The 115,343-nt window shown below is 58.3% G+C and carries 94 protein-coding genes, 10 pseudogenes and 1 riboswitch (2 of these 105 cut by a window edge); of the genes and pseudogenes, 49 read left to right on the plus strand and 55 right to left on the minus strand.

Annotated features, from left to right (window positions below; all coding sequences use genetic code 11):
• The 3 genes in view from J5274_RS24460 to J5274_RS24470 are tightly spaced (at most 45 nt apart) and all read left to right on the plus strand, a layout consistent with a single transcriptional unit that may run on beyond the window.
• On the plus strand, positions 1 to 401 hold the end of the coding sequence (locus tag J5274_RS24460; protein ID WP_219275859.1) for a sugar ABC transporter ATP-binding protein. Its footprint begins 1,123 nt before the window's first position; the window shows 401 of its 1,524 coding nt (coding positions 1,124-1,524); the start codon falls outside the window, past its left edge; its stop codon occupies positions 399 to 401.
• Positions 402 to 428: 27 nt separating this feature from the next.
• A complete protein-coding gene (locus tag J5274_RS24465) occupies positions 429 to 1,397 on the plus strand; it encodes an ABC transporter permease (protein WP_374113773.1) in 969 nt (322 codons plus the stop codon).
• Positions 1,398 to 1,442: 45 nt separating this feature from the next.
• Entirely contained in the window at positions 1,443 to 2,456 is a 1,014-nt protein-coding gene (locus tag J5274_RS24470) for a substrate-binding domain-containing protein (RefSeq protein ID WP_219275861.1), read from the plus strand.
• 132 nt (positions 2,457 to 2,588) lie between these two features.
• Here J5274_RS24470 and J5274_RS24475 read toward each other — a convergent pair whose 3' ends face one another.
• From J5274_RS24475 to J5274_RS24540, 14 genes and pseudogenes are all read right to left on the minus strand, one after another.
• A complete protein-coding gene (locus J5274_RS24475; protein WP_219275863.1) occupies positions 2,589 to 3,260 on the minus strand; it encodes a hypothetical protein in 672 nt (223 codons plus the stop codon).
• Entirely contained in the window at positions 3,242 to 4,738 is a 1,497-nt protein-coding gene (locus J5274_RS24480; protein WP_219275865.1) for a sugar ABC transporter ATP-binding protein, read from the minus strand. Before J5274_RS24480 ends, J5274_RS24475 begins: the two co-directional genes overlap by 19 nt.
• A 57-nt stretch (positions 4,739 to 4,795) precedes the next feature.
• Positions 4,796 to 5,752, minus strand: a complete 957-nt coding sequence (locus J5274_RS24485; RefSeq protein WP_219275866.1) for a substrate-binding domain-containing protein — start codon at positions 5,750 to 5,752, stop codon at positions 4,796 to 4,798.
• A gap of 66 nt (positions 5,753 to 5,818) precedes the next feature.
• Positions 5,819 to 6,841, minus strand: a complete 1,023-nt coding sequence (locus J5274_RS24490) for an ABC transporter permease (protein WP_219275868.1) — start codon at positions 6,839 to 6,841, stop codon at positions 5,819 to 5,821.
• On the minus strand, positions 6,834 to 7,583 hold the full coding sequence (locus J5274_RS24495; RefSeq protein WP_374113775.1) for an FGGY-family carbohydrate kinase: 750 nt from the start codon (positions 7,581 to 7,583) through the stop codon (positions 6,834 to 6,836). The genes J5274_RS24490 and J5274_RS24495 overlap by 8 nt, the downstream gene beginning before the upstream one ends.
• 42 nt (positions 7,584 to 7,625) lie before the next feature.
• A pseudogene (locus J5274_RS29460) lies at positions 7,626 to 8,299 on the minus strand (FGGY family carbohydrate kinase); the annotation flags it as partial.
• Between the two features lie 2 nt (positions 8,300 to 8,301).
• Positions 8,302 to 8,931, minus strand: a complete 630-nt coding sequence (locus tag J5274_RS24500; protein ID WP_219275869.1) for an SIS domain-containing protein — start codon at positions 8,929 to 8,931, stop codon at positions 8,302 to 8,304.
• An 80-nt stretch (positions 8,932 to 9,011) separates the two neighbouring features.
• Positions 9,012 to 9,953 carry a sugar-binding transcriptional regulator gene (locus J5274_RS24505; RefSeq protein WP_219275871.1) on the minus strand — a complete coding sequence of 314 codons (942 nt, stop codon included), beginning with the start codon at positions 9,951 to 9,953 and terminating at the stop codon, positions 9,012 to 9,014.
• A gap of 235 nt (positions 9,954 to 10,188) precedes the next feature.
• Positions 10,189 to 11,032 (minus strand): annotated as a pseudogene (locus J5274_RS24515) (HAD-IIB family hydrolase).
• A 145-nt stretch (positions 11,033 to 11,177) separates the two neighbouring features.
• Entirely contained in the window at positions 11,178 to 12,806 is a 1,629-nt protein-coding gene (locus tag J5274_RS24520) for a GMC family oxidoreductase (protein WP_219275876.1), read from the minus strand.
• Positions 12,803 to 13,360, minus strand: a complete 558-nt coding sequence (locus tag J5274_RS24525; RefSeq protein WP_219275877.1) for a hypothetical protein — start codon at positions 13,358 to 13,360, stop codon at positions 12,803 to 12,805. The genes J5274_RS24520 and J5274_RS24525 overlap by 4 nt, the downstream gene beginning before the upstream one ends.
• Positions 13,353 to 14,243 carry a hypothetical protein gene (locus tag J5274_RS24530; RefSeq protein WP_219275878.1) on the minus strand — a complete coding sequence of 297 codons (891 nt, stop codon included), beginning with the start codon at positions 14,241 to 14,243 and terminating at the stop codon, positions 13,353 to 13,355. Before J5274_RS24530 ends, J5274_RS24525 begins: the two co-directional genes overlap by 8 nt.
• 77 nt (positions 14,244 to 14,320) lie before the next feature.
• Positions 14,321 to 15,382: an ABC transporter ATP-binding protein gene (locus J5274_RS24535; protein WP_219275879.1), complete on the minus strand. Its 1,062-nt coding sequence runs from the start codon at positions 15,380 to 15,382 to the stop codon at positions 14,321 to 14,323.
• A 97-nt stretch (positions 15,383 to 15,479) separates the two neighbouring features.
• Entirely contained in the window at positions 15,480 to 16,313 is an 834-nt protein-coding gene (locus J5274_RS24540) for a carbohydrate ABC transporter permease (RefSeq protein WP_219275880.1), read from the minus strand.
• Between J5274_RS24540 and J5274_RS24545 the strand changes: the two genes are divergently transcribed.
• Both J5274_RS24545 and J5274_RS24550 read left to right on the plus strand, forming a co-directional pair.
• Positions 16,265 to 17,308 carry an alanine racemase gene (locus J5274_RS24545; RefSeq protein ID WP_219275882.1) on the plus strand — a complete coding sequence of 348 codons (1,044 nt, stop codon included), beginning with the start codon at positions 16,265 to 16,267 and terminating at the stop codon, positions 17,306 to 17,308. The two genes, J5274_RS24540 and J5274_RS24545, sit on opposite strands and share 49 nt — an antisense overlap.
• A gap of 62 nt (positions 17,309 to 17,370) precedes the next feature.
• The gene (locus tag J5274_RS24550; RefSeq protein WP_374113776.1) at positions 17,371 to 18,159 is read left to right on the plus strand and encodes a transporter substrate-binding domain-containing protein; all 789 of its coding nucleotides are present in this window, start codon (positions 17,371 to 17,373) and stop codon (positions 18,157 to 18,159) included.
• Positions 18,160 to 18,234: 75 nt separating this feature from the next.
• Here the strand turns inward: J5274_RS24550 and J5274_RS24555 are convergent, their stop codons facing one another.
• Positions 18,235 to 18,636: a type II toxin-antitoxin system HicB family antitoxin gene (locus J5274_RS24555; RefSeq protein ID WP_219275884.1), complete on the minus strand. Its 402-nt coding sequence runs from the start codon at positions 18,634 to 18,636 to the stop codon at positions 18,235 to 18,237.
• A 5-nt stretch (positions 18,637 to 18,641) separates the two neighbouring features.
• Positions 18,642 to 18,830: a type II toxin-antitoxin system HicA family toxin gene (locus J5274_RS24560; protein ID WP_142832462.1), complete on the minus strand. Its 189-nt coding sequence runs from the start codon at positions 18,828 to 18,830 to the stop codon at positions 18,642 to 18,644.
• Between the two features lie 395 nt (positions 18,831 to 19,225).
• Between J5274_RS24560 and J5274_RS24565 the strand changes: the two genes are divergently transcribed.
• The 7 genes and pseudogenes from J5274_RS24565 (at position 19,226) to J5274_RS24590 (ending at position 22,953) form a co-directional block, all read left to right on the plus strand.
• Positions 19,226 to 19,417, plus strand: coding sequence for a WGR domain-containing protein (locus J5274_RS24565; RefSeq protein ID WP_307877654.1), 192 nt, complete (start codon positions 19,226 to 19,228; stop codon positions 19,415 to 19,417).
• Positions 19,418 to 19,682: 265 nt separating this feature from the next.
• Positions 19,683 to 20,093, plus strand: a complete 411-nt coding sequence (locus J5274_RS24570) for a SyrB-like regulator (RefSeq protein WP_219275888.1) — start codon at positions 19,683 to 19,685, stop codon at positions 20,091 to 20,093.
• Positions 20,094 to 20,521: 428 nt separating this feature from the next.
• Positions 20,522 to 20,839: a hypothetical protein gene (locus J5274_RS24575; protein WP_219275890.1), complete on the plus strand. Its 318-nt coding sequence runs from the start codon at positions 20,522 to 20,524 to the stop codon at positions 20,837 to 20,839.
• Positions 20,840 to 20,866: 27 nt separating this feature from the next.
• The gene (locus J5274_RS24580) at positions 20,867 to 21,454 is read left to right on the plus strand and encodes a hypothetical protein (RefSeq protein ID WP_219275892.1); all 588 of its coding nucleotides are present in this window, start codon (positions 20,867 to 20,869) and stop codon (positions 21,452 to 21,454) included.
• A 184-nt stretch (positions 21,455 to 21,638) separates the two neighbouring features.
• Positions 21,639 to 21,809: a hypothetical protein gene (locus J5274_RS24585; RefSeq protein ID WP_219275894.1), complete on the plus strand. Its 171-nt coding sequence runs from the start codon at positions 21,639 to 21,641 to the stop codon at positions 21,807 to 21,809.
• Positions 21,810 to 22,172: 363 nt separating this feature from the next.
• Positions 22,173 to 22,430: pseudogene (locus J5274_RS29095) on the plus strand (hypothetical protein); the annotation flags it as partial.
• 235 nt (positions 22,431 to 22,665) lie between these two features.
• The gene (locus J5274_RS24590) at positions 22,666 to 22,953 is read left to right on the plus strand and encodes an integration host factor subunit beta (RefSeq protein ID WP_219275896.1); all 288 of its coding nucleotides are present in this window, start codon (positions 22,666 to 22,668) and stop codon (positions 22,951 to 22,953) included.
• Positions 22,954 to 23,459: 506 nt separating this feature from the next.
• On the opposite strand, the gene J5274_RS24595 is transcribed toward J5274_RS24590, so the two are convergent.
• The 7 genes and pseudogenes from J5274_RS24595 to J5274_RS24625 form a co-directional block, all read right to left on the minus strand.
• On the minus strand, positions 23,460 to 24,614 hold the full coding sequence (locus J5274_RS24595; protein ID WP_142832625.1) for an IS4 family transposase: 1,155 nt from the start codon (positions 24,612 to 24,614) through the stop codon (positions 23,460 to 23,462).
• A gap of 676 nt (positions 24,615 to 25,290) precedes the next feature.
• Complete coding sequence (locus J5274_RS24600) at positions 25,291 to 25,551, minus strand: hypothetical protein (RefSeq protein ID WP_219275898.1); 261 nt, start codon at positions 25,549 to 25,551, stop codon at positions 25,291 to 25,293.
• 873 nt (positions 25,552 to 26,424) lie between these two features.
• A pseudogene (locus tag J5274_RS24605) lies at positions 26,425 to 29,259 on the minus strand (PAS domain-containing protein).
• 457 nt (positions 29,260 to 29,716) lie between these two features.
• Complete coding sequence (locus J5274_RS24610; protein WP_219275900.1) at positions 29,717 to 30,118, minus strand: response regulator; 402 nt, start codon at positions 30,116 to 30,118, stop codon at positions 29,717 to 29,719.
• Positions 30,119 to 30,251: 133 nt separating this feature from the next.
• Positions 30,252 to 30,779 (minus strand): DUF4142 domain-containing protein, encoded by a 528-nt coding sequence (locus J5274_RS24615; protein ID WP_219275902.1) that lies wholly within the window; start codon positions 30,777 to 30,779, stop codon positions 30,252 to 30,254.
• Between the two features lie 11 nt (positions 30,780 to 30,790).
• Positions 30,791 to 31,849, minus strand: a complete 1,059-nt coding sequence (locus J5274_RS24620) for an alpha/beta hydrolase (RefSeq protein ID WP_219275904.1) — start codon at positions 31,847 to 31,849, stop codon at positions 30,791 to 30,793.
• A gap of 290 nt (positions 31,850 to 32,139) precedes the next feature.
• A complete protein-coding gene (locus J5274_RS24625; protein ID WP_219275906.1) occupies positions 32,140 to 32,661 on the minus strand; it encodes a DUF309 domain-containing protein in 522 nt (173 codons plus the stop codon).
• A 338-nt stretch (positions 32,662 to 32,999) separates the two neighbouring features.
• Between J5274_RS24625 and J5274_RS29100 the strand changes: the two are divergent.
• Positions 33,000 to 33,245, plus strand: a pseudogene (locus J5274_RS29100) (SOS response-associated peptidase); the annotation flags it as partial.
• On the opposite strand, the gene J5274_RS24630 reads toward J5274_RS29100, so the two are convergent.
• The 4 genes from J5274_RS24630 to J5274_RS24645 all read right to left on the minus strand — a co-directional run bounded on the left by J5274_RS24630 (position 33,224) and on the right by J5274_RS24645 (position 40,489).
• Positions 33,224 to 34,528, minus strand: a complete 1,305-nt coding sequence (locus J5274_RS24630; RefSeq protein ID WP_219275908.1) for a reverse transcriptase family protein — start codon at positions 34,526 to 34,528, stop codon at positions 33,224 to 33,226. The pseudogene J5274_RS29100 and the gene J5274_RS24630 overlap by 22 nt on opposite strands.
• A gap of 1,315 nt (positions 34,529 to 35,843) precedes the next feature.
• On the minus strand, positions 35,844 to 37,817 hold the full coding sequence (locus tag J5274_RS24635) for a UvrD-helicase domain-containing protein (protein WP_219275910.1): 1,974 nt from the start codon (positions 37,815 to 37,817) through the stop codon (positions 35,844 to 35,846).
• 2 nt (positions 37,818 to 37,819) lie between these two features.
• Positions 37,820 to 39,754, minus strand: a complete 1,935-nt coding sequence (locus J5274_RS24640; RefSeq protein ID WP_219275912.1) for an ATP-dependent endonuclease — start codon at positions 39,752 to 39,754, stop codon at positions 37,820 to 37,822.
• A 117-nt stretch (positions 39,755 to 39,871) separates the two neighbouring features.
• Positions 39,872 to 40,489: a hypothetical protein gene (locus J5274_RS24645; protein ID WP_219275913.1), complete on the minus strand. Its 618-nt coding sequence runs from the start codon at positions 40,487 to 40,489 to the stop codon at positions 39,872 to 39,874.
• A 212-nt stretch (positions 40,490 to 40,701) separates the two neighbouring features.
• Here J5274_RS24645 and J5274_RS24650 point away from each other — a divergent pair, with 212 nt between their 5' ends.
• From J5274_RS24650 to J5274_RS24665, 4 genes are all read left to right on the plus strand, one after another.
• A complete protein-coding gene (locus J5274_RS24650) occupies positions 40,702 to 42,336 on the plus strand; it encodes an AAA family ATPase (protein ID WP_219275914.1) in 1,635 nt (544 codons plus the stop codon).
• Complete coding sequence (locus J5274_RS24655) at positions 42,336 to 43,214, plus strand: hypothetical protein (RefSeq protein WP_219275917.1); 879 nt, start codon at positions 42,336 to 42,338, stop codon at positions 43,212 to 43,214. The genes J5274_RS24650 and J5274_RS24655 overlap by 1 nt, the downstream gene beginning before the upstream one ends.
• A gap of 67 nt (positions 43,215 to 43,281) precedes the next feature.
• Positions 43,282 to 43,890: a DUF2026 family protein gene (locus tag J5274_RS24660; RefSeq protein WP_219275919.1), complete on the plus strand. Its 609-nt coding sequence runs from the start codon at positions 43,282 to 43,284 to the stop codon at positions 43,888 to 43,890.
• A 98-nt stretch (positions 43,891 to 43,988) separates the two neighbouring features.
• On the plus strand, positions 43,989 to 44,438 hold the full coding sequence (locus tag J5274_RS24665) for a hypothetical protein (RefSeq protein WP_219275921.1): 450 nt from the start codon (positions 43,989 to 43,991) through the stop codon (positions 44,436 to 44,438).
• Positions 44,439 to 44,636: 198 nt separating this feature from the next.
• On the opposite strand, the gene J5274_RS24670 is transcribed toward J5274_RS24665, so the two are convergent.
• The 6 genes from J5274_RS24670 to J5274_RS24695 all read right to left on the minus strand — a co-directional run bounded on the left by J5274_RS24670 (position 44,637) and on the right by J5274_RS24695 (position 53,188).
• On the minus strand, positions 44,637 to 45,977 hold the full coding sequence (locus tag J5274_RS24670; protein ID WP_219275923.1) for a hypothetical protein: 1,341 nt from the start codon (positions 45,975 to 45,977) through the stop codon (positions 44,637 to 44,639).
• The gene (locus J5274_RS24675; RefSeq protein WP_219275925.1) at positions 45,964 to 46,560 is read right to left on the minus strand and encodes a hypothetical protein; all 597 of its coding nucleotides are present in this window, start codon (positions 46,558 to 46,560) and stop codon (positions 45,964 to 45,966) included. The genes J5274_RS24670 and J5274_RS24675 overlap by 14 nt, the downstream gene beginning before the upstream one ends.
• A gap of 109 nt (positions 46,561 to 46,669) precedes the next feature.
• Entirely contained in the window at positions 46,670 to 47,242 is a 573-nt protein-coding gene (locus J5274_RS24680; protein ID WP_219275927.1) for a hypothetical protein, read from the minus strand.
• Positions 47,224 to 47,919: a hypothetical protein gene (locus J5274_RS24685; RefSeq protein WP_219275929.1), complete on the minus strand. Its 696-nt coding sequence runs from the start codon at positions 47,917 to 47,919 to the stop codon at positions 47,224 to 47,226. The genes J5274_RS24680 and J5274_RS24685 overlap by 19 nt, the downstream gene beginning before the upstream one ends.
• A gap of 79 nt (positions 47,920 to 47,998) precedes the next feature.
• Positions 47,999 to 51,844, minus strand: a complete 3,846-nt coding sequence (locus J5274_RS24690) for a hypothetical protein (protein WP_219275931.1) — start codon at positions 51,842 to 51,844, stop codon at positions 47,999 to 48,001.
• Between the two features lie 54 nt (positions 51,845 to 51,898).
• Positions 51,899 to 53,188 carry a HEPN/Toprim-associated domain-containing protein gene (locus tag J5274_RS24695; protein ID WP_219275933.1) on the minus strand — a complete coding sequence of 430 codons (1,290 nt, stop codon included), beginning with the start codon at positions 53,186 to 53,188 and terminating at the stop codon, positions 51,899 to 51,901.
• Positions 53,189 to 53,415: 227 nt separating this feature from the next.
• Here J5274_RS24695 and J5274_RS24700 point away from each other — a divergent pair, with 227 nt between their 5' ends.
• From J5274_RS24700 to J5274_RS24715, 4 genes are all read left to right on the plus strand, one after another.
• Positions 53,416 to 53,982 (plus strand): hypothetical protein, encoded by a 567-nt coding sequence (locus J5274_RS24700; RefSeq protein ID WP_219275935.1) that lies wholly within the window; start codon positions 53,416 to 53,418, stop codon positions 53,980 to 53,982.
• Between the two features lie 103 nt (positions 53,983 to 54,085).
• Complete coding sequence (locus J5274_RS24705) at positions 54,086 to 54,517, plus strand: hypothetical protein (RefSeq protein WP_219275937.1); 432 nt, start codon at positions 54,086 to 54,088, stop codon at positions 54,515 to 54,517.
• A 101-nt stretch (positions 54,518 to 54,618) separates the two neighbouring features.
• Positions 54,619 to 55,038 carry a hypothetical protein gene (locus tag J5274_RS24710; RefSeq protein ID WP_219275939.1) on the plus strand — a complete coding sequence of 140 codons (420 nt, stop codon included), beginning with the start codon at positions 54,619 to 54,621 and terminating at the stop codon, positions 55,036 to 55,038.
• 1 nt (position 55,039) lies between these two features.
• Positions 55,040 to 55,999, plus strand: coding sequence for a CBASS cGAMP-activated phospholipase (locus J5274_RS24715; RefSeq protein ID WP_219275941.1), 960 nt, complete (start codon positions 55,040 to 55,042; stop codon positions 55,997 to 55,999).
• Here J5274_RS24715 and J5274_RS24720 read toward each other — a convergent pair.
• From J5274_RS24720 to J5274_RS24755, 8 genes and pseudogenes are all read right to left on the minus strand, one after another.
• Complete coding sequence (locus J5274_RS24720; RefSeq protein WP_219275944.1) at positions 55,908 to 57,146, minus strand: hypothetical protein; 1,239 nt, start codon at positions 57,144 to 57,146, stop codon at positions 55,908 to 55,910. The genes J5274_RS24715 and J5274_RS24720 overlap by 92 nt on opposite strands.
• Positions 57,146 to 57,502, minus strand: coding sequence for a hypothetical protein (locus J5274_RS24725; RefSeq protein ID WP_219275946.1), 357 nt, complete (start codon positions 57,500 to 57,502; stop codon positions 57,146 to 57,148). The genes J5274_RS24720 and J5274_RS24725 overlap by 1 nt, the downstream gene beginning before the upstream one ends.
• Entirely contained in the window at positions 57,499 to 59,868 is a 2,370-nt protein-coding gene (locus tag J5274_RS24730) for a Piwi domain-containing protein (RefSeq protein WP_219275948.1), read from the minus strand. Before J5274_RS24730 ends, J5274_RS24725 begins: the two co-directional genes overlap by 4 nt.
• Positions 59,865 to 60,797, minus strand: coding sequence for a PD-(D/E)XK nuclease family protein (locus J5274_RS24735; protein WP_219275950.1), 933 nt, complete (start codon positions 60,795 to 60,797; stop codon positions 59,865 to 59,867). Before J5274_RS24735 ends, J5274_RS24730 begins: the two co-directional genes overlap by 4 nt.
• Positions 60,794 to 61,174, minus strand: coding sequence for a helix-turn-helix domain-containing protein (locus J5274_RS24740; protein ID WP_224129494.1), 381 nt, complete (start codon positions 61,172 to 61,174; stop codon positions 60,794 to 60,796). Before J5274_RS24740 ends, J5274_RS24735 begins: the two co-directional genes overlap by 4 nt.
• 60 nt (positions 61,175 to 61,234) lie before the next feature.
• Positions 61,235 to 65,206 carry a hypothetical protein gene (locus tag J5274_RS24745; RefSeq protein WP_219275952.1) on the minus strand — a complete coding sequence of 1,324 codons (3,972 nt, stop codon included), beginning with the start codon at positions 65,204 to 65,206 and terminating at the stop codon, positions 61,235 to 61,237.
• A gap of 355 nt (positions 65,207 to 65,561) precedes the next feature.
• Positions 65,562 to 66,345, minus strand: a pseudogene (locus J5274_RS24750) (SMC-Scp complex subunit ScpB).
• Between the two features lie 2 nt (positions 66,346 to 66,347).
• Positions 66,348 to 67,034 (minus strand): annotated as a pseudogene (locus J5274_RS24755) (DUF1403 family protein); the annotation flags it as partial.
• A gap of 421 nt (positions 67,035 to 67,455) precedes the next feature.
• On the opposite strand from J5274_RS24755, the pseudogene J5274_RS29105 reads away from it, so the two are divergent.
• The 6 genes and pseudogenes from J5274_RS29105 to J5274_RS24780 all read left to right on the plus strand — a co-directional run.
• Positions 67,456 to 67,819, plus strand: a pseudogene (locus J5274_RS29105) (integrase); the annotation flags it as partial.
• A 66-nt stretch (positions 67,820 to 67,885) separates the two neighbouring features.
• Positions 67,886 to 68,545, plus strand: a complete 660-nt coding sequence (locus J5274_RS24760) for a hypothetical protein (protein ID WP_219275954.1) — start codon at positions 67,886 to 67,888, stop codon at positions 68,543 to 68,545.
• On the plus strand, positions 68,527 to 70,053 hold the full coding sequence (locus tag J5274_RS24765; RefSeq protein ID WP_219275956.1) for a hypothetical protein: 1,527 nt from the start codon (positions 68,527 to 68,529) through the stop codon (positions 70,051 to 70,053). Before J5274_RS24760 ends, J5274_RS24765 begins: the two co-directional genes overlap by 19 nt.
• A 141-nt stretch (positions 70,054 to 70,194) precedes the next feature.
• Complete coding sequence (locus tag J5274_RS24770) at positions 70,195 to 70,641, plus strand: transposase (protein ID WP_219274753.1); 447 nt, start codon at positions 70,195 to 70,197, stop codon at positions 70,639 to 70,641.
• A gap of 11 nt (positions 70,642 to 70,652) precedes the next feature.
• Positions 70,653 to 70,991, plus strand: coding sequence for an IS66 family insertion sequence element accessory protein TnpB (gene tnpB, locus J5274_RS24775; RefSeq protein ID WP_107592581.1), 339 nt, complete (start codon positions 70,653 to 70,655; stop codon positions 70,989 to 70,991).
• A 45-nt stretch (positions 70,992 to 71,036) separates the two neighbouring features.
• Positions 71,037 to 72,737 (plus strand): IS66 family transposase, encoded by a 1,701-nt coding sequence (locus J5274_RS24780; protein ID WP_219274754.1) that lies wholly within the window; start codon positions 71,037 to 71,039, stop codon positions 72,735 to 72,737.
• On the opposite strand, the gene J5274_RS24785 is transcribed toward J5274_RS24780, so the two are convergent.
• Positions 72,718 to 72,951, minus strand: a complete 234-nt coding sequence (locus J5274_RS24785; protein ID WP_219274755.1) for a DUF6429 family protein — start codon at positions 72,949 to 72,951, stop codon at positions 72,718 to 72,720. The two genes, J5274_RS24780 and J5274_RS24785, sit on opposite strands and share 20 nt — an antisense overlap.
• An 81-nt stretch (positions 72,952 to 73,032) precedes the next feature.
• Between J5274_RS24785 and J5274_RS29110 the strand changes: the two are divergent.
• Positions 73,033 to 73,146: pseudogene (locus tag J5274_RS29110) on the plus strand (integrase); the annotation flags it as partial.
• 254 nt (positions 73,147 to 73,400) lie between these two features.
• Here the strand turns inward: J5274_RS29110 and J5274_RS24790 are convergent.
• On the minus strand, positions 73,401 to 74,174 hold the full coding sequence (locus J5274_RS24790; RefSeq protein WP_219275958.1) for a hypothetical protein: 774 nt from the start codon (positions 74,172 to 74,174) through the stop codon (positions 73,401 to 73,403).
• Positions 74,175 to 74,459: 285 nt separating this feature from the next.
• Here J5274_RS24790 and J5274_RS24795 point away from each other — a divergent pair, with 285 nt between their 5' ends.
• The 4 genes and pseudogenes from J5274_RS24795 to J5274_RS24810 all read left to right on the plus strand — a co-directional run bounded on the left by J5274_RS24795 (position 74,460) and on the right by J5274_RS24810 (position 77,176).
• The gene (locus J5274_RS24795; RefSeq protein WP_219275960.1) at positions 74,460 to 75,104 is read left to right on the plus strand and encodes a DUF2971 domain-containing protein; all 645 of its coding nucleotides are present in this window, start codon (positions 74,460 to 74,462) and stop codon (positions 75,102 to 75,104) included.
• 274 nt (positions 75,105 to 75,378) lie between these two features.
• Entirely contained in the window at positions 75,379 to 75,618 is a 240-nt protein-coding gene (locus J5274_RS24800) for a type II toxin-antitoxin system Phd/YefM family antitoxin (protein WP_219275962.1), read from the plus strand.
• A 1-nt stretch (position 75,619) separates the two neighbouring features.
• Positions 75,620 to 76,036: a type II toxin-antitoxin system VapC family toxin gene (locus J5274_RS24805; protein WP_219275964.1), complete on the plus strand. Its 417-nt coding sequence runs from the start codon at positions 75,620 to 75,622 to the stop codon at positions 76,034 to 76,036.
• Positions 76,026 to 77,176 (plus strand): annotated as a pseudogene (locus J5274_RS24810) (site-specific integrase). Before J5274_RS24805 ends, J5274_RS24810 begins: the two are co-directional and overlap by 11 nt.
• Positions 77,177 to 77,324: 148 nt before the next feature.
• On the opposite strand, the gene J5274_RS24815 reads toward J5274_RS24810, so the two are convergent.
• The gene (locus tag J5274_RS24815) at positions 77,325 to 77,894 is read right to left on the minus strand and encodes a type II toxin-antitoxin system VapC family toxin (RefSeq protein ID WP_209207569.1); all 570 of its coding nucleotides are present in this window, start codon (positions 77,892 to 77,894) and stop codon (positions 77,325 to 77,327) included.
• Position 77,895: 1 nt separating this feature from the next.
• Positions 77,896 to 78,246, minus strand: coding sequence for a hypothetical protein (locus J5274_RS29115; protein ID WP_224129495.1), 351 nt, complete (start codon positions 78,244 to 78,246; stop codon positions 77,896 to 77,898).
• 287 nt (positions 78,247 to 78,533) lie between these two features.
• Here J5274_RS29115 and J5274_RS29465 point away from each other — a divergent pair, with 287 nt between their 5' ends.
• Positions 78,534 to 78,893: an NUDIX domain-containing protein gene (locus J5274_RS29465; protein WP_219275966.1), complete on the plus strand. Its 360-nt coding sequence runs from the start codon at positions 78,534 to 78,536 to the stop codon at positions 78,891 to 78,893.
• Between the two features lie 41 nt (positions 78,894 to 78,934).
• Here the strand turns inward: J5274_RS29465 and J5274_RS24830 are convergent, their stop codons facing one another.
• From J5274_RS24830 to J5274_RS24860, 7 genes are all read right to left on the minus strand, one after another.
• On the minus strand, positions 78,935 to 79,213 hold the full coding sequence (locus J5274_RS24830; RefSeq protein WP_219275968.1) for an HAD hydrolase-like protein: 279 nt from the start codon (positions 79,211 to 79,213) through the stop codon (positions 78,935 to 78,937).
• An 18-nt stretch (positions 79,214 to 79,231) separates the two neighbouring features.
• Positions 79,232 to 79,522, minus strand: coding sequence for an RES domain-containing protein (locus J5274_RS24835; protein ID WP_219275970.1), 291 nt, complete (start codon positions 79,520 to 79,522; stop codon positions 79,232 to 79,234).
• Positions 79,519 to 79,890 (minus strand): hypothetical protein, encoded by a 372-nt coding sequence (locus tag J5274_RS24840; RefSeq protein ID WP_224129497.1) that lies wholly within the window; start codon positions 79,888 to 79,890, stop codon positions 79,519 to 79,521. Before J5274_RS24840 ends, J5274_RS24835 begins: the two co-directional genes overlap by 4 nt.
• Before the next feature lie 161 nt (positions 79,891 to 80,051).
• Positions 80,052 to 80,411 (minus strand): GGDEF domain-containing protein, encoded by a 360-nt coding sequence (locus tag J5274_RS29120; RefSeq protein ID WP_224129662.1) that lies wholly within the window; start codon positions 80,409 to 80,411, stop codon positions 80,052 to 80,054.
• A 943-nt stretch (positions 80,412 to 81,354) separates the two neighbouring features.
• On the minus strand, positions 81,355 to 81,648 hold the full coding sequence (locus tag J5274_RS24850) for a DUF982 domain-containing protein (protein ID WP_219275972.1): 294 nt from the start codon (positions 81,646 to 81,648) through the stop codon (positions 81,355 to 81,357).
• Positions 81,649 to 82,066: 418 nt separating this feature from the next.
• Entirely contained in the window at positions 82,067 to 82,810 is a 744-nt protein-coding gene (locus tag J5274_RS24855) for a CbtA family protein (RefSeq protein WP_219275974.1), read from the minus strand.
• 12 nt (positions 82,811 to 82,822) lie between these two features.
• A complete protein-coding gene (locus J5274_RS24860) occupies positions 82,823 to 83,032 on the minus strand; it encodes a CbtB-domain containing protein (protein ID WP_209207574.1) in 210 nt (69 codons plus the stop codon).
• 23 nt (positions 83,033 to 83,055) lie between these two features.
• A riboswitch (cobalamin riboswitch) is annotated at positions 83,056 to 83,190 on the minus strand.
• A 241-nt stretch (positions 83,191 to 83,431) separates the two neighbouring features.
• On the opposite strand from J5274_RS24860, the gene J5274_RS24865 reads away from it, so the two are divergent.
• Both J5274_RS24865 and J5274_RS24870 read left to right on the plus strand, forming a co-directional pair.
• On the plus strand, positions 83,432 to 83,824 hold the full coding sequence (locus J5274_RS24865; RefSeq protein WP_257625758.1) for a histidine phosphatase family protein: 393 nt from the start codon (positions 83,432 to 83,434) through the stop codon (positions 83,822 to 83,824).
• 31 nt (positions 83,825 to 83,855) lie between these two features.
• Positions 83,856 to 84,155, plus strand: coding sequence for a Tn3 family transposase (locus tag J5274_RS24870; RefSeq protein WP_219275978.1), 300 nt, complete (start codon positions 83,856 to 83,858; stop codon positions 84,153 to 84,155).
• Positions 84,156 to 84,274: 119 nt separating this feature from the next.
• Here the strand turns inward: J5274_RS24870 and J5274_RS24875 are convergent, their stop codons facing one another.
• Positions 84,275 to 84,391, minus strand: coding sequence for a hypothetical protein (locus tag J5274_RS24875; RefSeq protein ID WP_374108621.1), 117 nt, complete (start codon positions 84,389 to 84,391; stop codon positions 84,275 to 84,277).
• 364 nt (positions 84,392 to 84,755) lie between these two features.
• On the opposite strand from J5274_RS24875, the gene J5274_RS24880 reads away from it, so the two are divergent.
• The 12 genes from J5274_RS24880 (at position 84,756) to J5274_RS24935 (ending at position 110,399) form a co-directional block, all read left to right on the plus strand.
• On the plus strand, positions 84,756 to 86,135 hold the full coding sequence (locus tag J5274_RS24880) for a lysine N(6)-hydroxylase/L-ornithine N(5)-oxygenase family protein (protein ID WP_219275980.1): 1,380 nt from the start codon (positions 84,756 to 84,758) through the stop codon (positions 86,133 to 86,135).
• Complete coding sequence (locus J5274_RS24885) at positions 86,135 to 86,380, plus strand: MbtH family NRPS accessory protein (protein WP_219275982.1); 246 nt, start codon at positions 86,135 to 86,137, stop codon at positions 86,378 to 86,380. Before J5274_RS24880 ends, J5274_RS24885 begins: the two co-directional genes overlap by 1 nt.
• A 14-nt stretch (positions 86,381 to 86,394) precedes the next feature.
• A complete protein-coding gene (locus J5274_RS24890) occupies positions 86,395 to 87,804 on the plus strand; it encodes a salicylate synthase (RefSeq protein ID WP_219275984.1) in 1,410 nt (469 codons plus the stop codon).
• Positions 87,801 to 88,667 carry an alpha/beta fold hydrolase gene (locus J5274_RS24895; protein ID WP_219275986.1) on the plus strand — a complete coding sequence of 289 codons (867 nt, stop codon included), beginning with the start codon at positions 87,801 to 87,803 and terminating at the stop codon, positions 88,665 to 88,667. Before J5274_RS24890 ends, J5274_RS24895 begins: the two co-directional genes overlap by 4 nt.
• Entirely contained in the window at positions 88,660 to 90,309 is a 1,650-nt protein-coding gene (locus J5274_RS24900; RefSeq protein WP_219275988.1) for a (2,3-dihydroxybenzoyl)adenylate synthase, read from the plus strand. The genes J5274_RS24895 and J5274_RS24900 overlap by 8 nt, the downstream gene beginning before the upstream one ends.
• A gap of 200 nt (positions 90,310 to 90,509) precedes the next feature.
• Positions 90,510 to 91,625, plus strand: a complete 1,116-nt coding sequence (locus tag J5274_RS24905) for an isochorismate synthase MenF (protein ID WP_219275989.1) — start codon at positions 90,510 to 90,512, stop codon at positions 91,623 to 91,625.
• Between the two features lie 322 nt (positions 91,626 to 91,947).
• Positions 91,948 to 93,537: an amino acid adenylation domain-containing protein gene (locus J5274_RS24910; RefSeq protein ID WP_219275991.1), complete on the plus strand. Its 1,590-nt coding sequence runs from the start codon at positions 91,948 to 91,950 to the stop codon at positions 93,535 to 93,537.
• A 21-nt stretch (positions 93,538 to 93,558) separates the two neighbouring features.
• On the plus strand, positions 93,559 to 96,045 hold the full coding sequence (locus tag J5274_RS24915; RefSeq protein ID WP_219275993.1) for a condensation domain-containing protein: 2,487 nt from the start codon (positions 93,559 to 93,561) through the stop codon (positions 96,043 to 96,045).
• Positions 96,042 to 97,409, plus strand: a complete 1,368-nt coding sequence (locus tag J5274_RS24920) for a condensation domain-containing protein (RefSeq protein ID WP_219275995.1) — start codon at positions 96,042 to 96,044, stop codon at positions 97,407 to 97,409. Before J5274_RS24915 ends, J5274_RS24920 begins: the two co-directional genes overlap by 4 nt.
• A 5-nt stretch (positions 97,410 to 97,414) precedes the next feature.
• The gene (locus J5274_RS24925) at positions 97,415 to 101,617 is read left to right on the plus strand and encodes a non-ribosomal peptide synthetase (RefSeq protein WP_219275997.1); all 4,203 of its coding nucleotides are present in this window, start codon (positions 97,415 to 97,417) and stop codon (positions 101,615 to 101,617) included.
• A complete protein-coding gene (locus J5274_RS24930; protein ID WP_219275998.1) occupies positions 101,610 to 103,094 on the plus strand; it encodes a hypothetical protein in 1,485 nt (494 codons plus the stop codon). The genes J5274_RS24925 and J5274_RS24930 overlap by 8 nt, the downstream gene beginning before the upstream one ends.
• A gap of 141 nt (positions 103,095 to 103,235) precedes the next feature.
• Positions 103,236 to 110,399, plus strand: coding sequence for a non-ribosomal peptide synthetase (locus tag J5274_RS24935; RefSeq protein WP_219276000.1), 7,164 nt, complete (start codon positions 103,236 to 103,238; stop codon positions 110,397 to 110,399).
• Here J5274_RS24935 and J5274_RS24940 read toward each other — a convergent pair.
• Together J5274_RS24940 and J5274_RS24945 are read right to left on the minus strand one after the other, a co-directional pair.
• Positions 110,396 to 111,079: a 4'-phosphopantetheinyl transferase gene (locus J5274_RS24940; RefSeq protein WP_219276002.1), complete on the minus strand. Its 684-nt coding sequence runs from the start codon at positions 111,077 to 111,079 to the stop codon at positions 110,396 to 110,398. The genes J5274_RS24935 and J5274_RS24940 overlap by 4 nt on opposite strands.
• Before the next feature lie 189 nt (positions 111,080 to 111,268).
• Entirely contained in the window at positions 111,269 to 111,919 is a 651-nt protein-coding gene (locus tag J5274_RS24945) for a TetR/AcrR family transcriptional regulator (RefSeq protein WP_111221317.1), read from the minus strand.
• A 115-nt stretch (positions 111,920 to 112,034) separates the two neighbouring features.
• On the opposite strand from J5274_RS24945, the gene J5274_RS24950 reads away from it, so the two are divergent.
• Positions 112,035 to 114,230: a TonB-dependent siderophore receptor gene (locus J5274_RS24950; protein WP_219276004.1), complete on the plus strand. Its 2,196-nt coding sequence runs from the start codon at positions 112,035 to 112,037 to the stop codon at positions 114,228 to 114,230.
• 6 nt (positions 114,231 to 114,236) lie between these two features.
• On the plus strand, positions 114,237 to 115,343 hold the 5' portion of the coding sequence (locus tag J5274_RS24955; protein ID WP_219276005.1) for an ABC transporter substrate-binding protein. 18 nt of this gene lie beyond the right edge of the window; the window shows 1,107 of its 1,125 coding nt (coding positions 1-1,107); it begins with the start codon at positions 114,237 to 114,239; the stop codon falls past the right edge of the window.

The raw sequence follows: 115,343 nt of genomic DNA on the forward strand, positions 1-115,343 counted from the left end.
ATTCCAGAGCCGGCTTCATGAGCGCCGCAGCCGAGCGGAAAAGTGTTCGTGAACGCATCAAGCGCTTTTCCATCAAGACGGCATCACCAGACCTTGAAGTCCAGAAACTCAGCGGCGGAAACCAGCAGAAAGTCGTGTTGGCCCGCTGTGTCGACACAAACCCTCGGGTGCTGATTTGCGACGAGCCGACGCGCGGCGTCGACGAGGGGGCAAAGCGAGAGATCTACGCTTTTCTTTCCGAGTTCGTCGCCGCCGGAAACGCAGTGCTCATGGTCTCCTCGGAAATACCCGAAATTCTCGGCAACGCCGACAGAATTATCGTGTTTCGCCGCGGCAAGATCGCCGGAACCCTGTCGGGGGCCGAGGCGAACCAGGAAGCGCTCGTCCATCTGGCATCCTAGCCATCGAAAGTTCGTGGAGGTTTTTTTATGAATGCTATGACCCAAAGAATTGGCGATTCCCCTGCCGCGACCATTATCGCGCGCTACGGCATCGTCATCTCCTTCGTCCTCCTGTTCGTCGTTCTGTCGATGGGTTCACCGAATTTTCTGTCGGCCAACAATCTCATCAACGTTCTCCGACAGGTGTCGATCAACGGTGTTCTTGCCGTCGGCATGACCTTCGTCATCCTGACCGCGGGGATTGATCTTTCGATCGGCTCACTCCTGGCGCTGGCGGGTGCCGCAAGCGCCAGTTTGGTGACGGGGCCGGATGCCCTCAATCCGGCGATCGCCCTCGTCGCCGGTGTCATTGCCGGCTCGTTCTGCGGTGCGGTCAACGGCGTGTTCATCGCCCATTTCAGGGTTCCGGCCTTCGTCACCACCCTGGGAATGCTGAGTGTGGCCCGCGGGGCGACGCTTCTGTATTCCGGTGGGCGGCCCATCCCGAACCTCAGTATCGGCTTCCGTTGGCTGGGGCAGGGGTCGATCGTCGGCATCCCGGTTCCGGTGATCATTTTTGCGATTGTCTTTGCCATCGCCGCCGTCGTCCTTCGCTACACGGTTTACGGCCGGCGCATCTATGCGGTCGGCGGAAATCCACGCAGTGCAAAGACGAGCGGCATCAATGTCCGCGCGATTACCTTTTCCGTCTACATGATCATGGGCGGCTTGGCAGGCCTTGCCGGCGTGATGCTGACGGCACGTACGACATCCGCGCTGCCGCAGGCCGGCGTCGGCTACGAACTCGATGCCATTGCGGCCGTTGTCATCGGTGGCACCAGCCTCACCGGCGGCGTCGGACGCATCGGCTACACGCTCGTCGGTGTCCTGATCATCGGCATGATCAGCAACGGGCTCGATCTGATGGGCGTGTCTTCATACTACCAGCAAATCATCAAAGGTTCGATCATCGTCATGGCAGTGCTGGTCGACAGATCCCGGATGCGTGGCGAATAATATCAATCAACGGCAATGCTGCCTTGAACAGTGGAGGAGAAAAGCATGAAAATAACGAGACGAGTGCTTCTGGGAGCGGCTGCGAGCCTGGCATTTATGACGCCGATGGTATTGGCGGGCGTCGCAAACGCGAAGCCGTTCAAAATCGCCGCCATCGTGCAAAGCCTCAACACCGAATACAATGTTTTGTGGGCCGATGCGGCAAAAGCTCATCCGGCGCTAGCCGATGGCACTGCAACGTTAACGATTCTGGATGGTCGACAGGACGTGCTGACGCAGTCCAACCTTTTTGACACCGCGATCACCGACAAATACGACGCCATCATATTCATCCCCATCGATATCGACGCCGGCAACGATCCCATCCAGCGCGCGAAGACCGCCGGCATCCCGGTGTTCGGCTCGAACACCGTGGTGTCCCAGGCAGAGCTTTACGATGCTTACATCAACTCAAACGACGTCGAGGCCGGGGAACTTCTCGCAAAGGCAGTCATCGACAAGGCCGGCAAGAATGCCAAAATCGTTCTGCTGGAAGGCATGCTGGGCCAGTCGGCGCAGGTTCAGAGGCTCGAGGGTATCCAAAATGTCCTAAAGGCCAATCCCGGCGTTACCGTGCTGGGACAAAACACAGCAAATTGGTCGAGAGCAGAAGCGATCACCCTGATGGAAAATTTTCTCACGTCGCATGGTGAAGATATCCAGGGTGTCATGGCCGAAAACGATGAAATGGCGGTCGGCGCGATTGAAGGTATCCGCAGCCATGGCCTCGATCCCAAGAGATTGCCGGTCGTCGGCGTGGACGGAATTAAGGATGCACTGGAAGCCGTCAAGCGCGGAGATCAAGCAATGTCGATCCTGCAAGACGCCAAGGGTCAGGCACAGGGCGCAATCGACCTCGCCCTCAACAAACTGGCTGGCAAAGGCTACAAGCCGCGTGCAGCGGTCTGGGATGTTAATAATGGCAAGCTTGTTTGGAATGGCGGGAAGGAACAGCACTACTACGTCCCGTGGCTCGTCGTTACACCCCAAAATGTCGATGAGGTTCTTGCTACAAAATAGCGGCTCACTGAGGTAACATTTGCGGCTGATAAACCTGGGATGATCGCGACGCGATCGTCTCAGGCTATTGAACGATTTAACCCCGCGAAGTCCAATGCCCCCGATGGCATGGAAAAAGCCTTGGACCGCTTGTCAGTTCGGGTCGTGAGCCAATGACCGCTTGTTTTCAAGCATCACAGCAAGGCTTTTTGATCGACTACCAGCCTGGCCATCAGCGAACAAGGCCGCTCCTACGACCGCAAGGTCCACGTTAAGACCATTGAGACGATCAAAATGTTCGGTAGAGATTTTTCCGTCGACAATAGTGTAGAGCTCCGCGGGAAGCTCCTTTAGACGATCAAACGCCGTCCGGTCGAACTCTCCGCCGCCGGCAGGAGCGGTCAACATCAAGCACCCGTCGATGTAGCTGAGGAGTTGGTGTAGGGCAGACGTCGACGTCGTATGGCGGAGCGCAGCGTAAGCTTTAACGCCATTCGTCCTGGCGATCGCCACTAATTCAGCAAAATCCACGTTAGTCGATTCGAGGTGTATGGCGATCGAACGCACGCCCATCTCGGAAAATCGAATAACCGAACTTGCCGGATGCTCCACCATCAAGTGAACATCGAGTGGAACTGCGGTCCTCTCCAGCAGCTCCTTAGCGACCCGCGTGGTGAGGCCGAACTCCGGCGCAAACATTCCGTCCATAATGTCCAGGTGAAAGGATTCAACGTGCGGCGAGACGGCCTCGATTTCCTCGACAAGGCGAAAGGGGTCGGCAGCATAAAGGGAAGCGGAAAGGGAAGTCATGCGGCGGTCGCCCATGCGGCCTCGCGGAGTTTGGGAAGCGACCATTCCGCAACGGGCTTGCTTTCGGAGGTGCAATAGCCGTGCTGGAAGATCGCGATACGGTCGCAGATTTCCATCAACTCCTCCTCTTCGCTGGAGACCACGATGATGCAACGGCCTTCGTCGGCCAAGCGCTGGATGATCTTGTAGATGTCGGACTTCGCGCCGATATCCACGCCTTTGGTCGGCTCGTCCAAAAGAATGAGGTCCGCGTTCTGCTCTATGATGCGGCCGAGCAGGACTTTCTGCTGATTCCCGCCGGACAAGGACTTCACGGGCGAACCCAGCTGCCCGCGCGTGCCGATCGAAGACAGCGTGCGTCTGGCAGATGCCTGGGCTCCGGCGACGTCTACGAAGCCGCCCTTGCGATATCTTTGAAGCGTCGAAAGGACCACGTTCTGAAACGAAGACATCAGGGGGATGAAGCCGTCTACCTTGCGCTCTTCCGTGAGAAACGCGATCCCGCTTCGGAGCGCCGTCTGCGCGTTCGTTGGGTGGTATGGTTTGCCGCCGAGCACCACCGTGCCGGAAGCAACGCCCTCGACGCCGTATAGCGTCCGAAGGAAGCGCGTGCGGCCTGATCCGACTAGGCCGTAGAGGCCGAGTACCTCTCCCTTGCGGGCCTGCACGTCGGCACCTTTCAGCCGGGTTCCCGACAGACCCTTGACCGTGAGGAAAACCTCGCCAGCTTCGCGGGTGGCGCGCTCACCACCGCCATGCGCGACGTGAGCGTCACCGACGATTGCATCGACGATGGCTTGCTTGGAGATGTCCGAACCGGCGGCATGGTGGACGACCCGGCCACCGGAGAGGACGGTGGCCTCGTCGCATACAGCGAGGACTTCGTCGAGCTTGTGCGATACCAGAACCACACCGATGTTACGTTCGAGAGCGATGCGCCGGACATTGGCCAGCAGCTCGTTGGACTGCTTTCCATCGAGAGCGGTCGTCGGTTCGTCGAGGAAAAGGTAGCGAACCTTTCCTTCAAGGTTCGCAATGACTTCGATCAATTGCTTCTCGGGATGCGAAAGGCCCTTAACCTGGCGCTTTACGTCGATGTTCAGGCCATAGCTTTTAAGCAACGTCGTGCTGTAGCGGTTCATCTCCGCCGTTAGCTTCAGGCCACGCAATTTGATCTCGCGTCCGAGGAAGAGATTTTCCGCGACCGTCAGATTGGGTATGAGACGGAGTTCCTGGTAGACGCACCCGATACCTTTGCCCAACGCTTCTCTCGGCGAGGATAGGACGGTGATCTGGCCATCGACCGTCAGTTGGCCGTTGTCCTGCGATTGCGCACCGGCCAGAATTTTCAAGAGCGTGGACTTGCCCGCACCGTTATGGCCGAACAGGCCGTGGATGGTGCCAGGCCGGACTTCGAAGTCTATCCCGTGCAGGACGCTGACGCCGGAAAAGGCCTTGGTGATACCGGTTGCTCTGTAGCTCGCCGTGGACATTTGACAATACTCCCATGAGAGAGACGCGCGGCGCAGGGCCGCGCGCCGATGTCGATATCAGTATGCCTTGTCGGCCGTATCGCCCGCGTTGGACTTGTTAACAAGCAGCGGGGGGTTGTCGACGACAGGCTCCAGCTTCTCGCCGGCGAAGAACTTTTTGATGTTCTCGACCTGGATCTGTGCGAGCTTGGCGGGTTCCTGGATAGCTCCGGCCTTTAGGATGGAGTTCTCCTGGATATTCTGGACCCCGAGCTTGTCGACGAAGGCATAGAGCTTCACGTCATTACGGCTCAGCTGCTGGATCGCGGCAAGAGCGCCAAGAGCCGACGGTTCCGTGTCCGAGTAGACGATGTTGATGTCGGGATGACCCTGAAGCATTTCGGTCGTCACCTTCAGGGAAGTCGTTTCTTCGACCTTGCCGTTGACTAGCGCGACGAACTTCACGTTCGGATTCGATGCCAGAGCTTCTTTGAAGCCGTCGTCGCGGGCGATGGCGGCGACCGACGTCGGCTCTCCTACGATGCCGATGACGGCCTTGCCGTCCTTGCCGATATCGTTGAGTAGCTGCTTGCCGATATAAGCTCCGCCGGCCTTCTGGTCGGTCTGCACCGCCTGTTCGACCTTGAGGCCCTCGGCCTTGAGGCCCTCGGGATCCGGGAGCAGGTTGATCGTGAAGACCGGAATCTTCGCCTGATTGAGTTCCGACACCGATGCGACGCAAGGGCCCGACGATACGCAGTTCAGCGCGACGGCTGAAACGCCCTGCTGAACAAGCGTTTGTACCTGCGAGAGCTGCTTGGCGTCGTCGTTGTCGGCGATCAGAACGCGCACTTCGAAGCCCTGAGCCGCGCCATTCTGCTCGAAGCTTTTCTTCATGGCGACGTAGTAGGGATTGGTCAGGTTCGGCAGCGCCACACCAAGGACTTTCTTGTCCTGTGCGTGTGCCAGCGAAGCGCACACGGTAAGGCTAAGCCCCAACACGGCGCATGCGGAATTCCTCCAGAGTTTTTTCATCGTAGTCTCCTCCTATTTTGATGAAATCGAACGGTATTCGTCGCCCGCGATCTCGCGGGTTAGACCTCAGGCGCTGCCGGAAAGCTTCTTCTTCAGAATCTTCGCCCATGGCAGGGAAAGACGGCTGGATGCCCGCATGGTGTCAAAGGTGACGCCGACCAGAATGATCACGCCGATGACGAGCGGCTGCCAATATGCGCTGACGTTAAGCACGTTCATGAGATTGGAAATGGTGGCGATCAACGTCGCACCGATCATGGCTCCGTAGACCGATCCGATGCCGCCAAAAAGGCTGACGCCGCCAACCACGGCTCCGGCGATCGAGAAGAAGAGCTCGTCGCCGCGTCCTGCCGTCGGATATCCGGTCATCAGGCGGGAGCCATAGATCAGGCCGCCGCATGCACCGCAAAAACCAGAGATCGCATATACGAGGACCGTGATCCGCGAGGTGTTGACCCCTGCCAGGCGGGCCGCTTCGGCGTTGCCGCCGACCGCGAAGATATGGGTTCCGGTCACGGTCCGCTTGATGAAGATGGCGGCGGCGGCGATTGCGATCGCAAGGGCAATGACCGGGAAGGGAATGCCGAAGATACGAGCCTGACCGATGAAGCGGTATCCGAACTGCATGACGCGGATGGATTCGGCTCCCGTGACGATCTGCGGGATCGAAGCGGCGACGCCCATCATCGCGAAGGTCACGATGAACGGCGGCACGCCCGTCTTATCGATGATCAGGCCGTTGACTGCGCCGACGAGCGCGCCGACTGCCAGCACCGCTACGGCCGCCACAGGCCAGGGAAGACCGAGGCTGTCCATGAAGACGGCTGCAAGCACGCATGTCATCGCGACGATCGAACCGCACGAGAGGTCGATACCGCCCGTAAACAGCACGAATGACTGGCCGAGGCACAGAAATCCGATAACCGCTCCGTTGAGCAGCAGGACAATGATGTTGGAAAGCGTCAGGAAGTTGGGTGACGCCAAGGCTCCGCCTATCATGACGACGAGGAGGACGAAGGCGATCCCGGCTTCGGCGGGTATCTTGATGCCGCGTGCCTCACGTGGTTGAAGCTGTGTCATATCAGTCATTGTCCTCTCTCCCCGTTGCGAGGCGTTGGGCCTTTCTGTAGGCCTCGCGTACCTCCTCAGCCCGGTCGAATGCGTGCGCGTTCGGCTCGGCGACGATCTGATAGTTGGGCTGCCATTCTTCGGCGACCGCCGACGTGTGTCGTCCACTCAATGCTGCTGCTGCCTGGACCGCGGCACCTGCGGCGGCGGCCTCGGCGACATCACATGTCCAGACGGGCTTTCCGGTCAGGTCGGCCAATATCTGGCGATAGGCTCTCGACTTGGACGCGCCTCCGGTGACTATCAATCGACCGTCCGTCTCAAGTCCGAGGGATGCCAGCAAGTCGCCGCCTTCGAGTAGGCCGCAGATCACTCCTTCAATGGAAGCTCTTGCGATCTGGCTAGGCTCGACATCGCTTCGCAGGCCCATGAGATGCCCGGTCGCATCCGGGAAATTGGGCGACCGCTCGCCGTCCAGGTAAGGAACGAGTACAAGGCCACGAGCACCGGGCGTCGTGTCCAGGGCCAGCGTATCGAACTCTTCCGTTGATGCCCGAAGGATGCGACGGAAAGCATCGGTGACCTTCGCGGCGTTCAGGGTCGTGATCATGGGAAGGAAGCCGTCGGCGGCATCGGCATAGCCGTTGATCGCACCGGTCTCGTCCTTTATCCCTACCGAGGTGCGCCCGTAGAACGTGCCGCTGGTGCCGAGGGAGATCACGGTGTCGCCCTTGCGGATACCCATTCCGAGAGCGGCCGTCATGTTGTCGCCCGAGCCGGCCCCAACCACAGCGCCTTGCAACGCTTCCAGACCATCGATGCGCTGGACCGGTCCGGAGACTGCGCTGGAGTCTATAATGTCGGGAAGAACGCTTGCCCAATCGATGCCGGGAACCGCCGTGGCGGCCAAGTCGAAATCCCACTGGTTCTTGAACGGATCGAAATAGCCCGTCCCGGAAGAAATTCCGCGCTCGGAGGCTGACCGACCCGACAGACGGTAGAGAAGATAGTCCGACGGGAGCATGATGCGCTTCGCTTTCGCCACCAGACCCGGGAACACCCGTTCTGTCCATGCGAGCTTGCTGATCGTCAGGGCCGGGGCGGGATCGATCCCGTCTTGGCTGCCCATTCGGCGGGCGAGACCTTCTCGCGCAGCCGAATGGCATCTGGCGCTGATTCCGTGTCGTTCCACAATTTCGCATCGCGAAGCGGACGGCCCTCTGCGTCGAGCATCACAAGCCCGTGGCCCTGGCTACCGACGGAAATGGCGGCAATCCGTGGAAGGTAATCGGCGAGCTCTTCGAAGGCCAGGCACAGGGCATCCCACCATGCATTTGGTGATTGCTCGCTATGAGGTGGCGTGGTTTTGGGATGCGGCTTGCGTGCTTCGGCGACCACCTTGCCATCTTCAATGCGCCGCAGCACGACCGTGCATGACTGCGTCGACGAATCGATCCCGGCGACGATATCCCGAGCCATGATCAGCCCTCCGCCTTCTGCAGACGCTCCAGGCTTTTTTCGGCGTCGCGGCCAACCGCGCCGGAGGGGTGCGTAAATAAGACTTGGTCCCAGCTATAGCCGCGAGCCACGCGGCACACTTCAACAAGCGCGTCAGTGATCGCGGCGGTCGCGAGCGAGCTGCCCGTGGCGACAACAGCACCTAGATCACTTTCCGGGGGAAGCGCCAGATGAACGACATGATCCGACATCAACGCCAATGCCGAGTTGGGGTCGGCGGTAATGGAGATCAGGCCTGCGCAAAGCGTCTTTGCCCGCTTGCAGAAATCGTTCAGTTCGTCGGAGCTTCCGCCCTTGGACAAAGCCAGCACCAGATCGTCCGCCTGGAGAACGCCGAGACCGCCATGGAGCCCGTCAGCGGGCGGAAGGTAGAAGGCCGGAGTGCCGCCAACGGACAGCAGATGCGCGGCCCTGCTGGCGATCGCGCCGGAGGTTCCGCTGCCGGTGACGAGTATCTTCCCGTTGCACTGGCTGAACTTCTTCGCAATTTCAAGGAACGTGGCATCTACGCCGTCGAGCGTTCCGAGAACGGCGGCCGCGTCCGCGCGGATAACCTGTCTGGCGCGGGCAAGCCAATCGTTTTCTTGTTGCATGAAGTCCTCCCTTACTGCGGAGAGGAAATATATCAACTTCGCAAATACGTCAAGTGAGTGCCTGCGTGCTCATTTGAGCGCTACGAACATTCGGTCAGTTTTCGAGCGACGCCTGCGTCGGTGATCAGGGTCGTGATCCAGTTGCCTTTGAGAACAGCCCGGATCGCATCCGCCTTTTCAAGTCCGCCTCCGATCCCGATGCGTTCGGGAATTTTGCGAAGCTGCTCGGTGCTGAGGCAAAGTCCGCTCTTGTCCAGTGGGCTGGGGATTGCTGATCCGTCTTCGGATATGAGAGTCGCGCACACGTCAGCAAATACATTGCTTTTCAGAGCATCTCGACGCCAGTCGTCCGGAAATCCAAAACTGAGGCAGGACTCCTGAGGACGCCAAGATCCTATCCCTACGGCAAGAACATCGATCTTGTCATAGCGAGACATGGCGTTTGCAATCGACGTCTCGTTGCGAAGCTTTGCGATCAGGCCCGGATCGTCGACCCACATGGGGCCGAACAAAGGATAGGCTGTCCCGCCGCTGGCACTGGCGAACCTGCGAACCAGCTCCGTGGGATTTTGGGATAGGTCCAGGCCTGCGGGACTTCCTCCTGCCTGAACGACATCGACTTTGGGAATTCTGGTCAGTGCCTTTGCTGTAGCGGACAAGGTACGACCCCATGAAATCCCAAGCAGTTGTCCGTCTAAAAGGGACTCCTCGAGAAATTCGGCGGCTAGAAGCCCTAAGGGTTCAAAAAGGTTTTTCGCCGCCACATCTGGTCCATCGAGGACAAGTGCTGCCTTAAGATGGTATTTCCGCCTGAGGTTTTCCGCGAGTTCGGTGTTGAGATCGCCCTGGTCGTTAATCTCAATCTTTACAATGCCGTCGGCGAGGGCGGTATCCAGTAGCCGTGCTACTTTGAACCGTGAAATGCCGAGTTCGTCGGCGATCTGGGATTTCGTGTGTTGCTCGATATAATATCGACGTGCAACGAGCGAAGCCTGGAGCTTCTGGAGTGGACGTCTTGGCATTTGAGAAGCTCCCCGCTCATTTGATGCGATGCGCTCTCTTTTGGCAGAAAGGAGGTGTGAGGGCAACTGAGGCTAAGATCAGGAACTACAGAACTCACACTTTCACGCCGCCGCTCATCACCCATTGGTGCGGTAGACAATATGACCCGAGCATTCCGACCGAAGAGATTTCGGTTCGGCCCCTACAAATGCACAATAGTTACTTTCACCTCATTCCCTCCTAGATTTTCGACGGCTAGGTTTGTCTTTCAGGCGAATAGCGATTTCGCGAGATAATCCACCGGAGTCCATCTGCGAGCCCGCCATTTTCACACGTCCCGCCAATAAAATCCGCTACATGCTTGACCGGCTCGATAGCATTCGCAACAGTCAACTTCAGACCCGCAAAATTTAGCATGGATAGGTCGTTTTCACCGTCGCCCGCAGCGATGCATTGCGCTGGAGAAATTCCGAACATTTGATGATGCAGCGCCTTTCGAGGTAGTATCGGCGATAATTTCTAAATTTCTTTCGCTGGACTGAACAAAAGTAACACCTCGAGCTCGATTTCGGTTGAAATCAACTACTCTTGCTCGTTTCTCCTCGTCAGCACCAATGCTCATTATCTTATACGGGTTTCCCGGCAGCTCAGCATTTCGAGAAACGAGATTTAGGACTTCGCCGGTGAGATCGATTTCTCGCCGAATGTTAGGGGTCTCCCGCAAGGCGAACGCGCCTTCATTGGTGTACCAAAGCGCGTCCATTTCGAGCTCCTCTATACAATCCATAACCGCCAAGGCAGCTTTACGAGGGACGGGGTCCTCAGAAATCGCTAGCATTGAGTCAAGGCTGCCAATCCATGCACCATTAAAGCATATGCAGAGATCGGTGCATTGAAGAAGCGTGGCATACGGCCTAAGTGCAAGTGGAGATCGGGCGGTTGCAAGAACGAATTTCAAGCCCCTGCGCCTGATATCTGCGACTGCCTCCAGCACTTGCCGTGGAATTCTATATTCCTCCGTCAACAATGTCCTATCAACATCACTTAGCAAAAGCCGATAGTGATTGATATAATTTTCAATATCTGTTGCCTTGAGCATTCCATTATTTCTCGTGTATTCTGGTGTCCAACGCTGACAGAATGCCTTGCGCTGGGTAGATACTGACAAGGCTCTCTACTCAGAGTGTTTACTTGAGTAGTGCTGCTCTCGCTCGATCCCGTAGCAATCATTGTCTATTAGTTAGTCAAACCGCTTCAAAAGAGCGAGTTGTCTTTGAGAGAACTCGAAAATTGTCGCGGATATATTCTGCTGCTCGCAATGCTAGTGCTGAGATTGTGGGCGTCGGATTTACGACGCCCCCTGTCGTCAGAACACTGCCATCTACAAGGAAAAGATTTGGGACATCCCATGACTGGTTCCACTTGTTGACGACAGAGTTTTCCCGGTCTGCGCCCATCCGACAGGTTCCCAGCATATGCCAGGCGGGCGTTCGGTAGATCCCCTGCTCATCGCGGAAATCCTGCAGGCTATACTCGAAAGCCCCGGCGGCATTGGCGATATCTTTGATCCTGTCGAGCATGTAGTTCATCATCCGCTTGTCGTTTTCGCCCGGCTGATAATGTGTGGCTGCGGCCGGAACGCCGTCAGAATCGGTGAGATGAGGGTCAAGCGTCACGCGGTTGTTGGGATTTGGCAGGTCATCGCCAATTGCGAATATCCCCATGCCGTGGCCGAAATGACGCTGGAACCACTTGTGATGATCACGACCCCAAGGCGCCTTTGTCGGCGAAAACCATCCAGCTGCCGTTTCTCCAGCAGAAGGCGAGCTGGTAAGACAATTGAAGTTGAAACCATTCACGAACCCGCGCGAAACGTCCGTTTCTGCAAACTCTCGTGAGATGAGCGAAGCAACGTAGCCGGTATGCCCGTCAACGGGCTCATCCACCCAAATCTCGCCGGCAACGAGTGTGTGATGGAGAAGATTGCGGCCCACTTGATCGGACTGGTTGGCCATGTTCCCCGAGGCAAGCAGCAACCGTGGGGTGCCGACACCATTTGCCGCCACGATGACAACGCGCGCTTTTTGGAAATATGTCACACCTGTTTCGCGGTCGATGTAGTGAGCGCCCGTCGCACGACCGTCAATACCTTTTTCAATTCTCAGAACACGAGAATTGATGCGAAGTTCGGTACCTGCAGCAAGCGCCTTTGGCCAGATCGACCGGGCATAGTTGCTCATCGAGCCACGCGGGCAACCATTGCAGGTGCCGCACCCATTGCATGCCGGGCGACCGTCATAGTCTTGCGACACGACACCCGCTTCGGCCGGCCACCAGTGCCAATCCAGTTTGTCGAAAGCTGATGCCAGCCGTCTCGCGACCTTCGAATGTGGTAGTGGGCCGGTAGGACATTGGTCGCGGGCTGGCATTGCAGGATCGCCCGTTAGCCCAGACACCCCAACGAGACGGTCGGCCCACTCGTAGTAGGGTGCAACATCCTCATAACTGATCGGCCAGTCCGGCTGCAACCCATGTTCGGTGCCCTTTCGGAAGTCAGATGGCCGATAACGCGGCCAGATCGCCCCATAAACATTGGTCGAACCGCCAACCCCATTCCACATCAGAATCTGCGAGGAATCCGACTTGACCGGATAATCTTCTCTCCGATCCCGTCTGTTCACGTCCGGGTTCCACTGCGTTTTCCGCTGCCAGGTCCAATCGGAATGTAAATGTGGCAGATCTTGCGCCGATACCCATGAGCCCTGTTCGAGACAGACCACATCGAGGCCGGCCTCAGAAAGCACAAGCGCTGCAAGCGAACCCGTAGCGCCTGCGCCGACGATCAATACATCGCATGTTCTCGACTCGTTCATCGCAATACTCCCCATTGTCTGGTTTTATTTTCCTCCAGGCGCAGCTGCGATATGTCGAGGGGCCGGACTGATTCCGTCGTCAAGAAAAACCCACGGCCATGCTCCGGCCGGTCGCTGCTCATGTCAAATGGTGCCAAGGGGTAGCCTGTGACATGTGGGCGAATGGAATACGGCCGGCCTGTCGCCTGAATCGCGGCCACGACAGTCGGCTGCTCGTAGTAGGCAAGCACACTTGCCGTGTAGATCCAGTCAAACAAGCGCGGCTGCTGCCTGAAGAATGTCTCAACGATGGCGATGCGTGCTTGGTGGCGATGTCCTGCTAGCGGGCCGCCAGCGGCGGCTATCGCTGCTGTGAGTTCGTGAAGACCATCTCGAAAGAGGTTTTCGGAAATGCGCATGGCCAGCACGCCATGCACACCGAGCGACGACGCGGATGGCCATACTTCGTCGCCTGGAAGAAGCACATCGACGAGATCAGCCAAGAGCTGGGACGCGTCAGGTGAACTGAGATGATGTTCCACAGCAGGTAGATCTGAGGATATGTTGTCACGCATGTGGCACCATAACCGTGAAGGACGCGAAACGGTCCAATGACTGGCCGGGTTCAAGCATCACCAGTCCGTCTAGTTCGCCGGCTTGGCCGGGCGAGGGTTTATGCGACGTGGGCTCGAAACAGAAGAATGTCGCCTTTGCTGGGGCATAGATAATGTAGTCACTGCAATCGGAAGAGAAAGCTAGGCTCCAGGCGCCGTCTGCGGCCTCCCAGCTGTAGTGCGCCTCGCCAGTCCATCCCCCAAAACCATGATCGATGTCGCTGTCTGGCAGTGGTCGTGCCTGACTGAATTGCCATTCCGGTTTGGGTTTTTCAGCGTATGTTGGGATCTTGTCGGCCCCCGATATCCAAACAAGTTCAGCCGGTGCGTAGAGGGTTCCGCTTGCCCTTCGTGGCAGCCAGGGATGAAAGCCGAGACCGAGACCGACTGGCCGGTCCAACTTGTTTGTTACCCCAAGCGAGATGGTGAGGTTGTTTTCTGACAGTCGGTAATCCATCTGTGCTGAGAAGGGCGGTGGCCCCTCGTGCTCGAGGCCGAGGCTCAGGAAGTCGGTGGATTGCGAAAGAACAGTCCATTCTGTGTAAGCGCCCCAGCCATGGATCGGGAACTCTTCATTCGGCCGATTGGCGGGAATATGGAGAGATCCGTCAGAGGTCGGCAGAACGGCGGGTGACAACCTGCTCACCCAAGGTACGAGCGGGTAACATGACGATGAGTTGGGATCGAACGGTACCGTATTCAAGTCGGACTCCGCGCTTGGCCTAAAGATTGGCTCAGGCGAACCTATAATGCGCTTTGCCTCGAAGCAAACCGCCGCCCCGCCGAGTGCGGGTGCGACCGATAAACGAAGGAGACTATTTTCAAGACTGACGATATCTGCCATTTTGTGTTGTCCATTCTAAATTGGCCGCGGGCTTGCTTTGTTGGTTCAGTTTCCCATGACAGGGTGCGATGCTGAACTCACGAAAGCCGGGCTGTACTGACAGCGTCAAAAATGTGAGGTGTTCCTACCACGGCAATTCCGACCCGATCACCGGGTCGTACAGACGTGCGTCCGGCAATCACTGCCACAGCACGTTCTCCGTGCAACCGCCCATGAAGGTGAGTTTCCGCCCCCGTTGGTTCGACAAGGTCGACGTCGAGAAGGAGATCCGGTTCTGTATCTGCCACCGACAGAATTTCTGGACGAAGGCCGATAATGATGTCCTGTCCGCATTCAGCGCCATCGGGCAGGGAGAGCACCTTACCATCTGCCGTCCGTGCGAGGTGGCTATCAATAGTATCGACGCGCGCGGGCAGGAACGTCATTGTTGGAGAGCCGAGAAAGCCAGCAACAAAAATGTTCTCTGGTCGATCATAGAGTTCGATTGGTGTGCCAATCTGTTCAACTCGGCCCTTATTCATAACAACAATGCGATCCGCCATCGTCATGGCCTCGACCTGGTCATGTGTCACGTAGATGATCGTCGTTCCAAGCCTGGCGTGCAGACCTTTGATCTCGGCGCGCATCTGGACACGCAGCTTTGCATCCAGATTGGAAAGCGGCTCATCGAAAAGAAAGACCGACGGTTCGCGAACAATGGCGCGACCCATTGCGACGCGTTGACGTTGGCCGCCCGAAAGCTGGCGAGGGTACCGTTCGAGATAATCATGAAGATTGAGGATAGACGCTGCCTTTTCAATCTTGGCGGGGAGTTGCTCAGGGGGTTCCTTGCGCACTTTCGGTCCATAGGCGATATTCTCCCGGGCCGTCATGTGGGGATAGAGAGCGTAGGACTGGAAAACCATGGAGATGTTGCGCTGTTGTGGCCTTAAGTCGTTCGCCCTCACACCTCCAATGTGAAGTTCGCCTTCGGTGGTCGTTTCAAGGCCAGCCACCATGCGCAGCAGGGTTGATTTCCCACAGCCTGACGGGCCGACAAGAACGAGGAACTCACCGTCTCTAACATCAAGATCGAGGGCCTCGATGATATGTGCCCCGTCGTAACGTTTCCCGATTTTCCTGAGTGAGATTTGTGCCATTATCGTCCCTCAAATAGCATTATTGTTGCGTGGAAAATCGCCGCGGATGCCGACCAGACGTGGGCTTGGGCCTTTTGATGGTGCAGCGGCTGTCGTCTCATTTCACCGCTCCGCTGCTCAACCCACCGATAAGAAACCTCTGTAGCCATGCGAACAGAACGGCGACCGGAAGTGTTGCGACGAGCGTGGCGGCCATCACGTAGTGCCACTCGACCTCATATCGCCCTGCCACCATCGAGAAGATCTGGATTGGCAGCGTGAAATGCTCCTCTTTGCGCAGCAAAGTGAGCGCGAGCGCAAACTCATTCCACGCATTGATAAATGTGAAGATCCCGGTCACTGCGATGGCGGGCACTGAAAGTGGCAAGAATACCGACCGCAACGATCGCAATCGGGAGGCACCTTCAAGCCAGGCGGATTCCTCCAGATCAGCGGGAATGGAATCGAAATATCCACGCATCATCCAGACTGCAAATGCGATCTGAAACGCTGTGTAGATCACCACCACCGTACTGATCGAATCGACAAGACCAAGCCAGACGACAAGCCGGAACAGTCCCAACACCAGAACGATCGGCGACAGCATCTGCGTAACCAGCAAAAAGTCGCTGTAAGGCTGCTTGAAAGAAAATCGAAACCGAGACATCGCATAGGCCGCCGGTATGCTGATCAGTGTTGCCAGAAGGGTGGAGCCGACCGAGACGTAGAGACTGTTCCAGAGGGCTTGCCCAAAATTCGACGAATGCCACATGTCAATAAAGTTTTGCCAGGCAAACCGGTGCGGCAGCCATTCGACGGATGCCACCACCTCGTCCGCCGGCTTCAAGGCGGTGAACAACATGACCGCGAATGGAAACAAATTCAGGAGAATAAGGGGCGAAAGTGCCAGCCAGCAGAGCAGGCTTCGTCCGACATGTCCGCGATCAGTCATGGCTTTGGGTTCCTCGTACAGCGCGCAGATACAGGAGCGTAAAGACAAGCAACGAGCACATTGACGGCTTTGCCGTCGCCTCCCTGCTCGACGCCATAGCTATTCGCAGGGCGGGTCCCCTGAACCCGATACTTCTATATCCGGGCGTGACGATTTCGGCGGCAGCAGTGGTCGAAAGCCTCGACCTGATCATCAGTGTTTCTAGCCTTGATGAGCTCCGCCAATGGACGGCCGTCATCGACCGGCTGCGGGTGTTCATCAAGCTTGACCTTGGGTTTTTCAGGGCAGGCGCTACGCCTGCGCAGGCCAAGAAGCTGATTGCAGCCGCCGCCACTGATCCCAATATCCGCCTTGAGGGGATTTACGCTCATATGAGTGAACTGCCGAGCGCGCGGCCCACCGATGCGACCATTCAACATCGACGAATGACTGACGTCATCCGCGCTCTTGACGATATCGGTATTCACCCACCGCTTGTCATGATGTCGAGCACCGACGGTGTCCTGAACCATCCTGAAATGGATTTTGACGCTGTCGATCCCGGAGCGTTGTTCGTTGGCATCGGCGAAAACTCGGCACGTGCACGCAAAGTCGAGCTCCGTCCCGCTCTGAAGGCAATTTCGACACACCTCGTCAGCGTCAAGCGCCTCGATACGTCGCTTGGTCCAGTGCCAGATTTACCAGGATATATTCCTGGCATGATGGTCGGCGTCATCGGGATGGGATGGGGTGATGGTGTGCCCCGCCAAAATACGAGAGACACGTTTGCTCTTGTCCGTGGGAGTCGTGCCAAATTGCTGGCACCGGCGCATCTTGAGCACATACGGGTTGATCTGACTGAGATCCCAGACGCACGAACCGGAGATGAGGTCGTTCTTCTCGGCCAACAGGGGTCTGAAACGATTATGCATGACGAAGTCTGCGCCGCTTGGGGAACAGACATCGTCGGTCTTTACGCCGAGCTGCGAGACCATATCCCGCGGCGCTATCTCTAAACCAAATCTCAAGGAACCCGATGACCATATTGACACGATCACTCACCCTGCTGTCCCTTTTGATGGTCGCCGGATCGGCCTTGGCTGATGAGCAGCGATCAATCAAGATCGCAACCGAAGGCGCATTTCCGCCCTGGAATGCGGTCGATACGTCCGGAAACGCGACCGGATTTGATGTCGACGCCGGGAAGGCAATCTGTGCACGTGCTAGACTACGGTGCGACTTCGTCACCCAGGCATGGGACGGTATCATTCCGGCTTTGACGGTCGGCAAGGTGGACGCGATCATGGCCGGCATGTCGATCACCGAAAAACGAAAGGCTGTCATCGGGTTTTCTGAACCTTATGCCCTCACATCAAATTATTTTGCTGTTGCAAAGGCTTTAAAACTTCCACCCATGGACACCACAGCCCGGCTCAACCTCAACAACGCAGAGCCTGCTTCCCTGCTGGCCTTGAAGTCCAACCTCCAAGGCAAAATCGTTGGGGTCCAGGGCTCGACGAATGCCGAAGCCTTTGTCCGCGCCTATCTTGGCGATTCCGTAGAAGTCCGCGTCTACGATAAACAGGACAATCTCAATCTTGATCTTGGCGCTGGGCGTATCGATGCGGGATTGGCAGACTATTCAGTTTGGAAGGGTTTTCTTGAGACCAATGACGGGAAAGCAATGACGCTATACGGCCCACGAATCTCCGGCGGCATGTTCGGTCCAGGCGTTGGCATAGGCTTGCGAAAGCAGGACATGGAACTCGCCGGCCAATTCAATGCCGCCATCGAGACACTGAAAACTGATGGCACGCTGCGGGCGCTGAGCCTAAAATGGTTTGGAACGGATCTCGTGTCGGATTGAAGTGGTGGGTCATGCCGCAAGTCCGCAAAAAGGGCTTGGCGGCGGGAAAGGTGGCCTTATATCTGAAGGATATTGCTAAGCCGCAATCTTCCCGATCTCCCGCTTTGCTGCCTGAACGAGAAATCCTGACCTGGTCAAACCATGTGCTTCTGCATAGGCGTCCACCTCCTGCAAGACATCCTCCGGGATAGTGATGTTTACGCGGACGGCCTTTTTTGTTTCTGTCTTTAGCGAAACAAGAATGGCGGTACCTGAAGAATTATGAGGATCGGCCATAATGTCGGTGAGGGAAGAGGCTTCAGGGATAGCCTCTCCGTCTTCGACAAGACCATCGACGTGAAAAGCCAAAGCCTCTTTGGCCATGCGACGAGCATCATCCAAGTCAGTGCCGGCTGTTACGACACCCGGGAAGTCAGGAAAGGAAACACCGTAATCGCTTTCAGCTTCCTTGTGGATCAGTCCGATATAGTTGCGCATAGTGATTACCTCAGTTTTAGCCCAGATTGCTTTTCGATGCTCTTGAGCGTCCCCATCGGGATATCTCGCTTAGGATGAGGAACGGTTACACGGCCTCGCTTTGTCGGGTGTTTAAGCTGGACATGGCTGCCTTTCTTGGCAACCTCAAACCATCCATCATTCGTCAAGGCAGAAATAATATCGACGCTCTTCATAGGAACCATATACACACGATATGTGTATAATTCAAGGTAGTGTAGAGACGTTTCGGTTTTGCGGTAAGCCGAGAGCCATTCAACGGAAAACAAGGCGTGATTGGCGGCGTCGCGTACGAAATGCACGCGCGCCCGACGACCGACCCGGGCAACGGCTTCAAGAGATTTACCGAGCAAACCTTTTATGCTCCGTCTCGGCGTGGCCTGGCTAAGTGCTCCGCAAAGGGTATCGTCTGCCCATCAACAAATTGAATCGATGGAGATCGCCTGATTCAAAAGTGTCGTTGGACGTAGGAACCTGTGCTAGCCAATCTAGCCTCATGATGATCACCCAACCCTACAGCGTCTACATCGAGCGGACGGACAAGGCAGAGAACAAAGCGCGCTTTTATGCAATGTCGATAGAACCGACATTGTTCGGCGACGCGTCGCTGTTGCGACGGTGGGGTCGGATCGGATCAACCGGGCGGCAGAAAATCCATTGCTTCGAGAATGAAAGCCAAGCTGTAGAGCTGTTTCTAGCCATCGTCCGGCAAAAGCGAGCCAGGGGTTATAAGCCTAGGCTCGCTGCCCGAGTTAAATTGTAAGCGCCGCCATGACGCATCACTTCCCCCACGGTTTGCAAGCGAATGGGATGCGATTGTGATCCGTCAGTCAGCAGGACCACGCCCAGCAGGGAGCAACCGTTTCCTAAGGCAGAGTTTGCAGAATGGATCCGTAGAAGTCCTGCAGATGTGAAATTTAGCGAGATTTTCAGCCGCATTGACTGAAACCGACGGCAATAAAGGGCAGTTCTGTTGACACTAGCCGTTCTGCAGTCGAAAAGAATCTCACCCGCACATGGAGATAGCAATGGCTGACGAAACCGAAACAGGCGCGCAAATTGATGTTGCAGCACCAGGGGCTCCAACTGAGGCGCCTGCGTCTAAAAAACAGCGCGCGCCTCGTCGTTCTAAGGCCGAGATTGAAGCCGCTGCAGCTGCAAAGAAACCAATGGTTCGCCAGAAACGGATTGGCAAGGCTGAAGCCGCACCAGTGAGCGGAACAACGACCGTAGCGGCTGCAACGAAGAAAACGGTGGCCAAGGGTCCTGCAAATGCCAAGCCTGTTAGTCAGCCGGCAACACCGCCAGCGCCTCTCACTGCTGCTGATGAGATGGCTGATCTTCTTCAGCTTGAGGAAGAAAACAAGAAGCTTCGTCAGGCTTTGGCCGAAAAGTTGCGCGCGGAAAATGCTGATCTGCGCAAGCGCCTCGGCGTTTGAGCTGGCTGCAGCGTTGTTCGCTGCTCGCGCAATCGATCTCCGTTACTAGCGAATAGCTTAGCTTTTAAAATATCCTGGCTCGGTTTCGAGCCGGGACGGAGCTGTTAGAATCGTTACACATCTGCCGCTCAGAAAGACGTCCTATGAAACCACCTTGAAAATATCTAGCGCAGCTGCTGTCCCGGCAAAGATCCTCCGGGACGGCGGACGAAGCAGGCGCGCCTGCCAGCGCTCAAAAGCTTGTCGCAATAGAACTGCGGCCAGCTGCGACTATCCTGCTCTCGTCCCAGGAGGCTATCTCTGGAACCGAGCGAGTCGACGGGGAGGAGTCTGAAGACCTCGCACCGGCGTCGGCGGCGATCGAGAACGAAATCGTTCCCGAGACGCCCAATCTGCCACTGGACTAACCTGAAGCAGCTAAGGCCGAGGTGACAAAGGAAAAAGCGCAATCCAACTCCGATCCGTTAGAGGAGCGGCCAGAGGTAGAGGCTGCTGCTCAGTTGCCGAAGCTTCGGCAGGCGAGGTCGAAGATCGCAAAGACAGTCCTCGTCGGCTCGCCAGTCGAAATTCCTGGCGCCATCGCGGACTTGCCCATTTCTGCCGCATCTTCGAATAGGGACCCGTTCTTTGAAAACGCGACAAGCCTGGATGAAGACATCAAACACCTCAAGGATCTGCTGGCGCAAAAGTTACGTATCCAAAATGCCCAGCTCAGAGAAATGCTCAAGCGCTTCGAACGCACCTGAGTACGCAGACTATAATCAGAGAAGAAAATGAGAACACAGCAGCGCAGTTTCGTCGTCGAAATCAAATCGGCACGCCGGCGATTAAAAACACAGCCGAAATCCATCTGGGGCAACACCGATTTCGCGGCTCTGGTGAGGGATACCGAGGCAACCCTGCCGTTTCTGCCCAACGCCAACTCGGAAACCCCGATCAGTCGTGAAAACATGGCAAGCGACCTGAAAAAGCAGATCGAAGTCGCCGAGGTCAGCGAGGCCGGTGGAGAAACGCCTCGCGCGGTGCCGCCAGTCGATCCCGACAAAAATGAGCAGAATCAGCAAGATGCGGTTTCCAATGATAGTCAGGCCGTGAAGGTGCCCGCCAGTGAGCCGACACGCCAGACAGTAAAGGCGCTTAAGCGTCGTTACACACGTCGTAGGTCTGTTGCCGAGGATGCAATCGCAGCGCCTTCTGTCGCGATGGCGGTCGACGTAATCGGGACTCACTCCGATGACTTGGCATTGCTTTCTGCCGAAAACCTGCGCCTGAAGCGGCTCCTCGCGGAACAACTGAGGCACCAGAATGCACAGCTTAGGCAGATGTTAGAACGTTTTGGGATCGCCTCACGGGCAAATTGAGGCCGTGTCGCAGTGCAGTCTCGTTTGGCGCATTAGGGAAATGGTCTTCAAGCACCCGCCGCTTTGACAGCGATCGAGCCATTGCTCGCGCCGGCTCGGGAGGTACTAGATACAGACGGTCATTTCGGAGCGACCGACAATTCTGCCTACGCTTATCCATCAAAGCAGGTTTCAAGGATGACGAATGCCGTATTTCCTGGTCTCTCACACCGCGCTGGTCGAGGCGGATGATGAAGCAACCGCTGCCGCGAAAGTTTATAGAGAAATTTGCGACAAAGAGAACATCACCTTCACTGTTACGGCCGATGAGAACGTCACAACGAAAATCACGATCCCTACGCGCACGAGCACCTAACTCGATGCCTTGGGCGCGTTCTGCGAACTCACCTGAATCCAGTCGAGCGAGGCACCTCAACGCAGCAGTCGGGGGATCCTGATGAAATATATCAACGAGGATCCGCCAAGCATCTTAAACGCGTTTGCGTCCGTCATGGCCTCAACTGTTCTGGTCGAGTTGCAAGCGAAGCGGACGGACTTGGCAACGGGGAGATCACACTTGCGCGGTATTCGACACGCGACATAGTCGAAGTCGAGCACGCCATGTCCTACCGCGCAGAGATCTTGAAACATACACGGAGCCATGGCGCCGACCGACATCATGTCGATCGTGCAATAGACAAGCAGGATATAGCGATCCGCACAAGTACATCAGCGACACCGCCGAGACCGGATGGTCTTCCTGGAGAACGATCGCGATCTCGGCGTTAAGAATGGCACGCTTGGGACTGTGAAGGCCGTCGAGCCCGACGCACTACATGTGGAGCTCGACGGCAGTATGCTGTCGCCAGGGGATGGAGTTGGCTTGGTCAAGATAGACACAAATTCTTATCAAAGTCTTGATCATGGCTATGCGACGACAATCCACAAGAACCAGGGTGCGCCACGGGGATCGATCGACAAGGCGGTTGCCGCCGCTGTCATGAACGCCGCTCGCTGGGATGAGGGGATTGCCGCAGTCGGCAAGCCCGAAGGATGCGTGTTATTGCCGATGCCAGTGCTCTCGTGCGTGCCAATCAGCAGGCGTTCACGACCTGTGCGGAAAAGAGGTGGCTGCCAACGCAAAGAGCGAGCTGCCTTGCACGCTCGCGGCTGCCGTGCTTCCTTCCGACTAACTAGCATTCCGTCAGCCACCAGATTTTACAGGCCAAACAATGATAAAATCGGAACTCGTCCAAATTGTCGCGAGGCGCAATCCCCACCTCTACTACGGAGACGTAGAGCGCATCGTCGACATCATTCTCGAGGGAATTGCCGGGGCCCTGGAAAAGGGCAGCAGGGTCGAGCTTCGTGGGTTCGGGAGCTTCTCCGTTCGACACCGCCCGCCGCGGTCCGGGCGAAACCCGCGGAACGGGGAGACCGTATTTGTCGATGATAAATGGGTGCCATTTTTCAAGGCCGGAAAGGAAATGCAAGAGCGCTTGAATTTCGAGAGTTCGTAATCTGGAGCGTATCCCGAAGCGAACCAAAGGTTTCGATGCGAGCGCTGTCGCCGTGCCCAAAGGATCGGCATCAGGCTCTTGCGGGAAACCAAGTCCTCACAGTTGGTATTCTGAGCATCGTCGTGATGCCGAGATTTCTCGTTAGCCTGCCATTTGGGAAAGGGCACCCTTTGACGACATCCATTCTGATCGCACTAAACCGACTACATCCCTAGCAAGCCGTTGCTGCGACTGCACGTGGACTTGATGCCGAGAGTTGAGCAAGTTGGCATACTGCTGGAAATCTAAGGCCACACCGGGATTGCGTCTGGAAATTGAACATCGGCCAGCGTTCTCATCATTCTCGTCACGGCCGACGATCTGCAGGAGTAAAAGCATGTTGTGCCGTAAGTTTTGCAAGTCACCAAACAGGCAGACTTGAGTATCGTCAGGTGCCGAGATACCGTGCCTATTTTAATTTCACATCGATTGGCCAGATTGGTTACGGACCTCAGGAATCCCCTCATTCAAATGATCCCGAAAGTACGTTTGAGGATTTGATGGTCGCGGAAGAGCGTCTCGAACTGTAGGATGAGAGGGCGTAATCTTTCCTCGGGCATGTTGGGGATCAGTTGATAGTACATCACGCCCTGCCGGAAGAGTGAATGCACGCGTCGCGATGTCGTGCTCGTGCGCAGATGGCGGTCGTAGCCGATGGCCTCTCCGGCAGCGCCCAGCAGGGTTAGGAGCACAATGGCAAGAGCGGCGATCAACCACAGCCTGTCGCGCCGAGCGGGCGTGGAGACGCGGGTTGCCGACATGCCCATCCCGAACCGCCAATCCTTGGCATCGCGAAACGCGCATTCGATGCCCCAGCGCCGGGAGTAAAGATCAATGAGGATCTTTGCCGTCACCTTGGTCAGGCTGGTTGCGAGGCACCATGGCTCTTTCATGTCCTTGGCGTGGACGCACACGACCGCACCGACGGGGCATCCCTGCGCCGTGACTGTCGCCTCGCGCAGCAGCCTGGCACGTCCCGAGGGGCCGATCCACTCCTTCGCCGGACGGCTCTCACCGCCGGTCGTCACCTGGATGTTGCCGCGAAAGCGGATGACATAGTCGAAGTGCAGCTCGTCCTTTAGGACGCCGTAGAGCTTGGCGTCGCCAAAGCCGCGATCGGCGACGAGCAGCACCTTCACTTCTGTTGGCAACAGCTCGGCAAGCCGGGTCACGATCCAGTATTCATACTGATTGCGCCGCGCTTTCAGCTCCGCCTTGCGTACCGTCAACCACAGGAGTGGCGTCGCCCGGCCATGTTCGGTAAGCAGCGACAGCATCAGGGTCGAGTGCCCGTCGGCATCGAAGTCGGTCCAGTCCATGGCGACGACGATATCGGTGCGGCTACCAAGACAATAGTCGGCCCAGTCGGCCATCAGCGCGTCGACTTCGATCCCGTCGTTCGACAGCATCCGGTCGACCTGCTTGATCGCATGACGCGAGAGCCCTCCTTCGGCCAGCGCAAGACCGTGGCCAATCGCGCTCACCGCCAGCGACGACGCCTGCAGCGTGCCAACCGTCGCCTTCGCCAGCGAAGTTACCCGCTTCGCGTGCAGGCCCTCGCCAAAAAGTTCGTCAACAAAGGAATGCACCGCTTCAGAAGAAAACTCCGCCTTGCCGTTCATCTGACTCTGCTCTCCGTTCGAACGGAAATGCAGAATCATCTTTCCCGCCCTACGTCATCTCAAAATGAGGGGATGCCTGAGGTTACGGACAGCTCTTCTTCAAGCAAAAATTTGCAAAATTAGAATCCGTTTGGGATGCGCCATGGCTGCCAGGAGTGTGCTGCTGGAGACTATAAAATCCTTGAATTCTGCCGTAGAAAGCTCAGTCATGAAACATTCAACGCCAATCTTTGATTTAGCGCTCGTATGGAACGCTTGGATCTATTGGAAGCACCGTACTAGGAAAGGCCGCCGACAGTCTATTCAATAAGGTTGGCCTCGAGCGCAATTCTCGTAGTGAGGTTGATCAGGGTTCTAGGAGTGAATTAGCAGAGATTGGCCATTCACAAGGGTGCCCAACTGCCGCCTTTGCGTCAACAGTGTTATTCGGCTTAGGGAATCTGTATGCTGAATCACAGACGAAAGGAAGCGCCGTGCGGCAATCGTCAAAAACTCATAGCCCATCTAAGTTTCAACGCACCGAAAACCAGCGCTGCCAAACGGCTGACCCTCGCTGGGAGCTGGTTTTCCTAAGAAGATTGAGTGACGCTCGAAAAGATAGGACCCTTGCCAGCTGAGCCTTATGCTAATTGCGTTACGCGCGCAATTTTGAGCGACTTGGTAAGACGTACGCCGTTCAGATCCACTCAAGTGCCTCGGCACCAGACTGGGGGATGAAGGCCTTAAACTGGATGATAGCCCAAACGATGCCAGCTTCATCGACAATCTCAAACTGCTGACCGCCGATGGGTTTTCCGGAGGCGGTACTGTCCGCAACGATCTCCTTTACGGATCGTTGCGCCTCGTCGATAGCTGCTTCAAGATCCTTCACTATACTTCCTTCCAAATCCTGGAAGAAGATTGGCCCGTTCCGGACGTGGAAAAAATAGCGTTTCATCCTGAGTATCTACCGCCGGGGGATCATAAATCAATAGTTGCATGTCAAGATCATGCAACCAATCTCCAAGGTAAGGTTCAATAACCCCCTCAATTCGCTGGGGACAGAAGGTCTGGGTGATTGCACCATCAACAAGAGTTGGCCAGGATCAAGGCTCGTTAATCGAGAGATACATAATGCGTTTCCCTGCCCAAGCCATTTCGCGAGCCCGCCTTGAGCAGTTGCTTTCTCTCAATGCTCAATCCAAGCCGATTTCGCCTGAAGTCGAGCTGAGAAGCCCCGAGCCAGAACAGACAAGCCTAATGCCTCCCGGCCAACGGACGGAACCCGTCTTGTATCAGTTACTTAGCGGAAAATACATAATAGTAATTATGGAACTTAGATTCACCTCATCGGATGAACTCTTGACGACAACGCGGCTACGATCGCCACAGTATTGGTTGGTTTAAATGACAAGCCAACGAACGCACTTGAGCGGCATGCTGTGTGTTCCGGGCGCTGCACTGAGCACATAACCGAGTAGTTTCTGATTGGATATCCGGAACGCGCGATCCTGATTGCTAATGCTATTGAGCGAAACGTGCCGCTCGCCCAAGCCCGGCTGGCCCAGATGTTTTCGAACCTCCCCGGAAGCTCTCTGCAGAGCATTTGGTGCTGGTGAATGCAAACTCTGAAAGCCAGGGATTTGTGCTCTTGGTAGAAAATCGCGTAACAATGATCCCCCAGAAAGCTCGCCAGAGCCTCTTTCAGCCATTAAGGCGCTGCTGGCGCAGCCGATAGGCAAGATCAGTCGCCTGCTCTGCTGGTGAGGATTCCGCGTGGAACTCAGGTATGGCGGTCAAATTTGTCTCTCGTCTTTCTTCCGGGCGTTCATCACGCGTCGGTCTGGTCAGCGGAGATTATTGAGCGCTCTGCTGAATGAACAATGGCGCTGTCCGACCTCGAAACCTCGGACCATGTCGCCCCTATAACAGCAATCAGCGCCTCAGCATCATAAGGCTTTCCCAGAATTCCAGATGCGGCCTCATTCTTGACGCTTGGGGTGTCACCCGTCGCAAACACGATTGCGGCCTATGGGCGCACCGCACGCGCACGACCTGCCAGTTCTTGACCGGAGGCACCCGGTAGATTGAGATCGGTGACGAGCACATCGAACGGCACAGTTTCGAGCGCCGCCATAGCTTCTTCAGCGCTGGCCGCTTCAACGACGATATAGCCGGCATCCTGCAAGATCTCCGCGGTGTTCATGCGGATCAGCGCGTCATCCTCGACCAGCAGAACCGTAAGCTGCGAAGTGACCAGCGGTCCAGCCAAGGTGACGACTTGAGTGGGCTGTGTTTGCGTGGTTGGTAAGATCTCTGCCCCCGTTGGCACAGCCCGCTGCTTGCCATTCCCCAGCAGCATACGGAATTTTCGCGCCAGCGCCTTACGCGTGTAAGGTTTTGACAGCAGCTCAACGCCAGCATTTAGCTTCCCACCATGAACGATAGAGTTCTCCGTATAACCAGACGTGAACAGAACGGCGATGTTGGGCAGCCGCTCGCGTGCCTTGCGGGCCAGCTCCGGGCTTTTCAATTTTCCGGGCATGACGACGTCGGTAAACAACATGTCGATTGGAATGCCACTTTCGATGACGTTGAGAGCACTTGACGCATCGACCGATTTCAAGACTAGGTAGCCGAGGTCAGATAGCATCGCGACGACCGTTTCGCGGACCGCGTCGTCGTCCTCGACCACAAGAACGGTTTCTGTACCGCCTAAGATCGGCCCGGTATCGACGGCGACCTCGACGTCTTCGGACTGCCAGGCGCGCGGCAGGTACAGCTTCATCGTTGTGCCCTCGCCCACCTCAGAATAGATTTTGACGTGGCCCCCCGACTGCTTGACGAAACCGTAGAACATCGACAGGCCAAGACCGGAACCTTTGCCTTTGGCCTTGGTCGAGAAGAATGGTTCGAACACCTTTTGAATGATGTCGGGTGACATGCCGGAGCCCGTATCGCTGACCGCCAACATGACATTGACCCGGCGTGACCTCGTCATGCGCCAGCGCGTAGGCGTCGTCCAAATGCGCGTTGGCCAGCTCGATAGTCAGCTTGCCTTGTCCGTTCATGGCATCGCGGGCATTGATTGCAAGATTAAGCAATGCATTCTCGACCTGTGCAGGATCGATAAATGTGTTCCACAGACCTCCGGTGACAACCGTTTCCACTTCGATCGCCTCGCCGATCGCCCGGCGCAGCATGTCGTCCATGCCGCGCACGAATCGGCTTACATTGACAACCTTGGGCTCAAGTGCCTGGCGCCGACCAAAAGCCAAGAGTTGGCTAGCCAATTTTGAACCGCGCAAAACGCCGGCCATTGCATTGGCAACCCGGGTTTCAGCGCGCTGATTGCCGGCAATATCCTTGCCAAGCAGCTGAAGATTGCCTAAACGACCTGAAGCAGGTTGTTGAAGTCATGGGCGACGCCGCCGGTCAGTTTTCCGACAGTCTCCATCTTCTGCGACTGGGCCAATTTGGCTTCTGCCTTACGCCGCTCGTCAATTTCGGCAATGACCCGAGCTTCAAGATTTTCATTGACGTGGCGCAGCTGTTCTTCTGCCCTCTCGCGATGACGCACCTGACGCGCAAGAGCTTCCGCCTGCTCGCGTAAGGCGGCTTCAGCCGCGCGCTGATGGGTGATGTCGGTATGCACGCCGACCCACTCGATGATTTCGCCAGCTGTATCCAGAATGGGCAGGCCTCGGATAGCATATTGCCGCCAGGCACCATCGTGACGCTTCACACGGTGCTCATAGATGAACATGCTTTTCGCTGCAACGGCTGCCTGCCAGGCTTCAACCGTGGCGGCTACGTCGTCCGGATGCACCGCGCTCGACCAGCCGAAGCCCTGATATTCTTCTGGCGTCTGGCCTGTCAGTGTAGCCCAACCACGCTGTTCGCCGACCATCTTGCCGTCGGAGCTATTGGTCCACAACACGCCGTGGACAGCATCCATAGCGGTCCGAAACCTGCTATTACTGATCGCCAGGGCCGCTTCACGCTGCGCACGTTCCTCTACGTCGATGCCGAGAATATTGACGCCCGGAACCGAACCATCTGGATCGATGTGCGGCACGTACCTGAACTCGATCCGACGTAAGCCACCATCTTGGTGCGGTAGCTCAGTTTCAGAAACAATCGCGTCCCCGGCGAGAGCCCGCACAATAGAGTCCTTGCGTTCTTCATAAGCAGTCTGGCCGATGACATCACGCACATGGTGACCGATCATGGTCTCAGGTTCAGCGCCGAACCAGTCTCGATAGGCGCCATTGGCAAAGCGATAGACGTGATCCCGATCAACATAGGAGATCAGCATCGGCACGGCATCTGTCACCCTGCGCAATTCTGCTTTGCGCTCGGCAAGCCGAGCTTCAGCCAACACGCGGGCGCTGGTGTCAACGATAGTGCACATCACACCACCGACATCGCCATCGCCGTCATAGACCGGCGTATAGAAGAGATCGAGGAAGAGGGTTTCCGGCCCATGAGCCCGGTTGAAAACGATCGGCTGGTCCCGGTGGGAAACCGTTTCGCCTCGCAAACCGGCTTCAAGGATCGGGCGATTCCAATCCCAGACTTCCGGGAATGCCGCGGAAACAGGGGTTCCCAGTGCCATCGGATGGCGCTCGCCGGCAATTTCGCGATAGGCATCGTTGTAGATCATGACATTGTGCGGACCCCACATCAGCACCTTGGCAACTGGCGAATTGACAATATTAGCAACCGTCGCCCGCATCTCGGCGCTCCATCCTTCGATGGTGCCGGCCAGGCTTTTGTGCCAGTCTTTAGAACGTACCAGTTCGCCGCATTCACCGCCGCCTTTCGGCCAGGTCTTTCCGACCGGAAGTGGCGCTTTAAAGCCGCCACCGCGCAAGCTGCACAAAGAAGCGCGGACAACCTCGCTGGCATTGGCGTAGTCGCCGGTTGCCAGGCTGTCGTTGATGAAACCCTCCAGTTCGGGGAAACATTGCGGGATTGACGTTGGGCCATACTGTCCTTTGACAGTCGGAAATGGCTGTGTCAACAAATGCCATCGTCAGGTAGAGGCGACAAATAGATATCGCTCCGTCGGGTCGGCTGAATGCAACACATGAGAAACAATTAGTCAGGCCGCCTATAATTCATCTTTTCAATTGCGATGCCTCACAATGATCTGGCAGAACTTGGTGAACAAGGTCGGCTGAAAATGGCTCGGCGATGAATCTCGCATTTTCTGGAATATCATTTGGCCCTGGCCTTGCGGCTCCCAACGCCACGATGACGCAGATATGCGGCCAACGTTCTGCTACAAGCCTTGCCAGCTGGCACCCGTCCAGGTCGCCCGGCATTTGCACGTCGGTGAACAGGAGCTGAAGCGAGGAATGTTTCTGCAGGAACTCGAAAGCCTGATCCGCCGTCCCTGCCTCAACGACCGCATAACCTTCGTCGGAGATCATGTCTGCCGTATCCATTAGTATCAAAGGCTCATCGTCAACAACGAGCGCGATCGGTTCTCTGAGACTGGCAAAATTTGCGGTTTCCATAGCTTTCAAAGTTACACGAGCGCTAATTGTTCCAGGATGCCCTCGGATACTGGAAATTAATCGACTTCAATCATCTCGTAGAGGCGTAACGAAAAAGCCCGATCTTCCAACCGGGCTTCTGGAGCGTTCTTGATTAGTGTGCCGCGACAAGCTTCATCACATGCATCTTGTGCATCTCGAGCTTGGGAAGCATCTTGGCCGCGAACTCCTCGACCGCCGGATCGTCGCCCCCCTTGGCATAGGTCGCAAACAGGGTCACGGCTTCCATATGGGCTGTCGTCTGCATTTCAATATAGAGTGGCTGGAAGTCCTGGGCGGATGCACCCTTTAGAGTATCTAGCATCGCTGCATGTTTCGGCGACAGCATTGGTGCTTCGTCTCCGAGTTTAGCGGCTTTCTTCAGTTCCTCTGCCGCCATCGTGTGATCCCTGATCATCGCTGCCGCGAACTCCTTAACGTCGGCATCCTTGGCTTTCTGCTCAGCAAGCTTGCTTGACTCGATCTCGAATGCGTTCGAGCTTGTGACAACCTTGACGAAAGACGCCTTGTCGACATTCATGGCCGCTGCCGCCTTGTCCGCACTTTCAGGCATAGCCGCCATTGCTGTGGTGGACATCATAAGCGAGAGCGATAAGAGCGTGGCGGAAATTGTTCTGTTCATCTTGGCTTTCCTTACTTGGCTTTGGCGAAGGCTGCGGTGAGATCGGCGACAGCGAGGTCAAGCGCTTGCTTGGCTTCGGGTACCACCTTGACCATGCCGAAGAACTCATGTGTCACGCCCGCGAATGTCTTTGCGTCGACAGCAACCCCCGCCTCCTTCAGCTTGGCAGCATAGGCCTCACCTTCAGAACGCAAGGGATCGATCTGGGCGGTGATGACGGTCGCTGGAGCCACACCTGCAAGATCATTCCGGCCGATCAGATTCAGGCGCTTGTCGGAGGTTTCATCCATCGAACTGAAAGTGTTCTTCACAAACCATTCCATGTCAGCCTTACCGAGTGGCTTGGCGTTCGCATTCTCGTTGTAGGACGCCGTGTTCATGTCGTTACCGGCCACCGGATAGACCAGAAGTTGGTAAACGGGCTGCTTGTTCTTCATCTCTTTGGCCATCAGAGCAACATTGGCTGCCAAATTGCCGCCGGCGCTTTCGCCAGCGACTGCAATCTTGTCGGAATTGCCATTCAGCTCGTGGATGTTCTCGACAACCCACTTGTAGGCGGACCAGGCGTCTTCATGGGCTGCAGGAAATTTGTGCTCAGGCGCATGACGATATTCGACCGAAACCACGATCGCATTGGTGCCCAGTGCCAGCGCACGGGGTGCGCCGTCGTAGACGTTGATGTCGGCAACTACCCAGCCACCGCCGTGGTAGTAGACGACGACCGGGAACGGTCCCTTACCGCCGGGAATGTAAACCCGTGCAGCAACGCCGCCTTCCGCCGTTGGAATGGTGATGTCCTTGGTCGTCACTTGCGCTTCTGGATTGGACGACAAGCGTTTGTCCCACTGGACGGCGTGGGCAGCGTCCGCCGGTGAAGCCTGGGTGCGGGCTTCAGGAACAGTCAGGGTGGAAAACGGCTTGGCGCCCAGAGCCGCAAGCTTATCGAGGACCGCCTGCATTTCGGCGGTGGGTTTTGCCATCTCCTGGGCGAGCAACGGGGTGGCGGTTGCCATGGGCGCGAGAAGTGCCAGTGCGATGGGCAAGGATCGGCTAAGTTTTCTGATGGTCATTGTCGGGCTCCGGTTTCGGTGTGTCTAAAACAAGGAGCGTAAGACTTCGTTCCGTAACGGATAGTTTAAAGGAAAACATCCTAAAATCTGAAAATAAACCAACAAGTTCTCCGCAAAGGAGCCGCCGAAAACCTGCGAATCAAGGGGCTAAGACAATTGCGGGATCAGTGACGGCTCGATTGCGGAGACACAGGAAATCCTCCACTTCTGTGCGAGCACGGAATCTCGTCCGAAGTTCAGGTGATGCCGATCCAGCAGATCAACGAAGCCCAAAAGTAGGTTACGATGGTTTAGACGGATCCAAGGAAGAAGTCGAACACCGGTTCAGCCTGCCCCTGTTCCGCCACGTGCAGGACCGGCATGTCATCCGCTGTTGCTTCGGCGAGTTCCGCGAGCGACGTTGGCGACATTCCCAGTGCAAATGAAAAAACTTGCGGTGAAACCGTCGTCAGACCTCGCAACAGTGCACCAGCACGACCGGCGTGGTGACTGGCTGCAGCGCGTTTACGTTCCCGGATTTTAACGCCCGAGGCTGAGAGCAAAATCAACGCCTTGAGAAAATCGCGTAATGGGCTTCCCCTCGCCGCTACCTGCCACAGCCCTTCCCAAGCCTCATGAGCTTCCCAATAGTACCCATGATTGAAAAGATCTTGTCCCCAAGCGAATTCCTCGGATTCGAGCGAGGCGATAAACCGGACAGGCTGGACCGAGTAGCTATGTCCCGCAGGGTGGCGAACAGGATGCGGGCCACGGCCCGGCAAATAAGCGTAGCTTGGTAAAGGCCGGTGGGCGAGTAAACGAGGGCGTGCCATCAATCCAACGTTCCTGATGCAGCTTCCAGAGTGCCTATGTCATACCACAAACGATCCGAAGCGCCGAGCAGTGATGCTGGCGTTCATTGGCCTCGAGCGGTGTCCATGCGGGGCGTTGATGTCGTTGCTCTTTGGGGCACCGGTATCATAGGCCTAACTTCGCCCCCTCGGCATCGTCGTGAACAGCGCTGAAAACCAGAGGGTAACCCACGCCTTGAAAGGATTCGAAACTTCAATCCGACGCCCTAAGGCCTAACCGTATGAATATATTAATATTCTTTTTAGAATTACGGTAGTGCCGGATCGGGAACAAGTTTTCGGTGTGGGGGCAAAGTCACTATGGCTTCCTGACCACCGATCCGAACGGAGTAGTCAAACCTATCCATGAGAAGGCTAGGTCGGTCCTTCTGCTGACGAAGGACGAAACGGAGACTTGGATGTGGGCGCCTTGGCAGAAAACTCAGGATCTCGCCCGCCCTCTGCCGGACGATACGCTGATCATTTCTTCGCGCGAACCTTGTGGATCGTCGATCGTCTCGAAATCCCGTGAAATCTTGGTCCCTCACTTGGCGTGTTGGACATAGATAGGGGGCCATTTAATAGTTCGAAATTGGATAAGGCATTTCCTGCCATACTCGGGCTCTACGCGCGTAGCCCATCCAATTTTTCCACGAACTATATGAAACATTCCACCTATAGACGTCTTCTTGGCTTGCGCATGGGCAGCCGGGCCATGATCATCTGAAGTCAGATAATGGAGGTGCTGGCGCAGATCGTCTTTGAACTCCTTCGTAAGACGAGGTCTTTGGCCATCCACAAGCATTCCTAGAACAATCCGCCGCGCTCCTGGACCACGGATATGGGTCTTCCGCAGGTTGGGCCGAAATCCGGCGGCACTGAGTTCAGTAAGAACTTTCCGTTTAAATCGCCTTATTGATTCGAAATCATGAGGCTTTCGAGCTGAAAATGTTAGATCATCGGCATAGCGAGTATAGGATATGCCTTCCGAGGTTGCCAACTCCTGAAGCTTTTCGTCCAAGGCGAGCATTGCCAAATTGGACAACATTGGGCTTGTCGGAGCTCCCTGCGGCAGAAAGCCCTCGTATCTTGATTGGTAAGCGGGGATGGCAGGCCATCGACGTTCAGAGAGCCCCTCCGCGAGCTCGATACCTTGCGCTGTAACGGTGGTAAGGCGGGCTAGTTCGAAAGAAACAAGGTCCGAAAAGCCAAGATCACAGAATATGCGACTGATCTTGCCCTCAGTTACTCTGTTGAAGAAATCCTGAATATCAACTTTCAAAAGATAGTCACAGCCGCAGTGAGCTTTCGCTGCAAACTCCGGGCGTGACTTCGGATGATAAGCGAAGCTAGCGCGATGCGAGCGCGTATGCCGCAGGATGTTCCTGACAATCCAATCTTGTACGGTCTTAAGCTCTTTACTCGGCACGCAGATTAATCGATAGCGAGTGCGACCCGGTACGTTTTTTCGCAAAGAAAAAACGCGATACTTTTTTCGCATCATCGAACGTGAAATCACCGAGCGAAGAAAGCCGTATTCGACTCCCGACATTTCGCTCAAATGGCGCAAAGTGAGAATAGGAGTGACATTGGAATTTTTTGCTACAATCAGCTCTATGCGGGCTATAGCGTTGTCGATGGTTTCATCCTGAACACCGTGACGCTCCGCTTCGTAGCGATAGTGCTGAGGGCTCCATGCTTGCATTACTTTGACCCCATTCGGTGGGTACTGGCGCGAGGCGTACCTAAGACGCCGCCGGTAAAGGCTCGGGCCAGTGCGCAGCATGAAAAACAAGCTACGTGAAGCGAGCATCGAGAATCCAATGCTCTGGACACCCGGGGTGCCCATCGCCGCTTCCGCGGCGCATTCCTACTTGCTGTCATGGAGCCCTCAGCTGACTCGGATAGTAGAATGGATTCGTATCCGAGGGGAATACTGTTTTTGGACGTAAACGCCTTCGCAATCGCTTAAGCTCCAGCCGGCCTAAGAGGGTAAGTCGCCCTTTACCCGCGATCCAACCAGCCATCCGGCAGAGCGTTAGTTGCGAGCGCGCCTCGCGAAGCGGTATCCCCAACCTGGCGGAGACTTCCCTCGCACCGCGCGCTCCATCTTCGCTCACCGCCAAAATCGCCATAGTGGAAAGCCAAAGCCAACCGTCTGGGGCATCTAATCGTTCTCGCGCACTCGTAGCTTTGAGTACGCGCTCCGCTCGCTCCCTCAGCAAATCATCGTCATCAACATCGAAAGCTTCTTGCGCGGCCAAAACGGTGCGACCTGGAAATATTGGTTTCCATGAGTTCGCGCGGGTCCACAGGATAGCAGGTGCGTTATTGGGGCAACCATGAGAGAACGATATCAGAGCTCCACCACCTTTCCATCCGAAGGGATCGCCGCGCCTTGCGGGGGGATATCTTCGACAGAGGCTGTAAGCTAGCTCGCGTCGCGCCCCTCTGAAGGCTGCATAAAGGGTCGCACAACTAACCACCGACTGAACCTCGTGAGGCAAGGCATTGTCTGAAGGCGTCGCAGACCGGGGTCCGTTGAGGCATAAGCGACGACGATAAACTTGATCAGTCCATATGATTGCCAGCTCCGAAGGGTTGCCACACGGCCGAATGATTCGAGCATCCTATAAATGCGATCGCCCGAACCTATAAGGTCGGTCACAAGCACAATGTGGCTCACTCGATCCTTTCGCAGCTTAGTTGGCCCAGGGTGTGACAATGCAACCCGTGGGTTCGCGCGGCAGTAAGCCGTTATCAGCTGTGCGACTATGCCTTCGCTGCCAACCTCCTGGTCTTTCGGATTGACGACAATCGGCGGGACGCCCGGCCCCTCAGCTCGACCGTGCCGAGAGTTAGGGAAGAATGCAGGGACATCTCCCCACGCTAATTTCATCGGCCTTTCCGAGTAAAGCGCGATTTTCCGATCCTTATCCGATCTCTCCGCCGCAATCTCATCAATGAGCTCGATAATTCCATCACTGAACTTCCGAGAGGAAACAAGTTGAACCTCGTCGAGCACCATTCGCGCAATATCGCGATCCTCTGCTTTGAACTGCTTCAGCCATTCCTGCGAGAAGGCCAGTCCTGATAATACACTCATGGATTCCGCCCCCGTTACTCTAGAAGGCCGATCGTCATCGCCCGTTACGATTGCGACATTAGGCCCCCTTTGCGAGATCTACGACCTTCCATCCTTGTTCTTGTGCGATGTCCGCAAGCGCAACGAACTCCGACTTCCTTAGCGCGAGGCCCAAAACCTCTCGAGGCCGAGTGACAGCAACGAATATATTCGTTGCTGCTGAAAGTCCTATTTCCGATAGCGGAACTGCTCCCTTAGCTCCAAACGCAGTCGGTAGGACGGTTGCCAGATCGAGGCATGATTGGCCATTTGCGTGCCCTTTCCAGACCTCGCTTTCCATGACCAAGATACCATCGACCGTCTTCCCTTTAACCGAATGGATAGAGCCGAGACGGATGGTTGCTTGCGAGATTGTGACCTGCTTCGTTGCCTGCCTAGCGGGCTCCACCGCATCCGCCTCTTTACCCCCGACGAAACCACAATAGTCGGACACCTCCCCCGGAACAGCCTGCCCATCGCCTGAGTCAAACATCGCAACCAACGCTCCGCAGAATTGCTTCCAAGCGACCTCCTCCCACGCGGCGTTGCCAACCAATATGTGCTTGTGAAGAAGCGATCTTATCCTTCGAGGGAGTTCGCCTGTGCGCCGACCAAGGGTCACCCAAAGGCTTCTTGCCGAAATCGGCGCCCCGTTTGAACCGGTCCAACCGTGAAGCCGCGAAAGCTCGGCAATAGCTCCACAGAAAATATCCATGATTTCGGACGGTGGACGAGCAGCCGCATGAAGGAGTGCCGCTTTTTGAAGCTGTCTGCAGAGCAGATTTGCCTCTTTGGCCGTCCCGGCTTCACTGCGATAAGCGGGATAATAATCAACGAGGCTCTTTGGGTGCCATGGTCCCTTGACCCTTCCGGTGACATTATGACGTGACGCTACCGCCCAGATCTCTTTTTCCGAAAAGGTTTCGGGCCAATGAGCTCTGGCTTCTTCTGCGAAAGCGGCCAGCACCCCACCAATCGTCTTTTCGTCGAAGACGATGACAACCATCAGCGTACGCTTACCGTCAACGCTTTGAATTTTCTGGGGAAGCTTGGTGGTCAGCCGGCTCGCAAAGTCAGCTATCGGCTGTCCGAACCGCCGACTTTCGTCAAAAGGAATGCAATTTGCGCCTGGTGTCCAGTAGGATGCTACCGGGGCATCGTCTTGGTATAGGGTCTGATTGCTGTCGCCAAGACGCTGAAACGCCGTGCCTCCTTCGGCGAACAAGTGCTCTAGGAGGTTCAATTGCTTGCCGTTCGTGTCTTGTGCTTCATCCAGGATCACAAGGGGGAAGCGGGAGCGCAGCCGCTCTGCAATTTTCGGGTTCTCTTTGAGCGCGCGCAACGCGAGGGCAGTCATATCGGAATATCGATAGAGCCCTTTCCTCACCATGGATGCTTTGAGCTTGGCGAGCGCCTTTCCACAGCCTGTGTCGGCGCCGTGTTGCCCTTTTCTGCGATGGACCGCCAGCGACTTAGGCAATTCCGAACCGGTCACGAAATCTACGTCTAGATCCAAGCCCCTGACCCACGAGTCTACCATCGCCGGAGCTTTTTTTGCTTGTGCTTTTAGTTCCCAATAGTGAGGAAGTGCTCGAGCCGCTTCCGCAGCAAAGACATCATCATCGATCCGCCGGATCGGCCAGCCAAGTCCGTGCAAATAAGGTAACGCCAGGAACTGGTTGACGAATGCCGTCACAGTTCCTGTGAAATGAGGATACGCCATAAGTTGCGAAGCTGTCGGGTGGCGCGAGATCTGCTGCTCGACTTCCGTGCGTGCCGCATTAGTATGAGAAATAATGCACACGCCTTGGCTGCGGCTGTCCCAACTTCGCGAGAGGAGAGCTAGCTTTGCCGCCAGCAGGGTGGTTTTCCCATTACCGGGTGCCGCCTGCACGTCACAGGAGGCCATGCTTGCAAGAAAGTCCGAACGGCTTTTGTCCGTAAAGTCACAGCCACCGAGCTCGGCGCCAAGCTCGGCCAGAAGTTCGGGGGTGATTGGCGCGATTTCCAGCACGGCTACGACGTCTCCGTCACTGAAACAGGTTCGGGCACGTCATCTTCCTCGGCGGCGTCCCCAAACGGCGGCTTTCCAGCCTCATATGGTTCGGTAACGAAATCGACGGCACGGACGAGATACGGGGGCAGCCGGTCACGCATTTCGGCTGGTGTGTCCGGTCGGGCCCGAATGATGGCCGCCAGTTCTTCGGCGACCTCAGCTTTTGATGCATTGCCGTTGAATACAGGATCGTAGATTTTTACCGCGATTTCCAGATCGGAGAGACCATCGTCTTTCCACTGCTGAAACTCCTTGCTCGCGGTCTCAACAATCCTCTTCCGCCATTCGGGCCGACGCGACGTAGACTTCGCGAGCAGGACGGCCTGATAGACGCTTTCAGCCAGAAGCGGCTGCAATGCCAAATCGAACTCAAGGGTCCAGCAGTCCGCAATAAAGGCGTCGACCGGATCGCCAACATCGCGGCGCAGCGTTTTCATGCGTGCCGTGATTGCATCTGCGTCCAGCTCGTCTTCGGTCTTTCGTTCGCCGACCAATGCTTTCGCTTCTTTCGGCGGTATATCGCGATCCGGTATCAAGGCGACCGGAATACCCATGGCTGGCCCGGCCTTGCTCTGAAGGATACGACTGTACCGGAAGAGCCCCCTATGACCGACATTAACGATCGAGACGCCATGGCGACTGAGCGGACGCCCCAGTTTCTCGGCAATTGCTGGCAAGAGGAGGTTCTCACCATCTCCTTCAACGACTATTAGGGCACGAGCGAAAAAGAGATTAGCTTTGGTTGCATCGAGAAAGCGCCGGAGGAATTCATAGTCGCTAATATCGAGACGAGTGTAGGCGGCAGCCAAGGGGAAGGCTTGATGGCCGACCATAATGGTCATCGTCTCGAGATCTGCGCCCGCTGCTAACTGAGGGCTGTGTGTCGTCAACACAACCTGAACTTGCTTCTGCCCTTCACCAGACTCAACCACCGCGCGTGCTGAAAGGACCTCCATGAAGAGCGTCTGATGCTGTGGGTGGAGATGCGCCTCAGGTTCTTCGATCAGCAAGAAAGGGACTTGATCCGGATGGGACTGCAGAAGCAGTAATTCGGCGGCCATAAAGAGAAGATTGTTGTAGCCAAGTCCGCGTTGAACTCGCCCTCCGCCGGTTTTGGCGTTGAGATAAAGTTCGAAGCGCTCAAGCACCTGGTCGAATGAGCCATGCGCGCCAAGGTCCAGAGTAGCGACAAGGGGATCATCGGCAAACGAAAGCTTGTCGAGGAAGTCGGTGTTAACGTTACTCGCTATACCGCGGACAGCCGTATTGTCGCGCACATCCTTGTCGGCTGCTTTGAGCGTATCAAGCAACGTGAATTTTCCACCGACAGCACCCGGCTTGCTTTCGGGCCCCATCTGCGGCATGGCGCCTAAGATGCGGGAAAGGCGGGATCGACGACCAGCCCTCAGTTCGCGCTCGGCATCCCGAAGAGGCTTCAGGTATGTCGCCTTGAGATATTCGCGCACCTCTCCGTCGATCGGGAGGCCTTCGCCATCCTTGCCGGCTCGATGTTGCGTTGCGATGATGCTGCCCCCACCTGGTGAGAGGCGTCGCGTGCTGCGGATACAGATATGGAGACGGAGCTTTCCCTTCTCGTTCGTGCACCACTCGAGGAACCGGGATTCCTCGTCCGGCGTCAGCGCATCGAACGTGCAGGTGATTGTAAATTCTGAGGCTCGCACGCCTGCCGCATCGACGTAGAAGTCCAGCTCATCGGGACGGAGATAGTCATCTCCACGTGTCCAGAGAGTGTATCGTATCGCATCGATGATCGCACTTTTCCCGGCGTCGTTAGGACCGACAAGAATGTTGAGGCCAGGCGTGAGTTTCAGCTGCAATGGAGAAGCGGGCTCGAAGCATCGAAAGCCCCGCGCAAAGATTTCTGAAATGAACACTGAATGCCCCCACGACTCACACCCAGTATTACTTCCTCGTTTGCAACTTGTTGAAAAGGGATGGCTTCCGATTGAACACCGAAAATTGCGGTCACTTCGGTGAATGCATGTAGAACGTCAAGCTCTTCTCAACGCCAGGCACGAGGCGAAGCGGAGCGCCCCCTTCGCCCAGACGTCACTCTGGGCAGCACTTCGTTCAACCGTCTCCAGGCTCGTCAGCAACCAAGTCGGCAATTTGGGCTGGCCAACGAGGTTCTTAGCTTTGCTGCGGCACTGCTCTATGAATGCTTCCATCCGTTCATGGATCTCCTCGGTCGTAATCAAAGCGGTCAAAGGGCCGAAATCCCCAAAAACTCGACATCGTAGAAACGGAGGCAGAGCCCCGGCAAGATCCCAGCAGATCAACGGGACGTCAGCTGCGGGAAAACTCGAATCCTGCGGCAAATAGTGGGGACCGATATCGACCAGCCGTCCAGCCGCAACGACCCAGTAATGCGCGTGCCCTTCCGGCGCATTTGCGAAACCTTGCATGCCTGCTTGTTGGCCAGATCTGGACACCATAAAGGCGACTGCGTCGCCGCCCTGGATCGATGCTTCGTGCCCAAAATCCGACAGCAGCTTCTGCATCCCAAATGCCGCGTACATGCATCGCTTGTGATAGTCGGCCGGGAATGAGCGACGCAAAGCTCGGTCAACGACTGAAAATGAGCGCGCCACGGCCTTTTCGAACAGCATTGTCTAGCCTCCCAAAATTAAGTCCCCGAACGGCGCGAACTCATAATGTCGCGTAATTACGGTAGCTGCTCAACGCCGCCCTTCGATGCCCCGAGCCCTGTGCACAACGCTGCTACCATCGGGCGAAGCTAGTTTGCTTGCACGACCAAAATACGTATCATGCATGCCACGTGAGCAATCGGTAGATTGCGCGAAAAAGACATGGAAATCATATGACGGTCTCGCCTTCGGACACTCCAAAAGAACAGTTCAAGCTCTTTTTCTCTTCGCAGACGCCCTCCGACGCCCGATCGATCGAAAATAATACTATTCTGATCACCCCGTCTGGAGACAGTTTCGACGATTTCCGCTTCAAGACTCGGATCAATGTTTTCGTTCGCCGGGACTCTGCTCGCCTGACAGCCGAAATTTCTGGCATGATCGGCTTTCTCCAAAGCTCGAATGACGAGGTGAATGGCGCTGATCTGATCAAGAGTGCGGCTCCAGACATGGCGGTGGTCCCCGGGGACGACTTTCCGAAATTTTTCACGCTACTGCCCGACCTCGATGCCTATCGCGGGCTCGTTGCAGATGTAGACGTCGATGATGCTCGCGAAATCCTGCTCAAAATCTGTGATCTCGTCGCTCTGGGTGAGTTTTCCGCAAACTCTCCGATTGTGCGCGACGCGCCGAACACTGCGGTTTTCCAGTATTCCTTAACGCGTACCGCGGAAGCTTTTTTTGCCTTCAAGAACGCAGGACCGATCCTGCGAGGTCTCGGCCATGAGGAAATCGGTCGAATGTCGCCGACGATCGCCGTGTCGTTCAAACTGACGGCTTTTGTAAACGAGCACGAGCTCAGATTCAACTTCGACCACACCGGCTTCTTGCCAAAGCGGATGGCGATCATCATCGGGAAGAATGGTGTTGGGAAAAGTCAGGCTCTTAGCACTATCGCGAAGCAGGCCATAAAAGGTGGCGGGCTGATTGATCCACAAACGGGGGAGCGCGCTCAGTTCAATCGAATGCTGGCGTTTGCCCCGACGAAAGAGGCGCTCTCTATCTTTCCAAGCACGGCGCGACGCCGGCAATATGTTCGCTATTCACGCTATGCCCTGGCGCGATCCTCCCCGACCCGAAAAGCCGGCGGTCTGATCAGCGCGATCGTCAGCGTCGCTCGATCGAACCAAGCGATCAAGGATCGCAGCCGATGGCAGATTTTCCTCAATGCACTCGAAGCGCTGGGGGACCCGAAATCCATCTGTGTCTGGACGAACGACGGCATCATTCCATTGCGCTCATTGAACCAAGGCGGCGAACAGGAAAAACTCCGACGGTTTGCGTCGCTGAACACCCGGCGTGATCCGGTTCGTTTCTCCGATGGCAATGCGCTTCGCCTGAGTAGCGGCGAAATCTCTTTTCTCAAGTTTGCGGCATATGTGAGCTTGGAAATCGACAATAGCTCTCTTCTACTCTTCGATGAGCCCGAGACCCATCTACACCCAAACTTCATAGCGCGCTTCGTTTCGATCCTGGACAGCCTGCTGGCGCAGACCGGGTCCGCAGCCATCATCGCCACGCACTCTGCCTATTTTCTCCGAGAGGTTTTCAGGGAGCAGATCTCGATCCTAAGGGCTGACGCCGATAGAAGGATCGAAGTCCAGAGACCGCGCCTCGCGACCTTCGGTGCAGACGTTGGAGAAATTTCTTACTTCGTTTTTGGAGAAGACGAACCCTCGTATCTCGCGCAGGAGTTGGAGAAAAACATCCAGTCGTCGGGGATGACCTGGGATGAGATCCTCGAAAAATATAGCAACGAGTTGTCGCTGGAATTCCTGAACGAACTTCGGGCAAAGATTTCCGGCTGATGCGCAAACTCCCCTTTCCGATTTTCGATGACATCGCAGGCGTCGATGCGCTCGTCGACAACCACCGGCTTGGAAGTTATCCAGGCCTACAGGCATTCCGGCAAGCCCTGAAGGCCGGCTATGTGCAGTATGACAGCGTCTCGGGGAACGCACAGGCGGTCGTGCATGTCCCGATCCCGGGTCCATTGGATAAATGGCTGCGCAAACACTACAAAGATTTGCCAACCAGCCACCGCCCTATCGATGACATCCGCGAGGACAATCTTGCACTACCATGTTCGATGTGTGGCTCGTTGCATGCTCACACGCTGGACCACGTTCTGCCAAAGGAAGATCATCCGGCATTTGCGGTCTTCTCCAAGAATCTGGTCCCAGCATGTGATTGCAACCTGAAGCGTGGCCAGAACTATAAGGGCAATGCCGTGGGAGCGCGCATCCTCCATCCATACTATGACGCGTGCATGGACGAACGTCTTTACGCAGCGAAGTTTTCCGGCATGGATGCAACCGTGATCGTAGACCTCGAAATCCTGGTTGCCCTTACCCACTCGGACAGGCCCGCGATCGAATACCACCTGGACAATGTGATCAAGCGGACCGGCGTGCTAAACTGGCTGAGGAACCAGTGGGTCAAGTTCGTGCGCGCGCCGCGAAAAATCGTCGGGTCCCTGGACTTCATTCCTGCGAACCAAGCTGAATTGATCGCGGCTATCTGCGAGCATCGAGCGACGCGTGACTATGCTCAGGGTTCTCTCAACAACTGGGAGTCGATGTTCGCCCAGGGCTTGCTCGATCCTGCAGTCATAGCCTGGCTGTTCCCGAGACTGTCAGCAGCCGATCGCGACGTCGATGACCCGGTGATTGCTGTGGCGACGTAGACAGCTGGAAACTCGCCCCTGAAGACCTAACGCCTAGCCCAAACGAGCGCTGAAAGCACCCTTACCCATGCTGATCAAACAAACGGACTATCACAGGATCTACCGGGTCATTAACAGCCTCGTTGTCAACGAAGGCGGCAATCCCGCATATGCCTGTATGTACTTCAGCACCTTCGGCGCCTTTATCCTCGAGCATCACTACAAGATCAAAGCGGTGCCCAAAGGCGGTCTCGCCGCCTACAATCTTGGTGGATCGATGCTCCTTTTTGCTGATCACCGCGACGACGGTTATGTCACCGGCGCCGGTGAGAGCTTCCATTGCTGGATCGAGGCCGACGGCTGGGCGATCGATTTCATGGCCCCTGCTTTTTCAGAGACGGCCAGTCCACTTGGCGTGCCGTCAAAAATGTTCCAAAGACCCATTTCGGCAATGGCGCCGTCGATCGATGATCTCAACCGTTCGGGCTCCTTCTTTTACCAATCGGAGCCTGAAGCGACAGCCGACCGGTTCGCGGATTGGCAGAATCTGCCGATGATCGGTGACCTCGCCAGCATCGCGGTGAAGTGGTTTCGTCGATCTCCCAAGCAGATGCTTCCCTCGATTTCCGTGGGAGACCAAAAAGGGAACCTCAAAGCAGTACCCTTGGTTGGCAACCCTCTCGCGGGTTCGTGGTAAGCCTGTTGAAGAGATCCGAACCGACGAATCTCGGGGCGATTGACACCAAGCCACTGAAAATATGTGATGATGTTCTTTGTCATAGATAGGATGTTGTCATGACTCGGGATGAATACGAGCGCGATATTTGTGTTAGGAGCGAAACCGCATCCTTTGTAAACGTCAAGCGCGATGCAGGGTTCGACGGGTGGGAGCCGAAGGTCGGAGGTTGCCACGACAACGTCGATCACTGGGTGAAACACCACACCGGACATACCGCGGTTCGAGGATGGATAGCATACATGAGCGGCGGACCCGATCACGTAGTTTATACAGCGCATTCCGTAGTGCGCGGCCCAGACGGCGAACTCTTCGATATTACACCCCTCTATAACAACGACGAACTGCGCGGGCGATTCATCACCCATACCAAGGATGACGCGACGTTTCTGGCAATGAGAATAGGGAGCCTGATCGATATCAGATGCCAGGGTAACTGCCCCGAACCGCCGTTCGACCCTATGTGGGCGTTGCAGCATTATGAACCGGAGCCAGAGGAAGGGCTCTGAACAAGATCAGATTGACGCTGCCAACCACATTTGCAGCCCAAGTCTGATGTTGGGCTGCCGTTCAACGCAGTTCGCGATATTCGAAAAGGGGTCGAGATGAAAAGCTTCTATGTTTCGTGAAGGGATAAGAACCCCAGCCATGAGCTCAGTTCAACGAATTGATATGGATTGCAGATGGCGCGAACACATCAACGCCTGCTACGGCAGCTGCAGGCCGGCGTCCAGCAAATCGTCAAGGTATTCCTCGCGCGACAGGAATGATCCGGTGGTAGTCGCTTCAATCAACGCGCATACCACCCGCCGGGCCAGCGAGCGCGTATCGACGCGGTCCTTGCTGGATATGGCGCCCATCGGACGGCCGTGCAGAAATGCGCTCCTGATATTGAATAGCCTGTCGAACTGATCGCCGAAGGTCCGGTTTCCCAGGAGGCCGCCGACACGATGGCGCAGGCGTTTCGTCGCTCCGATTCCTTTGTGACGATCAGGGGAAACACGACGCGATTGGTCATAGTCGGCGTGCAGCCCCAGTGCAGCATCGATGACGATCATATGTGCCAGGAACTCGTCGATGCCATCGGCAAAGAAGGCGCGGGTGAAGAAATGAACGATCGGAGTTTCAAAGAGAACGGATTTGCGAGCCCGTTCCACGATTTCCCAGTAGGGTTGATCCAACTTTGAAAGGTCGGTCTCGGCTTGATCCTCTAGGTTACGGACCAAGGGCACGTCTTCCTCGATTTCGCCACCGAAACCATCGGGGAAGATGGCTATGGTCCAGTTGAGGCTGTCGGGAGAAGGGGGCGTAGCCCTTCGTACGAAGATGTCGCTGTCGATTGTGTGGACCCAAGGTACCTGGAAGCCGCGCCAGTCCAACTCCAGCATCGCCGCCCACTCCTCCCATGGCGAAAGAAGCAGGAAGAACAACACAGCCTCGATCGCTCCTGAATGCCGAGCTTCGTGAGGTTCGATGCGACCGAGGTCCTGACTAAAATCTATCAGAAGGTCGGGGAGGACGCGCGCGCCCTTGTCCTGCTCGAACTCGACGGTCTCTTCGACGACGAGCCATTGAAACTCGGCGAACAGATCGGCGTCGAGTTTATGCTTCGGATACGTTCGTCTCAGCTGCTCTTCGTTGAACAGTTCACGAATTTGGTTTGGGGTGAACCTCCCCAAGCGGGCTCTGCCGAATGTAAGCGGCGGCAATCGGTCGGCCAAGTCCATAGGAATGAGATGCAGTTTCTTCGAATGGGTCTGCAGAAAGGCCGAGTGAAGGGCACCGGCGGCGTCCTCAGGTCTCGAGGGCAATCCCTTGGAGTCCTTCGACAGACTGCAAGGGAGTCCAAGCGCTCTTAGAGCCGTCGCCAGCGCGGAATTGAAACCCAGCGCCCTCGTATACGGGTGCAGAGAGGCGCAACAATCGCGAAGTCGGAGGAAGTTCCGATCCGCGAACAGATCGGGCGGCCCTGGTGGTTTCAATCGCCAGAGATCGATCACGGCGGCGATCATCTCCTGGCTGGGGCCGGGAAGCTCACGCTCTGACATCGACAACCTCGCCGCGGCTTCCGATAAGCGCGATCTCTATCCCCGCCAGCGCACATCGCGGCGCCAAACGTTTAGCAAGCCTCATCGTGCCCTCTGTCAACGGAACGCATGCCACTTGGCGGCCGGACGCCGGCGTCGCCATCAACATGCCGACTGCTTCGCACAGTCCCTTGTAGAGCCGCGAGACCTGTCCAGGATGCCGCGTGTTAATGATGCCGCCCTTGCACTCGACCGAAACCGTTCCTCGCGGCGTATCCGCCACGACGTCCCCCAATCCGGACTTCGGGTCGACCGTGATGATCTGCCCGATTGAATTGCGGTATTCGCCGCCATAGGCGGTGCTGCCTAAGGCGGACAGCTTTCGAAAGCCGCGCCTTTCGAGCCAAACCGAAAAGTCGAACCGCTTTCCATGTTCTCCGTCGGGGTGGATCCGCACATGCGTGGTTTCCTCTGAACGCAACAGATGCATGGCGAAGGCGACCATGACGGCGCCTTCGTGAAGATGATGTTCGTGCGCCCCGTTGACCCGTCCAGCACGGTTCGGGGGCGGCTCCAATGCCGTAACCAGATCGTCGAAATTCAAATTCCCCTCCCCATCGCCGTCGCAGAAAAAGTCTGGCGCCGCGCCGCGCCCGCACCGGATTGCCAAACGCCTCCGTTACACAATCAAACGCATCGCAGTTTCGTACCTCTCAGCGCCTGGTGTTCAAAAGAGCTTCGACCTGTTCACGACCCAAATGGGGCCGTCCGTAGGCTTCCATTATCTCGCTGCTGACATCGACCATCAGGTCCAAAAGCGCGCCCGCGTCCCATCGCCTCCGACTGTGCGTGACTCGAAAGGTATCGAGCAAAGCATTGCTGCGCTCGTGCGCGAATTGTCCGGGCCAAGTCGTGCCGAAAAGACCGACCGCTCCGACTTCGATCCGGATCTGGCCGGTTGCTCCGAAGGACTCCAAGATTTCGAGACACGTACGAACGAAATCCATGAGGTCGCCCAGGACGCTGCCGAAGTAGAATTTTCCGTCTTCCAATCGATACGTGTCGTACGACCAGATCTCGCCCGTTTCCCGAAACCACTGGGTCGCGGACCAGGTCTCGCCGCCGTTGCCCGAAAGCGAGTAGCGGAGTACTCCGTCGGTGTTGAGACCACCGTCGGCGGATGTGTAAGGCCCGACCGGCCGCAAGGCCGTTGCCCCCCGGTTTCCTTGATAGGAATGGACGGCGGCGGCTTTGGGATTGCCGTTTGCTAAGGCCTCCGGCACCACTCGGGCGTAGATCCGCCTCGCCTCTGTCGGCACACCTCCTGTCTCGAACCTCCACCGTGCCAGGGCTGGTGTTTGAGGGGCGTGCCTTTCTCGAACCAGACGGACGGATCGCCGGATCTCGATGGCTTTCCCGAAGGCCCCGGCGTGCTCGCTTTGGTTGCCAGCCAGTCGGTCAACGACAACCGCAGAGCTTCTCTCAGATCCTCTGAAAGTTTGACTGTGGTCGCTTCGATGGTGTCCGCATCCGCGTCCTTGGCGAGCTGGTAGAAGACGACTGCGCGGCGGTGGCGAATGTCGAACGGAAGTTGCTCCGGTTTCTTCGGACCATAATACTTGTTGGCGACGAGAATGATGTTTTCATGGGAGAGGTGCGCCCACGCCCAGCCGAGCTCGATTAGCACGTTCGGATTCGGCAGATCCCGCCCGCCCTCGGATTTCCCCACGCTTGTCACATCGCCAACGAAGACGGCGGATTGCCTGATCTTGTCGAAGATCGTGTCGGCGATGGCCGCCATGCCCGGGGAATTCTTGGTGTCGTGATCAAGCTCCGGTCGATCGCTCGGAGCGAGTTCGAGTTCATCGCCAAGTGCCAGCAGTGCTCGTCCGAGCGCGTCATGCACAACGTTTCGGGTGACTTTGCATGTGCGGTCGCTCTGCCAGGACCAAAAGATCTTCATATTCCCCCCGGTAGGCCGCGGCGGCGGCCTGCTGCTGCGTTCGGCTTCCTCTGATGCGTCGATGTTGGTTCACGTCAACCTAAGCCGATTCGTGTTGCCGCTCGATTTCAATTCGCCGCTCGATAAAGCGTAGCTCGCTCTTTGCCCAGAGCGATAGTGCCCTGACAGGATGGTCGGCCCAGGATCGGAGCGGCGCAAGATAAACCTCCAAAATGGGTACGATAGAACCGGACCAAGATTTTGGCCGAAGACGCTGAGACAATGCCGCCAGAAACGCTTTCGATTTCCCGTAGCGTTCGGCGATCTTCTCAAGCGCTGGATGCCAGACGAATTCCTCTTCCGTTCCCTCGGCAATCATTGGATAGAAATCGATAAGCAGCGCCGATCGTTCAGCGGACGCGTCCGCCCATTGAAATACGAGATCCTCCGGCACTCCGAAGAGCGATCCCGCCTCCCGGGTCTCGCTGCCATCGAAGCGCTCGTTGGACGGGCCGATGAGGCGCTTGAGCCGGTTGCGCTCGATCGGTGTGGACGTTTCGTAGAAGTGCGAAATGTGCGACCACAAGACGCCCGGTGCGTCTTCGCGAAGGATCGCCACGACGGTGCGCATCGTATCGTCGAGCGCGGAGAAAAGTTCGTAGTTTTTGCTTCCCGCCAAGGTGACGATCTGCGCTGCCAGGCGGTCGGCGAATGCGGCATCGATTCCGATCGTGGAGCGGACGCGCTTCAAAAGATCTTCGAACGTGTGACCGTCTCGCTGGCTCCCTCGGCTATGTTCGAGCAGAAGGGGGTTCGTCAAAAGGGTCGCGACATATCGTGCCTTCGCCGGATCGATAGCTTTTCCATAGCGGTACATCATCGCAATTTCCAAAGCCGCCCATGCCCCGTCACCCTCTTGAGACGACAGCGGCTCCAGCAGCTTGGCGACGTCGTCTAGATCTAGTTCGTCCAGACCCCTACCATGCGACAAGACCGTCCAATATCCAGGCGCGACCCTGCGCGCTTTGACATCGATGATGACGCGCTCCAGGCGCTCTTTGTTCATCGCGAGGGCCGTATAGAGACCGACGACCGCCGTTTCGCTTTCCAGCGTCGCGAGTGCCTTTTGGAGGCAGTCATCGGCGAGCTTTTTGTCGGCTCGATCTATGCCGGCGAGCAGGCCTCGCAGGAGGTTCAAGCCGGTGGCATTGGTTGCGACGATATCCAGTGTGACCTTAAACGCCTCACCTTTGTTTGCGGCTCGATACCCAAGCTCTTCCGCAAACGGATACACGCTCTTAAGGTCGAGGGGCGTCATGCGCCGGATCGCCTCGAGCACCTGAGACTCGTCGGAAGCGATCTGCCGTGACATCTCGCGCGCCGCGCGCTCGGAATAGTCGAAGTCGTTGTCGCCCTCCCGGTAAATCGCTTCGGGATCCCGGATGTCGGATCGCCAGAATTTCGTGAAAACGATCGCGCGGTCGACGAGCGCTGCGGGAAACAGTCGATCATACAGCGTCCGCACGTAGTCGCTCCGCTCGGGCGGTGCACCTTTTCGGTCGAAATAAAGCCAATCTCCGACGCTTTCGACAGCCTCCGGCCAGAAGCCTTTTTCAATGGCGATTGCAACGAGGCGTTCACCGAATTCCTCGTAGAGGCTTGTGTTGAGCATTCTACGCGACGCACGCGACATGATATCCTCACATCGCTTTGCGAATTCCGGATGCTTTTCGCGTACATGGATCAGTCGATTCAAGCCCTCGCGGTAGAACTCATGAACTTCATCCCAGGTTGTCGGGAACCAATCGACAAGCGGAGGGCCGGAGCCTATCCGACCGCTGTCTCCGTATCGGATGTAATCTCTTGCAAAGACGCTGGAAAGAGCGTCCACGCAAATGCCGAGCGTCGCTGGATCGGCGCGTTCCAGCCCCTCGTCAAGTACGAAGAACCGCTCGGCGGGAGGAACTTCCGTTCCGCTCAACTCGAGCTGAAACAGCTGTTTGAACAGGCTCGTCGCGTTGTTTGCCCACTCTTCCGTTTCATTGGCGGCCAATCGCAGAAGAAGTCGGGCGGCAATTGCAAACGAATGTGTACGGAATGCCAGTTTGGACAGCGCCTCTACCAGACTTCGGCGAGCATCAATGCTGAGCTGGAGAGCGTCGTCTGAAAGCGGAAGCACGGTAAAGCGCAAAAGGTCGGCGACCCGATCGGGCACGAGATGAACGAGGGCATCGATCGCCGCGCAGCCTCTCTCGGAAAGGATCGCCTCGATGTCGGACAGCTGTTCGCGAATGAAGCGCGAGCTTGTTTCGATAACGATCGGCAACGCGTCCAGATGTCGCCAGCGGCCGAAAAGAGCCAATAGGAGATCGTCGGTCGCTTCGGCCATCAGTCGGTCAAGCAAGGAGGGCCGGAGAATTCCGATCAGGCGCGACGCCAGATGATTGGCTACTGGTGTCGGTTGCGCGCTGAAGTCATTGCCGTTCTGTCCGACGAGAAAGCGAGATTTCGCCCGCGCCAGATGCTCATACATCTCGTCGCCCGTCATCCTGCCGAGCCGCTCAGCGACAATATCCAGTTGGGCCGGCCCCGGGTTCGCCTCGATACCGATCCGTTCGAACATCGCAAGCGATCGGAGAGCCCGAACTTCCGCTTCGCCGACAATGCCTGCGCCTTTGAGAATACGATCGACGACATCCGCAATCGTTTCGACGTCTGCAAGTCGGCCGTTTCCACCCTCCTCCGTCGCCAACACTGCGAACCGCGGAAAGCCACCGAAGATTTCGCTCAGTCGAGCGACGGCGTCGCTATCGAGGGCGGGATTGCGTTTTCGAAGAATGGTTTCGACGAGGACCTTGTCGCTCGGCACCAGTGAGATCTGCAAAACCCTCCCGTCCTCAAGAGGCCGGTCGTCAGTATCTATGGCTATCATTCGGAGCTGACTTCCGACCGACCCTGCAATTTCAGCGAGTCTTATTGCAATATCCCGCGGGCATTCGTCAACCACAAGAAGGGTCTGGTTCCCGCTTTCGGCAAGACGAGTCGCCACGCCGAGCAAACTTGCGGCGACAACATTATAGTCCGCAAAGATTGCGCTGCTCTTGAAGACTTCGCCGATCTGGGTGCCGGAGGCGCGCAGCGCCTCATAGACGAAACGGCTTTTTCCGAGGCCTGACGCTCCGACGACGCGGACCAAGCGACCTGGTTCGGCGAGATGCTCGAAAATCTTGGCCGATGCTTTGGCCGCATCGACACGGTTTTCTGCGCCGGTTGGATCTCGTTCTTTCCTCGCCCCGATGAGATAACGGTCGCCGGCGTCCACCACGTAATCGATTCCGGCGAAGTCGCTGCGCGTCCCCCATCCGTCAACGGTTCGATATCCCGCCAGAGACTGGCCGGAACCTCTCTCTGCAAGCCAAATCGCAACGGACGGATGGCGCTCCGCCCATGATGCGATCGTGTTGGCGTCGTACAGACGGATTGCGGAGAGTTTCTTCGGATCGCCGCCCGCTTCCTCGATCCCTTCCGCGATCGCCTTGATGTAGTCGTCGCGTTTTTCTCCCGTAAGGGCTTCGATCGTGAAACCCAAGTAGCTACCGCCGCCAGCGACGATCGACAGCAAAGCGGGCGTCAGCGCCTTCTTGACGCCTTTTTTATGCGTCGATTTTGCCCAGCACTCTTTTTTCCAGCCGTTGCGGCCGATCTTGCTCGCCTTGCACTGAAAGAAATTCGAGCGGGATGGCAGAAAATCTGTCGCGTCAACGCCGCCAGTCCATGTCATTCTTCCGTCTTCGCCGCCGTCGGCAACGGTGATCTGCAGCGGCACCATAACGCTCGCCAATTGCAGACCCGAAGCGAGCGCCTCCGCGTGAAGCAACCCTTTCAACAACAGCACAAGTTGCATGCTATCGAGCGCCTCGATCTGGGCAGGTTTGACCTCGAACATCTAGTCTTTTGCCCCGCAAACATAAAATCGCACGTTGAACATTGACTGCCATGACTATCCGGCAACGCAGGCTTCGACAATAACGTCAAGGACCGTCACTATTTTCTCGAAGGGGTATGGGTCACCGGCGGCCGTCTTGAGGAAAGCATCGCGCTGTGCGCTCTTTTCGGCTCTCGTTTGATCGATAGTGCCGTGATATTCCCCGACCTTGGCGTCAAAATTGTTCCACCGGATCCGATAGTTTTCGGGCAGTTCAAGATAGCACTCGATGGCGGCAGCCCGGCCATTGATGTCAGCGCGTTGTTCTCCGCCAGGCCCTATGGTCGAAAATGCTTCGAACTCTGCCATATCGGGAAGCTTTACGGCCTTGATGTCCGGTATTTTGGCAAGCTCACGCAGCGAACCGAGGCCAGCCGTGTCATTATCGAATATTGCCAGCACACCCACCGCCATTCCGATACTGTTCAGTCCCTTCATGAAGTTCAGCAAGTCGCCATGGCCGCCAAAAGGATAGTTTTTCTCCATGTCGACGTAGCGAAAGAAATCGGCGACATCTGGCCGAAGAACGCTGAATGCGTGCCGGATGATCTCGGTATCGCTCGTTCCTTCCGTAACGAGCAGGTGGCTGCCTCCAATCGAACCGACTGTGAATTCTTCGCGCGAAAAGTAGCCACCATGGACGACATCCATGAAGTCCCACACGATCATCAAGTCCAAGTTCTCAGGCCGCTCGGCGATAATCCGCAGGGTGTCGTATGCCGACAACCGTTCCAAAAGCGCCGACAGGTCCCATCCGTGATACGGAAAGAGATCAAAGTGATCCGGTTTCGATAGCCGCGCCTGAAATTCATACGGCAACAAGCCGGCTGCGGCCGGGTCGACGCGATCGGCTTGAACCGTCGAAAGGTCGGTCTGTTTCACGAGCATCACGGCATCCGAGAAACAGATGTCATGGTGAGGATCGTAGCTAACGTATGGGTCGGAAAACCGTCGTTCGATCCCTTGCAAGGTCGAGCCCGAAAGCTCCAGTCTCGTAACCAACTCGCCCAAGCGAGCCTGGTATACTTCAGTTGTCGTGACCGCCCCGTCAAAGTTGCGCTCGACAACGGTTCGATGTTTCTCCTGGAAAATTGTCTGATGCGTGATCGTGGCGAAGTTGCCGCTCGATTCGAGCGCCATCGGTCCAATACGAAGATCGGCATACGAACCCAAAGCGTTCATCTCCTCAATAGGCGAGCTCGAAATCGCGCCTGATCGTTTTTCTTCGTCCGCAAGTTGGCGAGGTCGTACATCGCCGAACCGGCGCAATGACTGACTAAACCAAGAGGTGAAGCTCGTCACCATGCGGCTACAGCTGTCCACATGTCCCGGAGAAAAACAACCGCGGATGGATTCAAGGTTGATCGGACAGAGCCCGCGCGCGGAGACCGTAGAGGCGGCGTCGGCCTTACGGTTGGCAGGCGGGTCTGTTGCCGTAAAAATTCCAGGAGCGCTTCTAACCGGGCATTGCCAGAACTTGTGAATAATCCGACAATCGAACGGAAGGCTCCTTTTGCGAAGTGGACTATCTTATGGAGATTGCAGTTCTAGCCTGGGGATCGCTGATCTGGAATCCAGATAATCTGCAGGTTCGAAATCCATTCGCCGAGGGCGGCCCTGCTTTGCCGATTGAGTTCTCGCGCATTTCCAGGAATGGAAGGTTGACGCTCGTTATCGACGAGACTGACGGACAGGTATGCAATACCTATTTCGCGATGAGCTCGTGTACGGAACTTGGTGAAGCTCTTGAAAATCTGCGGGTTCGAGAAAACATGGAACACGTGAACGGCGTCGGTTTTATCGACTTTGTATCGGGAGAGGTGAGCCAGCGGGCGCGCGAACGCCATCCCAACGCAATCACGGTAATTTCGCACTGGGCCGCTCATCGAGATCTCGACTCAGTCATCTGGACGGCACTCGCCGGGAACTTTTCCGAGAAATTGAAAAGGCCATTCGGGATTGAGGAGGCGCTCTCCTATCTGGAAAGCTTGCCCCGGGAGAGCTTTGCGCTTGCCGCTCAATACATCAACAGTGCCCCCGCGACAGTCCAAACCCACCTCAGAAATGCATTTAACGAGCGGTGGCCTCACAACGGCTAGGAGCGAACCGAAAGTTCAACAAAATGGCCTTTCCGTACGGTTTGACTTGAAATCGTACGGTTTGTGCGTATATTCGATGGGTAGATGTCCAGGAGTTATGTTGATGGCTGACAAGCTGAAGTTTGGAGAGGCAGTCGGCCCCTTCGTGGATATGATTGAAGATACCGAAATTAGAGGCGACATCAAGGACGCTCTCGCATTGATGCGAGAGTTCGATATCGAACTCGTTCCGGCGGAAAAGGCCAACAAGGGTGTTCCCACACTTCGTAAAGCATCGAGGAACGGAATTGCCTCAGTTATCGTCAATCGTGGGACCATCCGGTCTTTGAAGGACGCCGATATCATGATGTCGGTAGATCAGCTCGTCAAACTCATGGGTGCGGTCTATGACCTGGCCGGCAGGCAGGTTGCCAACCGGCGCGCGGCCGATGCTCTGCTCGAACAACTCGAGCCCACACATCTTTCACTGGCCAAATTGAGGGTTGGGCGTCGCCACTCGGAACAGACTCTCGGCGGACGTAGGCGTCTCGGTTAAGAATGACGCCCTATCTTTTGAGCGCACAGACGGTCCTCGACATCATCAAACGGCTTGATCTGCCCGCTGAACGATGGCTCGCATCCGTCGGCGAAAAGCACGTGTTCGAGGACGATATATGCATCAGCTGTGTCGTGCCGATGACGATCATGCACACGATCGACCAATGGATTGCGCACGCGCGCGTCGCACGCGATCCACAGCTTCCCAGCCTTGGTCTCCTTAAGAAGAATGCACAGATTTACCTTGCATCGTTCATGCAGAACGAGCGTATCATTCCGATGGATGAAAAAATCGCCGAACGATGGGGCGAATTGCTGGACGTTGACATCACCTTCCTTGACGAAGACGGCACCGACTTCGCCGTCGGCGCGTCCGAGAAGGTGGAGCTTGCGACCGCATCGATCGGACGACAGGGCGTCCCGTTCATCTACGTGGACCGGCGACAGGAGGCCCACGCTTCCGTCCCTGGCCTCGTTATCGAATGCCCGGTTGAATACGTTACCGCGCATGGTGGCTGACGTGAACGGCAGCCAGCCACGAAAGGACCGATATCAAATCCTCGCACTGAGCGGCGGGGGATATCGCGGTTTATTCACGGCCGAATATCTTCAGCGCTGTGAACGCGCGTTTAACTGCCAGATCAAAAGCAGGTTCGACTTGATCGCTGGAACCTCGATTGGTGCGCTGCTGTCCGCCGGCTTGGCCCTCGGCATACCGGCCGCGCAGCTTCGCGCGGCGATGGAGCAACACGGTCCATCGATTTTCCAGAGATCGGCGACAACCTTCGCGAAGCGATTTCTTGTTGCGTCGCCCTACAGCACCGATGCGCTTGAGACGGCAATCGAGGCAGTCCTGACGCTGGACGGCGCGGATCTCCCGATGAGTTCAGTCGATTGCCCGCTGATGATTACCGCAGTGAACTACACGACCGGTTCGGCGGCGATTTTCCGCTCGCACGGTCTCGCTGGCGGGCGAGCGGATAATGTGAGGTTGAGGGATGCCATTTTGGCAAGCGCGGCGGCACCCACTTATTTTCCGTTGAAGAAGATCAATACCGACCAGTACGCCGACGGCGGACTGATTGCGAATGCGCCGGACATGGTGGCCATCAGCGACACGATTGCCACCCGCCGTGCCAGCCTCGATACCATCTACACGCTCTCCATTGGTACCGCAGCACGCCGAAATGGCGCGGCTCTCCATGCGCGACCCTTGAGGCCGTCTATTGTGTCGTGGTTTTTCGTTCGGGGCTTGATCCAGACGGTCATGGCAGCGCAGGAAGACCTGTCGCTTCGCCAGGCAACTCAGCTTCTTGGCGATCGGCATCTGCGCATCGACGAGGAGCCGGCCCAAAAGCAGGTCAAGGCGATCGCCGGGCTCGATCATGCTACACCTCAGGCGACCGCCACGCTGACCTCTCTTGCCGGCGCTGCGTTCGAGCGCACCAAATCGGACCGACGCCTGCGTGCATTCTTCTAGCGCCGGGGACCTGTTGTATCCTCGAGGATCTTGATCCGCGAGCGTTCCCAGTTGCTGTATGCCTCCGGATCCGCCAGAAAACCGTCCACGCTTCATTCAACCGCTCCGACCAGCGCGTCAGCGCGCCGGGCACCGCAAGATTAACGTTCATGCTGTCGACGCCGGCATGGGCGAGATCGACGATTGTCTGGAGCAGGTTGTCGGGGAAACATTGGCGGTACTCGGGCTCAGCGCGCTCACCGCGGAGCGCGAGCATGTCGGACCAGGCTCTCGCCAGCACAATGGATTCTTCGCCGAACCCAAGCTTTTGCAGGGAAAAAAGAATTATCCGCATGCGTGCATCGTCGGGCGGATGCGTCTGCTTCTTGTTGGTGGGGGTCGAGAAGGCGCCGTCACCCTGTTTGATTGCGAGATGGTAGTGCGACCAGGCGTAGGCTGGTCCGCAGGATAGTGCCGCAAAAATGTCGCAGAAGAACTCCTCAAGCCAGTATTTTTGCCAGGCTTGACCCCAGAAAAGGTATTGCAGCTCGACGGCAGGCGGTGCGCGCTCTCTCTTGGCATAAAGCACCGCCGATCGCGTATGCTGGCTAACCGCCACCATCGCTGCCTTGAAGGCGTAGCGGTAACCGTCAAGCACGGAGCGGTTCTCATAGCGTCCGTGCAGGAACGGGTGCGCTAACTCATGATAGATATCCGGCAGGTGCAAAAGGTAGCGGCTCTCCAGAAGCGGAACGATCAGCAGATTGTACTCTGCGTAGATGCCGAAGTGAGAGGTGGACATATTGGCGACCGTCGGGGGAACGAGCGGGTAGCCAATATCGTCGCAGATTGCCCGGACCGTTGCGTTCAGAAAAGAAGCCTCTTGCTGCGCCATTGCCAACGCCGTCGCGCCAATCGTCTCGATCTCTTCCAACTGCTCGCAATTTCGTTTGAAAACACGAAGCCGTCTGGGCGTCTGGATCTCCTCGTTGACGATCAATTCGCGCTCAAGGGCAATCAGACTGTCGAGCGTTTCTTGAAGCCGCTGCGAACAAAGGTGGCGAAGGCCGTCATAATGCTGAGGGTAAGGCTTGTCGATGACGAGGCTGAGTTGCCGTGCCCTGCTTATCATCTGGATGATCGAACCCTTCAGGTAAGATTCGAGCATCAGCGTCTCATACGGTGAGCGATTGCGGCCCGTTCCTTCTCCAGGTGACTGGATAGGGCAGAGACCCTGCTTAGAAGCGGGACATCGCGCCTGCCCGCCTGCAACTGCGCCACAAGATCGGCGAAATTATCGACCGGTCGGCCATAAGCATCGTTCAGCATGTAGGAAAACTGGATGGCGCGCAGGGATGCTCCGCCATCGGCTCCATTCTGGACCTCCGAAAGAAGAGCGATCAGCCTTTGGCATTTGTCTGTCTGCCCGGTGTCGCTTTGAAGCTCCGCTATGACATCATCGAGCAGCGTCGCATACTCCTCGAACGACGAATGAACGCTAGATAGCAGCCCGAGGTCGCTCATGCCACGCTCCCGTCGCTGGAAGGATTGGCGAAATTAAGTGCATCGACGTCATAGTCGGCGGCATCCTCAAACAGAACGCGGTCACACAGTTTGATTGACGCGGGAAGCCGGGTGCCTCCGTCAGGCGACGACCAAGCAAGGCAGGACAGCTTGAAGACATCCTCTACGCACTGATCGATGGTCATATCTCCACTGACACGGACGACATGGAGGGGACGCGCGGTCCCGCGTCGTCCAAAAGGCTCCCCTGTCGTGCAGACGAAGCCTTCATTGTCGTTCAGTTTTTGCCAGGCACCCACAGTCGGATTGTTTGTACGGCGCCGCCCGTCTGACGACGCAACGTCGAACAATCGCAGTGTCACAGGCCCCGATTTCTTGATCTCGATCACCGTAAGATTGAACGCAGACGATATCACGCCTTGTTCGGCCAGCCTCGCGCAGGCGTTGCGCAAGCCCTGGATTTCGGAGGGAAAGGCGCGGCCGTCCCGATGAACAACGATCTCGCGTGGCGGCGTGCTAAAACTCCGCGCCTCGATCCCGATCAATTCGACGAGATATTTCTCGACCTGCTCGGCAGTCAACTGCTCCTTCTGCCGCGACTTCCAGGTCTTGCTGTGGATGATGCTTCCACCATCAGCCACCAATGAAAATGCCGCGGTATTGTGTTTCACGTCGATGCCGACGAACACATGCCCGTTGGTCGGCGCATTCAACACAAACGGAACCTTGCCATTTGCCAGCAGTACCTTGCTCAAGGCGACGTTGCGCAGATACGAGTTGAAGCGATTTCTCTTTGCTGGATCGGCCTCGTAGACCGGCTCGTTCTTGCCGACGGCAAAACGGTAAGTCTCCAAGGCAGTCTTCGTATGGATGACCGATGCCACAAGGTCGAACTCGATCGGAAAGTCCTTGACGATCATGGCTTCCAGCTGGTCGGCGACGCGCGAAGCTCGATGTGAGAGATCATGGATCATGACAAGGGCGTTGCCCGGCTTCGCGTTGGCATGCGCCAGCGCGGCCTTGATGGCGCGTGCCTGCTCAACGAAATTGCGCCGAGCGTTGAGGTCGTCATAGACAATGATCTCTGGCTCGTAGGGGCCGCCTTGCGGATAGAGTTGCGACACCGTCCGCTTAAGATCGTCGGCAAAGGCCGGTCCCACACTGTTTGCCACCGAGGTCGGTAGGACGAGGTATTGCCGGTTGAGGGGCGTCTGGCTGAAGAAGCCGGCCCTTCCGTCGTCAAGCAGCGCGCTTCGACGGCGGCCGAGGTCCTGGAGGCGTATCGCGTTCCTGTCGCTTGCGGGATTTCCGGTTACAAGAACGTAGTTTCGGCCAAATCTGAATTGCGGGATATCAAAGCTTTGGCCATCCGACTGCACGGGCTTGTTCGACACCTTGAGGATGACATTGCCAAGCTGAAGTCTGCTCAAGTGTTCCGATATGAATTTCTCCGCCAAATTGACGCGCACATGCGGCGGAAGAATAGCTTTGGACTGCAACCGCGCGCCGTCTTTGGTATGGGGATCTTCAACGAGATGGCAAAGACCGGCAGGAGCGTATTTCGCCGCCGGACCCTCGGTGCGATAGAAAATCGCCGCGCCTGCGGGATCGAGATTTGCAAGTCCGGCCGGGACCGGTTTTCTGGTTTTCAGATTCAGGTACTCGAGAAGACTGACAACCGCGTCGCCCTCCGGCAGGAAGCGTTCGCTGATATCGATGTCCGTGACACCTTGCAGCGTGACCTCGAACCATTGGTGGCCAAACCGGTAGACAAGGCTCCGTCCAACGAAGCGCTTTACCTCTTCCGCCGTCAGCCGTTGGGAAAGCGGTCGAGCACGAACCAATTTGGACCGTGTATCGACGCACAAGCCCCAGCCGCCCGCCGGCGAAGGAACCACCCTCAGGCTCGATCCATGGAAGAGCTCGATACCATCGATCGTCTCGTGCGGTGTCTTCTGAAAAAACGCTTGTCCGCTCTTCGGCTGCCATAGGCCACTGCGATTGCGCAATGGGGACTGAATGACAAATTGCAGGAAGCGTTGCCGTAAACTATCAAAGCCATCCGCTTCATGCCCGAAGTCGAGATCGATCGTCTCACCGGTTGGTTTGAGAATGGCGGCCGCGCCAACAAGCTTGACGATCGGCGGCTGCCCCGCATCCGTGGGGATGACGATATGGCGCTCTCCATTTCGCTCGATCGTCGTCACCGGTGCTTTCATCGCGCGGCTTAGACGATCGATCAGTGTCTGGATATTGCCGTGGTAGCTGGTATGGGTCGGCGTGAGGCCGACGATCTTGAACACGGAATATTGGACCGAGAGCTTCGATAGCCCGTCGATCGCATAGATATTTGTTTCGATCGTCATTCGGAAACCTCCCAGCACAACGGTTTATAGCTGCAGGCATCACAGGCCTCGGGTGAGCGTGCCTGATGGAATTCTTCGGGCTCGATTTCACCGTATGCTCTGTCATCAACAAGGCACGACATTTCATAAGCCGTCGACATCATGAAGTCCTCGGCCGTCGCAAAGTCCTCGTCCGTCAGCCTATGTTCGCGTACGACATTCGTCAGCAATTGAACCTCGAGAAGCCGTATAGTCTTTGCGTTTCGCTCTATCCCCTCGAAGAAGTCCTTCCAGTCGCGATGAGGCTTGCAGCGTTCGATGGCGAGCGCGTAGATCGCGAGCTGCATCCAGGCATCGTAGGTGCCCTGTGCGTGGACCTTCCAATCGATGATGGTCGGGCTCTGGTCCCACTCGAAAGCAATAAGATCGGGAATGGCGACCGCTGTTACATTGTCGAGGAGCGGAAACTGCAGCGATCGCTGACTGAACAAGCGATCGGCACCCTTGACGACCGATTTTACCGCTTCCGCGCGATACAAGCTATGCAGCGCTTGCTTCATCTCCGATCGAGCAAGAGCAATATCTGCGTCGGTTATCGTCTCGCCTTCGCGAAAAAGCGCAAAATTCTCATCGTCACCCCTAAGTGAAATATCCGTGGGGACGTGGTTGCGCGCATATTCGAGTTGCGCATGAAAGCGCGCATCGGCGAGTTCAATCATCTGCCTGAAGGTTGGGAACGGCCGACCTTGTGCATGACGTGCAACAATTTCATCTCCGATCAAGCCGTCAACCAGGCGGCCGCGCCAGGCGCTGATGCTGTCGGTTTTACCGAGGAGATATACCTTTCGACGCTCGGGCGCCTTGGCTTGGCCAACACCAACAATGTGCTTGTAAAACCACTGGCGCTGGCAGGCCCTGAACGAACGGCCGCCCGAGTAGGACCATTTCATTCGAGCCTCTTTCTGCGTGCCCGGATGAACTCGAGATATTCGACGAGCTGATCTTCCTCGTCGCTTGTGACGGAGCCGATGCGCGCTGCGAGTCTGGTCGGGGATCCGATCTGGGTGTCGTTTGGTTCGGCTGTCGGATAGCCCGCCATCTCCATAAGGAGAGCATAGGGAACCGAGTAATAGGCAGCGAGACTGTGAAGGTTTTGCGGGGCCGGCGTCTTTATTTTTCCGTTTTCGAGCTGACTGAGGTAGGCATTCGAGATTCCGGTGCTGGCTTCAACCGAACGAAGAGAGAGGCCAAGCTTGCGCCGGGCCGCACTTAAAAAAACGCCGAGGTTTTGTTCACGATTATGCATGTAGCAAAGAATGCTACGCACTGCTAAGTTTGTCAAGCACTCGGGATAGCGCAATCTATCAGAGGGTAGAATGGGGTAATGTCAGTCTTTTAGGAAATACGCCCTGAGGTGATCCTTTACGAAACGTCGCAAACGTACCCGCCCAAGATCATCGAGCACCGATGGCGGCAGGCGTCGGCCCGCCAAATCAAGTATGTCGCGAACAGGATGATTATCATCGAGCAGATTGAGCAGCTGCCGGGCTTGCTTCGGGTGTTTCGGGTTCATTTCGACGACACCGACCAGCAGGAGTGCTCGCGTCGCGGCCGCTCGGCCAACGCCTTCAAGCACAGCGACCGCATCCTGTAGCTGCAAGTGCCGGGTCAAGAGGACAGTCGTGGATACCGCTAGCGGTCCTGCGAGTCGATTGAGCCTTTTTGCTGCCTGCGACAAGATATCGGCCTCTACTAGCAGGCAATCTGTCAGCGCATCAATCGCGTCAACACGCACCCAAGCTAAATCGACACGCATCGCCGTCTGCCAGATCAGGCCACGAATGGCTGCCGAACCGCACCTCCCTGCCGTTGTCAGCAATGATTTTGCCAAGGCCCGGTCTTCTCGCCTAGTGGCAAGTGCAACTAGGCGCTCGCAGATTGCATCATCGAGAGTGCCGTACTCACAAAGCCCTTCGGACGCGGCACGAGCGATGGGGTAGGATGGCGGCTCGCCATAGTGATGATCAGCGTTCGACCAGGTGTCGTCGGTCAGGCGGACGAGCACGGGCAGATGATTCGGGTGAGGCCGACCTTTCAGCGCCGCCACGAGCGCCGTGCGGACCAGTGCGCTCGGATCCTTCTCCATCAACAGGATGTCGGCTGAAAATGGAACCGGCGAGTTTTTTATAAGGTGCTCCAGCGCTATTGTGCGCGCTTGTCCACGCTGGTGCCCCTTGGCTTCGGCAACCAGGGCAGGATTATCAAGATCAACGGCGGCCGACGCGGCTTTCTCTGCCGACCCCTCCCGGACAGCTCCATTCAGCCAGCGGTGTACGATCGCGACCGACTTCACGCCGCTAGCCATCATGATCGGACCGATCAGATCCAATGTCTCTATCTGGCAAGTGGTTGCCGCCGCTTCCAGAAGCCCAAGGGCCTCTTGATCTCGGATCGACGCGCTGCTCTTAACCCCAGACGCCTTGAAGATCTCCAGCTCAGCCTTGTTAAGGACGGACGATATCTTCGCCTGAAGTGCTTTCGTTTCCGCCTTTCGCAGATTTCTGCTGGCATGCCGTAGATCGAAGATGAATCCGACTACTGCAGACGGCCGTTGTCGTACCTCGCTGACGCACTGCTGCAGAAATTCTGGCGAAGCCCGCAGCGCGCATTCCGCCAAAGCTTTCCTCACGCTGTCATCGACCTCAATTGTCAAAATCCGCTTCAGAAGCAGGGGTTCGAACTCGGATTGCCAGTGGCGAATTGCCGCCGACCAGGCATTAGCCTCTCCGTCAGAACTAATAGCCGCGGTGAGTAGAGATCTGATCTCGTCCGCTTCGACCTCGTCTTCATGCAAGCAAGCATCCTGCGCCCAGAAATGGACAAGGCCGTCGGCATGCGGATGCTGAGCGAGGCTGCGCCACCGGCCCTCTCCCCTCTTGGCAGAGACATAGCCGCTCACGATCCGAGACGAAGCGTAACCAAGATCTTCGCCGGCTGAGGAGTGATATTCCTCAATGTAGGAGTCGACCTCCCGGTCTTCTATTTTCCGCCACTCTTCGACCCGTTCCGCGTACTGCGCTTCGATCTCTTTGAGTTCAGCCAATGCAGCCGTGACGACAGTCTCGTACGCGTCGAGATTCCGAACAGCGCCTGCAACGGCGACATCTACGATATCAGTGCGGGAGGATCCAACCAGTCGAGAGGCCACGTCCAGGAACGCGGGTGTCGTATTTGGTGCAAGGCGATCGAGCAGTGTTGGAAAACTGCGGCCATACTGCACATGATGATCATTGACGAAAAACTCGCGGATAAAACGGTCGACAACCAAGGGCACTCTGCCGTCGGACGAAATCCTCTCGTACCATTCCGGGCTAAACTCCGGCGGATGCCAATCATCATCAAACCAGTCCCCACCTCTTTTGAAGCCCTTCAAAAACCAACGAGCGAGTTCGGAAAGATTGGAAGTGCGGGTACCAACGTTGGCAGCCAGATTCAAAACAGCGGAAAAGTCTGCGGACGGCTCCAGAAGTGCATGCTCAAGCCATTCGTCGATTACCCAACGACTGGCATTATCGAATTGGCCGACCGACGACGACAGTCCACTGTCAAAGCCTTTCACCACGCCAATAATCTGGGCTGCCGTCTGGATTGCCCATGACCGGGATTGGCCTTTCAACGTTGTCAGCGCAGAGACAAGGGCCACGACCTGCTCTTCGGCAGATAGCCAGTCCCTACGAATAAATGCTTCAAAACCCTCTTGCACGCTTGGATGCGCGAAGGAAACCGTGCGAGCTGGTTGTCGCAGATGACCTGTTGATACCAAACGGTCGATTACGCGATCCAAGCCTTTCGGGGTCTTTCCGGACGTCCTAAGTTGCCGCTGTATTTCAACGAGTTGATCTCGATCGAAGCTGCCCCTCGCCTTGAGTATTGCCCAGACGATCGCCGCTAAGCTCCCGTCATCGATGCCGACCAGATATTTGACAACGACGTCCTGAACGGCACTACGATGAGCAACCTTCTTTATGCGCCCCAGAAACACATGATCGAGCTCGCCGGGCTCTGGTCCGTCTTGCAGCTTCCTGAAGAAAAGATCGAGTTCGAGCGGAGTTTCCAGCTCATCGAGAATTTCCTTGCGAAACTCCAGCGCCCTCGACTGCATATCAGTACGCAGAAGATCCATGCGCTTGTCGTAAATTTTCTCCAGCTCACCATTCCGGTAGGCCTCACTATCGAGATCAATCGACCAAGGCCCCAACGCATCAAGGCCCTGTGCCTCTCGGAGGATGTCCGTACGCGAAGTCACAACGAAACGGAAATCCGGCCGAGCCATGCTGAGCAGCCTTGGAAGCTGGTCTGTCCAGCTCTTTGCCCCCTTTTCCAGGTCGTAGCTTCCCCACGGGTCCTCAAGATAAATCAGTCTTGGACCAGTATTCGATAGGGCTCGAATAGACGCAGGCTCGTCATTGGACCCCAGGAACAACAGGTCCATTCTCCCGTCGGATTTCTTGATGCGATCACAGAGCGCAAGAGCGGCAATCGTTTTCCCTGTTCCGGACGGACCTCTGATGACGAGAGCATTCCGCTCCCTGACCAAGGCCAGCATTTGATCGAAATTTCCCGGTCTCACGAAAGCTTCCAACTCCGGAGCACTCGACAGTTGGCCGCCGTATTCGCGGATCGTCGCGATTAAGTCTTCCCTTGTCCATAGGCCGGACGTCGTCCCCTTCATCCGGGTCTTCGCCTCGTCGCGCAACTTCTTGCGACAGGGCTTCCACCGTTTCAGGGAAACTTTGAGAATGTCGCAAAGGATTATCCTCATTTCGAGGTCGATCACCTTTTCCGTCAAACCTTCCCAGACGGCTACACGCCCCTCCGACCCAACTGGCACGACCTTCTTGATTTCTGCAGGCAGATCGAGGGGATCCGGCGGCAAAACGAAGTCCTCCACGAGCAACTGTCTTGCCACGCCCTTCACGCCCGCACTTGTTACCAGAAGGAAACGTGTGTCGGGATCGTCGAGATGGTCTCGGGCAGGACGCCGCCGTTTGCCGTGATTCAGCAACCTTGCTAAGTCCGCAGCGGACCACGGCTCACCGCTGCTGAATTTCACTTGTACAACCAGCTTGCCTGCCTTTGTTTGGGCGCTTGTCTCGACCCTACCCGGAGCGAACCGATCAAGATCGACTTCCAGGTCCTCATCGTTCGAAGGCTCAAGCACTATGCGCGAAGCAGACTTGTCAACTAGCAGTAACTGCAACGCCGCGTAGACAGACACATCAAGCTGGTACTCGTATCCAGCCAGCGCCGCCTTAGCACCCGTGATATCGGTCACTCTACTAGCTGGTTTTGCCTTCATTTCGTCATTCCTCGATGGCCGCATCTAACTGCTATTCAGTGAGGATTCTCAACTGAATTCAACTGCTACGACAAGGAGGACAAGAATGATAGAAAGCTGCGCTGAAACGGAACTTTTATGCGCCGCAGCACTTATGGAAACGTCAACCGTGAAAGGACGCCACCATGTCAGACTTGAAGGTTGGTGAACCGATCGCCACAGGCGTTCCCGTAGCGGGCCGGTCAGCAGCATAGAAGTTCAAGATGGCGCCAACGCCGTAGCGCTGCCTTTCCAAGAGGCTGTTGCCAGCACCACAGCCGCCTATTCAGACACCTCGTTGTTCAATCAGTTGCTTCTTTTTCCGATGAAACTGGGCCTATCGATCGCGCTGGCATCGACCGCGATGATCCTGAGTCCGGTGCCCATGACAAAGCGGCTGGAGACAGCCGGCGTCACTCGGTAAGGACGATTCCTCGTTCTTCTCGCTTTCGCTGCCCTCTGAGGCGGCGATTTCGTTTTGCACGGCATGCCTGCTCAGAAGACCGGCGTCCTCGACGCGCTTCGATGTTCGGCAGGTCGCGCAATGTCTCCATGCCGAAGGCCGAAAGAAAGTGTGACGTCGTCACGTAGGTATAAGGCGCGCCCGGCGTTGGGCTGCGCGGCCCGGAGCCGATGAAACCGGCACCACGCAAATTACCGATGACGTCGCGGCTGACCTCCTTGCCGAAGATCTTCGACAACTCAGCGCGTGTGACCGGCTGAAAATATCCAATCGCCATCAGCACCATCGCCTCAAACTCCGACAGCGCCGCCGCCCCGCCCCGCGTCGGCGCCGACGAAGCGCGGATCGTTTCGGCGAAGCGCGGTCGCGTCCGGTGCTGCCAACCACCGGCGACCGACACCAGTTCATACGGCCGGTCTCGCAGCTCTTCGATGAGATCGTCGATCAGCAAATCGACGGTGCAATCCTTGCCGACCACCCGCGCCAAACTCTCGCGGCCGACCGGTTCAGCCGAGGCAAAGATCACCGCCTCGACCCGCATCATCCATTCGCGCCAGCGCATTTCCGGCGGCGGGTCCTCAAGCTCCCGGTCGTACAGACATTCGTCTGCGGCGATCGCTTTACGACGGGAGGGTTTGGCTGCGCTCGCTACCGCCATCGTCACAACCCAAAGAGCCGGAAAGACGAGCGGCGCGAAAGCTCGCGCACGGCGTCCAGACTCTCAAGCCGCTCGAACAGCCGGTTGGCCGCCCAGCGCGATAAGTTACTGCCGGGCGCCGAGGCGGACACGGCATCCTCGTCCAGCAATTTTTGGATCACCGAATCCGCACCCTTGGTGCGCAACTTCGGCGTAACGGCCAGTAGCCGGGCGGCGCGGCGGTCGATCTCGCTTGCTGAACGCAGTGCCGCGTCGACGCCGTCGACCAATGCAAGGCAAATCGCTTTGGGATAAGCTGGCTCGCCCGGCCGGACGCGGCCTCTGCCGCCGATCGTCCGAAAAGCCGGCCCATAACGTTCGGGTAGCAGCAGCGGCACGGATTTCGGCCAATTCAGCTTATGGGCCAGAACGGTTTCGGCCAGCCCAAGCGCCAGCACCTCGGCATCCGGGCGAACGGCAGAGATCGCCGTAATAAGGTCCGCCACCGCGAAGGGTGCTGCTCGCCCGGACTGATTTATAGAATCGACGGTTTCGGGAATTGAGGCAAGACCGTCGTCCCACCGAAGGCCAAAAAGATCGGCGATCTCTTTGACGAAGGAGGTGGTGACTGGTTCGGATCGGCGCGTCAGCATTCGTGTCGCCAGAAACAGCGTTCCAGCCGGGCCGGGATCGTCGCCCGCGACGCTCAGCCGGAGTCTAAATTATGCGCGCGGTTTTAGCCAGCGATATCGAGCTAAACCGCACCGCCCGTCGCTCAATAAATATGTCCGATAACGACCATTTACGGCTATGCGTGGGTATGGACCGAGGACCAGGCGCGGATGCGCAGCGCGACACGCTGAAGGCGGCCGGCGTCGCCGTGCTGTTCGAAGAGAAGGCGCGCGATCGGATCGCCCACACTTCGCGCGCCTGCTGAAGGCGCTCGCACTGGGCGACGTGCTGTGGTCACGCACCTCGATCGACTATCCCGCTCGACCGTCGACGGCCCAGCATCCTTGCCCGGCCGCCGGTGCGGAAGGGAGCATTGTCTGCCGAGATATCATCGCGATAATCGAAACCCTTGATCGCGGCAGCCTACGAAGTAAAAACTGAGTGGTGAGAGGTCGAGGTGGGTCGGGCTCGTCTGACGCGACGTGTGCGCTCGCCGCGATCGAAAGGTGGATCAAGTCCGCCAAACTGGCTATCGGCTTTTTACTTCCGGGTGAAGATGCATGGAAAAGCTGTTGGTGCTGAACTGCAAGGAAGTGGCGCGACTGGTAAAACGCACGGCCGTCGTCGCTGGCGCTCGTGGCGATCTAAGCGAGAGCGAGCGGGTCTCGCCTCCTCCACCGAGATCGATGAGAGTGATGTCCAAAAGCAACTGGGACACACGCCTGCGGGGCAGACCCGGTGGTATCAGCGGCGAAGTAAGCGTTTTCGTGTGAATTTGACGAGAGCCTCGGGGCTTTGGGGAACGCCTATTCTTATGCTATAAGATCATCTACATACCTGGTGAGAAAATGCTTATTATAAGAAACGCAGCAATACAGATTGGTTTACTATGGAACAACTTTTCTATGAGACTGAAGCTTTAGAGGCGATGTTGTCGCATTGCGCCGAGATCCTTGACCTTGATATCGATCCCGACAATTTGGTTCGGCATTTAGCAGAAGACGAAAAAGTCCAGCTAAACAACTCTCTGTGCAGTCTATTCTCCGGATTACCGGAAGTGGAAGTGAGTACTGAGGTGTTGTCTCAGACCCAGGCCCGCCACTTTGCGATGCGGATCAGTCAAACAGGGCCGTTGGGTGCGCCAACTAGAATGAAATTTTTCAAAGTAAAACCGGCCGCCAACACGATAGCTATCAATCTTGTAGGTTTCCTGATTGCGGCGGTAGCATTGCAGCCGAGCGCATTTGTGTCCGCGCTTAACATCATGAAGTCGATTGCCGACAATCTCGTGACGCTCAAATCTCCTGCAGACGACCTAGCAATGCGACTATTTGAAATGATCGTTAAAAAGCGGATACAGAGCCAAGCGGAAGAGAAGAGCATCGGCTCGGTTCCAACTGCCGATTTATTGTCCGAAGCCAAGTCACCTGAGACAGATTGTTTCATTGCGCTGGCACGTCTCAAAGATCTAGGCCTGATCGACGCTCATTGGGCTGGAATCTCTGGCGATGTCCAAAACAAAGATAACATGTGGCGAACAACAATTTGAACCGGGATATGATCTTTCATTCGGGCGTCGATTCGAACATATTTGGCACTTATTATCACCAACATCTCGCAGTTCGCGTCAGCTCTGAAGATTTACCTTTGGACGATGCCGAACTAGACGCCCTGTTGAAATCGGGTCCGCAAATCGAGCGGTTGCTTCAGATAGCGCTCCAGGAAGTGGCTTGGCTACACGAGGTACGTCACTTTCACGACTGCTTCGGAACTCTTGCTGGCATCACTTTATTCGATGCCCATATGCACCGCCTTATGGCGTTTGCCGAAGTTTGTGCTCAGTTGAAACGTGATAATATACCATTGCGGTTACCTTTCTTAACGTGGGCTAAAAGTGCGGATGCGCCGTCCTATGTAAAGCTATTTGCTGATCGTTTGGACAAGGGATTATTTCTTGAACAGATTTTCTTAGGCTCGTTCGAACTTCCAACCACTTCCGGCCACGACACGCGATGCTGGTCTAACTTCCCGACAGTAAGAGTCCGCGGGGAAGTGCCCGCATTTCCGCTCGCGCTCGCAAGCGGCTACGAACGCGATGACGGAACGCTAGAGCTACTCCCTGGAGGGTCGAACAGATGGGTGCCACTCGGATTTGAAGTTTTACTCGAAGGCTCTGCTCAAGCTCTTCAGCGCTCTATACTCGAATCTCGGTGGCCTAAGGAGGTATCCGATCTGCTTTGGAAGCTTACCACGACAAGTCGGGGCGCCAAAGGCGGACCAATCCCCGAAGCCCCTAATCTACCCTACAACATTATTGATTTGCTCGTGTCAAAATACCTCCGGAATGAGCATGATATAAGTCAGTTTCCACGAATCTATATTACCGAGCTTATCGACCGCGCGCTAATGCTTTCCCAGGCGCCGATATACGGTTCGACACAAACAATGCTGCAGCCGGGCGGGGCTTTCATTATGGCCTTGGAACTTGCAGATTGGAAAAAACCTGCAGTTAAGCCGCTCACACCCCCTACGATTAAGCGAAAAGACCTAAAAGCGCTCATCGACAATATATCCACAACACTTTCCGCAAACGCGGAAACAACACAAAGTCCTGCCGGGATTGTCCGAAGCATGAGAGATTATGCACTTCGCGAGATCACAATTCCTCTTTTACAAGCACGTTTGCGCTTTGGCGATAAACTTTTTTATGACCACACCATTTATGGAAAGAATATTACCAATCTTCCGCTTCCGCCAATGTTTCTAACACCCAGTGGTGTCAAAATTGGGGATCACTCAATCCTACAACTATGGACCAAATATGTGTTGTTTAGTGATATCTCACAGCAGATTTGGTCTAACTCTGCCATCCTAGAATGTGGCAAGGCAACCTCGACAATACCGGAGTTAGCTCAGTTCGAGCTCGCACCGGTGGTTGGCTGCACACCGCATTTAAAATCAAGGAGATGTCTGCATTGGTACAGCGGGAGGGAGTCCGCAATGCCGGATTGTATTGTGACTGCCACATTGCGTGCTATCGGATTGGACGTCATTTAAAATGCCGTAATGTGGTTCAGTATCCGCAAGTGTTCCTGGACGCGCTTGATAAAGCACATCGACTACTTTTGCACTTGTTAGGTACGCCTCCGAGGAAGGCCGCCTTGCTGAGAAGTGAGGCGAACTGGATGCTGTGTCTATATGGACGTCAATATAGACAGTGTGAGCAGCGTGGATTTATCGATAGAGAAGCGGCCGCAAGTTAGCCGTATGGAGATTGTCGATAGCGGGCGGCGTCGCCGTTTCAGCATCGAGGCCAAACTTGCGATCGTGGCGGAGAGTTATTCCGCCCCGCGTCAGGTCACGGCAACAGCACGTCGCCATGGGATCACACGCTTTCAGTTGAACGATTGGCGTAAAGCAGCTCGCGAGGGACGGCTCGGCAGTGGCCGTGGGAGTGAAGGGTTTATTCCTGCACTGTTGGTCCCGGAGCCAGGCATTCCGGTTGTTGCGCCGACCAATTCTTCGACGGCACATAGTGGGCTTATGGAGGTTGTCAGCGCCAATGGTCGCCGTGTGATTGTGGGACGCGATGTCGACGTTGAAGCGCTGCTTCGGATCCTGCGCGGACTGGAGGCGCTGAGGTGAATCCGTTTCCGATGGGAACAGGGGTCAAGGTCTGGCTTTCGACAGGGTATACTGACATGCGCTGTGGCTTTCCTTCTCTGGCGCTTCGGGTGCAGGAGGTTCTGAAGCATGATCCGTTGTCAGGGCATCTCTTCGTCTTCAGGGGTCGCAGATCGGATATTTTGAAGATCATCTGGCACGATGGTCTGGGCGCCTGCCTTTTTACCCGGCGGCTGGAGAAGGGCCGGTTTATCTGGCCGAATATGGAGGGCGGCGCGGTCGCGATCTCACCGGCACAATTGTCTTATTTGTTGTCCGGGATCGACTGGCGCAATCCGCAGGAAACCTGGCGTCCGACACGGATCGGATAGCATTATTGCATTGAAAATATTGAATGAATCTGATCGAATGGCTTCATGACTTCGAAGCCTGTGGACCTTCCTGCGGACCTTGCGAGCGCCTATCTGGCGCTGCTTTCCGAGCGTGAGATGTTACAGGCTGAACGTGATGTCGTTGTTGCCGAGCGCGACACCGTCGTCACTGAACGGGACATTGCGGTGGCGCAAGCCGCCAATGCGCAGGCCATGCTGTCGGACAGTGAGGCCTTGATTGCCAGTCTGGAGCTGGCGATCGAAAAGCTGAGACGCGAACTGCGCGGAAAGCGATCTGAGCGCACGGCGCGCCTGATCGACCAGATGGAATTGCAGCTCGAAGAACTGGTGATGGCGGCGACGGAGGATGAAGCCGCAGCGCAGGCGGCTTCCGCCAAGACCTCGAGCGTGCGTTCGTTCACGCGCAAACGGCCGGTCCGAAAGCCGTGGCCGGAGGATATCGAGCGCGAGCGCGTGGTCATCGATCCCCCGGCCACTTGCGCATGCTGCGGTGGATCACGGCTTTCCAAGCTGGGCGAAGACGTCACCGAGACGCTGGAAGAGATTCCGCGTCGGTTCAAAGTGATCGAGACGGTGCGGGAGAAATTTACCTGCCGTGACTGCGAAGCGATCAGCCAGCCGCCGGCGCCGTTCCATGCGACGCCGCGCGGCTTCATCGGTCCTCATCTGCTGGCGACGATCCTCTTTGACAAGTTTGGAATGCATAGCCCGCTGAACCGCCAGAGCACCCGGTTCAAATGCGAGGGCATCGAGCTTTCGACCTCGACGCTGGCCGACCAGGTCGGGTATGGAACGGCCGCGCTCCTGCCGATCTTTGATCTGATCGAGGCGCATGTCTTCGCGGCCGAGCGCCTTTTTGGCGACGACACCACTATTCCCATCCAGGCCAAAGACAAATGCACGACCGGGCGAATATGGACCTACGTATGCGATGACCGTCCCTACGGCGGCGCGGCGGCGCCGGCGGCCATATACTATGCTTCGAGCGACCGTCGCGGCGAGCATCCGCAGAAGCACCTGGCCGGGTATGGCGGCATTCTCCAGAGCGATTGCTACAATGGCTTCGAGCCGCTCAGTGTCGCCGAAAAGAAGGTGGTACCGATCACCTTTGCCTTTTGTCATGCGCACGCGCGGCGCAAATTCTTTGAACTGGCTGACATCCAGAAAAATGCCCGCGATCGCAAACGTAAAGGCAAGCCGATCTCGCCGATCGCGCTTGAGGCCGTCCAACGGTACGAGGCGCTGTTTGAGATCGAACGCGAGATCAATGGATTGAGTGCCGAAGAACGGTTGGCCGCGCGGCAGGAAAAGAGCAAGCCGCTGTTTGACGACATGCACGAGTGGCTGAAACGGGAGCGGGCCTCGCTCAGCAAATCGTCCGAGGTGATCGAGCCGATCGATTACATGCTGAAGCGCTGGGATGGCTTTGCCCGTTTCCTCGAAGATGGCCGGATTTGTCTCACGAACAATGCGGCCGAGCGCGCTCTGAGAGGAATTGCACTCGGGCGTCGAAACTGGACCTTCGCCGGTTCCCAGCGTGGGGCTGATCGAGCCGCCATCATGCTCTCCGTCATCACGACCTGCCGCCTCAACGACGTCGACGCAAAGGCGTGGCTCGCCGATGTGTTCGCCCGCATCGCCGATCTTCCCGTCTCCCGCCTGCACGAACTGCTGCCGTGGCAGTGGAAGGCCCACAAAGGGACGGCTATCGTGGTGGCCGCGTAAACAGCTCCCGGAACAATGCTTCCGAACGCTCCAAGCCTTCATCGGTCAGGATCAATGACTTCGACTTGTTGACCGGGTCGCCGATCATGCCCTTCTTGTGAAGCCGATCCGTCGTTGCCCAGTCGAAGCCCTTCCAGGCCCAACGCTCGTTATGCAGCGTCAGCCATAGCAGCGCCAAAACGGCATCGTCGATCTTGTCCTCATCGATCTCCATGAACCGACGTTACCACGCGCGGCGCTCAAAATCTTGCGGCCCTGCTCGGATGGATACCTTGTTAGTGCGACTGGCCAACAGCAGGAGCGATATGTCCAGAAGCAACTGGGGCACGCGTCCGCAGACATGACCCGCAGATGTCAGAGACGACGGGATCGCTTCCGCGTGAATTTAACAAAGGCTTCAGGGCTTTAGCTGACCCCTCCCCTTCTCCGCATGAAACTGTAAGCGAATATTTTGATGTGGGAATTTTCGCTTAGCGCTTCAATTGAATCGGGCGCTAAAAGCCACAGCGGCATAGGCGAGTTCGAATGAACGTCCGTCCTTGTTGCCATTCGCGCCACGAGGTTATGCTTCGAGGTCGCTGAGAATGTCGTCGTATCTCCTGAGTCGCCTGGAGACCAGATCACGGCTGTACCTACCGATTCTATCCGTCACGCTTGCGCGCCCTAGTTCGACGCTATTTTCGGAAGCGATCCAAACCGCTCCGAGACGACGTGGTTCCGCCACCGCTCGCCGCTGCCCGACATGAGCGCACGCTCGGTCTGACCCGGCGTCCATTCCGGACCAAGGTGTCGGCTCAAGGATTCGATAGCCTCACAATACCTCCCGTAGTCCTCCGCAGTGTTAGCATCACTCACACGAGAACTGACAACTCTCTCAGCGCTTTTGCCTTTGCGCTTCCACAAGACCTGCTCGTCCATTTTCACCAATTCCCTTCCAGAAATGAGGTTTATCGACAACCCTGCCCACTGGTCGAGGATGTAGCCGCGCCCCGGGGCCCGAGGCATCAGGAAGTAAATAAGTTTCGTGAAGTAAGCCGGCCCCATGCCCCTCATTGGCCCATCCTTGTTCGACCGGAGCATGGCAAAGCGCTCGTAGGCACCCCGTCTGTCAAGCTCACCCGACCTGACGTCTTCAGCGACGTTAAGCCATCGGCCGGCGTCGCGTTCGAAAAGGTGATTGCGGTTAGCGGGCCGCATGCCTCCCCAAGCAAGCACGCTGACACAGATCCGTGCAGTGCCAACATCCCGATCGGCTGCCATCGAAAGGAGGCGGGCTCGGTTGGTGCTGACATCTAAGTCTCCGCAGACGACGTTGTGCCTAAGGTCCTTCACAGCTTCGAACCAGGATCGCGGCCCCTCGCCCTCGGTCGCCGCCTCATCGAAAGCTGGCGGCGTCGCGTTGGCTTCAATAAGGAACGCGACATGCTTCTCGATCATTTTCACTTTTCAGCCTTGCTCTGCATGTGCGGGAAAGAAGATCTTCGACTGAAAATCCGTGAAAGTCTCGATAACTCCCCCATGCATGGCGCAATCGCTTCCGTTTGTACTACCCATCGATCTGTAGTGAACCCTTTAGCACAATTTTTTGACCGTAGCGCCAGGCGCGAGAAGGTCAAATGGCTTCTGCTATCCCGCCGGCCCATCCAACCCGCAGAAGTATCTTTACCTTTGCTCAACCGATAGGTGCCATATGCATTCTATGTGTTCGGTTAGGAAGTTTCCATGATTTTGTATAAATATCGGTCACTTGCTCGAGAGAGTTCCGAGTTCACTCTCGACATCATTCATAACTGCAGGCTGTACTGCGCACCGTGGCACGAACTGAACGATCCCATGGAGGGTATGTTCGAGTTTTTCACCAACGACGAGAGGGACGCCGAATATCTCGATCAGGTTATCATGCATAAGCATGGCTACCGGGTCTGTTCGCTGTCCAGGACCAAATACTCTCACGTGATGTGGGCTCACTACGCGGACCAGTCACGAGGAGTGATGATTGCCGTCGACGTGCAGGTCCCCTCGGCGAATTTGGTCGACATCTATTATCGGTCCTCACACTCGCTCTCCATCAGACGGAACGGCGCGGACACGAATAACGTTGCCAGGAAAATCCTATCCTCCAAGCACAAGGAATGGAGCTACGAAAAAGAGGTCAGGATTCTTTCGGATCAAGCTTTTTTCAATGCTGCGGAAATTCACCATGTGACGCTCGGGATACGGACGTCCACTTCAGATGAGAATGAAGTAATACGCGCCTGTAGACGTCGCGAGATCCCTCTCTACAAGCTCCGTCTGGGCGACGAAGGGCTCGAGGAGCGCCCTTTTGATGAGTACCAGCGCGCGCAACGACGTCGCGAAAGGTGGTGAAAGAATTGGTCAATCTTCACAACCGGCGTCAAAAGCCAGTCGCATCAGGGCTGTCATGCTGATTTTCGCGGGATCGTAAGCCATTGAAATCATGGTAAATGATTTATTAAAGGAACTCTATATAAATATTGCGGTTCGCCACATAGTACGATTGTGGGTTGGTACGCTAACCATCGATAAGTACGCCTTATCGGAGGTGAGTAGACCAACTGCTTGACCGACTTCTTTGAGCAATATAGTCTCGCCTCAAAATCCATTGCGGAGGCCTGTGCCAATGACGAAGACCGTAAAAATCTCCGAAGCAAAGACGCATCTGTCCGACCTTCTCGCGCGCGTCGAGGCCGGCGAAGATTTCGTCATCGCCCGCGGCAACGACCCGATCGCCCACGTCACCCGTATGCGCAAGGAAAGCGATCTTCAATTGCTGCTCGCCGAAGTCCGCGCCGCGCGATCGAAGGCGGCAGCGGTGACGCATGACGAGATCCTGTCCTGGCGCGACGAAGGCCGCCGCTGATATGGCGTTCGTTCTCGATGCCTCCATGGCGGCCGCCTGGTTGCTGCCGGAGGAGTATTCTGACGCAGCCGAGACAGTGATCGCCACGATCGAGGCCCCCTGCCCTGTCCCGTCGCTGTTCTTCTTCGAGATCCGCAACATTCTTGCCATGTCTGAACGCCGTGGTCGCATCGTCGTCGGCGGTGCTCTGGTCAACATGGAGCGCGTTCGCCGTTTGCCGCTTGATGATGCAGGCATTGGCGGAGATGGTTATGTACTGCTTCTGGCGGCCAACCATAATCTGAGCGCCTATGACGCTGCCTATCTGGCGCTTGCCCTCAACCGCAGCATTTCGCTTGCCACGCTTGATCGCAAGCTCGCCGCTGCCGCTCGCAAGGAGGGCGTCAAGGTTCTTGGGCCTTTCGCCCATGGCGACTAATCGGCCAACCGGTGACGCAGTTGAACGTCGAGCCGATGAGCTCGACACGATAGCTGCGTCATTCCGCTCGATCGCCGCGATGAACTCGCCGAACTGTTGACTGACCAGGATGTCGAAACGCTCCGGCATTTGGTCAACGAGGGCATGGGCGAAAACACCCTTCGGGCTCTGATGTCTGATCTGGCTTATCTTCAGGCTTGGTGCTTGGCGGCGACAGGAAGATCTCTACCATGGCCTGCACCCGAAGCCCTTCTCCTGAAATTCGTCGCCCATCATCTCTGGCAGCCGGAACAGCGCACCATCGATCCTCATCACGGCATGCCAGCTGAGGTCGAGCAGAGCCTGCGCGAGCAACGCTTCCTTCGATCGTCCGGGCCGCATGCGCCCGATACCGTGCGCCCGCGGCTTGCCAGCTGGTCGACCCTGACGAAATGGCGCGGGCTTACCGGCGTCTTCTCCTCCCCTTCCCTGAAATCCGCGATACGCCTTGCCGTCCGTGCGACGCCGCAGCCAAGGAAACGCAAGAGCGCCAAGGCAGTTACTGGCGATGTTCTTGCAAAACTGCTCGCGACCTGCAGTACTGATAGCCTTCGTGACATCCGCGACCGGGCAATTTTGATGGTGGCTTTTGCCTCGGGCGGACGGCGTCGCAGCGAGATTGCTGGCTTGCGAAGGGAGCAGCTCACGGTCGAGCCGCCGATCACAGTCGAAACCGGCCCTCTCCTCCCCTCTGTTGCCATCCATCTGGGTCGCACCAAGACATCCGGCTCCGAGCACCATGAGGTCGTCTACCTGACTGGTCGGCCGGTGGATGCGTTGAACGTATGGATGGCGGCGGCGAAAATCGAAAGCGGGCGCATTTTCCGGAAGGTCGATCGTTGGGGCAATGTTTCGAAACGGGCGCTGGAGCCGAGTGCGGTCAACCAGATCGTCAAGCAGCGGGCGGCGATGGCGGGGCTGGAGCCTGGGGAGTTTTCGGCGCACGGGTTGCGGTCAGGTTATCTCACGGAGGCCGCCAATCGTGGCGTCCCCCTGCCCGAAGCCATGGAGCAGTCCCGACACAGATCGGTCCAGCAGGCGTCCAGCTCCTATAATCATGCAACAAGGCGAACAGGACGGGCTGCCCGCCTTCTGCCGTAACCGATTATTCCATAGGGAGACGCGACCGCACCGATGTAATGCTGCCAAAACAGCTTCTAGGCCGAGACATGCAAAGGATCGCGCGTACGCACAACTTAACGCGCCAGCCGAACCTATTGAACTAATGTCAACATTTGGTAACTCAGGATTACTGGGCAGCCCTATAAAACATTGCCCGTCCGGTCGGGATCAACTGCAGAAGGTAATCAAAGTCGCTGACGTTGGCTGTGAGGACGGTAAAGCCCATCTTCTGTGCCTGCAAAAAAAGAACACAGTCGTGAAGCGCCCGCAGGCGCGCATCTTTTTCATAGCCCTGAAGGCGGCACAGCATGCCGGAAAGAAGTGCTGCCCGTCCCAGCACGTCAGGATCAGGCGCGAAAACTCGGTGCGGCTTCATGTCCATGATGGTCACTCCGATCTGCCGCACCGCTCCTTTGGTCCCTGGATGTTTGGGATCCAGGACGCCAACAGTGTGCATCAACTCCTGAATAGCCACGGTCGAATGATTGCTCACCCTGATATCCAGCAGATCGGCTACGACATCGGGCGCACGTCCCTGCAAGCCGTCGATATAGACACACGTATCGAGAAGAAGATCCTGGCCGCTGTCCGCCCGATCGTTGAGGAACGGGAGTTCATCGTCCCGACGTCGAGCAAGAGTTCGACAGGGGTCGAAGCGAGCCCAGCGGACCGCAGCGTCGAAATCAAAGTCAGACAATTTAGAAACCCAGCTTCAGATCGGGGTCTACCGTGCCTTGCGTCTTCCGGAACGTGGCTCCGAAATTGTCGTCCAAGGCAACATTCGCCAATGCGAATTCGATCAGATCCGTGTCGGTTTCAATACCCGTATGTTTTTTCGCCTGTTCTATAAGAGCAGGACTGATACGGCCGCCTATCCGCTTGCTCTTTTCACCCAGCAAGCCGGAGTGCTCAGCGGCTCTCATCACGGCTTCGAACCGGGCCTTGCTGACTGTTACAAATTGCTCAGCCTTCGCGGATCGGGCAGCCGTCGACAGAACCGCATCCGCCGGCAATGATGTGATGTTTTTTTCGCGGCTCTGTTTTGTCATCGACGTCTCCATAAAGGATAGATGTTAGACGTTATCACATTTTGTCTGACAATACTCGATTTGTATCTGGTGTTCAAGGCTGCAGAACCTCGCCGCCAACCACGGCGTCGGCTTGACATCGCGGGAAGAGCCTGCAGCCTCGATTTCAACGGAAGCCCCGCAGGTCGTGCGCGACCAGATGCTCCGTGATATCCCGCGTCACGCGCTGCGTCTCGGCGCCCGAACCGAACTCATCATTCTGTTTGGCAAGCTTCCGTTCGATCCAGCTCATAACTGCAGGTGGTGGAATGGAGCCAGGAGAGAGCATTTCTGAAGCCGCACTTCGCGAAATCAAGGAGGAGACTGGCCTCACAGATATTCGACTCGGCCCTGTCGTTTGGTATGGAGAAGACAGTCACCGGAGTGGTAATTGGGGCGTAACATTCAAGGAGCATTTCATCTTCGTCCATTCAATGAGCGAGGATATTCAGAATGATGGATGGACCGAGCATGAGCGCGGCCAAATCCTAGAGGTGCGCTGGTGGTATATCCAAGACATCGGCGATTGTAGTGACCCCAAATCAGCAGGCTCCAGCCGTTCAGCTTCGCAACGCGGCTCGGGTCGAGCCTCGAGCCCATCGACAAATAGCTTGCCAGATGTCCTTTAAGGAAATCGTCAGATACGCGCGTAGGGCTATCGGCTTAAAGCTTACTGAACAACTCGCCAGCCGCCGTAGTCCGGTCCTTGGGGGTTTCGATCCAAAAAATCGGCGCCCGCGCTTTCCAATTCCTCCTGCGACCCATACCCCCAGAGGACGCCAATCCCGAGGATTCCGTTCGCATGTGCACCGGCGATGTCGTACCGCCGATCCCCAACCATGACGCAACGTTCCCGGTCGAGATTGTTTTCCCGCATGATGTGGCCCATCAGTTCCGGCTTGTGATCGATGTTTCCGGCCGGTGTCGATCCGGAAATTCCGGCAAACATTCCGTCGAGCTTCTTACTCTAAAGGATACTGCAAGCGACTGGATCGAATCCATCGGACAAATCGACCACCCGATCGAGCAAGACACTATAGGCGGCAAGTGTCGCCGGAGGTGTGATCGACGCTCCCTGACGATACTCCTCGAGGGCCGTTTGCGGGGCTCGGGAGAGATAGAGAGCTTCTATTCCAGGACGATTGAAGCGTCCGCCATCGGTCGCAGCGCCGGCTCCACTAGTTGGAAGATGGGACCACCGTGGCGTGAGAAACCGGTGAAAGACCTCGCCGGGTGGGCCAAGACTCGCGAGTTTCAACCGCGAGCGCCATTTGCGAGATCCCGGATGTACGCCAGAACAGCCTCGACATGCCCCTCTGCAACAAGTTCGGCCGCCGTCTTATGATCGTAATCCCAAATGGGCTCGTTCCGATACCAGTAGACCGCCTTATCGACTGCGCCTGACAGTTCAGCGGCCGCCGAAATCACCTTGATCAGTTCCCGCATGCGGCCTTGCAAACGCTCGGACGAAGGATTGCGAAGGGTGTTGCGATGAACGCCTGTCAATGCAGCCAGCCCGGTCACCGGGACGCCAAGCGCCTCGGAAAGGCGCTTCGGCGAGATATAGGGTGTTCGCGGCTCCTGCAAACTATCGACGAAACCTGAAGCCACACTCGCATGCGCCATATCCGTCCCTTCCTCAACTTCTATGCACAATATATGCACATTTTTGCGCATATCAAGGCGTATTTGATAGGCAGCAAAAGTAGCAAACAAAAGAGTAGAACGGTTTTGCCAAAGCAGTGACGTCACGGCATTATTCCCGTATTGTCGGCATAGGTCGGCTTCTAGGAGTCTATGCGACCACCCTTGTTTCGGCCCAGAGACTTTGCCTGATAGAGATTTTCATCAGCGGCCTTGGGGGAGGCCGGTGGATCGAAGCCAGTCCAGCAATGACAAGCGCCAATGCTCGCCGAGATCTTTAATTGTGAGCCGGAGTGTGTTTGCAAAACAATACTGGGGATTTCCTCCCTCACCTCCTCGCAACGAGCAATCATTTCATCGAACGTTAAATTGCTTTGAAACAGACCAAATTCTTCACCGCCGAGACGGCCCGCGAAATCTGACTGGCTCTCGTAGCGGGCCAGGATGCGGCCAGTGCAGCGAAGAGCTTCATCTCCGGTTGCATGGCCATACCGGTCATTGATCGATTGAAATAATCGAGGTCCAGAAACATCAGGCCCCCAGGCACACCATGTTGACTGATCGTCTCCAGATCTTCCATTAAGGCTGCTCGAGTGAGCACGCCCGTTAGACCATCTCTGCGCGACTGAACGCGAAGGGTATCATAAGCATCGGCAAGCTTTTTCAAAGCCTGCGCCGTTTCAGCCTCTGCGCGTCGAACTCTTTCCGACTGACACAAGTGCAGCGCCGACGCCGGGATCGATATAGCCAGCGGGCAAAAGATGGTCATGAACAGGCCTGCGCCCGCAACTCGCCCGTCCAGCAACGGCACGATGCTGGACGAGAGAGCCAGTGTGGCCGATACCGAAAACAGCCCGGTTAAAATCGATTTCTCCACAATACGACGCATCAATATCACCCTGGCAGATATGGTTTGCTATCCGCTTCATGAATTTAAAATGGTTTGAAATCTTGGGTAAAAGTTGAGTCTTGTGTCTCGTTCGCCGAAGTGCGCCGGGATGGTTGTCGTACGCTGGCGGCATCTTAAGCCGACCGCTCCCTTGCGTCCTAAAGGGCTGCAATCCGATTGATGTTGAGTTGACCAGCCTAGGAAATCCCCGCGGCTTCAGGGCTCAATATTCCCGGCATCGAAAGCTTCAAGCCGATGGTAGCGAATTGTTTGCGCGGCACGGCCGCTGAATGAAACTGAAAAGCAGGTACGGTTGGCAGCGCGGGAAGATCTGTGGTGTGGACCGCGTTCCTAGCAGAGGATGGCTTCGAGGCTAGTTGGTCGACCGAAACTGTCCACGAGATCACAGCCGAGGTCGGGATATGTCATCACAAATCGCGGAAATATGGTGTTGAAACGCCGATTTCGAAATTTTACCGACCATCAAACGCGAAAAAGCTCTTGGGTCTCCTACCTCTGATGTCGGCAGCAAACAACTGGTTGCCGGCAGCGTTCAGTCAGGGTCCGATATTTTGAGGTCTGTCGCTGTCAGGCATCAACGGGACCTCTTCGAAGTTTGCGAGGATGCCCGCTTTCATCAGAAATCGTCTGACATTCTCACGGATTGCATGGACAGGAAATACACCTTTCTCGGCCATCCGGCATGCTTTCATGAGGACCTGATAGGTGTCACCCTGCTGTTCCTCGGGCCATTCGTTGAGAAAATCGAGGACGCTCTCAAGACTGGCAAGCTCCTGAATATGGAGCGCTTTTTTCACAAATAGAGGTTTGTCAAAAAAAGTGTTCGCCACAGCGGCCCCCTCTACTTAGCCGTTGGTTTAACTGGGAACAACTTCGTTGTTTTCAACAGCTCGGGTTCGAAAAAGGAACTCTTGCGATCGGTACGTCAAGTTGATCGCGGAAAAAAAACAGAGCGCCGCCCCGGTTTTAGCGAATTTGCACTGCAGCGCGAACGAACCTTGCGCGCTGGTTTGATACGTAGGCCATGGTCCTCGTCTCAACGAAATCCTGTCGCCTCTAGCAGGTCACGGAAATATCGCCGATTTTTCCGCCGCTGCCCGCTAGAGGGCTCGAAGGAGAGCGGTGGAGATGGGCCGCTTTGAATGCGCTGCAGCCGTGCCGGAGGCCAGCAAGCATGCGATCAGCAATAAAATAATGCGCTTCATTTGAACGGTCGTGAGGTCGGCAATAAGCCGGCCTCGCTTCACCTTAGCGCAACGCTAGCGCGGCCGGACGGTAATTACCGCTTTCGGCCAACAGCTTTTCAGCAAGAAAGCCGAAAGCAAGAGATAGCACTGTCCAGATGATCGCCTGAAGGCCGATCGTTGCGATCCGGAAATTGTAAAGCGTCATCGCTGAGAAGTTTTCGGGAATTTCGTTGATCGATGGCATCAGCGCCTGCGCGATCGCGAGGAAGGCGACGTAACACAAGCCCGCAAGAATCGCGCCGTTCCATGTACCGAAGCGAACGCGCAGGTTTCTCGCCAACGCGAACGCGGCCGCCATGCTGCAGAGAGAAATGACGAGCATCACGAAAAATAGCCCGGTGCGGATGCCAATTGTGTCTGGACTTCCGACGGCTGGGGGATTTGGCGCATACTTAAGGTCAGGAACGACCACCATGGCCACGAACGCGGCAAGACCGATAACCGCAGAAAGGGCGCGGGGACTGAGCTTGCTTCTACGCCCATATATGAAAGCGAAAACCAGCGAGAAAATTCCTCCGATGGCGACACTGTAGGTCATAACGCCGGTAAACAAGCCAATTCCCGCCTGTGTTTCACGGCTGACCAGTTCCGGTTCGGCAGGTGCGTTTGTCGCCGCTGCCATTTGCTCTTCGAAAGCGATCGCCCTGGCGACCGGGGGCTCCCCAAAAACGCGGGCAAAGCCAAAGGCGAGCAAACCCGCTAGGACACCTGCGATCAGGCCTCTTGCCAAAAGTCTTCCCATCATAGACGTGTTCCTTCAGTGGCAGGGAAATCCGAGCAGGTGACGAGCGTCATGAACGAATTCATGTACCTCCATGCCGGGGACGATTTGCATTGCACCCTCTTCCGTGCTGATGAAATACAGAGCGATCATAGCCAAAAGGCCCGCGAAAATCGCCCAAGGAACAATTTGCCCGACCGGGATCGGTTCAACAATGGTGCCTGTAGTGTAAGTGGCAGTGGTCATTCGGTCCTCCTGAATGGCGCGTTCTGATATGGACTGTCGGTTGTCGGGGTCTGGCTTTCGACCATGGTTTGTCGATTACAGTGGCGCGACCGCTCCAGAGTTTCACTGGCTTCCCGAATACTGGCCACTTTTTTATAACAGGCGTCAGGTGACGCGGCAACGTGCAGTATGTCGAGCAACTTGGTGCTCATGCAGGGGGATAGGATGAAGACATCAAGAGCCACTCGAATTTCGCTGATATGCGCCGGCAGGAGTGCGGGGGTTCACACATCGACATTTGGCAATCTGGGTCTGCTCCCGGGAGAGGAGGTCCGAATCCAACAAGTGTTCGCCTCTATCTGCAAGATCACGACACCTATTCTATCGGCTCCGGAGGAGAATGCGCTCCAGACGGCATCCATGATCACGGAAACCTTTGAGGTCGAAGAAGCTTTGGCGGAGCTTGACCACGGCCGCTGGAAAGGTGCGACGCTCCAGGCGATCGCAGCAGCAGAGCCAGAGAACTTGCAAGCCTGGCTTACGGACCCCAGCATTGCGCCACATGGCGGCGAAACAATCGTTGCTCTGCTTGAGAGGGCACGCATGTGGCTCGGCGGCCGGATGGAGCGCGGAGGACGGCATGTGGTCATCGCGAACCAGTCCATGGTGCGCGCCCTGATCCTCGGGATCATCGAGGCCCCCGCACAATCATTTTGGCGTCTTGAAGTAGCACCGCTGAGTACCACAGAGGTGAGCTCGGACGGGCAGCGCTGGACAATCCGAACCATGGGTGCCGTGGCAGGGAGTGGCTAATCGGACGGACGGTCCCAGCAAGCGGATTCAGATGGGGTGGTTGCCCGCATGGACATTACGCACGTGCCTAATTCATTGGGCGGGTCTTCACTGGAACGCCGCCTATCTCGGCCGTGCCAGCGCCCATCTGCGCCAGCTTGGCCGAAATATTGACAATGAGTTGCTCAAGCAGGTCTCGCCGCGGAGTTGGGAGCATATAAACTTGTTCGGCGTCAATTCCTGGGACATCGAGCAGCGGTTGGGCGAAGGATTCAAGCCGTTGCGGCTTCCGCAAGGATGCTCCGGGCCGCATGACGTTCATCGTATGTTCGACCGCAGCGCGGGAATATAAACTGATCGTGTTCCGTCCCATAGGGGGTAATGCGTTCGCGAAAGCCAATAGATGTCATGGCGGTCTACTTTTTCCCGCAGAGCCTAAAAAAATCAGGCATTTCCGAAGCTATCCCTTCATCACAGGCTCTTGACCGATCCGTTGTGGCGCTCGCTTCGCAGGACAATCGACGTTGTGGCCGAACCGTAATGGGCAACGGCATCGACGATGCGCTCCAGGTCGGCTGGCGCAGGCACGATCACCTTGAGATGGAAACAGTCTTCTCCTGTCAGAATGCTGTCTGTGGTTGATAGGCGGTGCAGGATTTTGAACTACTCTTGTGCTGACCCTGACGGCATCCATCAACGGCTCCGGCGCAAAGCGAAAATTGATCGCGACACAAAATATGACAATTTTACTCAACAATGACTAGACGGGACCGTCCCGTTTGATTATAAGGCAGCCGAGAGGTTGGTTCACGCGGCTGACAGGACGCGGACGTGCCCCCTGCCCCACAGATTGGACAATCGCCAAGGCCCATTCCTTGCTGGGAGTTTTCCCGGGCTTTGCACATCGCCGCACAGCCTGGAAGTCAGTTCAGAGGCATTAGAGAGGCTTTATATGCCGAGGATAAATCAGCGCATCGAATCCGATCACTCGAGAGGTCGAGCATCGAGCGAACCCGTTTCTGACGAGGTAGATATCCTCGGAATTGGGTTCGGCCCCACCAATCTGGGCCTTGCGATCGCAATAGAGGAACGTAGCCGGGACACGGACGGCGAGAAGGCGCTGACGTCGCGCTTCGTTGAGGCGAAGCCGGAGTTCGGCTGGCATGACGGGATGCTCCTGCCGAACGTCACCATGCAGATCAGCTTTCTCAAGGACCTCGTTTCCCTGCGAACCCCCACAAGCCCTTACACCTTCGTGAATTACCTTCATGAAAAACAAAGGCTGTCCGACTTCATCAATCTCAAGACGTTTTTCCCCTCCCGCAAGGAATTCCATGACTACCTTCGCTGGGCCGCCGACCGGATATCCGTCCCGGTTTCCTACGGCGCGGTAGCGCGGGGTATTGAATGGCGCGGCGGTCGTTTCGCGGTGAGCGTTGCGCGGAGCGCCGACATCGATGTGCCCATCGAGACGATCCACGCCCGCAATATCGTCGTCGGGATGGGCTATCGGCCGGTTCTGCCGGAGGGCATCGTTCCCAGTCTGCGGATATTCCACAATTGCAACCTTCTTCCGAGCCTCGAGAAACTGCCGTCGAGGCCGAACATGCGGTTTCTCGTGGTGGGAGCCGGACAAAGTGCTGCCGAAGTCGTGGCATATCTGCATGAAACCCGCGGCGATGCCGAGGTCCACGCATCTCTCAGGCGCTTCGGCTACTCGCCTTCCGACGATACGCCCTATGTCAACCGCATCTTCGATCCATCATCGGTAGACGAATTCTATACGGCGCCTCCTGAGCTTAAGAAGAGGCTGCTTGCCTATCATTTGCCGACGAACTACTCGGCCGTCGATGCGAACCTGATCAGTGATCTGTATCGGCGGGAATATGAGGAGACGGTCGCCGGATTCAGGCGTCTGAACATACACAGGACGACCGATGTCGAACAGGTCGTCGAAAACGAGGACGGCGTCTCGGCGGTCATCCGCGATATCGGCGGCAGACATCGCTCGCAGTTGAAATTCGACGCCATCGTCTTCGCAACCGGCTTTCAGCCGTTCGACCTGCGGGACATGCTTGGATCGGGTATCGACGCGGACAATGCCTTCGATGGTCCCGTTCCCTTCGTGAACCGGGATTATTCGCTTGAACTTCCGACCATACCCGGGCGCATCTATCTCAATGGCGGCGTTCAGCACAGCCACGGATTGACGTCGTCGCTGCTGTCCAATGTCGCGATGCGATCCGCCGACATCCTAGACGCCATCGCGGCCGACGCGAGGTACGAGCCCTGCGAACAAACAATCGAACGCAAGACCTTGGGAGCCCTATGATGTCCGTAAATCCATTCGATGACCAGAACGGCGTTTTCTATGCCCTAGTCAATGACGAGGAGCAGTATTCGCTCTGGCCGACCTTCAAGGCCGTTCCCAATGGCTGGAGCGTCGTTCATGGCGGGCCCGACGGCGCACCGCGCCAGCAGGTGCTCGATTGGATCGACAGGACATGGACGGACATGCGGCCGAAATCCCTGCGCGACCAGCTGGCCGCCTCGGCATCGGGTCCGGGCAGCCTATAGAAGGAAGCTTCGCCATGACCCTTATCACATCAGGCATAGCGCAACCGGGAACGACGCGCATGGTGCCTCTGACCGTGGATATCTTCACCGCGGCAGGCGCCCTTGCCCGGGCCGTGGACGGCAGCGTTTCGCACGTGCCGGAAAGACGGCAAGATGGTACCGGCGCTGAGCCGCAGCCTTACATCCTCTACGAAAAGGCCGGGGAAATTGTATTTGCGGCGGGTTGCGCGACGGAGATCCGGCTGGATCGGGCGGGCCTTCATTTGACCACGCCTGCTGGCTCTCGAACCGAGCCTCTCACCGACCGACCGCTGCATCAGGTTCGGGCGATGGTGGCGAGCGTTCTTTCCCATGACAAGGGCGAACAGCTGCGCATCTTCGGCTGGGCGGCGTTCGAACTCTCCTACCTGTTGCAAAGCCTGCCTATCGGCGATCATGCCGGAACGCTGCTCTATCTCGTTCTGCCGCAACATGAGGCACGGATCCGCGCCGGCGAGGCAAAGCTCGTTGTCTCCGATCCTGACATCGCCGATCTTTGGGAGGCGGCGCTGCGCGAGGCAAGGCCGGAGGAACCGGCCAAAATCGTGCAGGTGGACGAGATCAGCGACACTAGCGGTTATGTGAATGCGGCCCGCGGTGCTATCAGGTCGATCGACGGCATCAGGCTTCGCAAGGTCATCCTCTCGCGTCGGGTGTCTGTGTCTCAGGATATCGATCTGGTCGCCAGCTACCAGATACTTCGTCGCCATAATACGCCAGCGCGGTCCTTCCTGCTGCGGCTTGGCGGCATTGCGGCGGCGGGCGTCAGCCCGGGAGCAATCATCGAGGTCTCGGCGACCGGCGCCATCGTCGCGCAGCCGCTTGCCGGCACGCGGGCCTGGACGGGTCAGCCTGAACGCGATGCCGCGCTGCGGGAGGAACTCCTCTGTGATCCCAAGGAGATCTATGAACACGCCCTGTCCGTCAAGCTGGCGCAGGACGAAATTGCCGAGGTCAGCGAGCCGGGAACGGTGTTCGTCGAGGATTTCATGGATGTCGTTGCCAGGGGCAGCGTTCAGCATCTGGCCTCGCGTGTCCGCGGCCAGCTGCGAAGGGACGCCAGTTGCTGGGACGCCTTCGGCAGCGTCTTTCCGGCAGTGACCGCATCGGGAATTCCCAAGCGCGACGCGTGCAGGGAGATAGGCCTCCGCGAGGATACGCCCCGAGGGCTCTACAGCGGCGCCGTACTGTCCATAGACAGCCAGGGCGGACTGGATGCGGCCCTCGTTCTGCGATCGGTCTACCAGTCCGGGGGAACCACCTGGCTTCGCGCCGGCGCCGGCCTCGTCTCGCAGTCCGATCCTGAACGCGAGCTCGAGGAGACGCGCGAGAAGATGCGCAGCGTCAGCCGCTTCCTCGTCGCACGAGCCGGGAGCGTCGCGTGATCACAGCTCAAATCAACGGCATTCGCATCGCCTACGAGGATACCGGCGGCTCCGGCCACACGGTGCTGCTGGTGATGGGAACGGGAAGCCCTGCCCGCGTCTGGCACGTGCACCAGACGCCGGCGCTCACGGCTGCCGGCTTCAGGGTCGTGTCCATGAACAACCGGGGAATTCCGCCAACGGACGAATGCCCCGACGGATTCACGATGGCGGACATGGTCCAGGATGTCGTCGGGTTGATCGAGCACCTGGGCTGCGCCAGGGTATCGCTGATCGGCACTTCGCTCGGCGCCAGGATCGTAGTCGAAACGGCGCTCGCCAGACCCGATCTTCTGTCCAGCGTCGTTGCGCTTGCCGCGCATGCCCGTCTGGATCCCGTGCAGCAGGCTATGACGCGCGGCGAGATCGCACTCGCCGAAAGCGGCTTTCCGCCACCCGCCGATTATCGTGCCGCCGTCATGGCGTTGCAGTACCTGTCGCCTGCAACCCTTTGCAACGAAGGTCGGGCCCAGGACTGGCTTGATATGTTTGCATTCGATGACGGACGGATCACCGCCGGACACAAAGCGCAGCTGCAGCTGTCGCAGTTCCTCGACGACCGCCGCCCCGACTACCGGACCATCTCCGTTCCGATGCTGGTCGTCGGCTTTGCAGACGACGCCGCCATACCACCCCACCTGAGCCGGGAGGTGGCGGATGTCGTCCCGGGCGCGGAATACGTGGAAATCGCCGATGCGGGCCACTTCGGGTACCTCGAAAGACCTGAAGAGACGAACCGCCTCATCATCGACTATCTCAGACGGCGGCCCGCTCGGGCCGGTGCGGTCGAAGCTTCAGCGGATACCGGGGTGCAACATGCCTGAAACGACTTTCCAGACGTGGCCGCTTGAATTGGCCGAACGCTATCGCGAACTGGGCTACTGGCGCGGGAAGGACCTCACGGCTTCGGTCCGCGAGCAGACGCGGATCAATCCGGACAAGATTGCGCTCATCGATACCGCTGGACGGAAGCTGACTTATGCGGAGCTTGATCGGACGACGGACCGGGTGGCATCGGCGTTGCGCAAATGGGGTCTGCAGCGCGGTGACCGGTTCATCCTGCAACTGCCCAATGTTATCGAGCTCGTCACCCTGCTGCTTGGGTCGATCCGGGCAGGCGTGATCCCCGTCATGGTGCTTCCGACCCACAGGGAACAGGAGGTCAGCCATCTCGCCCGGGGGTCGGGAGCCGTCGCCTATGTGGTCGCCGACGTCGAGGCGAGCTATGATTTCCGATCGCTTGCGCGCCGCGTGAAGCAGGCCGCGCCGTCGCTGCGCCAGATCCTCGTCGTGGGCGACACCGGCGGCGATCCCGCGTTGAAAAGCTATGGCGAGCTTGTCGATCTGGAAGCCGAACCCGCGGAAATCGACGATATCGATGCCTCGTCTGTCGCGCTCTTCCTGCATTCGGGCGGAACCGGCGGGCTTCCCAAGCTCATTCCCCGAACCCATAACGACTACGAATACAACGCGCGCGCCAGCGCCGAACTCTGCGGCTTCGACGGCGCCACGGTCTATCTCGCAAGCCTCTCCGCGGCGCATAACTTTCCCCTCGCCTGCCCCGGCATACTTGGCACCTTCATCGCCGGCGGCACCGTGGTGCTTGCGCGCGAGCCCAGTCCGGACACCGTCTTCTCGCTGATCGCAAGGCACCGGGTGACCGTCACGGCTGCGGTTCCCACCCTGGCGGCGCTGTGGCTGGAGGCGCGCGAATTCGATGATGCCGATCTGTCCAGCCTGCGCGTTCTCCAGGTTGGCGGCGCAAAGCTCGCCCCGTCCGTCGCCGCCCGCATCCATGGTTTCCTGGGCGTGCGCGTCCAGCAGGTCTTCGGAATGGCGGAAGGACTGCTGAATTTCACGCGGGACGAGGATCCGGTCGATTTGGTGGAAACGACCCAGGGCCGGCCGCTGTCGCCGCATGACGAGATCCGCCTGGTGGACGAACTGGGCGCCGACGTGTCGGACGGCGACGTCGGCGAACTCTGGACGCGCGGTCCCTATACGATCCGCGCCTATGGGGCGGCGCCCGAAGTCAACTTGCGCGCCTTCACCGCCGATGGTTTCTATCGCACCGGAGATCTGGTGCGCCGGCTTCCCACGGGCCATCTGGTCGTCGAAGGGCGCGCCGGCGACCAGATCAATCGCGGAGCCGAAAAATTCTCGTCGGTCGAGATCGAGGAGTATCTGCTCGATCACCCGGCCGTGCGGGATATCGCCGTGATCGGCGTGCCCGACGTCAGCCTTGGCCAGGCGTCGTGCGCCATCGTGCGCCCGGTCGAGAGGCCGCCAAGCCTGCGCGATCTCAGGGATTTTCTGAGGAGCCGCGGCGTGGCGACCTACAAGTTTCCCGATACCATTCGCATCGTCGATGAAATCCCCCTGACGCGCTTCGGCAAGATCGACCGGAAGCGCCTCCTGGAAAGGTTCGGCGAGGCCTTGCCGGACCCGACGGGCGCGCCGGCCTAGGCCGCACCACCCTCGAAGACCAGCATACGCAGCAACTGTCCAAGATCGGTGCAGCCGCCTACGGCGCTGCAGCCGCGGGACGATTACGCCCTCCAGACATGCTGCCTTGGTCGGGACCGATGGACGGACGCGTGGGTCGCAAGGGGCCGTAGCTGGACATGAACAACGCATCCCCCCGATGATTATACGGAGATAGTCATATGAATGCCCGGTTCGATCTGACAACGCCTGAATACCGGCTGCGCACCCGCGGCGTCGCTCAGCGCATATGCCCAAAAGGTTCGGACGGCGCTTCCGTCGCGGCGGCCGTCGCGGTCGCTATGACGGCCATGAACGACAAGACGCAAAACGCCACCAAGCCAATCGTCGTCGGCCTGGTGCCCTTCGACGCCGGCGCGCAGGCTGTCTTCTACATTCCCGAGGAGGTCGAATTTAGCACGGATTACCAAGCGACGCCGCTTCCGCAGGACGCACGGAGCAACGCCTTCGAGGTCCATGGCGACGACCCTCCCGCCTATCGGGAGAGCGTCACGGAAGCGCTCAGGCGGATCGAGTCGGGTGACTTGGAGAAGGTCGTACTTGCGCGCAGCGTGACGGTCGATTTCGGCGCGCCGATCGATATCGATGCAGTCTACACCCGTCTGTGCGCCAGGAACGGCAGCGCCTATGTCTACCGGGTGGATCTGCCGGATGGTCACAAAAGGACATCCTCCGTGTTGCTGGGCGCGAGCCCGGAACTGGTGTTAAGCAGCAACAGAGGCAGGATTCGCAGCACGCCCCTGGCAGGCTCCATACCCCGCGCCGTGAATGCACTGGCGGACGAGGAGGCCGCCCGCGGACTTTTGCGCTCAAAAAAGGACCTGGCGGAGCATTCGCTGGTCGTCCAGTCCGTTGGCGAGACATTCCGACAATTCGCCGACAAGGTCGACGTGCCCAGTGAACCGCAACTGGTACAGACGCCGGTCATCTGGCACCTGGGAACCTACATCACCGGCATGCTGCGGGAGAATGTATCGCCCATCGCCCTTGCCTACGCTCTTCATCCGACGCCCGCCGTAGGCGGTTGGCCAAAGGACGCCGCTCGGCGGGCGATCGCGGAATTAGAGGAGTGCGACCGCGGATTCTACGCCGGTCTCGTCGGATGGATGGACGCGGAGGGAAACGGCGAGTGGGTTCTCGCCCTGCGATGCGGGGTCGTCAACGGAAACAGGGCGACCGTGTTTGCAGGGGCTGGCATCGTTGCGGGCTCCGATCCGGAAACGGAATACCTGGAAACCAAAACCAAGCTGCAAACCTTCATCAATGCGCTGGGATAACGCTGTCGTGGATAGGTGCGCCTCTAAAATATGAGAATCGTAGTCAACATTCACTAGACGGGACCGTCCCGTTTGATTATAACTCGCCTGCATCCTGGCGCTGCCGAGCGACGTCAAAGAGCAGACGTTCCTCGCTGCAGCGAGGGAGGACTTTGTGTTGTCGGCACCCGTCAGTAAGCCGGGTGCTGTTCAAGAGGTCGCGTCGCTAACGCGACATGAAAACCCATCATTTCAGAGCATCAAAGAGGCTACGCATGCCGACGATACAGCAGCGCATCGACCATGCCGGTCCGGCCGGAATCCACCTTCCCGGGAGGGCGAGATGAGCACTCTTCCGGAAAGATTCGCGCATTTCGCTGTCCGCTATCCCAAGGCGATTGCCGTCACGTCCATGGAACGATCGCTGAGCTACGCGGAGCTCGAAGCAAGCGCGAACCGGCTGGCGCGGAGGCTGATCGCGGCAGGTGCCGGCCCGGATCGCGTCGTCGGCGTCTCCCTGCCGCGTTCGACCGATCTGATCGTCGCCCTTCTCGCCGTCCTGAAATCCGGTGCGGCCTACCTGCCTCTCGATCCCGCCTATCCTGCCGCGCGCCTCGACTATCTCCTGTCGGACGCCAGGCCGGTGACGATCATCAGCGCTCCCGGCGTCCGGATCCCGGAGCACGACCTGCCTCGGCTCGATCTCTTCGCCGATGAGGAGGAAGGGACATGGGATACCTCCCCCATTCGGGATAGCGAGCGTCTTTCAGGCCTGCATCCCGATCAGCCGGCCTATGTCATCTATACCTCCGGCTCCACGGGCCGTGCAAAGGGGGTAGTCGTTTCGCACCGGTGCGTGCTGACGCTTCTCGACGCCACGATACCAATGTTCGACCTGGGTCCCGCCGATGTTTGGACCGCATTTCATTCCTACGCATTCGATTTCTCGGTCTGGGAGATCTGGGCGCCGCTGCTGACCGGAGGACGCACGGTCGTCGTTCCATCGGAAGCGACATGGTCCGGCGATGAGTTTCTGGCGCTGCTGGAAGCCGAGCGGGTCACCGTCCTCAATCAGACCCCGTCTTCCTTCGCATCGCTGGAGCGGGCCGACGCCGATGGCGCGAAGGCGCTCGACGCTCTGAGGCTGGTCATATTCGGCGGCGAGGCGCTGGATCCGGCAAGACTGTCCGCCTGGTTTGCCCGCCGCCCGTCCCGTCCGCGCATGGTCAACATGTATGGGATAACCGAGACGACCGTGCACGTCACCGCGATCGATATCCTACCGGAGATGAGCCTCGCCTCCAGCGAAAGCCCGATCGGCCGGCCGCTGCCGGGCTTTCGCGATCATGTTTTCGACGAGGGATTGCGTCCGGTCGCCGACGGCCAGGTGGGCGAACTCTATCTGGGCGGTGCGCAGGTATCGCGCGGCTACTTCGACCGTCCCGCCCTGACCGCCACGCGCTTCGTGGCCGATCCGGACAGCCACGGCGGCCGGCTCTATCGGACGGGAGACCTCGTGCGGCCCCTTCGCGGCAACCTGAATTTCATCGGCCGCGCCGATACCCAGCTCTCATTGAGGGGGTTCCGGATCGAGCCGAACGAGGTTGAGGCAGCGCTCGATGCCTATCAGGGCGTCACAGCGAGCGCGGTCACCGTCAAGCCGGATCCTGACGGAAACGAAGGTGAGGACTGCCTCGCGGCCTATGTCGTCATGGCCGGCGGGACGCTCGACGAGCGGGATCTGCGGGTACACATGGCGCACCTGCTGCCGGCGCATCTTGTTCCAAGCCACATCATGCTGCTGGCAGCACTTCCCCTCACCCCCAACAGAAAACTAGACCGGGCCGCGCTGCCCCCGCCTCCGCCGCGAAAGACGGCTAGGGCGAATCTTCGCGAGGAATTGCTGCGCCGCCGCCTGGGCAATCGTCCCTAGTCATCACCGAGGAAACAACAGATGAACATAAGCAACGAGCGGTGGATACGTGATGTCGTCGTCGAAATTCTCGGCGAGGAGCCCGCGACCATTTCAGACGGCGAAAACCTATTTGAAGCCGGGCTGGATTCGGTCGGACTTCTGCGGCTTGTCAATCGCCTGCGGCGTGGCGGGCTGCAGGTCAGCTTTGGGGATTTAGCGCGGGAGCCGACCCTTGCGGCATGGGACAGATTGGTCGGCAGCGAAAAGGCCGCAGACGATGGCGCCGAACCGGCAAGCGATCATGCGGCGGATGCCCCCGATGAAGGCGAGGCCAATAGCGAGCCGACACAGCTGGGCGTGATGCAACACGCCTATTGGGTGGGACGAAGTGCGGGGCAGAGGCTCGGTGGCGTTGCTGCCCATCTCTATGCGGAGTTCGATCATCCCCCCACCGGCACCGATCCGGCAATCGATGCGAACAGGCTGAAGGCTGCGCTGGAGCGTGTGCTGGAGCGCCATGAAACGCTGCGCACCCGCATCACCTCCGACGGCAGGCAGGAAGTATTGGCGAAGCTTTCCGCCGCGCTCGCCGTGCACGACATGCGCGGACATTCCGAGGCCGACGTGCAAGATCATCTGTCCCGCATGCGCGATGCCTTCTCCCATCAGGCCCTCGATATCGACAATGGCGAAGTCATGTCGGTCGCGCTGACCCTGCTGCCCGATGGCGCGACGCGCCTCCATCTCGATGTCGACATGATCGCCGCCGATGCCGTCAGCTATCGGATCCTGCTCGCCGACTTCGCGGCGCTCTACGGCTCGCCTTCCCTCAACCTTCCGCCCCTCGGCCTAAATTACCGGGACTATCTTGCAGGCACGCGATCCGGCCACGCACAGCGCGTACACCAGGCCGCCGAAGCCTGGCGAGAGCGATTGCCGACATTGCCGGGGGCGCCGATCCTGCCCGAAGTGATCGAAGCGTCTCGAGATGCAACCCCCAGAGTTGCGCGCCGGCATCTCTGGCTGGCACCCGGGCAAAAGCAACAGCTTACAGAAATTGCCCGTCGCAACGGCGTGACCGTGGCCATGACCGTGGCGACCGTGCTTTCCGAAGTGGTCGGGCATTGGAGCACGACGGATCACTTCCTGCTCAATGTCCCGATGTTCGATCGCGCCGCTGACCACCCCGATATCGATCGGATCGTCGGCGATTTCTCCAGCTCGGTCATGCTCGAGGTCGATTTGCGGCAGCCGCAGACATTTGTCGACAGGGTCCGGGCGCTGCAGGCCCGCATGCATGCAGATGCAGCGCATGCGTCCCATACCGGTCTCGATGTGCTACGCGATCTCGGCCGCCAACGGGGCGAAACGGTACTGGCGCCGGTCGTGTTCACAAGCGCGCTGGGGCTTGGCGAGCTTTTCGCGCCCGCTGTCACCGCCGTCGTCGGCCGGCCCGTCTGGGTCATCTCGCAAGGTCCGCAGGTTCTTCTTGATGCGCAGGTCACCGAATTCGAGGACGGACTGCTGGTGAACTGGGACACCCGGGAGGATGCACTGGCGCCGGGCGTTGTCGATGCCATGTTCGCCGCGTTCGGACAGGTCTTGCACAAGGTTATCGACGAACCCGCGGCATGGAATCGACCCATCCGGATTTCCACCGCAAACGCGCAGCGTCGCCGGTCTGGCGATCGTGATGTCCGCATCGTCGATGCCGCGGGATGCGATCGTCCCGATCATGTCGCGGGCCGCCTGCTGTTTGCCGGCGAAGACGAGCAGGGTCGCCGGCGATGGGGACGCGCGGACAATAGCGGACGGGTCAGGCTGCTCGGTGACGATGACGAGCGCGTGGACGTCCATGGGATTCCGGTATGGCCCGTCGAGGTGGAGGACGCAATACGATCCGATGGTCGCATAGGCGAGGTCGCCGTGGTGCGGCATGACGAGAGCCTTGTCGCTGTGGTCGAGTTCGAACCGTCCACGGAAGCGGATACCAGAATGACCGGCAAGGCGTTTCGCGCCCAGCTCGCAAGGCGGATTCCCTCGCACCTCCTGCCGAGTCGGATCATCGTCGTCGACCGATTGCCGCGTAACGCCGATGGCGAGGCGAACTCGGACGCCCTGGACCGATTGATCTCGGACCAATCAGAGCGATCCGACCATGTCGCGCCCCGCACGGATCTTGAGCGCGTCCTTGCCGGCGCATGGGAGGAAATTCTAGGTCTGGAAAATATTGGCGTGAACGAGGAGTTCATCGCGCTGGGGGGTGATTCCCTGCTGGCGGCAAGAGTGGTCTCGAGATTGCGGGAAGAACTCGACACAAACGCAGTGACGCTCCGCACCCTGTTTCGCTCTCCCACCATCGCCGAGCTTGCGGAACAGCTCCGCAAGGACGACGACCCCGCCAGGCTGGACGAAGTGGCGTCCATCGTCCTCGAAATCCGAGCCATGTCCGATGACGAGGTCGCCAGCCATCTCGGCGAGACGGCATCCGACACGAACTCCCGACAGACCGGAACGGCGGCATGATCGCGGACCGCCAAACGCTGCTTCGGCAGCGGCTCGCATCGGCGGGGCTGGGGGGAGCGGCGAAAGGCGATGGCATTCCGCGCCGGGCCCATCCTCGCCAGGCCGTTCTCTCCTCTGCCCAGCAGCAAACCTGGCTTTATCAGCAGGCTTTTCCAGGGAGCGTCAGCAACAATCTCGGCCTTGTCATCACATTCAATGGACAGGTGGACGAGAACAGGATTGCAGCAGCCGTCGATTGCATCGTGGAGCGGCACGAAATCCTTCGGACCACCTACCATGGCGGGCCGGATGGCGTTGCCTATCAGCACATCAGGCAATCCATGCGGGTTCCAAAGTCGTTCGCCAATGTCTCCGGCGAAGAAGCCGTGGCGCTGGCCAAGGCCTCGTTGCTCACGCCGTTCGACCTGGAGACGGAGGCGCCCCTCAGACTGCTGTTCTTCCGCACCGGTGTTGACGAGATCATGTTTGCGCTCGTCGTGCATCATATCATCTGGGACGGAGCCACCTTCGACCTGTTCTCGAAGGAACTGGAAAGGGCCTACGAAGCGGGCGCTGCCACCCTTCCGGCGCTGCCCGTTCACTATGCCGACATCGCAGAATGGGACCGGCACCGTCAGCCCCGGATCGCCGACGATGACAGGGAATACTGGATACGCCGCCTCGCCGCTCCCCGTCCGCCGAAGACATTGAGGACGAACACCGGCGACATTGCAGCCGACCTGGAATCGGCCGGCCGCGTCGATTACCGGCTGGCGTCACCGCTTGACCTGACGCGACTTGCCGCCAGCCACAGGGTGACGCCCTTCATTGCGTTTCTGGCCTGCTGGGCCGCAGTGCTCGGCAGGAAAGACACCGACGAGGTAACGGTTGGCACGACGGTGCTGACCCGCGATCATATCGAGGCGGAAAACCTCATCGGCAATTTCGCCAACCACATCGTGCTTCGCCTGCCGGTCGGCACCGCGTCGGCCTCCCGGACGCTGATCAGGGCAGCCGCCGCGGAATTCGAAGCAGGCTTTGCCCATCGCAATCTGCCTTACGAGACCGTCGTCGAAGCCCTTGGCGGCCAGGAGATCGCGACGCCGCCCGACCTGTTCGATTCACTGGTCGTCTTCATTCCGAGCGGAACGGAAGGTCCGCGCCTCCCGGGCATTGCTACCCGATGGCAGCGCCTTCACAACGACGCGACGCAGTTTCCGCTCGTTCCCCTAGGCCTGGAAGTCTTCGTGCGCGGCCGCGGCGCGCAAACCGTCATCGATGTCGAGGCCACCTACGCCCGGAACGCCTTCTGCAGAGAAACCATCACCGAACTCCTTTCGCAGCTGGACAACACCATCCGCGATGCAGTCCAAGAGGTCTGGTAAAATCTATGAATTCGCGAATTGAACTCCTGCACCGACGGCTCGACCAGAATGGCGTGAAACGAACGGCGATCCGCAAACGCCCGAACGCCGAGGCGGCACCGCTATCGGACGCCCAGCACAGGATGTGGCTGCACCAGAAACTGCATCCCGCCAGCGGCGCCTACAATGTCTGCATCCGCATCGACCTTGCCGGCGCTCTCGATGTGTCCAGATTGCTCGCCGCGCTCGCCGCCGTGGTCGATCACCACGAAGTCCTGCGCACCACCTATCCGACGGACGCGAAAGGCCAGCCCTACCAGCGAATTCACGCCCAATTATCCCCTGAGGTGCATATCGTCGAATACGGCGACCCCGAGCGCGTGGCGCGCGACAGCGCCTGCACACCGTTCGACATCGCCTCCTCCGGGCCGCTCCGTGCGCATCTGGTCAAGATAGATGAAGCCAGATGGTCGCTGGTGCTGACGGTACATCATATCGTCTGGGACGGCGGATGCTTCGGTGTTTTCAGTCGGGATCTCAGCCTTGCCTATCGTGGGCTGGCGATCGAGCCCCTGTCGATCCAGTATGCCGACATCACGGCGCATCGGAGCCCCCCCAATTCCGACGCAGATCTTGAGGCGCAGCTCAGCTACTGGCGTGAAACGCTGACGCCATTGCCGCCGGCTTTGCCCCTGCCGACCATCCAATCGTCCGGCCCCCGCACCAGCGAAAGGGCAAGCCGCCTGGATCGCGTCATGCCGACCGACTGCGCCACGGGCCTGCGCGCGGCGGCCGCCAGCCTCAAGACAACACCTTTCGCCGTTTTCATCGCCGCCTATGCGCTCCTGCTCCATCGCTGGACCGGAGCTTCCGATATCACTATCGGCACGACTGTCGCCAATCGGCATGAGCCGGGAAGCGGCGCGCTGATCGGCAACTTCGGGAACACGGTCCTGCTGCGTCTCGAAGTGTCTGCGGACGCAACGTTCCGCCAACTCGTCAGGCAGACGGCGCGTGTCGTGACAGACGCGGTCAGCCATGGCGACGTCTCGTTCGAACGAATCGTCTCCGCGCTCGCGCCTGTGCGCGAGGCCGGCCATGGCTTCTTCACCGACACGCTCGGCCTGTTCCTCGACCGCGACATCGGTGGCCCCGACCTGCCGGAGGTCGAGGTTCGATGGAGCAATGTGTTCAATGGCTCCTCTCCGTTTGCCCTTACCTTCCAGGGCTTTCTGACAGGCGACGCTCTGGAGGTGGAAGCGACGTTCCGCAGCGAGCTTTTTGCGACCGCCACCGTGCTCGACATGCTTGACCATCTGGAATCGATATTGCTCGCGGCGACTGCCGACTCCGCGCAGCCTTGCTCGACCGTCAGCCGTCTGCCGGCCCCGCAGCGTGACCGCCTTCTCCGGCTTTCCCGCGGAGGCGAGATCGATCTAAACCCGGTTTCCGTCCTCGACCACTGGCGCCGCCAGGTGAAGAGCAAGCCCTCGCGAATTGCGCTCGTCAGCGGCTCGGATCGTTTCCGTTTCCTCGAGATCGACGAACAGGCCAATCGACTGGCAGCGCACCTGATGGCGCGCAGCATCCGGGCGCAGGATGTCGTTGCGGTCGCTGCAAGGCGCGGATTGATCACCGTCGTCGCGCCGCTGGCGATCTGGAAATGCGGGGCGATCTTCCTCCCGCTCGACCCGCGCCATCCCGAAGTCCGCTTGCAGAAGCTCGTTCGTTCCGCGAATGCAAAACTCCTGATCTGCGATTCCGACGTCGCGATCGATAATCTGCCCGTCGTCTCCATCGACGCATTCATGGCTACGGCAACCGAGCCTACCATCGATCCCGGCCACAGCCCCCATCGGCTTGAAGCAGCCCATATCGGCTTCACATCGGGATCCACCGGCCAGCCGAAGGGCGTCGTGACCACGCATGGCTCGCTGGCGGCTCGCACCGTCTGGGTATCGGGCCATTGGCCCGGGGGCGTGGGCGGCACCCGCCTTGCCAAGAGCGCGCCGACGGCGATCGATGCAACGGCGGAGCTCTGCGAAGCTTTCGTCACCGGCGAATGCATCGTTCTTGCGACCGATGACGAAGCCAGGGATGCGGCAGCGCTCGCTCGCCTTCTGAAAGCCCACGGCATAGGGCACTTCATGGCGGTACCGGGGCTGATCGGGGCCGTCGCGATCGCGGCGCCGGATGTTATGTCCGACAGGGATCGGGTTCTTTCCACCGGCGAGGCCCTCCTTCCCGGCGTCGCGGCCTCCATCTACCGGACAGCCGAAAGCGTGCCGCTCTACAATTCCTATGGATGCACGGAAACCACCGGAGACGTCACGGCCGGAAGGATAAGCAGCAAAGATGCCGCAAACGGCGTCATATCGATCGGCCGGCCGCTCCCCGGGTCCTGCTGCTACGTGCTGGCCGCAGATCTGACGCTGTCTCCGCCGGGGGCGCTCGGCGAACTCTATGTCGCAGGGCAACAGCTCGCCCGCGGCTATCTTACCCAGCCGGCATTGACCGCGACCCGGTTTATTGCCAGCCCCTTTGCCGGGCACGACCGCTTGTACCGCACCGGGGATCTCGTTCGCTGGCGCGAAGACGGGCGGCTTGAGCTCGCCGGCCGCATCGATGATCAGGTCAACATACGCGGCTACAGGGTAGAGCCCGACGAGACCGTCGCGGAACTTTACGCCGTCCCCGATGTGAAAGAGGCGGCCGTTCTGCCGCGTAGGATCGGATCCACCATGGAACTCGTCGCCTATGTGTCGGGCGACGGCCTGCGACCGCAGGACGGGCCGAGGCTCCGCGCACGCCTGGCCGATCGCCTGCCGGGCCCGCTTGTCCCGGCCGAGGTGGTCGTGCTGCCGTCATTGCCGCGGCTCGAGGGCGGCAAGATCGACCGGCAGGCCCTGCCGCGGGGAGTGGTCGCGCCGGATGTTTCATCGAGACCGCCGCGAAACGATCGCGAGAAAAATCTGACGCGCATCCTGGCGGAGCTTTTCGGCTGCGGGTCCGTCGGCATCGACGACAACTTTTTCACGCTTGGCGGAGATTCGCTGATGGCCTTGTCCTTCGCGGCCTGCGCCAACGCTGCCGGATTTGAATTTCCGGCGGCGGCGGTGTTCCAGTATCCGACCGTCGCCCAACTGGTGGAGCAGCTCCCGCCATCGGTCGAAGAACAGGCGAAGCCCATCTCTCTTCCGGCGCAGGTACATCGCTTCCGGCTTTCCGGCTTGCCCCTGTCCGAATTCGTGACGTGGGAGCCACTTCGAGGTCCAGCCAAGCCCGACCGTTTGCGCGCGGCGCTGGCGGAAGCCATATCGAGCCATCCGACGCTTCGACAGGCGATTGTCGCCAGGGGACGACTGTGGCGCGCCACGCGGATGGCCGGGGACGGGTCTGGCGCCAAGGTCATCGAGATCGCGAGTTCCGACCCAGCCAGGGTGATAGAGGCGGCGCGATCGGCGATCGATATTGCCGCGGGCGCCGTGATTGCCGTAGTCCTCACCCCCGGTGCCGCCCTGCTGGTCGCGCACGCCGCCGCGATCGATGGCCTGTCGCTGAGGCGAATAGCCTATGACATCGATAGACACCTTGCGGAGGAACACACCATGCCGACGCGCGCCGATCACGCGAGCGGTCGCGGTCAAGCCGCGATGCATCCTTTCGCGCCGGCTCCAGCAACCATTCACCACGACTGGCAATCGATCATTGACCTGGGCCCGAAATGCCCATGGTGGGTCGGACCGGACGAGATCCTGTCAAAGGGACCTGATGTCAGGGTTAGGGCCGCGATGGACCTCTCCGCTGAAACTCTTCACATGCATGCCCTGCTGTCTGCCGCCCTCGATGTCTCCAAAGGCGATCTCGTCGTTGCGGATGTCGAGGTCGAACCCGACGGGATCAGCCCACTTCTTGCGGCGCCCGTCCTGGCGCGCGCTGGCGCCCGGGACGCACCCGGCGACGGGGGCTCGTATATCGCCTTTATCGATCGCCGCAGGCCTGTCGCGGGTGGCCCCGGCCTTCTCGTACGGCGTACCGTCACGCCGCGATCGTGGCCGGACGCCGGCATGGTCCGGGGTACGGATCGCCTTTACCGGATTGTCGCATCCTGGCAGGAGATCGAAGGCCAAACCGAGTTGGAGATCGCGGCCGGCGATACGGACATGGCGCGGGCACTGCTGAACGCGTGGATCGCTGCAATCTCCCGTCAGGATTCAGACCGTGCGTAGTGGCGACCTCAATACGCCGCTGGCAACACATCTGGCACAATTCACGCGCCATGGACGTTGCCACAATTTTCACGCGGTGCCGTGGCCAGCCATCCTTGAGGCTGCATCCCCGGAATTCGCACAGCAGTATCGCGCAATACTCGGCGCCGACCTTTCGAGGACAGACGCAAGTTGGTCGGGCAGCGCCGTTGATTCGTTCTTCACACCCCACGGGCCGCTTGCCGACGCACAACAAAGGACGGCCAGGGCTTTCGGCGCAGATGCAACGTTCTTCGGCACCAGCGGCACGACGACCAGCAATCAAATCGCCCTGGAATCGCTCCGCTTTCCCGGCGCTGACGTGCTGATAGACTGCACAGCTCACCAATCACTGCTCTTTGCCGCCGAGGGAATGAACGTCGTGTCCTCGCCTTGCGCCGGCACGGTGGAAAACCCGTGTATCGACATTGAGGAAACGGCGAGGCTGCTTGCGCGACGCGCCTCCGAGGGTCGACCACTCGATATCCTGGTGCTTTCAGCCACAAGTTACGATGGTCGAAAGCTGCGTCTTGATCGCGCTCTGCCAGTCATGGTCGCCTCGTCTCCGACGACGGCAATCGTCATCGATGAAGCCTGGTCGGCACTGCACGCGTTTGTTCCTTCGCTTGTCGATTCCACCGCCCTTGCCGTTGCTTCCCGTCTGCCACTGCTCGCACCCGTCCTGGTGACGCATTCGGCGCACAAGACGATGGCAGCGCTGCGTCAGGGTTCCTATCTCCACGTCCTCGGCTCTTCCTCCGATATCGAGAAAGTGCGCCTGGCGCGGTATCGCATTCACACCACCTCCCCGTCATGGCCGATCCTGACCTCGCTCGATCTTGCGCGCGCGTATGCCGAGCAATTCGGCGCCATCGAGTTTGCCAATGCCGTCGTCCTCAAGACGAAACTCGAAGCAATGCTGCGCCAAGACCCTGTCACCGCCGACATTCTGGCGTCCCCGTCGCTTGGCCCCTACTACGAGCTTGATCCGCTGGTGTTATGCCTTCTTGTCGGGCCGCGCTCGCGTATCATCAGGGATCGGCTCTTAAGCGAACACCACGTGCTCGTCACAGTGGCCGGCGATCATCTCGTCGTGCGTCTGCATTTTGGCGTTACCGAGTTCGATCTGCTTGCGCTGATGAAAGGCCTGTCGCTGCTGGCGTCGGAATTCAGATTGCCACCACCCGCTCCACGACCGGCCGGCCCGCAGGATTTCGTGCCCGCCATTGGCTCGCATAGCCGGAACTATATCATTCCCTATCCTCCCGGCGTTCCACTAGCGAGGCCTGGAGAGCTCTGGACGGACCGGCACGCCAAGGCGCTTACACAAGAAAGAGCGCGAGGGTCTGAAATCTATTGCTTGGCAGCAGGCGGCGGCGGCGTGCGTCGCGCCACGGGTGCGGTCCCTGTGGCGCTCGACCCGATAGTCAGTCCGGCCACCGAGGACGAGCCCATGTGACCGAGGCTTTTTGCGACAGTTTGCCGGCAACCGCGAAGCCGCCCTTCATCCCATGCGACGCCTATCCGCAAAGACGACTGGCCAGCCGGGTCTCGACACCCCATTCGACGGCCTTCGCCGTGATCAGACAGGAGAAATGAAATGATGTTTTCGGATCGCAAGCAGCAGCTTTTGCTGCAACGGCTCGCGGGCGCAGGTCTTCTGCACTCGGAGCAATCCGTCGCCAACGATCGCCCGCGGCGCGAAGAGCGCGACGGGCCCGCTGTCCTTTCCAACGCGCAAAGGCGGATGTGGTATCACTCCCAGCTTGCCGAAGGGTCCGCGGCCTATAATTTCTGCCTGGTGCTCCGGCCGGACGAAGACGCATCCCTTTCCGTCCCGGCCCTGACCGCAGCGCTGGAGCAGGTAATGCTCAGACACGAGATATTACGGACGAGGTACCGGGCCGGCGCCGACGGTGCGCCGCAGCAGGTCATCGAGCCCTATCTTGCGCCGGACGTGACGGAGATCGATCTGACGCCGGCATCGAACGAGTTTGCCGGGACGATCGAGGAAAGGCTGGACGACCTCGCATGCCGGGCCCGCGACCAGCCCTTCGATCTAAAGGTTGATGCGCCCCTGCGCGCGCTGGTGGTGCGAAGCGGCGCGGCTGTTATCGCCATCATCCTCGTCCTGCCCCACATCGCCGGAGACGGAGGGTCATTCGGAATCGTGCTCGCCGATCTGGAGCGGGCCTATGGGCATGGCGCCGGATCGGATGCGTCGCCGCCTGCGTCCAGCATCCGCTATTCGGACTATGCCTTGTGGGAGCAGCGGCATCTCGGCGATCCCAAAACACCGGCGAGCCTGCACGCCCGCCAACTGCGCTTCTGGGAGACCCAGCTGGCCGACCTTCCCGCGGAGATCCCGCTTCCCTTCGACCGCCCTCGCCCGACTACACCGAGCTTCTCCGGCAGCCAGGTGAGGGAATGGCTCGGGGAAGGGATGTCGGCAGCCCTGCGGCGAATGGCCGGAACCTACGGCGGTACGCCACTTGTCGCGCTACAGTGCGCCGTCGCCGTTGCTCTCGGCCGCGTGGGCGCCGGACAGGACATTCCCCTCGGCGCCGCAGTCGACCTACGCCATGATTCCTCGCTCGACCAGCTCGTGGGCTTCTTCAGCAATACGGTGGTCGTGCGTGTCGATCTAGGGCGGGATTCCGAATTCTCGGAGCTGTTCCAACGCGTCCATGACACCGGCCTCAAGGCCCTCGACAACAGCGATGCACCCTTTGAAAGCGTCGTCGAGCACATCAATCCGCCGCGCGCCGTCGCGCGAAATCCGCTCTTTGGCGTCATGGTGACCGCCACCAGACCCTGGCCCGTTCTGCGGTTCGGCGATACGACCCTGCGTCTCGAGGAGCCGCGGCAGACCCAGGCGAAGTTCGATCTGACCTTCGTCGTCCATGACGAAGGAGCGGGCGGACGGATCGGCGTGTCGCTGCTCTATGCCCGCGATCTCTTCGATGAAACCACGGCGCGACATCTGCTCGATCTGGTGATCGGCATCCTCGGGCAGGCAGCCCATCACCCACAGTTGCGGCTATCGCAATTCGCGGAATTCGGACACCGGTACTTGACCCCGCAGGCCTCCTCCCTTGCAACGATACTGGCGGCGCGTCAGGGAGCCTCCTCCACTACGATGCGCTCCATCCAGCTGGCCGACGGGGTTCGGCAAGCCGATGTCGTTGCGGCCCTTGTCGGCCTGCTCGGGCGGCACGACGCGCTGCGCCTGCGCCGCGACACGGAAAACGGACAATGGGACCTTGCCGCCACCGCCCGGCTCTGGGAGGCCCCTGTGCTGCTGGAACAGCCTGCAACCGCCGAGGATGCCGAGCGATTTGTCGCCTGGTTCGAGGTCCTTCCGGGAAGCGATTCCGCCACGCCCAAGCGCTTTCTGAAGCTGCAGGCGCCGGGGCGATGGATAGATGACGAGTCGTGGAACGTGCTGCTGGCGGAGCTTTCTCCGCTGCGGTCGGATGGCAGGTCCACGGCCCCGAACAGGGCGGCATCCTACGCCGACTGGTTGACCCGCACCGCCGACTTCGCGGCGGAGACGGCCATGGTCGCCCATACCCAATCCTGGCTCGACATGCTGGATGAGGCCGCCGATCGCGCGCCGACGGGCGGATTTTCCGACAATCTCTTCATATCGACCGAGCGCCGCATGGCACTCCCTGGCCTCGGGGAGAGGCCCGATCCGACGGCGCTCCGGGTTGCCACGATGGCTGCCCTCATCTGGACAAAGCGGCGGGCAGGCGCTCCGCTTCTGCTTGAGATCGATGAAGCCGATCGAGATCGCTTCGCCAACACCACCACGGGAACCGCCGCCGGATGGTGCAGACGACGTTTTCCTCTTCTCGTAGCGGCTCCGCAGGAAGGCGCCGCGGAAAGCCAGCTTTCGCCGCAGCGCATCGAAAGCTTCATCCGCGCCGCCCGTCATGTTCAAGGGCTCGATAACCCCGAGCCGGTGAGCGGCGACTTCGCCGCAAGCTATTTTCTCGCGCGCGACGTCAGCGCCGATGTTGCCGGCGCGCTCGATGATACGCCCCGACCCGACCTGACGCTTGCCATCATCATCACCGACGAGGGCGATGCACCGATCTCGTCTGAAGCTGATATCCACGAGGAAGGAGAGCGGTGGACGATCAGGATCGACCTGCGACGCAAGCAGGCATGGCTTGGCATTCGAGCGCGCCGCAGCGCCTCCGAAATCGACGCCCTCATCGACGCGTGGCGGGGCGTCCTTGCGGAATTCCTGGCAGCGGCCGCTCCCGCCGATGGCGGCGGACGATCCGAAAACGACGGAATCCTGGAATTGTCCCCCTGGGATCTGTGGCGTCTCGAGGAATCCTTCGGCACCGTGCGCGCGGTGCTGCCGCTCTCGCCTCTCCAGGAAGGCCTGCGCTTTCACGCCGTCGGCGCAGCGGAAGGCTCGAACGAGGTCTACATATCCCAGACCTCGTTGGATCTCATTGGCGAAATCGACCCCGATCGACTTCACCGGGCCGTCGAAAAGGCGATCAAACTGACGCCGACCGTTACCGCGGGCTTCGCGGAAATTGGCGGCAGGATGGTGCAGGTCGTGCCTGCCGATGTGAAGATTCCTTGGCGCTTCGAAAGGGCCGCCGACGAGGATCGGGCGAGGCTGATCGCCGACCAGGAATATGCGGCCCGGTTCGATGCCGCCCGTCCGCCCCTGATCCGGTTTGCGCTCATCGGCATGCCGGACGCCGACGCCGGCGGTCTCAATCGGCTTTTGTTGACGGCGCACCATATCCTGCTCGACGGCTGGTCGATCCGCCTCCTCTACCGCCTCATCGTCCAGCTCTACCTGGACCCCGCTGGCACGGCGCCTCCACCGTCCTTCGGGCGGTATCTGCGATGGTTCACGGGGCAGAATATGGCGGATGCCGAGACCGTATGGCACCAGGTGCTCGCCGGCAGCGAAGCGACGATCCTCTATCCCGCCGCCCGCGGCCTGGAGGCAAGCGTCGAGCACAGCCATGAGCGTGCACTCTCCATTGACGCCGGAACGACCGCGGCGCTTTCTCGGCTGGCCCGCTCGGCATCCACGACCCTTAGCACCGTCCTCGAGCTTGCGTGGGGCACACTCCTCATGCGGCTGAGCGGCGCTTCGAACGTCGTGTTCGGAAACGTCGTATCGGGCCGACCGGCGGACATCGAGCAGGTGAGCGAAATCATCGGCCTCCTGTTCAATACGGTTCCAGTGCGTGTGGAAGCCGCGGGACCGCAATCGGTAAAGGCGGCGCTCGGCGCTCTTCACGCGCAAAAGGCCGTTTCCCTTCGTCATTCTCATGTCAATCTCACGCGCCTGCAGCAGATCGCCGGGCATAGTCCGCTCTTCGACACGCTCTTTTCCGTCCAGAACCTGCCCGTTTTCGAATCTCCGGGAGACCAGGCCATCCGGATCGGGCATGCCAGTGTTCGCGACGCGACCCATTATCCCCTCAGCATGTCGGTCACGCCGAAGGGCGGGACGATCGATCTGCGGCTGATGTTCCGCAGCGACATCGTCGGGCGGGAGCAGGCCGAGGCGATCATCCATGCCTACGAGCACATATTGAACGCCTTTGCCCGGGATGCGGACCTCCCGCTGCTCGCTGTGAACGCCTTGCCGGAGACCAGCCTCCTGCTGCCGCGATCCATCTCGGGAGAAAACATGGAGATCGGTTCCCTCTCCGTTGCCGATCTGCTCGTCAAACAGGCGCTGGCCACGCCGGATGACAATGCCGTCACCTCCGGCGATGCCAGGCTCACCTTCGACCAGTTGGCGACAGCGGCGCACCGACTGGCGCATCTTCTCCAGGCGCGGGGTGTCTGGCCGGAGCATCGAGTCGCGCTGCTTTTGCCCCGCTCGGAGCTGATGATCGTGGCGCTGTTCGGTGTTTTCGCCGCCCATGCGGCCTATGTTCCGATCGATCCAGAGACGCCCGTCAGTCGGGTCCGCTCGATGCTGGACCAGTCGCAGCCAACCGTCATTCTCAGCGTCAGCGAGATGACGGCGCTTCTGCCCCCCGAATATGCTGATGACCCGCGGGTTGTGCTGCTCGACGACCCCGCCACGAAGGCCGAGCTTGAACGCCTCCCGAATACTCTGCCGGAAAGCGAGCGGCCGGCAGGCCTGAGGCATCTGGCCTATATCATCTTCACTTCGGGATCGACCGGAGAACCGAAGGGCGTCGCCGTGCCCTATATCGGGCTCACCAGCATGTTCATCAATCACAGGAAGGCCATCTTTGCGCCTGTTCTGGCCGCCCAGGGTGGCCGCCGGCTGAAGATCGCGCATACGACTTCATTCGCCTTCGACGCGTCCTGGGAGCAGCTGCTGTGGCTGCTGGCCGGGCACGAGGTGTATGTGATCGACGACGAACTCCGCCGGGATCCAGACCGGCTGCTGCCGTTATTCGATCGCGAGGAGATCGACGCCTTCGACGTCACCCCGACCTATGGCGGGTATCTTCTGGAGCACGGACTGCTCGAACGGGACCGCCCGCAGGGAAGGGACGGAACCGGCGTCGTCTTCGTCTCGCTCGGAGGCGAGGCGGTCGGCCAGGATCTGTGGACACGGCTGCGGGAGGCGCCAGGTGTCGGCGGCTACAACCTCTACGGTCCGACCGAATATACGATCAACGCACTTGGGGCGGACCTTGCCGAAAATTCCGAGCCGACCGTCGGCCGGCCGATCGCCAACACGGACGCACATATTCTCGACCCGGGACTGCATCCGGCGCCTGTGGGCGTCACCGGCGAACTCTATCTCGGCGGCGTGGGTCTGGCCCGCGGCTATGTCGGGCGGCCAGCAATGACGGCGGATCGCTTTGTTGCAAACCCCTTCGGCAATGCCGGAGAACGGATCTATCGCACCGGCGACCTGTGCCGCTGGCGGCCGGATGGGGGCATCGACTATCTCGGCCGGTCCGACAATCAGCTGAAAATTCGCGGCTATCGCATAGAACCGGCCGAAGTCGAAAACGCGCTGGTCGCGCAGACGGGGGTGAAGCGCGCCGCCGTCGTGGGAAACACCACCCCGGACGGTTCCGTACGCCTCATCGCCTATGTGGTATCCGACGCTCAGGTGGCCGACGCGGACAGCCTGCGCGAGCGGCTCCGGCTGCAACTCCCATCCTACATGGTGCCCGCCGTCATCGTTTTCGTGGAAGACCTGCCTAGAACCATCAACGGCAAGCTCGACATCGCGTCGCTCCCCAATCCGGCGACGGCGGAGGCCCGGACTGCGCTGCCGATCAACGAGACCGAGCGGATTATCTGCGATCTCTTCGCTTCCGTGCTGGACCGCCGGCCGATCGGCCGCTTCGACGACTTCTTCGAATCCGGCGGCCACTCCCTCCTCACCGTCCGGCTTGTGGGCCTGCTTCGCGATGTGATCGGCCCGGGCATCAACGTCCGGCAGATATACGATCACCCGACGCCCGCAGCCCTCGCCCTGTCCCTTGGGACGACACACGGGATCGCCCCTGTGCAGGCAGGCTCCGCCGATGCGGATCGCGAGACGGCGCTCATGCTCGCGGATCTGGTCCTGCCGCCCGACATTGCCGTCCCCGATCATGGGGGCATTACGCCACGGCCCGCTCTGGCAACCATCAACTCCGTGCTGCTCACCGGCGCCGCTGGCTTCATCGGCTCCTTCATCCTGGCCGAGTTGCTGCGGAATAGCGAGGCCAGGATTCATTGCCTAGTGCGCGCAAGGGATGAGGCGGGTGCCACGGCGCGGATGCGCCAGTCGCTGACCCTCCATGGCTTGTGGGACGATGTCTTTGAGCACCGAATCGTCGGGCTTCCCGGCGACCTGTCGCAGCCTCGTCTCGGACTGACTGAGGAGACGTTCGCCGCGCTTGCCGACGACCTCGATGTGATCATCCACAATGGCGGTGCGACGAACGAATTCGATCCATATTCGCGCCTCGCGGCGATCAATGTCGTGGGCGCGAAGGAGATCTTGCGGCTGGCAGCCGGGGGAAGCCGTGTCACGCCTGTCCATTTCGTCTCCACGGCTTCGGTCGTCGCGCGGCGTGGGGCAAATCCCCCCGTCATCGGGGAAAGCACCCGCCTGCCCATCGGCGAGGTGGAGAGTACCGGATATGTCCAGAGCAAGTGGGTGGCCGAAGAGCTGATGCACGCGGCCGCGGCAAGGGGCCTGTCCGTCACCATCCACCGGCCCGGTCGCGTTAGCGGACACAGCGTGACGGGAGCCTGCAGCACCAGCGTCGGCTTCTGGCATTTCATCCGGTCGATGCTTGTGCTTGGGGCAGTCCCCGCCTTGCGATCCGATCGCCTCACCCTTGCGCCAGTCGACTACGTGGCCAAGGCACTCGTTGCGCTTGTCGAGCGCGGGGATCCCGGCGCCACCTATCATCTCTCCAACCGCATGCAGACCAGCATCGGCGCCATTGTGGAGGCGGCGCAAAGGGCTGGCCATCATCTGGAAATCATGCCCTTCGAGGCTTGGCGCGAGCGCCTGGCACAGGCGGCGGAAGAGCGGACGAGGCGGGACGACGACTCCCTGTCGTCCATCCTGCTCCTCGTCGAGCACCTCGACAAGTATGACGGTCCGGCGGTGGAATCGGCGCTCGGCCAGGAAGCAGTCCAGGCCGCCTTGGCCGGCCTGGACATCGCGCCACCGCCGATAACGGATGCTGTGCTCGACCGCTACGTCGAACATTTCATCGCCACGGGCTTCTTTCCTCCCGCCGATGATGGGCGGGCAAGGTCTGCCCTTGCCTAATCGGTGCGATCGGACCTCTGCGCCGTCGACAGACGTGGACGGCGCAGGGACTGGAACAGCGCAGCCGAGCCGGCGCGCGGTTCCAGCATATGGCGATCCAGGATCGCCCATGTCCTGGCAAACCCGCCGTCGGTCTCGAAATCGATCCGGATCTCCGCGTTTTTGGGCATGCATTCGTCCAGCGACTGCACAATCGAAAAGCGCAGACGATCATCGTCGCCGATTCCGTTGAAGATGGCGGCGTCGAACCCGAAGAATTGCCGGACGACGGGATGCAATGCCTTGAAGATGGTTTCCTTGGCGGAAAAAATCAGGGTAGCCAAGAGAGCGGCGTCAAACCTCGTCTGCCGAAGAACCCGGTTGCGTTCCTCCGCGGACAGCGCCTCTTTCAAGATCGCGTCGAGAGCAGCGCCCGTCGCCACCTTTTCCACATCGATGCCCACCAGTCTGTTTTCATCGGCAACCAAGAGGCAGACGCATTTCCCGTGCGAATGGCTAATCGACCCGGATATCCCGATCGGCCAGACGGGCGCGCCCTGGTCACCAATGGCGATCGGAACGTTGCCGCGGCGGAGGCACTCCAGCGCGGCGCGCGCGAGAACACGCCCCGCCAGAAATTCGCCTTGGCGTTTCGCCACCGCGCCCGCCAGCCTTGAGGGAAAGTCGATATCGCAGGCCACGAACAGCGACGGGCTGTATGCTTCGACTTTGTAGTCCGCCTCCAGAGCGATAAGCCTGTCGGTCTCCATGCCGAAGATAGCGATCGCGCTCAGGAAGGGGTCTGCACATGCCGGCAGCTGAGAGAGATATCGCGATACAGGCTTCACATCCATGTTTCCGTCATCACGCAGCGTCCCGCCGGAATTCCGCTACGAAGTCCTGTTGCCACCCACGCCATTGATGAGCCAGCGCCATGTCCTGTCAAAATGCGCTTCCACATCTTCACGTGCGCTGAATTCATTGCTGCCCATCATTGCCGCGGCCGTCGGCAACGCGACCATACAGTGAATGAGATGGTTGGCGATATCATTTGCAACCCCCGCGCAGATCGCCCCGGCCTCCTGGGCTTCCTCCACCGTCCTTATCAACTTCGCCATGATCGGATCGGGCTGCGGCGGTATCGGTGCGGTTTTTTCGAACACGACGGTTTCGCTAAAGGTGATCCGCTTCAGCGCGATCAGCTCCGGCTCCATGTTGACGTGCAGAAGCTGCAGCAGCAGGGACTGCAGCCGTTTGAGAGGATCGCCAGTGACCAGCGGCAGTTCCGCGATCTTCGCGACGGCACTTCTGTGGGCGTGCTCGACCACGGCCTCGAACAAGGCCACCTTCGAGGAGAACCGGCGATAGACGGTGTCCTTGCCCGCGCCGCAATGGGCCGCGACCTGCTCCATGGACGTCCCGGCAAACCCCCTGCCCGCGAAAAGCTCCGTTGCGGCAAGAATGATCCGCTCGGCCGCCATATCCTGGAACGCTTTCGGGGGACGGCCCGGCCGCACCACTGCACTCACACTTTTTTCCATTGCCTTTTCCTGCGTTTAACCCCGTCCGACTATTGTGAGAACATCCCTCTGACATCAACAGATAAAAGTTGAGTGATGCATTCATATTAACTGGACAGGACGTACCCGTTTGATTATGAGATGTACCATAATCGGATTGCTCGGGCCATGGGGAACGTTCGTGAATCGTCATATTTCTGTTACGCAAATTTTGCTGGTGTCTACATTTCTGGTTCCGGCGCCGCAGGCGGCCTCCCAGGAAAAAGCCACGCCCTTGGCGCCCATCGTCGTTCAATCGCCGGGCAAGGACGATGACACGGCAAACAAGGTTCTCGCCAAGTCCACTCCATCCGCCACCAAGACCGCAACGCCGGTAATCGAGACGCCGCAATCGGTGACGACCGTCACCCGCAGACAGATCGATGAGCAGAACCCGCAGACCGTCAGCGAAGCGCTGCGCTATACCGCCGGTGTGCTCTCCGACAGGGACTCCAATGCCCGCTACGACTCGCTGTTCATTCGCGGGTTTGGAGCCTTCGGGACCGCAACCAGCTACGTCAACTACCTGGACGGCCTCAAGCTGCAGCGCGGTCAGGCTTTCGCCACGCCGTCCATCGATCCGTTCTTCCTCGACCATATCGATGTCCTGAAAGGTCCGTCCGCGCTGCTCTACGGACAGGTCAGCCCAGGCGGCCTGGTAAACCAGGTCAGTCGCGCGCCATCGGATGTCCAGTCGAACGAAATCAGGATCGAAGGCGGAACCGATGGTCGCATCCAGACCGGCCTTTATTCGACAGGGCCGGTCACCACCGACGGGACGTGGCAATATGGGCTCGCCACCGTCGGCCGCTCCTCGGGCACCCGCTACGACGATGTCGACGAGAAGCGTTTCGGCATCGCGCCGGCTCTCAAGTGGCAGCCCGACGCGACGACGTCCCTCACATTTTCCGGCTATTATCAGCGGGATCCCGAGGGTGGCTACTTCAATTCGATTTATCCGAAATTCCTGTCTCCGGCTGGCCTTGCCGGCTATCTCGGCCCCAAGCTCAATGTCGGGGACCCCAGCTATGACAGTTTCGAGCGCGAGCAATACGGGGTCGGCTACCAGTTTGAACATAGCTTCGACAACCAAGTGACGGTCCGCTCCAATTTCCGATATTCCGGTGTGAATTCCGAGCTGCATTCACTTCAGATGAACGGCCCGATGTCGGCGGCGGGCATCATTCCGCGCTGGGCCGTCGAGTCCATCGAGGATGCCAAGGGCTTCTCGTTTGACAACCAGGCGGAATTCAAGGTCGATACAGGTGCTGTGAACCACACGCTTCTCGCCGGCGTCGATATTCAACGCACCGACAGCAGTTGGCAATATCTGCTCGGCGGGGCAACGCCGCTTGATGTCACAAACCCCGTCTACGGCCAGCCGGTTGGACCGTTCGTGAAAGCGAACGACACCGACCTGTCCCTGCGCCAGACCGGGATCTACCTTCAAGATCAGATCGAACTCGGCGGCCTGCGCGGCGTCTTCGGCGTGCGCCACGATTGGGCGGACCAAGAAACGGACAACCTGCTCGCCGGAACATCGTCCGACCAGTCGGACAGCGCGACGAGCTATCGGGCCGGCCTTCTCTATCTCTTCGATAACGGTATCGCGCCCTTCGCCAGCTATTCCACCTCATTCGAACCCTCCACCAGCACGGGCGCGGGCGGCGCAGCGTTCAAGCCGACCGATGCACAGCAATATGAGGTGGGGATAAAGTATCAGCCCACGGGGTTCGACGCGCTATTCACCGTGTCGGCCTTCGATATCCGCCAGCAGAACGTCGTTTCTTACGACGCCGCATCGGGTTTCAACGTTCAGCAGGGCGAGATCCATTCGCGCGGGGTGGAATTCGAAGCGAGGGGTAATGTAACGAGCAATATCGAGCTGATCGGCGCGTTTTCCCTTCTCGATACGACGGTCTCCAAATCGTTCGACACATCCCTCATCGGCAATCGTCCGCAGGCCGTGCCACGGTATTTCGGTTCGCTCTGGGCCAATTATACCGTTGACAGCGGTGCACTGGAGGGACTGGGCATTGGCGGCGGCGTGCGTTTTGTCGGATCGAGCTACAGCGACGACGCCAATACGGTGAAAGCCGATGGATATACCTTGCTGGATGCGGCGCTGCGGTACGACTTTGGTGCGAAAAACCGGAAGCTAAAGGGTCTTCAGGCGACGCTGAACGTCACCAATCTGCTCGACAAGGAATACTATTCCTCCTGCAGTTCCGAATATTATTGCCAGTACGGAAACGGCAGAACGCTTCTCGCGGGCCTGAAGTACAAGTGGTGACGAACGTTGAAGATCGATAGACGCCAATTCTGCGCCTCCATCGCCGCCGCCGGCATCCTGCTGGGCGCAAGACCGCTCCTGGCGGCGGAACCGGTCACGGTCGTCGACTTAGCCGGGCGCACGGTGCGTCTCCCGGCGCCGCCCAGACGTATCATTTTGCTGGAAGGCCACGATCTGCTGACGATGTCACTCCTCCATCCGGATCCCGCAGCTCTCGTTGCGGGTTGGGCGGCTGTCGACAGGATCGACAGCAAGACCCTGGAAAAGCGACTGCGGAACAATCACGCGCTGGCGGAGGTCGGCAAGCAGGGGCCCGACACCGTGTCGCTGGAAGGCGTGATCGGCCTCATGCCCGACCTCATCGTCACCACGGAGTTCATGACGCCGGGTGGCGACGGGAATCCGCTGCTGGAGCGTCTGAAGCTGCTCGATATTCCCGTCGTTTTCAGTGATGCCTCGAGCAACGGACCGGTCGATGGCCAATCGCCCGATCCGATCGCACAACTCGAAATCTCGATGCGAATGTGGGGCACCCTTCTCGGTAAAACGGCGAAGGCGGACGCGTTTACAGCCTTCGTGAGACGGCAGATGGCAGGCATCGCCGCACGGGTTTCCGGCAAACCGGCCGTGACGACCTATCTCGAAGTCCAGTCCACGCTCGATGATTGCTGCTGGGCCGCAGGGCAGAAGGTCTGGGGCGAATTGCTGGCCTTGGCCGGCGGCGCGCCGCTGCCCGGCATCACCGCGCCGTGGTTTCAGAAGCTGTCGCTCGAATACCTGCTATCCACCAGCTTCGACGTCTACATCGCCTCGGGCGGCGGGTGGGCGTCCGGCAGCAGACCTGCGATCGGTCCGGAGATCGACCCCAAGGAGGGCCAGGAGGGATTGCAGCGCCTGATCGACGGCCGGCCCGGCTTCGATGCCTTGCCGAGCGTTCACGCCAGGCGCGTGCACGGGATCTGGACCGGACTGATCACCAATCTGCCTCTCAACATCCTGTTCGTGGCGCAAGCGGCGAAATGGCTTCATCCCGAAGAATGCGCCGACCTCGACACAGCGGCGATCCTCGACAGCATCAACACCCAGTTCGCAGCCTTTCCGATCGAGGGACCT

It is taken from the genome of Rhizobium sp. L51/94 (assembly GCF_019355555.1).
GTDB classification, from domain to species: Bacteria; Pseudomonadota; Alphaproteobacteria; order Rhizobiales; family Rhizobiaceae; genus Rhizobium; species Rhizobium rhododendri.

What these genes read in the sequence shown, in the direction of transcription:
- J5274_RS24485 (WP_219275866.1), bottom strand. Translation starts at nt 5,752, where the DNA reads ATGAAAAAACTCTGGAGGAATTCCGCATGCGCCGTGTTGGGGCTTAGC.
- J5274_RS24910 (WP_219275991.1), top strand. Translation starts at nt 91,948, where the DNA reads ATGAGCACTCTTCCGGAAAGATTCGCGCATTTCGCTGTCCGCTATCCC.
- J5274_RS24590 (WP_219275896.1), top strand. Translation starts at nt 22,666, where the DNA reads ATGATAAAATCGGAACTCGTCCAAATTGTCGCGAGGCGCAATCCCCAC.
- J5274_RS24585 (WP_219275894.1), top strand. Translation starts at nt 21,639, where the DNA reads ATGCCGTATTTCCTGGTCTCTCACACCGCGCTGGTCGAGGCGGATGAT.
- J5274_RS24625 (WP_219275906.1), bottom strand. Translation starts at nt 32,661, where the DNA reads ATGGCACGCCCTCGTTTACTCGCCCACCGGCCTTTACCAAGCTACGCT.
- J5274_RS24780 (WP_219274754.1), top strand. Translation starts at nt 71,037, where the DNA reads ATGACTTCGAAGCCTGTGGACCTTCCTGCGGACCTTGCGAGCGCCTAT.
- J5274_RS24505 (WP_219275871.1), bottom strand. Translation starts at nt 9,953, where the DNA reads ATGCCAAGACGTCCACTCCAGAAGCTCCAGGCTTCGCTCGTTGCACGT.
- J5274_RS24610 (WP_219275900.1), bottom strand. Translation starts at nt 30,118, where the DNA reads ATGGAAACCGCAAATTTTGCCAGTCTCAGAGAACCGATCGCGCTCGTT.
- J5274_RS24570 (WP_219275888.1), top strand. Translation starts at nt 19,683, where the DNA reads ATGGCTGACGAAACCGAAACAGGCGCGCAAATTGATGTTGCAGCACCA.
- J5274_RS24935 (WP_219276000.1), top strand. Translation starts at nt 103,236, where the DNA reads ATGATGTTTTCGGATCGCAAGCAGCAGCTTTTGCTGCAACGGCTCGCG.
- J5274_RS24495 (WP_374113775.1), bottom strand. Translation starts at nt 7,583, where the DNA reads ATGACGGCCGCTCTCGGAATGGGTATCCGCAAGGGCGACACCGTGATC.
- J5274_RS24685 (WP_219275929.1), bottom strand. Translation starts at nt 47,919, where the DNA reads ATGAAGATCTTTTGGTCCTGGCAGAGCGACCGCACATGCAAAGTCACC.
- J5274_RS24595 (WP_142832625.1), bottom strand. Translation starts at nt 24,614, where the DNA reads ATGAACGGCAAGGCGGAGTTTTCTTCTGAAGCGGTGCATTCCTTTGTT.
- J5274_RS24480 (WP_219275865.1), bottom strand. Translation starts at nt 4,738, where the DNA reads ATGTCCACGGCGAGCTACAGAGCAACCGGTATCACCAAGGCCTTTTCC.
- J5274_RS24600 (WP_219275898.1), bottom strand. Translation starts at nt 25,551, where the DNA reads ATGAAACGCTATTTTTTCCACGTCCGGAACGGGCCAATCTTCTTCCAG.
- J5274_RS24565 (WP_307877654.1), top strand. Translation starts at nt 19,226, where the DNA reads ATGTCGATAGAACCGACATTGTTCGGCGACGCGTCGCTGTTGCGACGG.
- J5274_RS24525 (WP_219275877.1), bottom strand. Translation starts at nt 13,360, where the DNA reads ATGCGTGACAACATATCCTCAGATCTACCTGCTGTGGAACATCATCTC.
- J5274_RS24915 (WP_219275993.1), top strand. Translation starts at nt 93,559, where the DNA reads ATGAACATAAGCAACGAGCGGTGGATACGTGATGTCGTCGTCGAAATT.
- J5274_RS24700 (WP_219275935.1), top strand. Translation starts at nt 53,416, where the DNA reads ATGGAGATTGCAGTTCTAGCCTGGGGATCGCTGATCTGGAATCCAGAT.
- J5274_RS24950 (WP_219276004.1), top strand. Translation starts at nt 112,035, where the DNA reads ATGAGATGTACCATAATCGGATTGCTCGGGCCATGGGGAACGTTCGTG.
- J5274_RS24760 (WP_219275954.1), top strand. Translation starts at nt 67,886, where the DNA reads ATGGAACAACTTTTCTATGAGACTGAAGCTTTAGAGGCGATGTTGTCG.
- J5274_RS24725 (WP_219275946.1), bottom strand. Translation starts at nt 57,502, where the DNA reads ATGAGCGACCTCGGGCTGCTATCTAGCGTTCATTCGTCGTTCGAGGAG.
- J5274_RS24530 (WP_219275878.1), bottom strand. Translation starts at nt 14,243, where the DNA reads ATGGCAGATATCGTCAGTCTTGAAAATAGTCTCCTTCGTTTATCGGTC.
- J5274_RS24855 (WP_219275974.1), bottom strand. Translation starts at nt 82,810, where the DNA reads ATGATGGGAAGACTTTTGGCAAGAGGCCTGATCGCAGGTGTCCTAGCG.
- J5274_RS24800 (WP_219275962.1), top strand. Translation starts at nt 75,379, where the DNA reads ATGACGAAGACCGTAAAAATCTCCGAAGCAAAGACGCATCTGTCCGAC.
- J5274_RS24790 (WP_219275958.1), bottom strand. Translation starts at nt 74,174, where the DNA reads ATGATCGAGAAGCATGTCGCGTTCCTTATTGAAGCCAACGCGACGCCG.
- J5274_RS24520 (WP_219275876.1), bottom strand. Translation starts at nt 12,806, where the DNA reads ATGAACGAGTCGAGAACATGCGATGTATTGATCGTCGGCGCAGGCGCT.
- J5274_RS24735 (WP_219275950.1), bottom strand. Translation starts at nt 60,797, where the DNA reads ATGAAATGGTCCTACTCGGGCGGCCGTTCGTTCAGGGCCTGCCAGCGC.
- J5274_RS24785 (WP_219274755.1), bottom strand. Translation starts at nt 72,951, where the DNA reads ATGGAGATCGATGAGGACAAGATCGACGATGCCGTTTTGGCGCTGCTA.
- J5274_RS24720 (WP_219275944.1), bottom strand. Translation starts at nt 57,146, where the DNA reads ATGCTCGAATCTTACCTGAAGGGTTCGATCATCCAGATGATAAGCAGG.
- J5274_RS24805 (WP_219275964.1), top strand. Translation starts at nt 75,620, where the DNA reads ATGGCGTTCGTTCTCGATGCCTCCATGGCGGCCGCCTGGTTGCTGCCG.
- J5274_RS24865 (WP_257625758.1), top strand. Translation starts at nt 83,432, where the DNA reads ATGATCACGGAAACCTTTGAGGTCGAAGAAGCTTTGGCGGAGCTTGAC.
- J5274_RS24650 (WP_219275914.1), top strand. Translation starts at nt 40,702, where the DNA reads ATGACGGTCTCGCCTTCGGACACTCCAAAAGAACAGTTCAAGCTCTTT.
- J5274_RS24465 (WP_374113773.1), top strand. Translation starts at nt 429, where the DNA reads ATGAATGCTATGACCCAAAGAATTGGCGATTCCCCTGCCGCGACCATT.
- J5274_RS24705 (WP_219275937.1), top strand. Translation starts at nt 54,086, where the DNA reads ATGGCTGACAAGCTGAAGTTTGGAGAGGCAGTCGGCCCCTTCGTGGAT.
- J5274_RS24920 (WP_219275995.1), top strand. Translation starts at nt 96,042, where the DNA reads ATGATCGCGGACCGCCAAACGCTGCTTCGGCAGCGGCTCGCATCGGCG.
- J5274_RS24660 (WP_219275919.1), top strand. Translation starts at nt 43,282, where the DNA reads ATGCTGATCAAACAAACGGACTATCACAGGATCTACCGGGTCATTAAC.
- J5274_RS24870 (WP_219275978.1), top strand. Translation starts at nt 83,856, where the DNA reads ATGGGGTGGTTGCCCGCATGGACATTACGCACGTGCCTAATTCATTGG.
- J5274_RS24730 (WP_219275948.1), bottom strand. Translation starts at nt 59,868, where the DNA reads ATGACGATCGAAACAAATATCTATGCGATCGACGGGCTATCGAAGCTC.
- J5274_RS24550 (WP_374113776.1), top strand. Translation starts at nt 17,371, where the DNA reads ATGGTCGCCGGATCGGCCTTGGCTGATGAGCAGCGATCAATCAAGATC.
- J5274_RS24900 (WP_219275988.1), top strand. Translation starts at nt 88,660, where the DNA reads ATGCCTGAAACGACTTTCCAGACGTGGCCGCTTGAATTGGCCGAACGC.
- J5274_RS24795 (WP_219275960.1), top strand. Translation starts at nt 74,460, where the DNA reads ATGATTTTGTATAAATATCGGTCACTTGCTCGAGAGAGTTCCGAGTTC.
- J5274_RS24880 (WP_219275980.1), top strand. Translation starts at nt 84,756, where the DNA reads ATGCCGAGGATAAATCAGCGCATCGAATCCGATCACTCGAGAGGTCGA.
- J5274_RS24695 (WP_219275933.1), bottom strand. Translation starts at nt 53,188, where the DNA reads ATGGTGACGAGCTTCACCTCTTGGTTTAGTCAGTCATTGCGCCGGTTC.
- J5274_RS24670 (WP_219275923.1), bottom strand. Translation starts at nt 45,977, where the DNA reads ATGTCAGAGCGTGAGCTTCCCGGCCCCAGCCAGGAGATGATCGCCGCC.
- J5274_RS24665 (WP_219275921.1), top strand. Translation starts at nt 43,989, where the DNA reads ATGACTCGGGATGAATACGAGCGCGATATTTGTGTTAGGAGCGAAACC.
- J5274_RS24470 (WP_219275861.1), top strand. Translation starts at nt 1,443, where the DNA reads ATGAAAATAACGAGACGAGTGCTTCTGGGAGCGGCTGCGAGCCTGGCA.
- J5274_RS24830 (WP_219275968.1), bottom strand. Translation starts at nt 79,213, where the DNA reads ATGTTTGCCGGAATTTCCGGATCGACACCGGCCGGAAACATCGATCAC.
- J5274_RS24645 (WP_219275913.1), bottom strand. Translation starts at nt 40,489, where the DNA reads ATGCTGTTCGAAAAGGCCGTGGCGCGCTCATTTTCAGTCGTTGACCGA.
- J5274_RS24500 (WP_219275869.1), bottom strand. Translation starts at nt 8,931, where the DNA reads ATGCAACAAGAAAACGATTGGCTTGCCCGCGCCAGACAGGTTATCCGC.
- J5274_RS24555 (WP_219275884.1), bottom strand. Translation starts at nt 18,636, where the DNA reads ATGCGCAACTATATCGGACTGATCCACAAGGAAGCTGAAAGCGATTAC.
- J5274_RS24905 (WP_219275989.1), top strand. Translation starts at nt 90,510, where the DNA reads ATGAATGCCCGGTTCGATCTGACAACGCCTGAATACCGGCTGCGCACC.
- J5274_RS24655 (WP_219275917.1), top strand. Translation starts at nt 42,336, where the DNA reads ATGCGCAAACTCCCCTTTCCGATTTTCGATGACATCGCAGGCGTCGAT.
- J5274_RS24615 (WP_219275902.1), bottom strand. Translation starts at nt 30,779, where the DNA reads ATGAACAGAACAATTTCCGCCACGCTCTTATCGCTCTCGCTTATGATG.
- J5274_RS24840 (WP_224129497.1), bottom strand. Translation starts at nt 79,890, where the DNA reads ATGGCGCATGCGAGTGTGGCTTCAGGTTTCGTCGATAGTTTGCAGGAG.
- J5274_RS24535 (WP_219275879.1), bottom strand. Translation starts at nt 15,382, where the DNA reads ATGGCACAAATCTCACTCAGGAAAATCGGGAAACGTTACGACGGGGCA.
- J5274_RS29115 (WP_224129495.1), bottom strand. Translation starts at nt 78,246, where the DNA reads ATGACAAAACAGAGCCGCGAAAAAAACATCACATCATTGCCGGCGGAT.
- J5274_RS24945 (WP_111221317.1), bottom strand. Translation starts at nt 111,919, where the DNA reads ATGGAAAAAAGTGTGAGTGCAGTGGTGCGGCCGGGCCGTCCCCCGAAA.
- J5274_RS24860 (WP_209207574.1), bottom strand. Translation starts at nt 83,032, where the DNA reads ATGACCACTGCCACTTACACTACAGGCACCATTGTTGAACCGATCCCG.
- J5274_RS24885 (WP_219275982.1), top strand. Translation starts at nt 86,135, where the DNA reads ATGTCCGTAAATCCATTCGATGACCAGAACGGCGTTTTCTATGCCCTA.
- J5274_RS24630 (WP_219275908.1), bottom strand. Translation starts at nt 34,528, where the DNA reads ATGGGCACCCCGGGTGTCCAGAGCATTGGATTCTCGATGCTCGCTTCA.
- J5274_RS24490 (WP_219275868.1), bottom strand. Translation starts at nt 6,841, where the DNA reads ATGACTGATATGACACAGCTTCAACCACGTGAGGCACGCGGCATCAAG.
- J5274_RS24620 (WP_219275904.1), bottom strand. Translation starts at nt 31,849, where the DNA reads ATGACCATCAGAAAACTTAGCCGATCCTTGCCCATCGCACTGGCACTT.
- J5274_RS24925 (WP_219275997.1), top strand. Translation starts at nt 97,415, where the DNA reads ATGAATTCGCGAATTGAACTCCTGCACCGACGGCTCGACCAGAATGGC.
- tnpB (WP_107592581.1), top strand. Translation starts at nt 70,653, where the DNA reads ATGGGAACAGGGGTCAAGGTCTGGCTTTCGACAGGGTATACTGACATG.
- J5274_RS24475 (WP_219275863.1), bottom strand. Translation starts at nt 3,260, where the DNA reads ATGGGCGACCGCCGCATGACTTCCCTTTCCGCTTCCCTTTATGCTGCC.
- J5274_RS24745 (WP_219275952.1), bottom strand. Translation starts at nt 65,206, where the DNA reads ATGAAGGCAAAACCAGCTAGTAGAGTGACCGATATCACGGGTGCTAAG.
- J5274_RS24540 (WP_219275880.1), bottom strand. Translation starts at nt 16,313, where the DNA reads ATGACTGATCGCGGACATGTCGGACGAAGCCTGCTCTGCTGGCTGGCA.
- J5274_RS24690 (WP_219275931.1), bottom strand. Translation starts at nt 51,844, where the DNA reads ATGTTCGAGGTCAAACCTGCCCAGATCGAGGCGCTCGATAGCATGCAA.
- J5274_RS29465 (WP_219275966.1), top strand. Translation starts at nt 78,534, where the DNA reads ATGGAGCCAGGAGAGAGCATTTCTGAAGCCGCACTTCGCGAAATCAAG.
- J5274_RS24560 (WP_142832462.1), bottom strand. Translation starts at nt 18,830, where the DNA reads ATGAAGAGCGTCGATATTATTTCTGCCTTGACGAATGATGGATGGTTT.
- J5274_RS24580 (WP_219275892.1), top strand. Translation starts at nt 20,867, where the DNA reads ATGAGAACACAGCAGCGCAGTTTCGTCGTCGAAATCAAATCGGCACGC.
- J5274_RS24770 (WP_219274753.1), top strand. Translation starts at nt 70,195, where the DNA reads ATGGACGTCAATATAGACAGTGTGAGCAGCGTGGATTTATCGATAGAG.
- J5274_RS24890 (WP_219275984.1), top strand. Translation starts at nt 86,395, where the DNA reads ATGACCCTTATCACATCAGGCATAGCGCAACCGGGAACGACGCGCATG.